Source organism: uncultured Roseovarius sp., assembly GCF_947489715.1.
In the GTDB taxonomy this organism is placed as follows: Bacteria; Pseudomonadota; Alphaproteobacteria; order Rhodobacterales; family Rhodobacteraceae; genus Roseovarius.
Map to the genome: position 1 here is coordinate 1 of NZ_CANLER010000006.1, position 114,823 is coordinate 114,823.

A 114,823-nucleotide genomic window follows, 5' to 3' on the forward strand; every position below is an offset into this window, starting at 1 on the left:
TTGCTCACAGATATCCTGTGATCTTAACGGGAGCTCGACCTTAGATCAGGGTCAGCCCAATTACGCATGCTTTGGGCCGTCATCATGAACCCAAACTAACAGATGCTGCACTTTTGTCCTATATCTTGTAGGATCAGTGACGATGTGAATTTGGGAACAATAAAGACACCAATATTGTCGGTGTGAATAAAAACTGGAAAGCCGTGCAAACAGATACTCATGATACTATTCTGAGCATTTATGACGCCGTTGCGGACGATACGTTGTGGCCGAACGTGCTTCAAAAACTGGCAACTCGGATCAACGCTGTGGGTTGCATTGTATTTGAATGGCATACGACACTAGACAGCAGACAGCTTGTCGCTCCTTTGGCGTCCGCGAACTATGATCTGGCAGCGATCGAAACATACATTGAAAAGTGCTATGAGCACGAAGTCCGGGATCAAGACATCTTTGAGTCACACTCTCTCGCGCAAGACCAGATTGATTTAATCGAAGACGATGTTCTTGCTCCGGGTATTGCTGGCCTCAAGCAATTGCCAAACGTGCAAACCCTTCAAAAGCTTGGCATTCTGCATCGAGCCGCAGGGTTATTGAACAAAGACAATACGGCAGTTTCACGTTTTTCCGTGCAATTGGCGGATAAGCGAGGGCGTCTGACACCCGAAGAACGCGCCCGCCTCACCGCAATCCTTCCGCACATTGCAAAGGCGCTTGATCTTGGACGACCAGCCAAACAGCTCGCTTTGGAACATCAGAGTATGCTTGCGGCCATGGATCGACTTACTATCGGCGTTTGCATCCTTGACACTGGAGGACGCGTGGTCCTTGAGAACGAGGAATTCAAGAGGCAACGAAATGCCTATCCGGTATTTCTCAAAACGCAAAATGGTGTTTTGCGGCTTCGAAAACCTGATGATCAAAAGCATTTTGCGGCTTTATTGGAGAATGTGTTCAATCACGGAAAATTTGGTGCGCGCCCAAGAAAGGAAGCTATTTCAACAAGCGAAAGCAGCTTTCTGTGTGTCGAAGTTGCGCCTTTGAATAAAGTGCTCGATATTACGTCGAAGGTGTTCGGCGGCTTCATAGTTTACAGCACCGATACAAGCCTGCCCATTCATTGCAATGCGCTTCCTATGCAGCGGGCCTACGGGCTGACCGACGCTGAAATGAACCTTGTCGACCTGATCGCTGAAGGTCTGACGAACAGCCAAATTTCGGAACGGCGTGAACGTTCCGTGCCGACAATTAATACACAGGTGAAATCCATTCTCGCTAAGACGCATTGTGCGACCCGAACACAGTTTGTGCGCCTCATGATGAGCTTTGGCGCAAACTTCCTGGACAGCTAAACCGCTCGATCTCGTCCATTTGGACGATGTTTCAGTGTTTCGGACATGATAGTTTGGTGATCGGTAGAATTGTGAAACCAAGCATGCGGAAGCTAAGCAGAAGATTTTGCGATTTTGGTACCGCTCGCGAACACAAAAGCACTGGCTTAGGGATTTTGGGAAAGTCTACCCGCTAGAGAGAGAAAGATCGAAAATGGCAAGCTACTATTACGAACTTAAGCGCGGGCATATTGGCACCGATGTTAGGCGTTTGCAGAATTTCCTGATCGATCAAGGAATTGACCTTCAATTCGGCGCAGACGGGGATTTCGGACCGGCCACACGATCAGCCGTGAAAGAGTTTCAGCAAACACAAGGATTGCCGACCAATGGTGTGTTTGCATCCGAAGAAGCAGCAGTTGCTGTGGGATTGGGGTATAGAAACACGTGTTTCCAGGAGCCGATCCCTCGTACACCTTTTGAAATTCAGGACGCTTTGAAGTTTCCGAAAAAGCCAGCGAACCTACAGCGACCAACGCAAAGGATTTCCGATGAGCTGTTTGGTGAGTTTCGGTTCAGGTACACGCCAACGCCATCAAGCCCTCAACGGATTGAGATTTTGGATGGTTGGGTTGCAGACAGCATAGTTACAGCGCCAGTTTCACAACTTGTGAACATGGTAGACCGGCAGTCATCCACGCCACGTCTGATGACCAGTGGCGAAATTAGGTGTCATCGACTCGCAGCACCCAGAATTCAAGCTTTGTTTGCGGCATGGGAAGCCGCTGGGCTGAGTGATCGTGTTCTCTACTATGTCGGATGCTTCAATCCAAGGCTGAAGCGGGGAACCACAAATCCAAGTCGTTCAAACCTGTCCAATCATTCTTGGGGGTCCGCGTTCGACATAAATTCGCAAGAAAACTGGATAGGTCGCCCAGATGCTGTCATCGGTGCGCGTGGCTGCCTGCGTGAATTGGTTCGAATTGCGAACGAGGAAGGTTTTTATTGGGGTGGGCATTTTGGGAATAAGGATGGAATGCATTTCGAAATTGCGGAGCTTTAGTTTCAGACGCGAGATTGGCCTCGAAGATAATTGTTTAAATTGCCGCCGTGCTCTTCGGTCTATCAAGCTGTTCATGACTTGAACTGGTTGCTCGATTTGCAGAACGAAAATAAATCAGGAGGAAAAATTGTTTGATCCAAATACACTAAATGACATTACCCATGGCTCGGACATTGACACCATCGACCGCACAAAGCTCAAAAATCTACAACGCGCCCTGTCATGGATGACATACCCGATTTCCGCGGTGGACGGCTTGATCGGACCCAATACTCGAAATGCTTTTGCAGAGTATAAGCTTGATATCGGCGAAACAGATGCCACGCGGGTGACCAATAGCTGCAAGAACCAGGCGATCCAGAGAATTGAAGAAACCAAAAGCCTCCTGCGGGCGGATGTTTCAACTCAAGACAATACCAAAAAGGCCATCGCGGCAGTCTGCCAGAACCTTGGCATCGGGACGAAGCCACAAATTGCCTACGTGCTTGCGACGGTTCAGTGGGAAACAGCCCATACCTTCAGGCCGGTCAAAGAAGCTTTCAACAAAAGTGAAGACTGGCGGAAGCGAAACCTGCGGTACTACCCCTATTATGGCCGCGGCTATGTTCAACTGACCTGGAAACGAAATTACAGTAAGTATTTCCACATCATGAGAGAGCCCCTGGTGCGGCAGCCTGATCAGGCACTTGATCCAGAGATATCGCTTATGGTTTTGGTGCACGGCTTCAAACTGGGGGTCTTTACGGGCAGAAAACTCACCGATTACATCAATGATTTTGAAACAGATTTTAAGAACGCCCGACGGTGCATCAATGGTCTGGATCGATGGCGCGAAATTAAGTCTCTGGCCGAGGGTTACCTGGCGGAGCTCTGATGAACCGGCGTTCTTGTCGGGCCAAGGCTCGCAACAGGTTATTAGAATCAAGGAGCAATGTTATGAGAGTGATTTATGTGCATGGGGCATTTGCGGATGCCGATAGTTGGTTTGGCGTGCCCGACGCAGTTGAGACCATACAGGGTGACCTGTTTCCGAAACGCGTGCAGCTCAAGCATCACAGAGGTAATCGGCCTGTTCCGCTGGATATCGGATCACTGGATGACTACGTCAAATCAATTGAGGGGAAACTACCCGATGATGAAACAGAGAAATGTGTTCTTGTAGGGCACAGTTTGGGCGGCATGGCGATATCTGCAGCAGCCACCGCCCCCGCCTTTAAGGATCGGATTCATAAGCTCATCTATGTCACGGCGGTGCTGCCAATGCCGGGGCAAACCGCTGGAGAGCTTTTGCCGGTGCTAAGCGGTGGCCCTGCCGATGTTCTCCTGGAGTTTGCAAAACTTGGAACCCTCGGGGCTATCAAAGCAGCAACGGCTTTGGCCTCGCAGCCTATGGGCGTCTTTAATGATCTGATGCCCGAAAGCGACCATTTTCTGAATGCGCCCAAGGCCTATATCCGATGCCTTGATGACGGTATAATTCCCCATTCAGACCAGCGCGAGATGATCTCGAAGATAAACGATGCGACAAACAGCATTGTTTACGATGAAGCGCTCGACACGGTGCATTTTCCACAGGTTTCGATGCCGGGCCGACTAGCAGAAATGATTGTCGAGGCGATCGAAGCTTAGACCGGCGATCCCAAATCTCTACACCAGCCTAGGATTCCAATTAGGATTCAAAAAAATATATAATCGGCGATGCCAGCTTCAGGCGCATGGGATCAGAAGTTTCGAGAACCGAATGTGTTCAGCCTTCCTCAGACTTCGCAAGCGCAGCGAAAGGCTGCAATGCAGGCTGCGACTGCAGCATCATAAAGGCTGGACGAAGGTCTGGTTAGGGCCGTCCCCAGCGGCAGCATTTCTGAACAGATCGGCGCCGCGTTGTCGCAAGTCGGTATTGAGTCCACTTTGACCGAGGCCCCAAGAGGTACAAATGGCCGCTTTAGTGGCCCAGTTGCTGGTTACATTTTCTGATCGGCGAACCTTACTGTTTCGATGAGACTACTGCTACTGACGTTAGGATTTTCCCAAACTACAATGTCAAACCATAAGCTCGCAGATTTGGGCTTGGTTGTAGAAGGCATATCAAACGAAATGTCCAAAGATTGCCCCGCTCCTAATCTATTCACAGAGTTTGGTTGGAATGAACAACGTTGAATGTGGATGGTAGCGTGCTGGTTGCATGCCTTAAGACCCGTCCAGTATTTACCACTCGAAAGGGGCAGGCCTTGGTCTGTAGACCCCTCCAATGACCTGCCTTTCTTTGCGAGCAGGATTTCGTGATCGGAAGTGTTGTAAATCCTGACACCTGCAACTATCGCGGCAGCCTTGTCATCGTATCTAAGCACACGCAGTTCGGCAGAATAATCTTTTCCAATAAAGACTTTGTCCGACTTTGTGTCGGATCTTCCATCCAAATCCTTTTGCGCGCCACTCGAACCAATCATAGATGCGATTTGTTTTAGATGATTTTTGACGAGCTCTTCAGCGACTTCCTCAGGACTTGTCCTGGGGATTGCTGCTACTCTAGCCATATCTTTCTTTAGCTCATCAATTGTCTGATCTCGTTGAGCAATACTTTCTTTATATTCTGCTTTTAAGCGCTCCAAGTTGGTTCGAAAATCTTCAAGATCACTCTCAAAATTGACAATTTCTCCTGTGTTTCCCGTTTCGCCTTGTATGCCTTCTGGACCACGTGGGCCTTCTGGTCCGACGATTTCATCATGATAATTCTCTAAGAGCGTTCGGGCAACTTGTTCGGAGCTTGGGCTCTCGGCGTCCTTGCCTGCTGGCCCCCGCAGGCTGTCCGCATGGTTTCGCGCCAATTCATTGGCAAGCTCACGGTAATCAATGCTAACAACTCTAGATTCTACCACAGAAATTCTGTCGCTAAGATCATCAAACGCTAACCATGCTGTGCCGCCAGCAGCAGCAATACCAACAATGAACGATATTACTTGTCCCAAGTTAATCTTTGGTTCGAAATGCAATCATAGTCCTTTCCCAAATCTGCTACTTCAATCCATTTATGGATTTTCTCATTGCCTTAGAGCAGTAAGCCGTAGGTCATTAAGAACAGTCAAGTGGACAACTTCCTCAGCGAAAGAGAGACGTTCGGAATTCCTCCGTCAAACACCAGCTGAGAAGTTCGCAGAATGTGTTGCGGCGATCAGTTGAAATCACCCCGCAAAGCCGACAATGACAGCTCTGAGCCCAGAGCGGACAACGTCAAAGCCATCGTCCGTTAGCCCATAAAACAGATGCTGGCTCATTGTGCCCGCTTCAAACCCGATCCGAACGATCGGGTGCGGGAAGCTTGCCAAACATTCGGTGATCTCGCCAACATCGCATGCCAGTTCAAGTTCCAAGGCAACGCCACCTCTAGCATCCACAATGCACAACGCGCATGATCGCAGCGACACATCCAGTCCGGCAAAATATTCCATCGTCCTTCTCCCTTGCTCACAGATATCCTGTGATCTTAACGGGAGCTCGACCTTAGATCAGGGTCAGCCCAATTACGCATGCTTTGGGCCGTCTGGAATTAAATCTAACTCTGTATTCGGTGACTTCGTTTCGAATGGCTGCTATCTGATATTCAGCTAATTTGCATGCGTTTTACTAAGTGGAGATAGATCTCGTGGCGTCAAAGAGGGTCCTGATCCAGAAACTCCTCAAAGGCATCGAAACTGGGGATGCAGCCGCCGCAGATGTCGTTAACGAGGCAAAATATGTCCAACACAATCCCCAAACTCACGAAGGTAGCGAGGGGCTCGCGACGCTGTTCGCCCGATTATCGAAGACCAACCCGCGTGTCACTTTCGTTAGAGTCTTCGAGGATGGCAATTTCGCCATTGCTCATAACGAATATGACTTCTCAAGCCTGCGGGTGGCGTTCGAGGTCTTCCGGTTTGAAGACGGTAAAGCTGTTGAGCATTGGGACAACATTCAGCCCATGATGGGCCCCAACCCTTCAGGTCGAGGCATGCTGGATGGTGCGACGGAGATCACCGATTTGGATAAGACCGCCGCTAATCGGGAATTGGTGCGCGACTTCGCGGAACGGGTTCTGGTTGAGCGGCAACTTAGACTTCTTGATACCTATGTCGACGAGGGTTTGGTGCAGCACAGTCCTGATCTTGCCGATGGTGTCGCTGCATACCGCTCATACCTCGAAGCCTCCGAAAACCGCGCGTTTCGTATCCAATACCACAAGGTTCACCGGGTACTCGCTGAGGGGAATTTCGTGCTAGGTATGAGTGAAGGGTACAGGGGCGGCATCCATTCCAGTTTCTATGATCTCTTCCGTGTCGCCGATAACAAGATTGTTGAGCATTGGGATACGATTGAAGCCATCGCGCCACGCAGCGGATGGAAGAACGAAAACGGGAAGTTCTAAGAGTGAGATGGCGCTCACTGAATTTCGAACACACGCCTACGATCAAAGCTCAAGCTACAAAATTGACGAAATTCCGCTTTGGGGAACATTGGGGGCCGTTTTCGATTGACCTCCAACGTCCGCTAAGGGCCGAATACACCAAAACTGAGTGCATTAGCTTCATGTAATTGCACTGACATACTTGACCTTAGAAAAGCTATGAAATAGGTCATGGTTCGGTTGCGCGGGCGTTGTGTAGTGGTAAGACCTTAGCCTTCCAAGCTAATGACGCGGGTTCGATTCCCGCCGCCCGCTCCAATGAAAAACTCACCGAGTTTTGCCCAATAATGCACCTCTTTCATTAGCATCTAACTCGCTGAGAGTTGGTGCGCGCCCGGTTTCTCCCGGCCTTCCGTCCTAGTTTGCAGCCGCTTAGGACGTCCGCGGCGATCTGGCTCTTGACCCCTTTGCGTGAGCCGGCCAAACACAGTCGAACATTAAGGGAATGCAGACATGGTGCGCAGAGCGTCAGAAGGGGCAGAATTGCTCGACCGCGAAAAATCGAAACGCGTGGGCGCGTTGTCACAGCTCTGGCCCTATCTTATCCCTTATAAATTTTTGGTTGCCGGCGCATTTTTGGCACTTGTCCTGACTGCAAGCGTCTCGCTCATACTGCCAATGGCGGTACGACGGGTAGTGGATAACTTTAGTGCTACAGACGGCGCTATCCTGGATCTATATTTTACGGCTGCACTTGGGATTGCTGCCCTTCTAGCGATTGGTACTGGGTTACGCTATGCGCTTGTCACCCGGTTGGGTGAACGCGTCGTCGCCGATATTCGCAAGGCGGTTTTTGGCCGTGTCATTAGCCTGAGCCCCGCATTTTTCGAACGCCTGATGACTGGGGAAGTCCTGAGCCGCATCACCACCGATACCACGCTCATTCTCAGTGTCATCGGCTCTTCGGTATCGATCGCGCTTAGGAATTTTCTGATCTTTTTGGGCGGACTTGTGCTGATGCTTTTCACCTCAGCGAAACTTACTGCCATGGTGCTGTTGATTGTGCCACTGATCATCGTACCTATCCTGACATTAGGACGCCGTTTGCGCGTCCTAAGCCGGGAAAACCAGGACTGGATCGCAGCCAGTTCGGGCAATGCATCAGAGGCGCTTTTGAGCGTCCAGACAGTTCAGGCTTTCACCCATGAAGATGCCAGCCGAAAAACTTTCGGTGATGTGACCGAGCAAAGCTATATCGCCGCTCGAAAACGCATCACAACCCGCGCGCTGATGACGGTGATCGTGATTTTTCTGATCTTTACCGGCGTTGTCTGCGTGTTGTGGATAGGCGCTCGCGATGTCCGCACCGGCGGGATGAGCGCGGGCACTTTGGTGCAATTCGTGATCTATTCAATCATGGTTGCAGGTTCTGTCGCTGCTTTGTCGGAAATCTGGGGAGAATTGCAGCGCGCGGCTGGCGCCACCGAACGTCTGGTCGAATTGCTGCACGCCACTGATCAGGTTACGGACCCGGCCAAACCCACCGCCCTGCCCCGCCCAGTCAAGGGAGAGATCAGCTTTGAAGGGGTGAATTTCGCCTACCCGTCGCGCCCCAGTCTGCCGGCGCTGGATGACCTGAACCTGACAATCCAGCCGGGCGAAACCGTGGCACTGGTTGGCCCGTCCGGGGCTGGCAAGACGACCATCGTGCAGATGATCCAGCGATTTTATGACCCGGACACCGGTCAGGTCACTTTGGACGGCATTCCGCTATCCACTATGGCACGCGCCGATTTCCGCCAGGAAATGGCACTGGTGCCGCAGGACCCGGTGATCTTTGCCGCCTCGGCCCGGGACAATATCAGGTTCGGCCGCTTGGATGCGACCGATACCGAGGTCGAAGAAGCCGCGCGCGCCGCTGCTGCACATGATTTCATTTCCGCCTTGCCCGATGGTTATGACAGCTATTTGGGTGAACGTGGCGTGATGGTCTCGGGTGGGCAGAAACAACGTATCGCTATCGCTAGGGCGATCCTGCGTGACGCGCCAGTGCTGCTTTTGGACGAAGCCACTTCGGCGCTTGATGCAGAAAGCGAACGCGCTGTGCAAAAGGCGGTTGAAGCGATGGCGCGAACCCGTACCACGATTATCGTGGCGCATCGTCTGGCAACGGTGAAAAAGGCGGACCGGATCATTGTTATGGATCAGGGCCGCATCGTGGCGGAGGGGTCACATGACAGCTTGGTTGCACAAGACGGACTCTATGCCCGCCTTGCCCGGCTGCAATTCACTGACGGGGACGCAGCCTGATCGAATGCACCCGAGGTGTGAACGCCTAAAGCCGAAATTCCATATTTTACGGGTGAACAGAGGCTCGAGCTTCAAAAGCGTCGCTCTAATCTATAGCAACCACCATAAAACACCTGTGCCCTGGGTTGTTTGAATCTCTAAACAGCGTATTACGTCGATCGCCCTCGATGGCCAAAACTATAAGTAGAACTGTCTGATTGTAGGATGGACTGACGTTAATTCTTGCTATCGAGGAACTTCTTCCTGCAGCATCTCAGATGCACCTATCTAGGTTTTTCCAGACTATCTATTTAGATTCGACTTAGTGGAACCGGCCATCAATGCGAGCGATGTTTACGGCAATCGACACGGCTAACCACACTCTGACTTAAGTGCGAGGCCACCAAGCGCATTTGCCGCTATTCGGGACGCTGTGATTGCGGAAGTGCCGTCTATGTCTCTTTCTGGAACAAATTCAATCATGTCAAAAGCGACGACGTTGGACTTCTTGATGACAGCATCAATCAGATCGATCGTTTGGAAATAGGAAAGCCCTCCGGGAGTCGGAGCCATTACCGCTGGCATGATACCTGAGTCGAGCGCGTCACAATCCAAGGTGATCATGCAATTCGCACCCGGTTTCAGATGCTTTAATACTGCCTCTACCCCATCGCGATGAAACGTCCGTGCGGTGACAATCTGAGCACCCCAATCCTGCGCAAGCTCCACTTCTGCTCGACGGGCCGAACCCAATCCGCGGATTCCAACCTGAATGATGCTTTCGACATGGTCCATTTCCGACGCGCGCCGCATCGTACTGGAAAACCCCATCGGTTCGCCGCGACGCTGGTCTCGCCAATCAATATGCGCATCAATCTGTATTATTGTCAGCGGACCAAAGGTATCTAGCGCCTCAACGAATGCGATTGGGGTTGAATCGTCTCCACCAAGCATGACGGGTATCGCGCCACCTGCAACAATTTCACGCGTGGCCGAGCGGATCTGATGCCGGTTGCCCTGCCCGTCCCGGGATGAGGTCTTCAGATTACCTACATCGGCAACGGTGAAACTCCCATCGCCCAGCAACGGGCCATCCAGATCGAAATCCCAATGGTCCAGCCATCTGGCATCCTCTTCAAGCGCACGCCGCAGCGTGTCCGGCGCACTGGCATAGGGTTCATTGTCAATATCAGGGTACGGCGTACCATGCGGCGCACCAAACACCACCAGATCCGCATCAGCAGGGTCAGCGTCTTTATCCGCCCCGATGAACTGTACCGCAACGGGGTCAAACATCGATTGCATCAAGGTATCGCTTCCATTCGCGTTAGTTCTGAACAAACATGATCGGTCTGCGCGCTCGCAAAATCAAGTTCCCTATTTTCTCCGTCTCAAGCACAAGTCGTCTACTCTCAGTAACGGCCCGATTCCGTCGCCGAAACCTGCGATCACCAACCCTTCATCATCTCAGTTAACACGCTAAAAAAAACCACATACGAATTTCCAAATCCTCGGAAACACAGGTGGCGGCAATGAATTGCTATTGCCGCACAGCTCTCTTCAAATCACAAAACCCAAAGATTTAAATGAAATTTGAAATCTATTTTTTTCCGTGGCTATCAGTGATTTTACGCTTTCTGTGGCATCACCATGTCTTGGTTTCCGCGTTGATTTGGATGTGTTTATGTATCGCGTATTTGCCTGTATCACCCAAGAGCATCACTACGGGATGCTTGTTTTAGCAGTCATCGTATGTGTTGTGGGGTCCTGCCTTTCAATTCTCCTCTCCCGGCGCATGATACACGCTTCCGACCGACGCAAACTACTTCAGTTGTCATTGACGAGTATCATTGGTGGCGCAACAATCTGGTCAACGCATTTCATCGCAATGCTAGCCTATGATCCGGGCTTTGATCACGGGTACGAGGTTGTTTTCACGTCGATTTCATTGGCCGTTGCGATCTTAGGCCTGTTAATTTCAAATGCGATTTTGGCCATTGGTAAGCGTGGACCCTATCATTTGATTGGTGGTGCTTTCTTCGGGCTTTCTGTTTCCGCGATGCATTACTTGGGTATGTCAGCCTATCTCCTCCCCGGGGAGATTATATGGGAATTGGACAGACAACTGATATCTGTGGGTCTGGGTGCCTTCCTCGGCGCCATCTCGTATCATCGCATCGCGCGACCTTATACCCGTTATTGCTGGTTAGGAGGGACCGTTTTGATGGTCGCCGCCATTTGTGTTATGCATTTCACCGGAATGTCGGCATTCACGGTCTTGCTGGACTCAGCTTATCAAGTACCGCCCATGGCCATTTCCGATGAAAATCTCGCAATGCTGATCATGGCCGTAACTGGCGTTATTTTCATTATCGGGTTCGCTTCGTTCAGCATCGAAATCAATATCGAACATGAGACACGAGGCCAATTGAAACACGCAGCGCTGCACGATCCCTTGACCGGATTACCCAACCGGATGCAACTCACACAAAAAATGGCCGCAATCGCGAAACGCCTGGAAGAGGCGGAAACGGAAAAAGTCGCGGTACTTACCATTGACCTGAACCTCTTCAAGCAAGTCAATGACCTTCATGGGCACGCGGTCGGCGATACGGTACTTACGACCATTGCTGCCCGTCTGTCGCAAAATCTGGAAGCAGATGAATTTATTGCACGCACAGGCGGCGATGAATTCGTTGCATTGAAACGAGATTTTCGTCGGGTGGATCAGGTCAATGCTTTCGCAGAAAGACTACATGCCCTTATTGTCGAACCAATCGATACTGCAACGATTTCGGTAACCGTCGGTGCGTCAATAGGGATCGCCACCAGTATTGGCGAGGGTCGCGAATTGGATAAGCTGCTGCATAAATCAGACCTCGCAATGTATCGTGCCAAATCAGAACCGGAATGCCACATTTGCCTGTTCACTGCCGAGATCGACCAGCAAAGTCATGATCGTTTGGTACTGATTAATGATCTGCGAAATGCGTTAGAAAACGATCAGTTTGAATTGGTCTACCAGTTACAAAACAATCTCAACTCTTTGGAACCGACGGGTTTTGAGGTGCTTTTGCGATGGAACCATCCAGACCGTGGGCGTATTCCGCCTGACGAATTCATACCGATTGCCGAAGAAACCGGTTTGATCCGCGATATAGGGCTTTGGGTCCTGCGCACAGCCTGCCAAGAAGCTTCGGATTGGGCAGATTCATATAATGTCGCGGTGAATGTCGCCCCGCAACAACTTGTCCAACCTTCCTTCGTTGAACATGTTGCCGATATCCTTATGGAAAGCAGATTGCCCCCCGAACGTCTTGAACTCGAAATCACTGAAGCAAGTATTATTGACGATCAGGCGCATACTCTTAAGGTCATGCACCGTTTGAAGGGTATGGGCATTCGCATTGCCATGGATGATTTTGGCACCGGATATTCGTCCTTAGCAACTTTGCAGGCTTTTCCTTTTGACAAAATCAAGATCGACAGAAGCTTCGTTCGGGACGTGCACCACAACGATCAACGCGCCGCGATCGTGCGGTCAACTTTGCTTTTGGGTGCAGCGTTGGAGATTCCGGTGCTGGCCGAAGGTGTCGAATTACAAGACGAGCTTGACTTTCTCAGATCAGAAAAATGCAATGCTGTGCAGGGGTTCTATTTCGGGCAACCTCTAAGCCGGGACGAAATGCGAAAATTTGTTACCGCATCCAAGCAAAGCAAGGCGTCTTAATAGTCTGGCGTATATGCCAAATCTACACAGGATCTACGCTGCTAACGTGCGATTTCGCGACCTGCCTGTGATAATGTGCTTATCACACTAAACCCTGAACCGCCCTATCGGGCGGTCCAATATGAACGTTAGGGCATGGTCGGCCTGGGTTCCATTAGGATGATGGTTTCTGGGGCTGGAGGGCGGTAGCCCAGTGCACTTTGTGGTCTCTTGGTGTCGGTGGATTGATGACGCAAACTGCACTAAGCCCATGAAGTCCTCGCATCAACGTACCGCTGATGGCAGAACATTCGGCGCAAATTGCTGCGCCGAAGCTGGTATTCTCGATATTGGTTCTTCTATGTGTGCCTCCGTCACCCATCATTACTGCGCAGCCAGTTTTGAATTCGGAGTAGCAGGAAAAAGCATCGGGCATAGCTTTCTGTATTTCAGCGAACAATCCCGCAATGTCATCTTCTGTGAGGCTCATCTTTGATCTTTAGCTCTTCCAAACTGCAAAAAAGTCACAAGCCGCAAAACCAAGCGTGCCTATCAAACCGGCAGATCAGGAAGGTGCGTGGTTGCCGACAGTTCTCGGTCGCAATCGGACAGAAGGCTCGCTAAGCTTATACAAAGACACAGCAAAGCTTTGCATCATGATACTCAATTTCGGCTCTATCAATCTGGATCTTGTATACCGTGTCGCTCACTTGCCAAAGCCTGGTGAAACGCTGGCAAGCACATCGTTTGCGCGTTTCTTGGGCGGCAAGGGGATCAACCAATCCATTGCCGCAGCGCGGTCCGGCGGCGCCATCCGCCACATCGGATGTCTTGGCCCGGATGGCAAGTGGCTGGGTGAACAGATTGCTCATTTCGGCCTGTCCTTGGATGAAATTACCCAAGTAGATGTCCCAACAGGTCATGCGGTAATTTTCGTTGATGATACTGCAGAGAACCAGATCGTCCTGTTTGGTGGTTCTAATCTGGCATTCACCAAAAACCAGATTGAACAAGCATTAAACACCGCAAGAAGGGGCGATTGGGTATTGCTACAAAATGAGACAAACCTGGTCTCCTACATCGCGCAGGAAGCGAGAGCACGTGGTTTGAAAGTTGCATATTCCGCAGCTCCCTTTGATGCTAACGCCGTCCGCGACCTGCTTGACCAGATCAACCTTCTTGCGCTGAACGAAGGGGAGGCGGCAGCCATTGCCCAAAACATCGGCCATCATCCTGCAGAACTCAATATTGACCATGTGTTGATTACAAAAGGGGAGCGCGGCGCAGAGTTGCATTCCGGCGGAGAGATTTTGCATCAGGACAGTGTTAAGGTCGAAGCAATCGACACAACCGGTGCTGGTGATACTTTTCTGGGGGCATTCATGGCACGTTTTGTCGATGGCAAAGCCGATGAAGCGCTGGCTTTTGCAGCAGGTGCGGCGGCATTGCAAGTCACGAAACAAGGTGCCGCCGCAGCGATCCCTTGTGCCGAAGAAGTTGAGGCATTTTTGCGCAATGCTTAAGTTTCTATTTGTTAATAATACGAGCCTGGATGCTGTAATCGCTGTCTAGGACGTGGACAAGCGCATCGATGCTACAACCGACGAACAGCCCCATTTTAAGCTTGAACAGCTTGGTCTTGCGGTTATCGTTCTCGGGGCGTGCAGAACTAGCTCTTCGCGCTGATTACCCTTATTCGTGCTGGCAAGGTTGTAATGGGCACGAATACCAAGGCGACTATGGAACGTTTCTGCCAGTCACCGGAACCGGCACCACAGGAAAGGACCTCAGATATGGCCGAATTCGAAGTTCTTGCAGTCAGCCCAAAAGAGCCGGACGCAGCGGAACGTTTTGCTAAGTCGCTGCGCGAAACGGGTTTTGCCGTGATCAAGGACCATGACATCGACATGTCCGAAATCCAGGCAATGTACGATACCTGGTCGGGCTATTTTGCAAAAGATGATAAACTGGACGACGCCACACCGACAGGCGATCCGTCCGGATATTTTGGATACAAATCCGAAAACGCAAAGGGCCGCGCGCAAAAAGACCTGAAAGAATTTTACCACGTCTATCAGTCACGCGAAGTCCCGGCCGATTGCGAGGCCGTTACCCGAACGTTCCACGCCAGCCTCATTGGCCTGGGCGAAATGCTGTTGGGGTGGCTTGATCAGGTCTCGCCACCCGAGGTAACTGAAAAATTGTCGATGCCTTTCACCGGGATGGTTGAGGGATCACAGGATCACCTCCTGCGCGTCCTCCATTACCCCCCCCTTCCCGACGATGTAGAACCGGGAGAAGTGCGGGCAGCGGCTCATGGCGACATCAACCTTATCACCTTGCTGGTGACCGGGTCGGAACCCGGCCTACAAGCGCAAGACGTGAATGGCACTTGGCATGACATTCCCTGCGGGACCGGTTACATCAACGTTAATGCTGGTGACATGCTGGAACAGGCAAGCCGAAATTACTATCCGTCCACGGTGCACCGGGTGATCAATCCCCCAAAGCAAAAGAACCAATCCCGCTACTCCCTGCCCCTTTTCATGCACCCAAGACCAGACGTTCAACTGGCCAAGCAAACGGCGGGCGAGTTTCTTCAGGAACGTCTGAAGGAAATTGGGCAAGGCGGCTGAAACAAAAAAATCGGGCCATGCAGGACCCATCAATCAACAAGGAGTGTTAAAATGAGAAAACCCCTGACCGCCATTCTGGCCGCAACGATCGCAGCGGCTGCGAACATCGCGCTGGCCGCCGATTTCAAACCTGCCGTAATCTATGACATGGGCGGCAAATTCGACGAATCTTTCAATGAAGGTGTCTATAACGGCATCAAACGATTCACCGATGAAACCGGTGTTGAAGTAATGGAATTTGAAGTCACCAACGAAGCGCAGCGCCAGCAGGCGATGGAACGTATGGTACAACGCGGAGCAACGGTCGTGCTTGGGGTCGGGTTTGCTCAGGCGGATGCGATCAATGCAGTGGCCGGTGCGAATCCGGACGTCAATTTCTCGATCATTGATGTGAATTGGTTGGATCAACCCAACCTCCGTCAATATGCCTTCAAAGAGCAGGAAGGTTCGTATCTTGTAGGTATCGCAGCGGCGATGGCCTCGGAATCCGGCACTGTCGGCTTTGTCGGAGGAATGGACATACCTCTGATCCGTGCTTTCGCCTGCGGTTACAAACAAGGTGCTAAATCGGCCAGCGCCGACATAACAGTTCTCGAAAACATGACCGGCACAACGCCAGCGGCATGGAACGACCCCGCGAAAGGGGCAGAACTTACGCAAAGCCAGATCGACCGCGGTGCCGATGTTGTCTATCAGGCTGCGGGGGGTACAGGTGTTGGTGTCATCCAGGCTGCGGCAGATGCCGACAAACTGGCGATTGGTGTCGATTCCAACCAGAACCATATGGCGCCAGGCAATGTTCTGACATCAATGTTGAAACGTGTCGATGTGGCCGCTTATGAAACCATGAAAGACGCCATGTCCGGTGACTTCGAAACAGGCATCCGTAATTTGGGCATTGCAGAGGATGGTGTAAGTTGGTCGCTTGATGAACATAACGCCGCGCTGATCACCGATGAGATGAAAGCCGCACTGGAAATGGCCTCGGACAAGATCAAATCCGGCGAAATCGTGGTGCATGATTACCGCTCGGATAGCAGCTGCCCGACGGACTGATCGAGAAATGCCGTTTGAAGAAAAGATCGGGAGCGGCGCGTCCGCTCCTCTCGCGCTGGAATTGAGGGGGGTCAGTAAATCCTTTGGACTGATCCTTGCCAACCGCAACATCAATCTGGCGATCCGTCCCGGCACGATCCACGGGATTATCGGCGAAAACGGCGCCGGTAAATCGACCTTGATGAACATCGTTTATGGTATGCATACTCGCGATGAAGGCGAAATACTTGTAGCGGGCGCATCGGTTGACATGCGTTCCTCAGCAGATGCCATCAGTCACGGTATTGGCATGGTTCACCAGCATTTCATGCTTGTCCCGACCTTTACCGTGCTTGAAAACGTGATGCTGGGCACCGAGGGTGGCATGCTGTTGCGCGAAGGACGGCAAGCAGCGCGTGCACGGATCGTTGAGCTGTCTGAGCAATATAATCTGGTTATTAATCCCGACGCACTGGTGCGTGACCTCAATGTCGGACAACGCCAGCGGGTTGAAATCATCAAGGCACTCAAGGGCGGCGCCAATATCCTGATCCTGGATGAACCCACCGGCGTGCTGACACCGCAAGAAGCCGAACAGCTTTTTGAAATCCTCAAGGTGCTGCGTGATCAGGGTGTTTCAGTACTGTTGATCACACACAAACTGGCCGAGATCATGGATATCACCGATGCGGTCGACATCATGCGCCAGGGCGAAATCGTGGGCCATCGCAAGACGTCCGAAACCTCACCCGCGGAGTTGGCCGAGCTGATGGTCGGGCGCAAGGTATTGCTGGAGGTCGAACGCACCGCTACGTCGCCCAGTGAGGTGCGATTTTCCGCCACCAACCTCGGTTACACCAACTCTCTGGGCGTGGTTGAATTGCAAGACATTAACTTTGAGGTGCGCGCCGGTGAGATTCTCGGCGTGGCGGGTGTTTCGGGCAACGGGCAGACGCAATTGATGGAGGTTCTTGCCGGGATGCGCCACCTGACCGCCGGGTCGATCAACATTCTTGGCACCAACGTAACATCATCAACCGTCACCAACCCGCGCATCATTCGCGATCTTGGCCTGCGCCACATCCCCGAGGACCGCCATAAGCACGGTTTAATTTTACATTTTGAGGCCCGCGAGAACATGATTTTAGGGCTTCAGGATAGTGATCTGGCAGGATCCGGTTTCTTGATGGATCAGGCTGCTATCGAAACCAATTGTCGCGAAAAGATGCAGGATTACGATGTGCGCCCCTCTGAGCCGAGCCATTTCGCCAAGAACTTTTCTGGCGGGAATCAGCAAAAGATCGTCATCGCGCGCGAATTCTCAGCCAACCCGGTGGTCTTGCTGGTGGGGCAACCAACTCGTGGCGTTGATGTAGGTGCCATTGAATTCATTCACAAACAGCTTCTGGAACTCAAGGACGCGGGCTGCGCAATCCTTCTCGTCAGCGTTGAGTTGGACGAGATCATGTCACTCTCAGACCGGATCATGGTGCTGTGCGACGGCAAGAATGTGGGCATACTTCCCCGAGAAGAGGTTGACAGGCAGACGCTGGGATTGATGATGGCCGGGCAAAAGCGTGAAGAGGCGCTCGCATGAGCAAATCTGCACCTCCCCTGCCGCGGTGGGCCGATCTTTTCCTACTGCCACTCATAAACCTTTCAGCAGCCCTATTCATATGCGGTCTGGTCGTGCTGGCCATCGGCGAAAACCCGATTGAGGCATTGGGGGTAATGCTAAAAGGTGCGTTTGTTTACTCCGGGGGCCTCGGATATACGCTCTACTATACGACGAATTTTATCTTTACGGGCCTTGCGGTTGCGACCGCCTTTCATGCCATGCTGTTTAACATCGGTGGCGAGGGTCAAGCCTATCTTGGTGGTCTGGGTGCCGCGCTCGTTGCCTTCGCCGCAGGCTCCCTGCCCGGCATCATTGCGCTGCCCCTCGCCATTGCGGGCGCTGCGGTTGCAGGCGCGTGCTGGGGCGTCATTCCGGGGTATCTACAGGCCAAGCGCGGCAGCCATATCGTAATCACCACCATCATGTTCAATTTCATTGCTGCGTCTATTATGGTTTGGCTGCTGGCCGGTCCAATGCTGGAACCTAACCAGCAATCGCCCCAATCCGCACCCCTGCCAGGATCTAGCCATCTGCCCAAGATACACGAGATACTTGACCTACTGGGCATACAGATTACCAGCAGCCCGCTCAATGCTTCCTTCCTGTTGGCGATTGTCGCTTTGTGTGTGTTCTGGGTACTGATCTGGCGTACCAGGCTTGGATATGCCATCCGAGCCGTGGGACAAAATCCCGAAGCCGCTCATTATGCCGGGATAAATGTACCCCGGACAATCATCATCGCTATGGCGATTGCCGGCGGCTTCGCTGGATTGCTGGCCACGAACGAGATTTTGGGGATCAGCCACCGGGTAATTCTTAATTATACTGCGGGATATGGATTTACCGGCATTGCCGTCGCCCTGATGGGTCGCAACCATCCCATTGGCATCTTCCTGGCCGCACTGCTTTTCGGTGCACTCTATCAAGGCGGGGCAGAGCTTGATTTCGAGTTTCAGTCAATTACTCGCGAAATGGTACTGTTGATCCAGGGCATGATCATCCTCTTTTCCGGGGCATTGGCCTATATGTTCAATCCACCTCTGGCCAGGTTCATCGCACGGTTCACCGCACCAAAGGAGGTCGCTCGTGGCTGATTTCCTGTACCAGCTTCTGTTGACCTTTGATGCAACGCTTCGCATCGCAACACCCCTTATCCTTTGCGCGATGGCAGGTATCTTTGCTGAACGCTCCGGTGTCATAGACATCTCACTTGAAGGCAAACTGCTTTCCGGTGCGTTTGTTGCTGCCGCTGTCGCCGCCCTCAGCGGGTCGGTTTTGCTGGGATTGATTTGCGCCATACTTGCAAGTGTTACCATGTCGCTGATCCACGGTTTTGCGTGTATCACCCATAAGGGAAATCAGGTGATTTCCGGCGTCGCAATCAACATTCTTGCATCAGGACTGACCGTCGTGATCGGCATCGCGCTTTTTCGACGTGGCGGACAAACACCGACATTGCCTCGAGACGCACGCTTCAAGCCGATCGAGTGGTTCGGGGTGGAGAGTTTTGACACAGTTCCAATTATAGGCGCAATCTATCGGCAACTGGTATCCGGCCATAACATCCTGGTCTACATCGCACTTCTGGCTGTACCTCTGACAGCGTTCATCATCTTTCGAACGCGCTTCGGCTTGCGACTACGCGCAGTCGGCGAGGTGCCGGAAGCGGTCGATAGTGCCGGGCTTTCCGTCACATGGCTTCGCTACCGGGCATTGATCGTCGGTGGCGTTTTCTGCGGCATTGCAGGGGCTTATCTTTCCGTAGCGCAAGGAGGTAACTTTGTTCGTGAAATGTCTGCGGGCAAAGGATATATCGCTCTCGCAGCGGTAATCTTTGGCAATTGGAAACCATTTGCAGCTTTCCTTGCCTGCCTGATGTTCGGATTTCTCGAAGCGGCGACATCGCGTTTGCAAGGTGTTGATTTGCCTTTGATTGGCGAGGTCCCGACTCAGCTTATGTTGGCACTTCCCTATGTGCTCACCGTTCTTCTACTGGCCGGATTCATCGGCAAACCCAGCCCTCCGGCGGCCATAGGTCAACCCTATCATAAATAGTTATGCGTCCAACTTTCCTCAAATCGCCAATATTGTCTGAGGTCGAACGTTAAGTCGCCAGCCATACCAGACTAATTACAAGGCCTGTTCGTGCTTTGGATTCGCGCCAATCTCAACAAGAAATTGTATAACTTCTTCGATCCATGCTGAGCGCACAGAGATCGCAAGCTGTGACAACGGACGGTGACTGGGTGTCAAAATTGCATAATCGTACCGAATTTCTTCTTTTAGCGGCTTGAAGACAATATCATCTAATCCACTGTTCATGATGCTTTCGGTCACCACCGTCAGCGGGTCAACGATGGCAACACAATGCCCGGACCGCACGAATTGCAGCAATGGCAAGAAGGTCTGGCTTTCAATAAACTTGCGATAGCTGGCTCCAGATTTTTCAAAAGCCGCCAGTGTCTTTCGGTGATGCGCGTGATTGGACTGCAAAACGCCGATCGGCTCTCGATCAAGTTCTTTGATCCCGATGATATCAGCCTTTGCCAAACGATGCCCCCGCGGGACGACACAAAAGCATTCACCGCTAATGGCATCAATCGTGAATTGCGCGCTTTCATGTGTTTTGATCGGTGCATCCCCAAATCCAAAGTCAATGCTTTGGGAACTGACCAGTTCGAGTATCTGAAGCGAGCTACGTGCCGAAATCGCAAGTTCCACATCTGAATTTGGCTCGATCGCCTGGCCAATGAAGCGCGAGAACAAGAAAATACCGCCCGGCATCGCAGACACGTTCAAAGTTCCCGACTGGCCTTCGGCAAGGCTTTTCATAGTACGGGAAACCGTCGACAGACGTCCCAGTATTTCCTCGACTTCAAGCAGCAGGTACTGCGCCTCGGGGACTGGAACAAGTTGGCGCCCCTTGCGTTCAAATAGTTTCAAACCCAGCGTTTCTTCCAAAGAACGGATAGCAAGGCTTACAGCTGGTTGCGTCCTGCCAAGTTTTTGTGCCGCCGCAGAAAGTGATGTCGATGTCATGACCGCGCGGAAGGTTTTGATTTGAGTGAAATTCATGAAAATTCCATAAGGTTTTTTTATGTTTTTCTAAGATATTAAAATTTGTATTTATTTTAAAGGTCGTGCACCCTTGGGCGGTTGAAAGCGGGATGAAAAACCCGAACCACACCTAAGGGAGTTCTAGATGACCATAGTAACGAAACTTTCAGGGGCTATTCTGGCGACAGCGCTCGCCACCGGAACGGCCTACGCCCAGGACCCGACGTTTTTCCGAATTGGAACGGGTAGCGCGGGTGGCACGTATTTTCCCATCGGCGGCACAATCGCCAACGGAATTTCAGCTCCTCCGGGATCACGTCCCTGCGATGAAGGTGGGCAATGCGGCGTACCCGGGCTGATAGCCATCGCGCAATCAACCACCGCGTCCGTCTTCAACAACACAGCCGTACAAAACGGCGAGCTGGAGGCCGGCATGGCCGCTGCCGACGTAACCCGGTCGATGTATCTGGGTGAAGGCAAATTTGACGGCAAGCCACATGAAAAACTGCGGATCGTTGCCAATCTCTATCCCGAAGATTTGCACCTTGTGATGCCAAAAGGATCAAAGCTCGCGGGTCTTGGCGATCTTGAAGGCAAACGCGTTGGCATAGCCCAAGCGGGTTCGGGCACACAAGTGGCTGTCCTTCAGATGCTCGAAAAATGGGGGGTCACTCGGGATAACATGGACGAGGCCGAACTGAACAACAGCCAGTCGGCCGAGCGTTTGGCGGACGGTCAGCTTGATGCCTATTTCTACGCCGCAGGTTGGCCGGTCTCTGCCATGGTGCAATTGGCAACAACCAAAGGCATGGAACTTCATAGTTTCACCGATGAAGATCTGGCAAAAATCAACGAAGCGGTCCCGGCCTATATCCCCTCAAAAATCCCCGCTAACGTCTATGAGGGCATTGACTATGAGGTCAAAACCCCCGCCGTATCAGCCCTGTTGGTTGTGTCTTCCGATCTGAGCGATGAGCTTGTCCATGGCATCACGGAGGCGTTGTGGAACAAGAACACGCGTAACCTTCTTGATAATGGTCACGCCAAAGGAAAGCAGATCACGCCCGAAACGGCGTTGGACGGTATCGCAGCGCTTGGCGTACCTCTGCATCCAGGAGCTGAGAAGTTCTACAAAGAAGCGGGCCTTCTGAAGTAAAGCCACCAGTTTAGGTTTTACTTGCTACGGGCGGCGGGCAACTCCCGCTCGCCGCCCGACCTTTATCCCATCGCATTTGAAACGAAAGGGCCGATCATGGCGACTGCAAATGAACATGAGGCTCAGGAGCTTTCAGCCGAAGAACTCGCTGAAATTGAAAAGAAATACGACGAGGGCGCTGCCACACGAAGTGTAAGCCCAGGGTTTGCGAAATTCCTTCGATATGTGGCGCTGACCTATGCGGTGTACCATTATTTGACGGCCGGGTTTGGCCTGCCCCCGGATTATTGGCACATGGGTTGGCACCTGTCCGGTTTGTTTGTCCTGACCTATGCATTATTTCCGCTGACTAAAACCAAAACCGCGTTTGACTTGAAGACCGGTGCGCTGCGATTGGGCGGTGTGCCATATCTCGATGTCATCCTTATGATTCTGGGCGTGGCCTCATCGCTTTATCTGGGTTTTGCCTGGCACGGCGTCCCTTTTCTTGGGGTCGAAGAACAAACGTTCCGAATGGGCAATCCCAACCGCTACGATCTTCTTTTTGGCTGTATCCTCATCGTACTTGTGCTGGATATTGCGCGGCGCACACTAGGGTGGATATTGCCGCTGATCATTTGCGTTTTCATGTCCTACGCCCTTTTCGGACCTTTTTTTCCTGGGCTACTCCAGCACCCCGGTGTTAAATTCAACACTTTCGTCTCGTCTATGTACTTCCCTCAGGAAGGCATCTTTGGCGTTACGCTCTGGGTCGTCTCAACCATCGTCTTTCATTTCGTGCTGTTCGGAGTAATCGCCCAACGCACAGGTTTGGGGCAACTTTTCATCGACAATGCCAGCATTCTGGCCGGTCGCTACACTGGTGGTCCCGCAAAGGTCTCTGTCGTGTCCTCAGCCTTCTTCGGCACGATCTCTGGCTCGTCCGTGGCGAACACCGTCTCGACCGGCGCGCTGACCATTCCCAACATGAAACGGCTGGGCTATCCGGGCCATTTCGCAGGTGGGGTCGAGGCCGCAGCCTCGGCAGGAGGTCAGATCACACCACCCATCATGGGCGCAGCTGCCTTCATCATGGCCGAATTCCTTGAAGTTCCCTACACCACCATCGTCATCGCCGCAATTTTCCCCGCGTTCCTGCACTATGTTGGCGTTTTCACCGTTGTGCATCTGATGGCACGCCGTTTGAATCTGCAAGGGCTATCCAAGGAAATGCTGCCTAAATTCGGCAAGGTCTGGCGCGAAGGCTGGGCTAATATCGTGCCTTTGATTGGCCTGCTGACGGTACTTTTTTCCGGCTACACACCATATATGTCAGCCTTTTGCGGCATATCTTTGTCGATTATAGCCGGCATGAGCCGGATAAAAAATCCGGTCACGTTGATCTACGCAGCCGCTTTCATTGCCTTTGTCATCTGGAAGTACTTGGGCAACGGGTTTGACCTGACAATGTCGAGCATCCTGATTGCAGGCGCAATCATCGCAACGCTGAATCCTCAAACGAGAGTGTCCTTCAAAGAAATGGCGGATACGTTTGAAACCGGCGTGAAATACGCGCTCGCCGTTGGCGCGGCATCGGCTGCCGTGGGCATCGTGATCGGCGTGATCAACACGACCGGTGTCGGTTTCCGCATCGGTTTCATGGTCACGCAAGCCGCTGCAAATCTTGGTGGAGATATTCACGGCCTCTTCAGCTTCGGCAGTTGGGAGCTTTTCTCGGTCGCTGATCTGACACTCTTTATCAGCCTCGTCTTCATTGCACTTGCCTGTATTCTCATGGGCGCAGGCGTGCCGACCACGGCGCTATATATTATGCTGGTGTCAGTGGCGCAGCCAGCCCTTGCCCAGTTGGGTATCCCGCCAATCGCGAGCCATATGTTCGTTCTCTATTACGGTGTCGTGGCCGAGATTACACCGCCAGTCTGCACCTCGGCCTATGCAGCGGCGGCGATCGCGGGCTCCAACCCGTTCCGCACCGGCATATCGGCCTTCACACTGGGGCTGGGTAAAGTCGTGGCACCGATGGCCTTTGTGTATGCCCCTGTCCTTCTCTTTGTCTCATCAACGGGGTTCGATCTGTGGGAGTTCACATATACGGCGGCAAGCTGCATTGCAGGTGTGATCGCACTGTCGGCAGCAGTGGTTGGCTATTGGCTGACACCAATGGGAACGTTCTTCCGGATCCTCATGGCCTTCGCCGGGTTGATTTTCATAGCGCCTTCGCTTCAGGCGGATCTGGTGGCTTTGATAATTGCAGCCCCCGCCGTGATATCGCAGGTGATTGCACGCCGAAGCCACTCCGCAACGACCTGACGCATGACAGATGACGTCACAATATTGGGCGCAGGTATCGTTGGCATATGCTGCGCCCTTTCTTTGGCTGAACGCGGTGCAAAGGTACGTCTGATCGACAAAGGTGACCCGGGTCAGGAAACTTCCTTTGGCAACGCTGGTGTGATCTCGCCTTGGTCGATCATTCCGCAATCCATGCCAGGACTGTGGAAACAGATACCCAAGCTGATGTTTGGGCACTTCCGGCCCCTCAGCGTCCGCCCGACCTTTTGGCCCCGGATGGTGCCTTGGGGTCTACGGTTTCTGGGCAATGGAACCGAGCGCAAGGTACGCGACATCTCCGATGCCATGGATATTCTCTGCGGCCCGTCAGTCGACCTCTACCGCCGACATCTTGAAGGGACCGGGCACGAGGATCTGGTACGTGACAGCCTTTATGTGCATGCTTTTCGCGATGGCAGCCGGGCATCGCTGCAATCGCTTGACTATCGCATCCGGCAGGAAAAAGGAGCGCCACTTGAGCTTGTGGGCGCTGACGAATTGCGCAGGGTTGAACCCGCCCTTTCGCACGATTTCAATGCTGCTGTACTTATTCATGGTCAAGCACGGGCATTGTCACCTGGTCGAATAGCCGCGGTTCTTGCGTCAAAGGCAAAAAGCCTGGGCGTGGAAATTCTCAACACCCAAGTAATTGACCTGACGCCTGCGGACGGTGCCTGGAAAATCCAATGTGAGTCCGGCCCTCTAACGGCAAGCCAAGTGGTTGTCGCGATGGGGGCCTGGTCGATGCAGTTTTTGCGCCCTTTGGGGATCAACCTTCCCTTGGTAGCTGAACGCGGCTATCACGTTGAATTCACTGAGCCGGGTGTCATGCTTAACAATTCCATCACCGATACTGATGCCAAATTCGTTGCAAGCAGCATGGAAGGTGGTTTGCGTGTGGCCGGTCAGGCGGAATTTGGCGACGTTGACGCCCCGCCGAACCAGCACAAAAGCAAACAACTATTGTCGCAGGCCAAATCGGTCTTTCCGGATCTGAACGACAGCCAACCGAATTTCTGGATGGGTCGCCGCCCCTCTTTTCCTGATAACCTCCCAATTCTGGGAAAGTTAGGGAAATTCAATGGGCTATACGGGTGTTTCGGGCATTCGCATTACGGGTTGATGATGGCCCCCAAATCCGGCGAACTGTTAGCCGCTGAAATCTTGGGTCAAAAACCAAATCTCGATCTTACTGCGTTCTCGGCGTCCAGATTCAGCAGCTAGGATCAGACCAAGGCACCTGGCACCGACCGGCCACGCGCCCAATGCAAAAAGCCGCGCCCAATGGCACGGCTTTGCAACTGAAAAAGGCTGGCGACCTTACTTGATCTTGCCTTCTTTGTATTCGACATGCTTGCGCACAACCGGATCATACTTCCGTACAACCATCTTTTCGGTCATCGTGCGGGCGTTTTTCTTGGTCACGTAGAAGTGGCCAGTGCCTGCGGTCGAATTCAGGCGGATTTTGATTGTGGTCGGCTTCGCCATGATAGTGCTCCTGCGTCGGGCGCGTCACATGGCCCGTGAAAATCTTGAACCTGCCTTTTACCCGGCGCGCGGCGCGAGTCAACCAGCTTTCCTGTCCCGAGATGCGAAATGCTGTCACAGCAACGCACGGTAATTGCAATTGCATGACTAATCGCATCAACTCGGGCAGCAGAACGATAAAACCCGGGGAAACAGCATGATTGCCAGCTTGATGATGTATGCACGATCGGAATTGACTGATGCGCATGATCGCTATTGGCAACTGATCCGTAGGGCTCTTGCAGAACATGACATCGAAAGCCCGGAAACATTGGCGCAAAACGCCGACGAATTCGAGGTCTGGAAAGCCCCTAACCTGGTTCTCAGCCAGACTTGTGGGATGCCCTACCGTCTTTGGCTGCATGACAAGGTCACCCTTATCGGCACACCGGATTTCGGCGTCGATGGATGCCCACCGGGCTATTATCGTAGCGCATTGGTGGTCCGCGCAGATGATCCTCGTAAACGGGTCGAAGAATTCGAAAAATCGGTCTTTGCTTATAATCAATCCTTCTCGCAATCAGGCTACGCCGCGCCATACAACCACTTGGCCAGTAAAGGCATCTGGTTCGAGAACCAGTTGCAGACGGGCGGACACGTCCTCTCGGCCCGCGCCGTGGCGGATGGAAAAGCGGACATTGCAGCACTTGACGCCGTAAGTTGGAGGTTGATGCAAAGATACGAGGATTTCACCACAAAACTAAGTGTATTGGACTGGACCGAGCCGACCCCCGGCCTGCCCTATATCGCCGCAAAAGGCGTGGATAAACGCGCCATTTTCGACGCGGTGTCGGCAGCCATCGCCAAGCTTTCGCCTGAAGACAAAACCATTCTTGGCATACGCCGGCTGATCGACATTCCCAGCCAAGACTATCTGGACATACCCAACCCAGAAAATCAGGAAATATGCGCGGAGGGCCTATAAGCCGGATTCTGTCCCGGGGATTATCCCCTTGGATGACCATTCATCTTGATGCTCTGTTGCCAAAGCACCTCTAGCTGCCAACCCGGACCGCCGGGCCAAAGCTGCCTGCGGGCGGTTTCGGTTGCCCGACCTGGCCCCGCGTACGGTCCCTATTTGGCATTGCTCCCGGTGGGGCTTGCCGTGCCGCCGCTGTTGCCAGCCGCGCGGTGGGCTCTTACCCCACCGTTTCACCCTGACTTCTGCATGCAGAAGCGGTCTGTTTTCTGTGGCGCTTTCCCTCGGGTTACCCCGGCCGGGCGTTACCCGGCACCGTTGCCTTGTGGAGTCCGGACTTTCCTCGCGCCCGTTACCGGACCCGCGGCCATCCGGCCCTCCGCGCCCCGGTGGCTTAGGCGTTAAAGGCCTTGCGGTCAACGGGATAGCGGCTGGCAAGATCATGCATCAACACACGATCCACGTCATCCATCGGTCCCTGCGCCCAAGGTCGAAACCGCATTCTGAAAGCATTCAGCAAATTGTCGGCATCTGACGCCGGCGCGTATCCAAAAAATCGTGCATCCGTATCAAAATCGCCCACGCAACCATCCACCTGCGGCCAGACGCTCAACCCCTGACGCGCCAACCGCAACCAGTCAAAGCGTGGACCGGGATCAATTTTGCGGCCAAGGGCCATGTCGGAATGGCCGATGATACGCTCCGGCGTGATGTGCCACCGGGCCATGATGTCGCGCACCAACGCCTCCAAAGCGGCCATCTGGGGCTCAGGAAACGGATGGTCGCCGCAATTGGCCAGCTCGATACCAATGGACCGAGAGTTAACATCCCTGACGTCACCCCATTGCCCTGCACCTGCGTGCCAGGCGCGTTTATCCTCAGGCACCAGTTGCCAGATATAGCCATTTTCTCTGATCAGATAATGCGCCGAAACCTCGGCGGCAGGATCGCACAATCGCTCAAGCGCCGCCTGTGCGGTTTCCATAGCGGTGTAATGCAGCACGATCATATCAGGCCGGGCATTGTCACGCCGGGCCCCACAGTTGGGAGATCGTATAGATTCAGCCTCAGGTCCGGTAGAACCCACGCTTATCCGCCAACCGCCTTGCGGAATGGGCCGGGATCCCACGAGCAAGCATATCCATCCCCATCAGGATCCAGGCCCAGACGATCACGCTGTGGGCCACCTTTGGTCAGAAAATCACTTTGCGCCTTGTCGGCAGAGGTATATTTTGCACAATTTCTGTCTGCCTTGCCACTCAGGTTGACGCCAATCCTGCGATAGACCTGTGTGCCCATCGGATGTTTGGTGGCCAGGGCATAATCCACGATATTTGGCCCACCGTCACCCTTTCGCTTGGGCAGCGCCTCGGCTTCAATCACCTTATATTGCGCGCGGTTCTGAGCGATCTTTGCCGCATCGCTTTCTATCGAGCGTTGCGCACCCACCGCATCGAAATTGTTCTCTTCGGAAATGCCAGAACTGCCAATGACCGCCTGAGGCTGAGGGTTCGTCGACGTCGCATTCACAGCAGCCCTATCGGAATTGGCCTGACTTTGATTAAGCGCGGCCTGTGTATCAGCCACCAAGTCAGAGCCATCGCCAGAAGCTGTAGGCTGTCCAGAGCGCAATGGTTCTGATGACACCACATCAGGGGCCGGTAACGCATTACCGCTTAGCTGAGCATCGCGCGCACGCTGTTCCTGAGCATACGTATCATAGTTGCCAAATCCAACGCCCGACCCGCTGTCAGGCACAGGTGGGCTACAGGCGGACAGTGCCGCGGTAGCGACGGTAATCATCAAAAAACGCATCTGCTTATCCTGCCGTCTTTGTTTCGGCGCTATTTACCACCATTTTTCCGGCTTGGCTACAAAACCGGCAGCCCCCTCAAGGGCATAAGCACAATTCAGCAGATCACCCTCTTCCCAAGGGCGTCCGATCAATTGCAGCCCCAGCGGCAGACCACGTTTGTCCAGACCCGCAGGTACGCTGATGCCTGGCAGCCCCGCCAGATTGACCGTAACAGTGAAAACGTCATTCAGATACATCTGCACCGGATCGGCATCTGCCATCTCACCCAAACCGAATGCTGCACTCGGTGTTGCCGGAGTCAGAATTGCATCAACTCCCTCAGCAAAGACATCATCAAAGTCCTTTTTGATCAGCGCACGTACTTTGCGGGCACGATTGTAATAGGCATCGTAGAACCCGGCGCTCAGCACATAGGTGCCAATCATCACACGGCGCTGCACCTCGGGGCCAAATCCCTCAGCACGGGTCTTTTCGTACATCTCGGTGATACCGTCACCCTGCGCCAGCTTGGCACGGTGGCCATAGCGGACACCGTCATACCGCGCGAGATTCGAGGACGCTTCGGCTGGGGCAATAACGTAATACGCGGGCAGTGCGTATTTGGTATGTGGCAGGCTGATGTCGCGGATTTCGGCACCCGCGTTCTTCAGCATCGCTGTACCTTCAGACCAGAGCTTTTCGATCTCTTCGGGCATGCCATCCATGCGGTATTCTTTCGGGATACCGATCACCTTGCCTTTGACGTCGCCCGTCAGCATGGCTTCGAAATCCGGTACAGCCAACTCGGCGCTGGTCGAATCCTTGGGATCGTGCCCACACATGGCTTCCAGCATGATCGCCGCATCACGCACCGATTTTGTCATCGGACCCGCCTGATCTAGGCTTGATGCAAACGCGACAATTCCCCAGCGGGAACAACGCCCGTAAGTGGGTTTGATACCGGTAATGCCGACAAAGGCCGCTGGTTGGCGGATCGACCCACCAGTGTCTGTGCCAGTTGCACCCAGACACAGATCAGCCGCGACCGCGCTGGCGGATCCACCAGACGAGCCACCGGGCGTCAGCGCCGTATCCTCATTGCCGCGTCGCCAAGGGTTGACGACATTGCCGTAAACACTCGTCTCATTCGACGACCCCATAGCGAACTCATCCATGTTTAGCTTGCCCAGCATCACGCTGCCCGCATCAAACAGGTTCTGCGTCACAGTCGATTCGTACTCGGGCTTAAACCCGCGCAGAATGCCACTGGCGGCCTGGCTTGGTACACCTTTCGTGCAGAACAAATCCTTTATTCCCAGGGGTATACCGCACATCGACGGCGCATCACCCGTCTTGATCCGTACGTCCGCAGCGGCTGCCTGCTCCATAGCCAATTCGGGTGTGTGGTGCACAAAAGCGCCCAAAGCTTCTGCGTTTTCGACCTGCTCCAGGCAGGCAGTTGTTAATTCGACACTAGTGATTTCGCCACCGCGCAGCTTGTCACGCGCGTCTGCAATGGTCAGTTTGTTCAGCTCAGACATTATTCAACCACCTTCGGAACGGCAAAGAAACCTTCGCGCGCATCGGGCGCGTTCGACAGGACCTTCTCCTGCTGATCGCCATCATTCACCACATCCTCGCGTCGCTTCAACCGCATCGGCGTGACGCTGACCATCGGCTCAACACCGTCGACATCGACCTCGTTCAACTGCTCGATGAAACCCAGGATATTATTGAATTCCTGCGCAAGCGCGGGCAGTGCGTCCTCTTCCACACGGATGCGGGCCAGCTTGGCCACCTTTGCGGCAGTTTCGGTGTCGATCGACATGGGGCGTCTCCGGGTCAACTCTGTCGGATCAGCATTTACCGCCGCGCGTGCGCGCCCGCAAGCCACCTGCCCTGTTTTCGTCGGTCTTTCCCGTGTTAGGCTGGATCAAACAATATCGGAGGACATCATGAACATCACCTGGCTGGGACATGCATCATTCAAAATGGAAATCGGTGGAAAAGTTTTTTTGGTCGATCCGTGGTTGAACGGCAATCCGATGTTGCCCGAGGAGAGCCACGAAGCCGCCACCGCAGGCGTAACACATATCCTGCTGACACACGCCCATTTTGATCACATTGCCGACGTGCTGAACATTGCAAAATCAAATGGCGTACCAGTCGTGGGCCAGTACGACCTGATGTCTCACTGGGAACAAAGCCAAAAGATCGAAACCGTTGGTTTCAACAAGGGCGGCACCGTCGATCTAGGCGGCGTGAAGGTGACGATGGTGCACGCCACCCATTCTTCCAGCGTGGCCGGACCCGACGGCCCCAATGTACCCGGTACCGAATGCGGCTACATGATCGAGGCGGAGGGCCATACGATCTACCTTTCAGGCGATACCGATGTAATGGCCGACATGGGCGTCTTCAACGATCTGCATCACCCTGACATCGGCATTCTCTGCGCCGGCGGGCATTTCACGATGGACATGGGCCGCGCCGCTTATGCTGCGAAAAAATTCTTCAACTTCAAGATTGTCATTCCCTGCCACTACAAAACCTTCCCGATCCTCGAGCAATCGGCGCAGGCGCTTGCCGACGCGCTTCCGGATGTGAACGTAATCGAACCCGAGGTAATGCAGCCCATCACGATCTGACAGGATCAGGAATTCAACTCAGACCGGAACGCCAGCAGCGCCGCCGCCTCAGCCCGGTTGCGCAAACCCAGCTTGCGATAGGCGCTCTTGGCGTATTCCGAGACCGTGTTGACTGAGATCATGCACATGCGTGCGCATTCCTTGCGCGATAAGCCGCGCGCAATCAAAAACAGCACTTCACGCTCTCGCGGTGTCAGATCATCCAGGCTTCCTGCCCGTCCGGCGGGGGCCACCATTAACGGGCGAAACTTGTCCGCTTGTGGAAGAAATCCAACGTTGACCTCTTCGATACGCCGGTGTGCAACCAGACATAAAAGCCGAAGATGGTCGAGTTTGGGTAAGATGTGCTTTCGAAACATCTCGCGTTCCAGACCGGTACCAAGATTGAAACCCCCAAACCTTTCCGAACCTGTCAGTCGCACGGGAAAGGCTACACCGGATGTGAATCCGAATTCCTTGGCACGCAGAATGAAGGATTTCGCGTTTTCCGGTAAATATTCATGCTCCGACAAAAACTCCGCACCCGTCAAGGTTGGCTCGTAGCTGTCGCAACACCAGTGCAGGAACGGATCGTCTGCCGGCGGAGCATTTTCAAACAAACCCGGCATAGTCGTAAGTAAAAACGGTGCCTTGAATTGGGCATCAACTGTAATGTAAATCAGGTGGTCAATCCGGTGTGCCACCAGACCGTCGGTTAATGTTGCCCAAATCGAATCCACATCGAATTTTTCTTCAATGACACGGGCCAATTCCAGTAAATTCATTCCATCCCCCTATTAAGGGGGATAGCTCAAATTCTCCTTTAAAGCTAGTTTGTTAGGTCCGTTCGGCTTTTTTCTGAGGCTTCAGTTGTGTTCCGTGAGTGGTGCGCATCAATTTCAGCATGAACCTTATTCCAATGTTTCGGAATCAGGTCGAACGGAACTTTCCAAAAAACGCCTTTAGCATGATCTCGGACTCCGTCGCCGCGATCCCATCATAGACCTCGGGCGTATGATGGCATTGCGGATGCGAAAAAACCCGCGCGCCATGGGCCACACCGCCGGATTTAGGATCGCCAGCCCCGTAATAGATTCGCGCAATCCGCGCGTTCGAAATTGCCGCCGCACACATGGCGCAAGGCTCCAGCGTCACATAAAGATCATGATCAGGCAGTCGTTCACTTCCCGCACGGGCGCAGGCTTCGCGAATAACAAGAACTTCGGCATGGGCTGTCGGATCGGAAAATTCACGTGTACGGTTTCCGGCCTGGGCGACCACCTTGCCCCTATGATCGACCAGCACAGCCCCTACTGGCACTTCGCCTCTCTCCGCGGCGGCGCGCGCCTCGGTCAATGCCGTCTGCATGTAGCTCTTGAACGTCATACGCCCGTCTTTGCCCGCAGATCAGCGCTTTCGCAAGGCCTGCGAATGGTCTAATCGGGGGCCATGAACACCAAACCCCCAGCAGGCGACCGCATCGCCAAGGTTATCGCTCGCGCCGGAATTGCCAGCCGACGTGAGGCTGAACGCCTGATTGAGGCTGGCCGCGTCACAGTCAACGGCAAGGTGATCAACCGCGCGGCGTTGAATGTGACCCCAAAGGACAAGGTCACTGTTGATGGCCGCGAATTGGGTGAACCCGATCCGCCGCGCCTCTGGCTCTATCACAAACCCACAGGGCTGGTGACCACCACGCGCGATGAACAAGGCCGCACCACGATCTTTGATGAATTGCCCGAAGACCTTCCCCGGGTCATGAGTGTGGGTCGGCTAGACTTGAATTCCGAAGGGTTGTTGCTCCTGACCAATGATGGCGGCATCAAACGCAAACTCGAACTGCCCGCGACCGGCTGGGTTCGCAAATACCGTGTCCGCGTCAAGGGGCGTCCGACAGACGATACGTTTGGACCCCTGCGAAAGGGTCTGACCGTTGATGGCGAAAACTTTCAACCCATGACCGTAACGCTGGACCGCCAACAAGGTGCAAACGCCTGGGCCACGGTCGCCATTCGCGAGGGTAAGAACCGCGAAATCCGTCGCGCGATGGAGGCCGTGGGCCTCAGCGTCAATCGCCTGATACGTACCTCCTACGGTCCCTTTCAACTGGGTCAACTGAAACCGGGTGAGGTGCAGGAAATTCGCCCTCGCATTCTGCGCGATCAACTTGGCTTGGATACCGAGAGCCTGCAAAAGCCAAATCCGTCTCGTCCTATACCAAAACGCAAGCGACGACGCTGACGCGAACCTTCAATTCTTTGCAGTTTTTGGTCAAACCCTCCGCTTCCACACCAACGCCCCCTTTTCACCCGCCACCGTCAGGTTATATAGACACCTCACGAAAGCACCGTTTCAAAGCATCTTCGAAAGATATGATCCACTATCGCGTAGAAATGGCCGGCAACAGCGACGATGACCAGGACACCTCGGTCGTTGTTGAAACACGTCCCAAGACCAAGCGCCCACCGCTCTACAAGGTTTTGCTTTTGAACGACGATTACACACCGATGGAATTTGTCGTTGCTGTGCTGGAACGGTTCTTTGGCATGTCGCACGCACAGGCCTTCGACATCATGCTGACAGTACATCAAAAGGGCGTCGCGGTTGTGGGCGTCTTCAGCCACGAGATTGCGGAAACCAAGGTGGCACAGGTGATGGATTTCGCCCGCCAGCACCAGCACCCGCTGCAATGCACGATGGAAAAAGAATAACTTGTCCGGGTCGCGCCTGTCTCTCGCATTGGAAACCGCTGAGGTTGAATTGCCTGACATTGGACGGATTGCTGTTTTCGCTGCGCGCGCAGGGAAGAATGATCTGTCCCCGCTGCCGCCCGAACGTCTGCATGTCCTAACGGGTTTCAAACCCGATTTCGACCTCTTCGCGGGCCAGGGTCTTACATGTGCCACCGTCCCCGAAGGACGCTACAGTGCGGCGATTGTGTTCTTGCCGCGCGCAAAGCCGCTCGCACGCGCGTTGATCGCGGAGGCGTGTCAGGTCACCGATGGGCCGGTCATCATTGACGGCGCAAAGACGGACGGCGTCGAATCCATCCTGAAAGAAGTTCGCAAGCGCACGAAAGTTTCTGTGCCGCTGTCGAAATCTCATGGAAAGCTCTTTTGGTTCATCGCCAGTCCTGATTTCAACGACTGGGCCACGGGGTCCGCGCAAGAGATCGAAGGTGGATTTTCGACCCAGCCCGGTGTTTTTTCCGCCGATGGTATCGACCCCGGCTCCCGCTTGCTGGCAGATACGCTACCGGCCAAACTCGGGCGCCATGTGGCCGATCTGGGCGGCGGCTGGGGCTATCTGAGCGCCCGCATTCTAGAGCGCGAAACCATCGAACAACTGGACCTGGTTGAGGCCGATCATACGGCCATCACCTGCGCCCGGCAGAATGTCAGTGACCCACGTCTGCGCCTCTATTGGGATGACGCGACCCGCTGGCGCCCCGAATCCTTACTGGATTGCGTCGTGACAAACCCCCCGTTTCACACAGATCGGAATGCCGACCCCGCTCTGGGCCGCTCCTTCATCTCCGCTGCGGCTGCGATGCTGAAACCCTCCGGGCAGCTCTGGATGGTCGCCAACCGTCATCTGCCCTACGAAGCCGCACTTGCAGACGGGTTTGCCTCGGTGACCGAGGCCGCCGGCGATAACCGGTTCAAAATCCTGCATGCCACCCGCCCATCTCGCAAGGCGCGATAATTTCGCTTAGCCTGCATTTGGCAGAATCACCCTGAAAGGTTCGATCATGTCCTTCTCGATTTCCGGCAAGACCGCGATCGTCACCGGCGGCGCCAATGGCATTGGCCTCGCTGTTGGTCGCCATTTCGCTAATAAAGGCGCCAATGTCATGTTCGCAGACATGGACGAAAAGCACCTGAAAAAAGAAATTGGAAAAAACGAAGAAGGTAGCAATATCAGATATTTCGCCGGTGATCTTCGTGAAAAACTGACGCAAGCCAACCTGCTGTCCGCAACCATTGACGCCTTCGATCAGGTCGACATCCTGGTCAACGCCTCGCGTCAGGTGGTCACGTCCGACCCGCTGAACCCGGATGACGATGCTGTCGTGATGCTTCTCAATCAGAATCTGATTACGGCCCTGCGCCTCTCGCAACTGGTGGCCCGGCGCATGATCAAACAGGCCGATGGGAACACAGACAGCGGCGCAGGAACCATCATCAACCTGTCTTCCATCGCCGCGCGGCGCACCCATCCCGACCTTCTGGCCTTTTCGGTATCTTCCGCAGCACTGGATCAGATGACACGCAGCCTGGCCGTCGCCCTCGCCCCACATCACATCCGGGTAAATGCCGTGGCCTTCGGATCCGTGATGAGCGCATCTCTCAAGGATACGTTGCGTGAGCAGCGCGATTATCGGGACGATATCGAGGATCACACACCTCTTGGCCGCATTGCCTCACCCGCGGAACTGGCTGAAGCAGTGCAATACCTCGCCTGCGATGGATCCGGCTTCATGACCGGGCAGATTATGACAGTCGATGGCGGGCGCACGCTACTTGATCCCGTGGCTGCTCCGGCGCATTGATCAGGGGCAATTGATGGACACAACATTCACGACGGAAAAAAAACGCGCCGCCTCCTGGTTTCGGGAATTGCGGGACGAGATCGTTACCGCCTTCGATGCATTGGAAAACAGCCACACCACCGGCCCGCTTTCCGAGACCGCCCCCGGACGGTTCGAGATCAGTGAAACCAAGCGCGCCTCGGAAGACGGAAGCGATACGGGCGGCGGGTTGATGAGTGTGATGCGGGGCGGGCGGGTTTTCGAAAAGGTTGGCGTCAACGTCTCGGAAGTTTATGGCACACTTGGTGAAGCCGCACAGAAATCAATGGCTGCACGCGGTGTCCCGGGCATTGCAGATGATCCGCAATTCTGGGCATCGGGTATTTCGCTGGTGGCACATATGCAGAACCCGCATGCCCCTGCCGTCCACATGAACACACGCATGTTCTGGACGCCACAAGCCTGGTGGTTCGGTGGCGGGTCAGACTTGAACCCTTGCATCGAATATGAAGACGACACCCGCCATTTCCACGCCACACAACAGGCGCACCTGGATCCGCATGGTATGGAACATTACCCACGCCTAAAGGCCTGGGCGGACGAATATTTCTACATCCCGCACCGCCACCGGGCGCGCGGGGTCGGCGGGATTTTCATGGATGATCATAACAGTGGCGATTGGCAGGCGGATTTTGCCCTGACACAGGATATCGGTCGCGCCTTCCTACCCGCTTTCGTACCACTTGTAAAAAAACGCCGGACACAGAAATGGACCGTCGAAGACAAGAATGCGCAGCTCATTCACCGTGGGCTCTATGCCGAATACAATCTGGTTTATGATCGCGGTACGAAATTCGGCCTTGCCACCGGTCACGACGCCAACGCTGTCCTGATGAGCCTGCCACCACTAGCAAAATGGGTCTGATCAGCCAGATGTACGCGGCAATCCTGTGCCAATCATGGAATCGCGCGTAACGAGATCAGCCAAGGCAACCTCGGTCATCCCATCCGTACCAGCAGGTCTGGCGGGCAAAACGATATAGCGCATATCGGCGGTACTGTCATGCACCCGAACCTGCATACTATCAGGCAGATCGACCCCAAATTCGCGTAACACTGCCCGCGGTTCACGCACCGCCCGACTGCGGTATTCGCGCGTCTTATACCAATCCGGCGGCAACCCCAGCAGATTGCGTGGGTAGCAAGAACACAAGGTGCAAACGATCAGGTTATGAGTGTTTTCTGTGTTTTCCACGGCAATCAGGTTCAGCGGGCCGATATCAAATCCCATTTCGCGACTGGCGGCGCTGGCATCTGCCAGCAGGCGCACCTTGAACTCTGGATCAACCCAGGCCCGCGCAACCACGGCGGCACCGTTTGCCGGGCTGCGCGCATCCATGGCATCTATCTGCGCAGCGATTTCAGAAGGGGTTGTCACCCCTTTCTCGATCAGCAATTCGCGCACCGCGATTTCCATCTGCTGCCAATAGGTCAGCGGACCGTCATTATCTTGACGGTAAGGGTGGCCTGAAGGACTCAGGTGGTCGTGATGATCATGCGGCATTTGCGGTCACGCTTTCTCCAGCCAGTGTTCGTATATCTCGGCATCTACGGTATCTTTGGGCGCTTCCGCCACGTCGCCCCACAACTCTTCCATGGTGAAACGTACGCGCACCAATTGCTTTTGCTCGGCTTCGTGGCCATAGGCCAGTTGTTCCGGGTTTCCGAAGGCGCCCAGCCTGCGTTCGATCACGCCGGTCTTGCCGCGCAGATAGGCCGGCGCCCGCACATGACCCGGCGGCATCAGGGCTTTTACCCGCACCCGATCAGCCATCGTGCTGGGCCTCACCATAGCTTGCTCCTCGGGCGGCAACTTCGCCCATTTTCTGGGCCAGCTCTTCTAGAGAATAGGTGCCTGCCTCAAGCAGATTCTGGTTAACCGACGCAATCCAGCGTTCGTAGTAGCTGTGCTTTTCGAACGCATCTTCGCCCATGTCTTCCAGCGCGCGGCGCAGCCCGTCAACAGTGAAAAGGCCCTTGCCACCACATAGCACCATCAGCGCATCCACTCGCTTTTCCCAAAGGGCAAAGTCATGCCCGTCCAAGGGGATTTCTCCGGCAGTCTGACCGCCCATGTCATGCCAGCGGCGTCCATCAATATCACTCATGATCAGAAACCTAGGCTGCTGATGTCAGCCTGTCCACCACCTTGCGGATCAATTCTGAGATTACTTTTCGGTGACCATTTTTACGGGCACGAAGGTCTGATCCACCATACCAAATACAAGAATAGATGCTGGACCAATCATCTGCTGGCCAGTCGCATATGGTCGCATCAATCCTCGTCTTCAGCGGTATCTGGCAAAATCAACGTCACCTCACCGCTGGCTTCCAGCGTCCGGATCGCATTCACGACGCCGGTCATTGCTTCTTCGCCATCTTTCGGTTTGACCTTGCCCAGTTCTTCCATTTCCTCGCGTATCGCCTCAGCCATGCGTTTGGACATGTTTTCAAGCAGGAATTCCGCCGCTGCTGGCATCTCACCTTCGGATGCCGACGCCGAATTCAATGCCATGACCAGTACGGATTGATCCACTTCGCGGATAATTTTGGGCACATCAACCGGGTTCAGACGTTCGGGGATATTGGTGAAGGTGAAGATGGCCTTGCGTACAAGCTCAGCAAATTCCTCATCCGTTTCGTTCAATCCGACCAGCACATCGTCGCGGGTGGCCGCGGGTGAGTAATTCAGAATCTCTCCCACGCGTTCGACCGGTCCACTGTCAAACGCGGTTTCTGGCACATCGTGCAACTGCGCCGCCAGCGACAGACCGATCCTGTCTACCGCTTCAGGTGTCACCGCCCCGGTTTGTGAAACCGCGTAAGTGATGCGGCGCGCTTTGTCCCCGGGCAATTTCCCCAGCAGCTGCGCCGCCTGTGGCACATCCAGCTTCGAAAGAACGACCGCCGCGACCTCAATACTTTCCTGTTCGATGATCGGCACCAGATCTTCGATCTTGGCATGACGGATCTGTTCCCACGGATCGCCAAACTGGCGTACGCCAGCCTCTTTACGAAGACGTGCGGCGGTTTGCGGGCTGATCTTACCGTCAAGCGCACTCAGCGCGCCGGCAACACCACGGGGAAAGGTCAGCCCCATCGCCTCAAGCTCGGATGCGAATTCCGCGACCACGTCTGCAAGCGTTGAGCGATTGACATAGCGCATCGACCCCATCTGCGTGGTCAATGACGCCTGTAGCGGTTCAGGCAGATCGGTCAGCGGCACCTCGGCCCCTTCATTCAGCAAGAAACGTACCACGATGGCCGCTTTTTGCCGCTTGGTCAGGCTGACCGTGCCGGTTCCCGGTATCTGCGGTGGCGACAATCGGGCAAGCGGTGTCATATCGTTCATCCTGTCCCTCATTCCTGGGTTGGCCCCCAGAATAGGACAGGAAGGATGAAAATTTATCTAAGAACAAAGAGAAAACAGTCGGATCATATATCCGACCGTTTTCAATCAGGTTGTACCTGGATTAGCTGGTGACTTGAGGTACGCAGCTTTGGCTCTGGCTGTCCCAGACCGATCCTTCGGCGCAGGACATGACCTGCTTGCTGTGGCCTTTGCTGCAACCCGGTCCGGCCACGGCGGCCGAAGCAAATGTAACCACTACAGCGGCTATCGCGAATTTCAGTTTCATGCGCCCTCTCCTCTTGGACATGCAACATGCATATCACAAAAAGAGATATTTCGGGATCACAATTATCACAAAGCCGGTATCAGTATGAATAGGTCGCGCCAGTTGCAATCGCCTGATAGAGCGAGGCTTCGGCCCAACTGCCCTCACCACCGCTTGATCGTATCGCCAATAGCTGCTGACGCGCACCGATCAGATCGCCTTGTTCGACCAAGGCCTGTCCCATGTAGGAGCGCGCCAGGGCGTTGCCTGGATTCTGCGCGATGGCTTTGCGGTAGAAGGCCATCCCCTTGTCGACATTGCCCAGTTTGCGGTGGGTGAATCCCCAATAAGTCAGCACCCGGTCATCATTCTGGTCCGACATTGCGGCCAAAACGGTCTGCGCATGTCCAAGCTGACCCGCATAAGCGAATTCGCGCACCGCGCCGTAAAGCGTGTCGTCATCCAGAATAGAATTGCTGGCATGCACACAAGACCTGCTGCCCTTGTCCCAGATCTTACCGCTCTTGCATTTCTTGGTGGTCTCGGATGGTTTCGGGGCAGAAGACCCACCGCCCCCGGCGGCAAAAGCGAGGGCAGGAAGTACGAGGGCAATGGCAAGTGTAATACGAAACATAGTGGTTCCTTCGTCTTGTCGTTTCAAACTGTTCTAGTAGGAAAACGCATCAGGACGAGAATTATTCACCAAAAATTATTATTCCGTGTACTTACCCCTATTTTTCGCCAAATACCCGGGCGAAAATCGTGTCCACATGCTTGGTGTGATAGCCCAGATCGAATTTCTCTTCGATCTCCGCGGCGCTCAACGCAGCCAGCACATCCGCATCGCCCAGAAGCTCGGTCTTGAAATCCTTGCCCTCTTCCCAAACCTTCATCGCATTGCGCTGCACCAGCTTGTAACTGTCCTCGCGGCTGACACCGGCCTGGGTCAACGCCAGCAATACCCGCTGCGACATCACCAGACCGCGGAATTTGTTCATGTTCGCCAACATGTTATCTGGGTAGATCACCAGCTTGTCGACAACCATCGTCAGCCGCGCCAGCGCGAAATCCAGCGTGATCGTCGTATCCGGGCCGATGTTACGCTCGACAGAACTGTGCGAGATGTCACGCTCGTGCCATAGCGCTACATTCTCCATCGCCGGCACCACCGCCATGCGCACCAGCCGCGCCAGACCGGTCAGGTTTTCCGTCAGCACCGGGTTGCGCTTATGCGGCATCGCCGACGAACCCTTTTGGCCCTTGGAAAAAAATTCTTCAGCCTCCAAGACTTCGGTCCGCTGCATGTGACGAATTTCAGTAGCCACATTCTCGATGCTGCTGGCTACCACGCCGAGGGCCGCAAAAAAAGCCGCGTGACGATCGCGCGGGATGACCTGTGTGCTGATCGGCTCGGGCTCCAACCCCAGCTTGGCGCAAACATGTTCCTCGACGCGCGGATCAATATTGGCAAAGGTACCGACCGCGCCTGAAATCGCACCCGTGGCGATCTCATAGCGCGCCTTTTCCAGCCGGTTCAGGTTGCGGTCCATCTCGGCATAGAAGCGGGCAAATGTAAGCCCCATCGTGGTCGGCTCGGCATGGATGCCGTGACTGCGGCCGATCCGCACCGTATCCTTATGCTCGTAAGCGCGCCGCTTCAGCGCCGCCAGCAGACCCTTCATGTCTTCGATCAGAATATCCGCCGCGCGGGTCAGTTGCACGTTGAAACAGGTATCCAGTACGTCACTGCTGGTCATCCCCTGATGCACAAACCGCGCCTCATCGCTGCCCACATGCTCGGCCAGATGGGTCAGGAATGCGATCACGTCATGTTTGGTCACCGCCTCGATCTCGTCGATCCGGGCGACATCGAATTCCGCATCCTTGGCCTTCCACACCGCATCGGCGTTTTCGCGCGGGATCACACCCAGATCGGCCATCGCATCACAGGCATGCGCCTCGATCTCGTACCAGATGCGGAACTTGGTCTTAGGCGACCAGATGGCAACCATGTCGGGGCGGGAATAGCGGGGAATCATGTGGCGGTCCTTCGCGGATGCAGTATCGTTGCGCGCGGTTTAGACCGCCCGCGCGGCAGCGGCAAGACAGGAGCAGACAAGTGAGACGGAATGCCCATTTTCCAGAATCGGCAAAGTGTCCATGACCCGGGTTCTGGATGATTTCGAGGGGAAATGGCGGCTCAAGCGCCAGATCACCCCGGCAACCACCCCGCCGGGGCAATTTCTGGGCGTCGCCACATGGTCACGAGCGGCGCACGGTCTGACCTATCACGAAATGGGCGAATTGCAGATCGCCGGTCATCCAGCCATGTCGGCCGAACGCTGCTATCTCTGGCAATCAGACCTGTCGGTGTGGTTCGACGACGGTCGCTTCTTTCACCACGTGCCCGCTGTTGGAGGCGAAACCAGCCACTGGTGCGACCCTGACCAATATAACGGGATCTATGATTTCAGCAACTGGCCAAGATTCAGCGTGACCTGGCGGGTCAAAGGCCCTGCCAAGGATTACCGGATGGTCTCTGACTATGACCGGCTTCTGTGATCGTAGCCGCACTAGGGTCAAAAAACGAACCTTTGAAGTCCCTAAACTGCCACAATCATGGGTACGATCAGAAACTTGACTAACGAACGGAATGCGTTGTGGAATTTTTGACTAACCTATTTTCATTCCTGGGTCTTTTTGGGGATATCGTTCCGTGGTTGGGCGTCATCGCGCTTGCATATTTCGTATCTGCCGCAGCAGACTTTCCGCGCAGTAAAGCGCGAAACCAATCTGAAGCGGGTTCCGGAGACATCAGCGCCCCCGGTGGGGATGGCGGAGACGGGTTTTAGATCAGGCGCTTTTCTCGCTAGATCGATTTTTTGACCGCTTCGCCGGGTTGAAACAACGTCCGGTCTAGAATCCTCTCCGGACATGACGCGGAGAACGAGCGCCGGACCGTGGAATGGCGCTGCAACATCTCAACGTGGTACTTTATCCTCGCCAAGCCCCTCCTTCTTCACAGGAACGCGATACCTCACAGAAGCGCCAGCCCGTCGGGATGGTCCGGCGCTCGCCTGGCGCCTGTGGCTTGCTTCCGGGCGGGGTGGCTAGAATAAACAGTTACCAGGTCGGCAAAGTGGCCAGTGGCTGGTTTGATCCCAAATCCACCGATGCTGCGCGTTCGATGAAGGTCCGCTTCACGAACCCAGGCCGTGTTGCCCCTCCGAAACCGATCTGATCTTATCCTTACATGCTGAACGCCGTTATTCTCGCAACCGTGGTCCTCGCAGCCGCAATAATGATCTGGCCGCGCCTCGCCAACTCGCAAGTCTGGCGGGCGACGATTACGCCGCTGGCCTCCATCATCGGGAGCGGCTTCCTCGTTCTGGGGCCGATCCTTGACGTCAGCTATGGAGGATATGCCCCTCTTGTCATGGTTGGATTGTGTGTAATAGCCTATCTGTTCGGAGCCGCGATCAGGTTCAACATTGCAGACATCGAAACACGGGCCGATCCGTCTCGGTTGCTCACAGGGCTAGAGACGGCAGCATCCGTTGTTCTTGCATTCGCCTTCATCGTTTCCGTCGCGTATTACCTCAATCTCTTTGGCGCATTTGGTGTGAGCCTGACAGCGCTGAACGATGCTTACCACGCTAACTTGCTGACCACCGCCGTTTTCCTGTTGATCCTTTTCACAGGTGCGACGCGCGGCTTTACGGCTCTTGAACGCATGGAACAGGTCTCTGTCGGCCTGAAACTGGCCATCATAGCGGGGCTATTGTTTGGCCTTGTCGTACACTTCGGACAAGTAACGGGCCAAGGCGCATTGCAGTTCGATCCACCGCAGGTCACAGGATGGGCGGGTGTGACGCTTATGGCGGGTCTGATCGTGACAGTTCAAGGTTTTGAAACTTCACGTTATCTTGGTGCCACCTATAACGCGCCCCTGCGCATTAGATCCATGCGGTTGGCACAGTGGATATCCACCGGAATCTACTGCCTATACATCGGACTGCTAACCTACGCATTTGAGTCCGATCCACTTTCTTTGGATGAAACGGCGATCATTGATCTGATGCAGGTTGTTGCCCCGATCTTGCCTTTACTCTTGGTAGTCGCAGCACTTAGTGCACAGTTCAGCGCCGCAATCGCGGACACAAACGGTTCAGGTGGCTTGATTGCCGAGGCCACCAAAGGCGTCGTCCAAGAAAAGCTGGCCTATGCTATGTTGGTTAGCGTAGGGATCCTACTGACATGGACCGCAAACATCTTTGAAATCATCAGCTACGCATCGCGAGCATTCGCGCTTTATTATGCGATACAGGCCAGTATCGCGGCAATCCGCGCATCGCAACGCGGACTTTCAACGCAAATGACTGCCTTTGCTATCCTAGCGCTAATGGGCGTCGCAGTCGCCCTGTTCGGAACTCCCGTCGAGTGAAAAGCAGACCTACATTAACGATGCGCCGATGGCAGTTCTGTCTCGCAAACCGCCCTCAACTGAATGTGACCTGAGCAGCACCCAGGTCGGCACACCGAGTTGACAATATCCACAACTCGGCGGCGCAGGTCATATGATTTTCCGGGGTCTGCCCACGAAATCACCGCCGCACTGCGGCAACCACCCTGTTATGGAACCAATCCCGCAGCGTTTCGTTTTGTTTTCGCGCCGTAGCCGCGCTATAGCACCAGAAAACAGATCAAAACGTGCGAGGGACAGACCAAATGGCCGAACTTCTGACAGTGGAAAACCTGGGCAACCTGCTGATGCTATGCTTCCTGCAGGCCGTTCTGGGTTTTGACAACCTGCTCTACATCTCCATCGAGAGCCAGCGCGCGCCGGTGGCTCAGCAGAAATCCGTCCGCTACTGGGGCATTATCATCGCGGTCGCCTTACGGGTCGTGCTGCTTTTCGTGATGATCCGGTTGATCGACGCAATGGCCGAGCCATTCTTTGTCTTCAACTCCCCCGGCGTGATCGAAGGCGGTGTGAACTTCGCCACCTGCGTCTTCATCATCGGCGGTATCTTCATCATGTACACAGCCGTCAAAGAGATTGGCCACATGCTGACGATCGAGCATCTGGACACCGATGTTTCTTCGAAATCCGGCAAATCGGCCACGCAGGTGGTCATTCTGATCGTCATGATGAACCTGATCTTTTCGTTCGACTCGGTGCTGTCGGCGCTGGCGATCACCGATGTTTTCCCGATCCTGGCCACCGCCATCATCCTGTCTGGTCTGGCGATGCTGGTTCTGGCCGATGGCGTCACGCGGTTTCTTGAGAAAAACCGCATGTACGAGGTGCTGGGCCTCTTCATTCTGCTGATCGTTGGCGTGGTGCTTCTGGGCGAGGCCGGACAGGCCGCGGCACACGCGATGCATGACGACACGCTGGCGCTGAAATTCTTCGGCTACGAGGTGGTGCCGATGTCCAAGACCACCTTCTATTTTTCGGTGGTGGTGCTGGTTGCGGTCGAGGTTATCCAGTCGGGCTACACCCGCAAGCTCAACGCCGAACGCCGCACGGCCTCGCGACACTGACTGCTCTCAGCGCGTTCCGATACCCTGTCGGGGCGCGCTATTTATCGATCCGCGCCAGTGCCAGCCCGATGCCAGATCCGAAAAAGAGCCCCCCGATCAACCGGTGACGCCAGCGCCCCAGGCGGGTGATCAACGGCCTGGCAAACTGCGCCGAGCCGACCCAGCACATGTCGCCGACACAGATCACGCTCAGATAGATCAGCGCGGGCGCCAGCAGCACAAACGACGACCCGGCACCGGCATGCGCGAATTGCGGCAAAAAGGCCGCGCTGAACAGCAGCGTCTTGGGATTGATCACAGCCAGCATCAGCCCCTGCCAAAAGACCTTGCGCAGCGATTTAGGCCCCGGCGCCACCCTTTGCATCTCTTCCCTACCCTGTCGCCACGAGCGGTATCCCAGATATAGCAGATAAAGGACACCGCCCCATCTCAGCCAATTCAAGGCGGATGCCGCGAATTCCAGAACAAGTGCAAACCCCATCACCACGATGGCCAGTTGCACCGCCACACCGAAAGTTGTGCCCAGCACTGTAATGGCCCCGTGACGCGGGCCGTAAGCCAGCGTATTTGCGACGAAAAGGGCCACGTTGGGACCCGGAATGCTCACCAGAACCGCCGTCGCCGCAATCAGCGCGAAAATCGTGCTCATGTCCATTTGCTCTCTCCCATGGCCCTGACGCCCGCGAAACAGACCTGAAAGCGCCGCAAAGCCCCGTCGATATTGTCGCAATGCTTGACCCGGCGTCAAACCCGCAATGAGCCGCGCACGCGAATCTTCCCCCTAGCATGCAACGCCCCTATCCCCTAGATTTGACTTGAATAAAGGACACCGGGGATTTTCATGACAGAAACTGGTCTGCAAAAGCTTGCATTCTTTCTGCTCGTGCTGCTGATCCTCTATGTCTCGATCTCGGGAGGCGTCTAGATGGCTCAGCGCTATGGCGGCAAATACAGCCCCGACGGCACCGCCCCCGACACCTCGACGGATCGTGGCAGTTTCCAGGGGGCAAAACGCACCCGTGCAGGCGGTCGTGTGAACCTGCTGTTCCTGGCGCCCTTGCCTCTGATCTGGTCTGCCTTCGGCAATGGCCCGGTCGCGCTGGCGCTGAACCTTGCAGCCTTGGGATCACTGCTGTTGGCCGCATGGATGACCCGCGAGGGCATTCTGGCGCAAGAAGCTTATGAAGCACGCAAAGTGGCCCGTCGCCCGGGCTTTCCGCGCAAGATGTCCGGCTCATTGCTGACCGGAATAGGCCTTGCACTGGCAGGGTTCGCCGCCAGTGGCGGGATCGTCGCCCCCGTGATTTATGGCATCATCGGCACCGTGCTGCACAGCTTTGCATTTGGCCTCGACCCGATGAAGGACAAGGGGCTTGAAGGCGTCGATCAATTCCAGACCGACCGCGTGGCCCGCGCCGTAGAAAAGGCCGAAACCCACCTGGCCGCCATGTCCGATGCAATCAAACGCGCCGGCGACCGCCAGGCCGAATCCCGGGTCGAGCGGTTTCAAACCAGTGTCCGCGATATGCTGCGCACTGTCGAAAACGACCCGCGCGACTTGACGGCGGCCCGCAAATACATGGGCATCTATCTGGTCGGCGCGCGCGACGCGACCGTGAAGTTCGCCGATATCTATGCCCGCTCCCGCGATGCCGGGGCGCGCTCGGATTACATGATGCTGCTGACAGACCTGGAAGAGAATTTCGTCGCCAAGACCCAGAAACTGCTGGCCGACAGCCACACTGACCTGGAAATCGAAATCGACGTGTTGCGCGACCGTTTGCAACGCGAGGGCATCCGGCCGGAACGCCAGCCCGACCAACAGAATTGAAGAGTGAGGGGAAGAAATGTCTGTAGAAATCCGTGAAAAAGCCCAGGCCACATTGGCCCAAGTCGAAGAAATCAGTGCCGTTGTTCTGCCGGAACCGGCGGATGCCAACGCCATCGTGCCCCTGAAAGACGCCGACGAACCCGTCAGCGCCGAAATCACCAAACGCATGGCCGAAATTGACATGAGCGATACCCAGTCCATCGTTTCTTTCGGATCGAACGCACAGGCAGAGTTGCAGGAAATCTCGCAATCCATGCTGCAAGGCGTCCGCAACAAGGATGTGGGCCCTGCGGGCGACTCCTTGCGCGGCATCGTCAGCACGATCCGCGGCTTCGCGGTCTCGGAACTGGATGTGCGTCGCAAACGAAGCTGGTGGGAAACGCTGCTCGGCAAGGCAGCACCCTTTGCCCAATTCACCGCCCGGTTCGAGACCGTGCAGAACCAGATCGACAAGATCACCGAGGATCTTCTAGGTCATGAACACACCTTGCTCAAGGACATCAAATCGCTCGATATCCTCTATGACAAGACGCTGAACTTTTATGACGAACTGGCCCTCTACATTGCCGCAGGCGAAGAAAAACTAAGCGTTCTGGATGAAACAGACATCCCCGCCGCTGCTGCCGAGGTGGAAAAAGCCCCCGAAGGCGATCAAGTGATGAAAGCACAGGAACTGCGCGATCTGCGCGCCGCGCGTGACGATCTGGAACGCAGGGTGCACGATCTTAAGCTTACCCGCCAGGTGACCATGCAATCCCTGCCTTCGATCCGCCTGGTGCAGGAAAACGACAAATCGCTGGTGACCAAAATCAACTCGACCCTGGTCAACACGGTGCCCCTGTGGGAGGCGCAGCTGGCGCAGGCGATCACGATTCAACGTTCGGCGGATGCCGCCGAAGCCGTACGCGACGCCAACGACCTGACCAACGAGTTGCTGACAGCAAATGCCAAGAACTTGCGCGAGTCCAACAAGGTCATCCGCGAAGAGATGGAACGCGGTGTGTTTGACATCGAAGCCGTGAAACAGGCCAATGCAGACCTGATCGGCACCATCGAGGAAAGCCTTGCCATCGCCGACGAGGGCAAGGCGCGCCGTGCCGCCGCCGAAGAGGAGCTGAAGAAGATGGAGACTGATTTGCGCGACACTTTGGCCGCCGCGAAATCACGCAGCGATAGCGTTGGCGAAAACGCGGGCACCGCGGTTCCCGGGGCCTGAACAGCAGGTGGGTTGGCGCGGGATCGTTTCACGGCTGTTGCTTGGGCTGGGGCTCCTGGCCCTGGCCTCTTGTGATCTTGTGCCGCTTGAACCTTCTGCTAAACCCCGCGCCCGCCCCGCCGGGTTGGCCGCGAAACCACTGCCCCCAAAGGGGCCATCGGCAGAAAGCCTGGCGATGGCGCGTTTCTACGGTCGGATGCAGGCCGATCTGCTGGCACAGGGACTACTGCGCACTGGCGGCGGCGGGATCGACACGCCCTATACCGACACCGACCTGGCGCGCAATTTCGAACGCATCGCCTTTTACGACGAATATGCCCGCGATCAGGGGCTAAAGAAATCGAACGGCCAGTCCGGGCGACTGCGCAAATGGAAAGGCCCGGTACGAATTGGCGTCGAATTCGGTGCGTCGGTGCCCAAAGAGCAGCAAGAGGCCGACCGGGCGCTGGTTGCCAAATACACCGCCCGGCTTGCCCGTATCACCGGCCATTCAATCTCGGCCAACAGCAAAAACCCAAACTTTCACGTCTTCGTCATGGGCGAAGACGATCAGAAATTCGCCCGCCGACGTGCCGCACAGATCATCCCGTCGATCAGCCCAGCCTCGTTGAATTTCTTCAGCGACCTGCCGCGCTCGATCCTGTGTTTCGTGATCACCGCAGGGTCTGAACAGGATTATGAGTACACCCGCGCCATTGCCTTCATCCGCGCGGAACACCCGCAGCTGATGCGTCAATCCTGCGTGCACGAAGAGCTTGCACAGGGTCTGGGCCTTGCCAATGACAGCCCCTCCGCACGGCCCTCGATCTTCAACGATGATGATGAATTTGCGCTGCTGACCACTCATGACGAAGAATTGCTGCGCATCCTCTATAACCCCGCGCTGCGCCCCGGCATGACCGCCGATGAGGCGCGCCCGATCTTCCGCCACCTGATCGCATCGCGTCGCGGCGGACCAAGCTGATGACAAAGGAGACCTGAGAGATGGGTATTTTCGATTTTCTGACTGGTGAGTTCATTGATGTCATCCATTGGGTAGACGACACCCGCGATACCATGGTCTGGCGGTTCGAGCGCGAGGGCCACGAGATCAAGTACGGCGCTAAGCTTACCGTGCGCGAAGGTCAGGCAGCGGTGTTCGTCCACGAAGGCCAGCTGGCCGATGTCTTCACCCCGGGGCTCTATATGCTCGAAACCAACAACATGCCGGTCCTGACCACGCTCAACCACTGGGATCATGGCTTCAAAAGCCCTTTCAAATCCGAGATCTACTTCGTCAACACCACCCGTTTCAACAATCTGAAATGGGGCACCAAGAACCCGATCATGCTGCGCGACCCCGAATTCGGACCGACGCGCCTGCGTGCCTTTGGCACCTATACCGTGCGGGTCAGCGACCCGGCGAAGTTCCTGGTTGAAATCGTCGGCACCGATGGCGAATTCACAATGGACGAAATCAGCTTTCAGATCCGCAACATCATCGTGCAGGAGTTTTCCCGCGTCATCGCCGCCTCGGGCATACCGGTTCTGGACATGGCCGCGAACACCGCCGATCTGGGCAAACTTCTGGCCACCGCGATCAGCGGCACGATCGCCGAATACGGCCTGTCCCTGCCCGAGCTTTACATCGAAAACATTTCGCTGCCCCCGGCGGTCGAGGCCGCGCTGGACAAGCGTACCTCATCCGGGATCGCGGGCGATCTGGGCCGGTTTACAGAATACTCCGCCGCCGAGGCCATGACCGAAGCCGCCCGCAACCCCAATGGTGGCGGCATGGGGGCCGGGCTTGGCATGGGGATGGGCATGGCGATGGCACAGGCCGGCATGAACCAGGGGCCCTGGGGCAACCGCCCCGCCGCGCCACCACCCCCACCGGTCGAACATGTCTGGCACATCGCCGAGGGCGGCAAGACCCACGGCCCCTATGCCAAGGCCGATCTGGGCCGCATGGTAGGGGAAGGCACGCTGACCCGCGACACCCTTGTCTGGACCGCCGGGCAGGATGGCTGGGAACGCGCCGAGGACGTACAGGAACTGGCACAGCTTTTCACCGTCATGCCCCCACCGCCGCCGGGCGCGTAACGCCGGGGCGGCACCTTGGCCTTTCAGGATCAAAAGCGCCCGCTGAAACTTTTGCCCGGCCACCCACGTGACTGGAGAATGCCAGACGCGATCCTGAAACGCCTGCCCCACCGCCGCACCGCGCTCAAATGGCTGCACTGGACCATGTTGCCGCTGCTGATCTGGTTCATCTTCGTCACCCCATCCTTCATCCTGCAATTCGGCCAGGGCGCATTCCGCTTCCACTCGATCCTGGGGCTGATCTTCGTCACCCTGTCGCTCATCTGGACGGCGGACTACATGCGCCGAGGCCTGGCCAGCCGACCGGGGCCGAAACTGCCACCCTGGGCACGCAAACTGCACCGTGCCCTGCACCTGTCACTGATCTGGGGCCTCTTTGGCGTGGCACTCACCGGCTTCCTGCTGGGCCTGACCTCGGCGATACTGCTCAAGGCGGGCGGCATCGTACCCGTCGCCCCGCCCCTGAACATGCCGCAATCGAACAACATCATCGGCCAGATCCATATCTACGAATTCTACCTGCTCGCTGCGATCATGATCATCCACGCCGCCTTCCACATCTGGCGCCACGTCAAACTGCGCGACAATGCGCTGCGAATCATGGTGCCCCGCGCGCTTCACCGGTATCTCTGAACCATGAATGACGCCGCCCCGATCCAAGAGCACCGCTTTCCCTGCGACAATTGCGGGGCGGATTTCCGGTTTGATCCGGGCGCGGCCAAACTGACCTGCGATCACTGCGGCAACACCGCCGAAATCGAACACGCAACCCCCTGGAACGCCCCGATCCGAGAGCTGGACCTGCGCCGCGCCCTCAGCCAACAACTCCCCGATGAAGAGATCGAGGAAACCCGCGTCCTGCAATGCTCCAACTGCGCTGCCCAGTTCGAGTTTGACGCCAACGTCCACGCCTCTGAATGTCCGTTCTGCGCCACCCCCATTGTCACCGATACCGGCACCCACAGGCATATCAAACCCCGTGGATTGCTGCCCTTTGCACAGGAAGAACGCAGCGCCCACAAGGCGATGACCGACTGGCTGGGCAATCTGTGGTTCGCCCCTTCGGGTCTTCAGGAATACGCGCGCAAAGGCCGGAAAATGCAGGGTATTTACGTGCCCTACTGGACCTTCGATGCCGACACGAAATCCAGCTACCAGGGTGAACGCGGCACGGTTTATTACGAAACCCGCACGGTGATGCGCGATGGTGAACGCCAGCAGGTGCGCGTGGCCAAGGTACGCTGGCGCGCTGTTTCAGGCCGCGTGGCGCGGTTTTTCGACGATGTGCTGGTGCTCGCCTCACGTTCTTTGCCCAAACGCTTTACCGATGCACTGGAACCTTGGGATCTTGCCGCGCTTGAACCCTATCGCCCCGAATACCTTGCCGGATTCCGGGCCGAAGGGTATTCGGTCGAGTTGGAAGAGGGTTTTACCGAAGCAAGGGGTCACATGGACCGCGTGATCGCCCGCGACGTGAAATTCGACATCGGCGGGGATCGCCAACGCATCCACGACATCCAGACACAAGTGGGCGATGTGACCTTCAAACACGTCCTCCTGCCCGTCTGGCTTGCGGCCTATAAATACCGCGGCAAGACCTATCGCTTCGTCGTCAACGGCCGCACGGGCCGGGTACAGGGTGAACGCCCCTATTCGGCAATGAAAATCGCTTTCGCAGTCGTCCTGGGCGCACTAATCGCCGGGGCGGCAGGCTATTTCATCGCTTTAAATCAAGGCGCTTTGTAACATGGATGATAATTTTGACGCCCTCCGGGGCATCTTTGACGCGCGCTACAGTTGCCGGGCTTTTCGACCCGATCCCCTGCCGGATGAAACCATCCGTCAGATCGTCAGCACCGCCGGTCGCGCGCCGTCCTGGTGCAACGCTCAGCCGTGGCAAGTCACAATTACCCGCGGGGACGAGACTGAACGTTTCCGCACAGCGCTGCTCGATGCCGTCACCAATGAAAAACCCAACCCGGATTTCGCATGGCCCAACGCCTATCCCGGTGCCACCGGCACCCGGCGGCGCATCTGCGGTTTTCAGCTTTACGAATCTGTCGGCATTGCCCGGGGCGATCAAGAGGCGCGCCACCGGCAAAGCATGGAAAACTACCGGCTTTTCGGCGCCCCCCATGTGGCGATCATCAGTTCCGAATCCGATCTGGGTGCCTATGGCGCGTTGGATTGCGGCGGTTTTGTTACCGCCTTTACCCTTGCCGCGACGGCGTTGGGCGTGGCCACGATTGCGCAAGCCTCGGTCGCGGCCTATCCACAGATGATCCGGCAGCATTTTGATCTGCCCGAAAACCGGCTTGTTCTCTGCGCCATTTCCTTTGGCTATGCCGATCCCGATCACCCGGCCAACGGGTTTCGAACCGAGCGCGCCGGGCTTGCCGAAATCTACGATCCTCGCGGGTAAACGCGCCTATCCTTTCGTGATCGCGACCTTTTTTGCCTCGGGCTCCGACGGTGCAGTTTTCGGAACGGAAATCGCCAGCACACCGTCTTTAAGATGTGCCACGATCCGATCGCCATCCGCATCGGCCGGCAGCCGGAAACTCCGGCTGAACGCACCAAATTGCCGCTCGGAAAAGAACCAGGTATCGCCTTTCTCTTCGCGCTCGGACTGCTTTTTGCCTTTCACGCTGACAACACCATCATGCACCGATACATCGATATCCTTTTCTTCAACGCCCGGTAATTCAACGGAAATCCGGTAGGCATCATTGTTGGACGACGCATCTGCCGCCGGCGCAAGCCAGTCGGCGACGCGCGCCCCCAAATTCCTGAAAGGTTCATAGAAAGCGGGCCACAAACCAGCGGTGTGAGATTTTTCAACCATTTTCGAACTCCTTTCTTGTGGGACAGTCCGATTTTGACAAATCCTGCAAAAACTGTCGTTGATACGGGTCAAATCAGCCGCGCGATTGGGCTTGCACCCGGATCGCAGATTGCCGAAAGCTTCCGGGTATTAAAGACAAGGAGAGATCAATGCGCGCCCTGCTGCAACGTGTGTCCCACGCCTCGGTTACCGTCGATGGCACTGTCATAGGTCAGACCGGGCCGGGCCTTCTGATCCTGATTTGCGCCATGCAGGATGACACCGAGGCACAGGCCGATCAGCTGGCCGCAAAGATCTTGAAACTGCGGATTTTCAAGGATGAGAATGGCAAGATGAACCTGTCCGTCCGCGACATCGACGGCAGCGCCTTGGTGGTCAGCCAGTTTACCCTCGCCGCCGATACGTCGCGCGGCAACCGGCCAGGGTTTTCAGCGGCGGCAAGCCCGGAGGACGGCAACCGCCTCTACGAATATTTCGCCGCGCAATTAGCGACCCAGGGCCTTCCGGTCGAAACCGGTGAATTTGGCGCAGACATGAAGGTAGAGCTTCTGAATGACGGTCCGGTGACGATCTGGATGGAGGTCTGATCCCGATGGGCACCGAAAAAATACCGACGTAATACCGACAAAATACCGACGTTATACCGACGTGGGTTTTTGCCCGGTCAGCGTTTGCGGAAGGTCAGGTAATGTGGTGTGCGGCCTTCGCGCAGAGCTTTTTGCTCGTACCGTGTAGAAATCCAATCTTTCCAAGGGGTTCTCCAATCTTCTGGATGTTCCGCAAGCCATTCGAACCCGTGGCGCGGCACCTCGGTCAGCGTTTGGCGCACATAATCGGGAATATCAGTCGCCACTCTAAAAATAGCTCCTGATTTCAATGCTTTGGAAAGCGGAGTTAAATGCTCCGGCGTGACGAAACGACGGCGGTGATGGCGCTTTTTCGGCCAGGGGTCAGGATACAGAAGAAACGCCCGAGAGATCGAATTATCCGGCAAAACATCGAACATGTTGCGGACATCGCCTGGATAAACCGCAAGATTTTGTGCGCCCGCTTCGCGTATCTTACCCAACAGCATGGCAACGCCGTTGATATAAGGCTCGCAGCCGATGATGCCGATATCAGGGTTCTCTTTGGCCTGATGCACAAGGTGCTCTCCGCCGCCAAACCCAACCTCGAGCCAGATTTCTCGATCTCCGAAATACTCTTTTAGATCAATAGGATTTCGGTCCGGGTTAATGTCCCAATCGACCGCCCCCGGAGAGAGCTTGACAAGGTCTTCATCCAGAAAAGCCTCCTGCGATTTGCGCAGGCCCTTGCCCTTGAACCGGCCATAGAAATTGCGCCACGGCGCGCCCGAGGGATGTTTATCGCTACTCATGCGCCGTCACATGCCCCAAGAACGCCCCCGCCCGCAATCCCCCAAAACGTACAAAGCGTACGAAACATACGCGGAAAACGTACGTAAATCGGGGCGTATAGCGAGGTGGGCGTACGGGCCGTACGTTTTGTAACCTTGCGCAACGGGCCTGCGATCCGCCACAGACAAAAACGGCAAGGGGTCATCCTTGCCGTTTTTTTGGTATTCTGTTCTGCAAAACCTGTTATCAGACGGCTTTTTTCAGCGCCTCGACCAGATCGGTCTTTTCCCAGCTGAATCCGCCATCCGCCTCGGGGTCGCGACCGAAATGGCCATAGGCCGCGGTGCGCTGGTAGATGGGCTTGTTCAGTTCAAGATGTTCGCGGATACCGCGAGGGCTGAGGTCCATGCAGCGGCTGATGGCCTTTTCGATCTCGGCCGGAGACACCTCTCCGGTGCCGTGGGTATCGGCATAGATCGACAGCGGTTTGCTGACGCCGATCGCATAGCTGAGCTGGATGGTACAGCGTTCGGCCATACCGGCGGCCACGACGTTCTTGGCCAGATAGCGCGCGGCGTAGGCGGCGGATCGGTCCACCTTGGTCGGATCCTTGCCGGAAAACGCACCACCACCGTGCGGCGCGGCACCACCATAGGTATCAACGATGATCTTGCGCCCGGTCAAACCGGCATCGCCATCGGGGCCGCCGATGACGAACGTCCCGGTGGGGTTGACCCACCATTCGGTCTTGTCGTTGAGCCAGCCCTCGGGCAGCACTTCGCGGATATACGGCTCCACAATGGCGCGGATATCGTCGCTTTTCTGATTTTCATCGGCATGCTGGGTCGAAAGCACAACCGAGGTCACTTCGACCGGTTTGCCGTCTTCGTAGCGCAGTGATAGCTGGCTTTTGGCATCCGGGCGCAGCGTGGGTTCCGCGCCGGATTTGCGCACCTCGGCCAAGCGACGCAGGATCGCATGGCTGTACTGAATGGGGGCGGGCATCAGCGCTTCGGTTTCCGTGGTGGCATACCCGAACATGATACCCTGATCGCCAGCACCGTCCTTATCGACGCCCTGGGCGATATGGGCAGATTGTTCGTGCAGGAAATTCAGCACATGGCAGGTGTTCCAGTGGAACTTGTCCTGCTCGTATCCGATATCCTTGATGCAATCGCGGGCAATCTGACCGATGCTGCCCATGAAGCTTTTGAGGCGTTCCTGATCGCTCAGACCGACCTCTCCGCCGATGACAACCATCGAGGACGTGGCAAAGGTTTCGCAGGCAACGCGGGCCTCGGGCTCTTCGGCGAGGAAGGCATCGAGGATGGCATCCGATATCCGGTCACAGACCTTATCGGGGTGGCCCTCTGACACGGATTCAGAGGTGAAAACATAGTTATCTCGGGACATGAAAATGCTCCATTAGAGTTCACCGCCACGCCAGGAAGCCGTTGTGACGGGTTTGGCACTGGTTAAGGCGGGGTTGCAGCCGCGTCAATCGCTAAAGCGGATCGGCGTTAATTGACGCGAAATTGGTTGCAAAACATCATCAAGGCGCGCGTTGCCGCAAGGTTTGCCTGAGAAGCACTAGGTGGGCCTGCGGGAACGGACCAGAAGCGCACCGCCCAGAATCAGAAGAAGCAGCGCCAACACCGGCAGATCACCAATGCGGGCATAGAGCGTGGGCGGCAAGGCAGGAGGCAGGGCCGCGTCGATCCAACCCGCCTGACCCAAAGGCAGATGCGCGGTGATCCGGCCTGCCGGGTCGATCATGGCCGAAATGCCGGTATTGGCCGCGCGCACCATCGGAAGCCCCTGTTCGACACTGCGCAGCCGGGCCTGGGCAAGGTGCTGATAGGGGCCGGACACCTCGCCGAACCAGGCGTCATTGGTGATCATCATCAGGAAATCGGGGCGTTCGGGCGCAGCACGCACATCGCGGGCAAATACGCCTTCGTAGCAGATCAGGGGCAGGCCCTTGCCGGCAATGCCGGTGTCGATCACCTGCGCCCCGGGGCCCGAGGAATAGCCATTGCCATCGCGCGAGGCCATGCCGGCGATGCCGAATTTTTTCATCGTATCGCCAAAGGGCACGTATTCGCCAAAGGGCACCAGGTGGTGTTTGTCATAGACCGAGGCCACCTGCCCGGCTGCGTCCAGAAGAATGGCGGAATTATATAGGCGTGGCCCATCAATCCGTTGCAGGCCCAGCACCACGGGCACGTCACCTGCAGCATCCGAGATGGACGCCAGCACCGACTCGGCACTGTTGAGCAGCACCGGGATGGCGGTTTCGGGCCAGACGATCAGGTCCGGGCGCGTATCCCCCGCGGCCGAGAAATCGAGCTGGCGCTCGAAAAAGACCGGCATCATCTCGCGGTCCCATTTCTCGTGCTGGGCGGCATTGGGCTGGATCAGACGCACGGTGGGCGCGTCGGCGGGGGTATTACTGTTGGGCGCAATGGTTGCGCCTGTCAGATAGAGCGCGGCCACGATGGCAAGCGTGATGCCACCCCCTGCCCGATGTCCTGCGACCAGATGCCAAAGCGCCGTTGCTGCCGCGACCAGAAGGGACGTGAGGCCCAGGGCCCCGGCGAAGGCAGCCCATTGCAGCATCGGCGTGTCGATCCAGACATGTCCGATTTGCGCCCAGGGAAAACCGGTGAAAAGGATGCCGCGCAGTGCCTCGCCCACGGTGAAAGCGACAATCAGAGCGACGCTGCCGCCGCGCAGCGCCCGTGCCGCCGCAAAGGCAGCACCCCAATAAAGCGCCATGCCCGCGCTGAGACCGACCAGTGCAAAGGGTGCGATCCAGCCGTGGCGGGCGACATCGACCAGGAACGGTTCAACGATCCAGCTGAGCGCCAGCATGAAATACCCGGTGCCCGCGATCCAGCCCAGAAGGGCCGCCCGGCGGATGCTGCCAGTTTGCCGGAAAAGTGCAACGATCAGGGCAAGTGCTGCAATCGTCAGCGGCCAGAGGCCCCAGGGCGCCTGACCCAGCGCCGCAAGCGCGCCCAGACCCAGCCAGATGACCAGTTGGTAAAGCCCGCGCACCCCGTTCACACGGGACGCAAATCCGGGCTGGACCGTTTCAGTCATTCCTTGAACCGGGCAGGCACACTTTCAGGCGCTTGATGCGGCGCGCATCGGCGTCGATCACCTCGATCATCACGCCGGTGGGGTGTTCGACCACCTCACCGCGCACGGGCACCCGGCCCAGCAGCATGAAGACCAGGCCGCCCAGCGTGTCGATCTCTTCTTTGTCGACCTCGTCCGCCTCGGTCAGCGACAGGCCAATTTCCTCTTCGAATTCGTCCAGCGGGGTCTTGGCGGCGGCCAGATAGTCGCCCGAGGGCTCCTGGGTCCAATAGCCGCCATCGTCGATATCGTGTTCATCCTCGATCTCGCCCACGACCTGTTCGATCAGGTCCTCGATCGTGATCAGCCCGTCGACGCCGCCATATTCGTCGATGACCAGCGCCATATGCCGTCGTTCGCTCTGCATTTTCTGCAGGAGCACGCCGATGGGCATCGAGGGTGGTACAAAGAGCAGCGGGCGCAGCATGCGCTTGAGCGAGAACCGCCCGCCGGCGCCGTTGAACCCGTGTTTCAGCGCCAGGTCCTTGAGGTGGACAAGACCGATGGGCGTATCAAGCGTGCCTTTATAGACCGGCAGGCGCGTAAGTCCGCTGTCGCGGAACACCTGTACCAGTTCATCCTTGGAGATCGTGGAGGGCACCGAAATGATATCGGCCTTGGGAATCGCAGCATCCTCGACCGCCATACGGCGCAGATTGCCGATGCCGGGCTGCCCTTCGGCTTTTGCCCCGCTGCCATGCTCGTCATGATCCGTGTCATCTTCACCAGGGCTGAAGGCCCCGAATATGCGGCGAAAAAACCCGCTCTGTTCCTCTTCCTCGTGCCCGTCGGGCTGCGCGCGCTGCGCTGCGTTAGAGGATCCGTCTATACTGTCGCCCATTCTCTCTTTCCAAATTGCAGTGCTCAATTGCCCCACGATCCCTAATATGGGTCACGAATACCCAGTTTGCCAAGTACCTCCACCTCGATTGCCTGCATCAAGGTGGCATCTTCGTCACGGATGTGGTCATAGCCCAGAAGATGTAACACCGCATGAACAATTAAGTGAGTTATATGGTCGCTGAGCGGTTTTCCCGCCGCTTCCGCCTCGCGCATGCAGGTGTCAAAGGCGATGGCGATGTCGCCCAGTTCCGGGTCAGTGCCCGATTGAGGCAGGTCGGGTGCCGTACCGGGCACCCCTGCCCCGCGTTCCTCACTGGGCCAGCTCAGCACGTTGGTGGGCTGAGCCTTGTCGCGAAAATCACCGTTGAGCACCGCAATACGGGCATCATCACAACCCAGCACGCTGATTTCCCACCTGGCGGGATCAAGACCGAGATGGGACAGCGTGGCGGTGGCTGCCCGCTCGGATAAGGCGGCCAGTTCCGCCGTCTGCCAGCGGTCGTCTTCGATCAGGGTCTCGGTCAGCATGTCGGGCCGCTTGAGGGTTCAGGTGTCGGCCTCATACGCCTCGATGATCGCGGCCACAAGCGGGTGGCGCACAACGTCCTTGGAGGTGAAATAGCTGAAACTGATATCCTTGATGGTCTTGAGCAGACGTTCGGCATCGTGCAATCCGCTGGTCACCCCGCGCGGCAGGTCGATCTGGGACCGGTCGCCGGTGATGACCATGCGGCTGCCCTCGCCCAGACGGGTCAGGAACATCTTCATCTGCATCGAGGTGGCATTCTGCGCCTCGTCCAGCACCACGAAGGCATTGGCGAGCGTCCGGCCCCGCATGAAGGCCAAAGGTGCTATTTCAATACGCTTTTCCTCGATCAGCTTGGCCAGCTGCTTGCCCGGCAGAAAATCGTTCAGCGCATCATAGAGCGGCTGCATGTAGGGATCGACCTTGTCCTTCATGTCACCGGGCAGATAGCCCAGCTTTTCGCCCGCCTCGACCGCGGGACGGCTGAGGATGATCCGGTCCACATGACCTTCGATGAACATCGACACCCCCGCCGCCACGGCCAGATAGGTCTTGCCGGTGCCCGCCGGGCCAATACCAAAGGCCAGTTCCTTGGAGAAAAGCGCGCGCACGTAAGCCTTTTGCGCCTCGGTTCGCGGCTCGACCAGCTTTTTGCGGGTCTTGATCTCGACCGCGCCGCCCTTGAACATCTCAAGTTGATCGCCCGCGCGGGTGCCGGTGCCCTTGTCAGACCCGCCCATGCGCAATTCACGGTCGATATCGCCCGGTTCAACCTCTTTGCCGGTTTCCAGCCGTTGATAGAGCGCTTGCAGCACGGCAACGGCCTCTTTCGCCTGCGCCTCTTCGCCCACGGCGACCAATTGGTTGCCACGGCGCATGATCTGCACACTCAGTTTCTGTTCGATATCAGCCAGGTTTCTGTCGAATTCGCCGCAAAGGTCGATCAGCAGGCGGTTATCTGGGAATTCCACGACCTCTTCATGTTGCAGGGCCGGGTCGAGGGTTTGAGGCAATTCGCTGCTGATCAATCAAATCTCCGCGCTCAAAGGATTCATTTTCCTCAAACCGTGCCAAGTTGCGCGGAGCGGCGCAAGGGAAAGTGGGCAATTGTTGATAGAAGTTAACGAAAAAACCGCAGACCCGGCGGGCCTGCGGCTGAATTTCGGGTAATCGGGATGGCTCAGAAAGTGTCTCCGACCGTCTGCTTGCCCTGGAACGGTCCGGTGACCGTGTTGGGCGGCGCCACGCCCGAGCAGACCGGCTTGCCGTTACGATCAAGCCGCTGCGACAGATACCCTTCGATCCCGTCGTCGATGATCCAGTGATCGCAGCCATTGGGATCCACCCAGATGCCCGCCTGCAACTGGCTGAGATGTTTGCGTTTGAAACCGTAGTCGATGGATTTGTCTTCGCCCACCTGGCCACCGCCGCCTTCACCGCAGGCCGCAAGCATGCCGACGGCAGAGAGACATAATATCGCTTTTCTGATGGTCATGACCGTCCCCCTACCGGATACACATGATTTCGACACGGCGGTTCTGGGCCATGCCGGCGGCGGTCGCGTTCGACGCCTTCGGCTGACGTTCGCCATACCCGCGAATGCCGTTCACCCGCGCGCCCGTAGCGTTGGCGACCCGCGCCACCGCGTTGGCCCGGCGCTTCGACAGGTTCATGTTATAGGCGTCAGACGCCCGGCTGTCGGTATGGCCAGTGATGATATAGCCGCGCGCGGTGTTTTGCTGGAAAAACTGGCGCAGGCGCGCCTTGCCCGCGGCACTGATCCGCGCGCTGTCGGTCGCAAAAAGCTGATCCGAACTGACAACGCCACAAAGATTGCCGCGTCGGCAGACCGGTTTGCCATCGCGGGTCACATGCGGGGTCATGAACCCTTCGAACCCGTCATCCATCACCCAATGTTCGCAGCCATCGGGATCGACCCAGATGGTCGGAATATATTTTTCCACCTTGGATGTTTTGCCGCTGCTTTGTGCCCAGCCAGCGCTTGCGCTGATAGCAACACTGCACGCGATCACCGCAACCCCCCTCAGCACAGCCCGTGCCGATGTCGGTTTCATCTCCATCACAGCCCCCATATTCTTACTTTCGTTTTACCATGAAAGGGCCGTCGCAACGCCTTGCGCAGCACCAGCCCCCAACTCGTACATTGGGTAAAGTTTAACGAGAATTGTATATTTGGGAAGAAAAATTACCAGATATTGTGTCCCCGATGGAAACAATACCTAATAACAGGGTCTTATTGGTCGCAACCTGCGCCTTTACAGGGGAATTTCCGGGGAGGGCCCGCCCGTGCCTATTCTGCCGCTTGTCGCAACACTTCACCAGAGAGAGAGTTCGCACTGCTACCAACAATTTTCACGGGCAGAATATCACCGGATTGGATGTCGGATTCTGTCACATGCACCGCGTGCAGATAATCGGATTTGCCCACCATCTGCCACTCAAACCGTCCGGGTTTTTCGAAAAGCACGTTGACGATACGGCCCACCATCGCCTCTTGTGCGGCGCGCTGTTGTCGGGTGATCAGAGCCTGCAGGCGTTGCAGACGGTCAGATTTTACATCCTCGTCAACCTGCGGGCGTTCGGCCGCCGGGGTGCCGGGGCGGGTCGAGTATTTGAAGGAATACGCGTAGCCGTAATTCACCTCTTCGATCAGGTCCATCGTAGCCTGGAAATCCTCTTCGGTTTCCTCGGGGAAGCCAACGATGAAATCCCCTGACATCAGGATATCGGGACGGGCGGCGCGAATGCGTTCAATCAGGCGCAGATAGCTGTCGGCGGTATGGCTGCGGTTCATCCGTTTCAGGATCTTGTCGCTGCCCGATTGGACCGGCAGATGCAGGTAGGGCATCAGCTTGTCGCAGGTGCCATGTGCCTCGATCAGGTCTTCGGCCATGTCATTGGGATGGCTGGTGGTAAAGCGGATACGCGCCAGACCGTCGATCTTGTCAAGCTGCCAGATCAGCTGTGCCAAGGTCAGATCGCCATCCGCGCCCGCGCCGTGATAGGCGTTGACGTTCTGGCCCAGAAGCGTGATCTCGCGCACGCCACGATCGACCAATTCGCGCGCCTCTTCGAGGATGCGGTCGGCGGGGCGGCTGACCTCGGCACCGCGGGTATAGGGCACGACGCAGAAGGCGCAGAACTTGTCACAGCCTTCCTGCACGGTCAGGAACGCCGTTGGGCCACGCTTGGCCTTGGCGCGCGTGCGCAGGGTGTCGAACTTGTCATCCAGCGGGAAATCGGTGTCGAGCGCCTTTTGGCCTTCACGCGTCTTGGCCTCCATCTGCGGCAGGCGGTGATAGCTTTGCGGACCGACAACCAGATCGACCAGCGGCTGGCGGCGCATGATCTCTTCGCCCTCGGCCTGGGCCACGCAGCCCGCAACACCGATCTTGAGGTCGGGTTTGACGTCTTTCAGCTCGCGAAACCGACCCAGTTCAGAATAAACCTTTTCGGCAGCTTTTTCGCGTATGTGGCAGGTATTGAGCAGGATCATGTCGGCGTCGTCCGCCGTGTCGGTTTCGACATAGCCTGCCCCGCCCATGGCCTCGGCCATGCGTTCGCTGTCATAGACGTTCATCTGGCACCCGTAGGTCTTGATGAACAGTTTCTTTGGCTCCGCCATCCGTCGCAGTCCCTTTGCGTTTCAGGGGGCCTGAATACATCAACTCAAGGGTCTCTTGCAATGCGCGAAGAATTCCCTGATTCTGAGATCAAAAGAACGGGGAACCCGATGCAGTATTCCAGCCTCGATCAGTTTCTTGCCACCGGCAAGCCGCTTCTGGCCAAGGGGCCGGTGGCGATGATCTTTGTCGAGGATGAGATCGAGGTGGATACCACCATCCGTCACCATCTTGATTCGGGTTTCACGCAGGTTCTGGTACTGATGCCCGAGGGTTTCACGCTGCCTGAGGATGTGATCAGCAAGGTGCACCGGATCAACTTTGACATGGTGGCCGGGCAGGATTTCACCGATGCGGTGAACACGGTCATCGCCGCCGCGCCGGGCATCTGGCTGTATTACTGTTTCAACGCCGAATACCTGTTCTTTCCGTTCTGCGAGACCCGCACCATTGGCGAGATGCTGGCCTTTCACGCCGAAGAGCGGCGCGATGCGATGCTATGCTATGTGATCGACCTTTATGCCGGCGATCTTTACCGGCACTCAAATGCGGTATCGCTGGAAGACGCCCATATGGACAAATCGGGCTATTACGCGCTGGCGCGCAACGATCCGGCCAATCACAACCATCCGAAGGAACGCCAGCTTGATTTCTTTGGCGGGCTGCGCTGGCGCTACGAAGAGCATATCCCCGCGCCGCGCCGCAATATCGACCGTATCGCGCTTTTTCGGGCATGCGATGGTCTGAATTTAGAACCAAACCACCGATTCAACGACGAAGAATACAATACCTATGCTTGCCCCTGGCACCACAACCTGACCGCGGCCATTGTGTCGTTCCGTACCGCAAAGGCGCTCAAACGCAACCCGGGCTCGACCTTCGATATCGAGACGTTCAAGTGGCATAACTCCACCCCGTTCGAATGGCATTCACGACAATTGCTGGATCTGGGGCTGATGGAACCGGGGCAATGGTTCTGAAATACCAAGCCATTTTTTTGATGCTTAAGCGAGTTTTGGAAGCCAGAGATATTGAGCAGTTTTTGACGCAGTAGCTATTAGCGATTGCATCGGTATCGCGGACGAAACGGAAATTCGAAAACTAAGCCCAAACTGCTGCATGGTCTTTAAGTTGTAGGTTCGTTTTGGGCTCAATGCGCATGTGGATGTTGAGTTAATACTGCTATATTGCAGCGATCAATTCTTCGAGTTGGGAAGCAACCAATTGGCGTCTTACATCCTAGTTACCTTAGGCGTAGTTGTCGCCGTTATAGTCTATTTTATCCACCATCAACGCTTAAAGATCTGGATAGCTTTGATTTCAATTTGGTTGAGTATTCCCGTAACTTTTATAATCGACCTCAATCTTGGAAGATACGTCGCGAGCCTTGGAGATTGCCGAGCAAGCGCCGCAGTTTCGGTTGATTGCATCGTCTACGGTTACGATGTCAGTGAATGGATAAACGGTTTACATGCTTATGGATATGCCTTTGCATTCTTCGCGGCCCCATGGTTCATCGTCGGTGGGATAATTCTTGTGTTGTATATTCTAGTAAAATTCGTTTTTGCGGAAATCTGGCATTCATTAAAAAGGAAAAGGTGAATTGAAGCTTTCAGGTTCGATTCGAACTTTGGTCATTTTTCCGGCTTGGCAACCATTTGATGCCGCCACCCTGCCCGGAATCAAGTCGCAGGCGCCGGGCGAGCACCGGACCGTCCCGGCGGGCTGGCGCTTCTGTGAGGGCGCGCGTTCCGTTGAAGATGGAGGTATTGGGCGGGCATGAAGTGCCAGACTGAAGCGTTGCAACACCATCCCACGGTCCGGCGCTCGCCCTCAGATTGATGTCCACTTTGGATTTCAACCGACCAGCTGCCTCTCCAGGTCCGAAATGTGAAGCAATCCCCTGGCTACCTCTTACTCAAGGTCGCATGGCAAGGGCCTTAACAATCGCTGCGTTTTCATAGAGAGTTTGAAGCGATGAAGTTATCGCTTGGAATGATCTTGGCGCTCTGCCTTGCGGGATTGCAGTTTGTTGCGGTCACAATTGTCGTGTTTTCGTCTTTCCTGACCTCGGAAAAAGTTCTGCTGGAACATGCGCGCGAGCTTTTGAGTGATGTCGGCACAAATACGATCGAACATTCAAAGGGGTTTCTGAAACCCGCCAAGGGCGCTGCGGAGCTTGCCACAAGGCTTGCGGAAAACCAGGTTATCGCCAGCGATGACTTTGAACAGCTTGAAAAACTGCTGTTCCAGCAATTGCAGATTTCACCCCAGTTTGCCGGTGTTTTCTACGGCGATGAGGCGGGCAATTTCGTCTACGTGATGCGCAGTGACGGCCCCGGCCCCTTTCGGACCAAGGTTGTCAGGCGCGACGGGGATGCGCGAGAGACCCAGTTGATCTGGCGGGATGATCGCTATTTCATCGTTGAGCAGCAGTCGGACGCGACGGACACCTATGATCCAAGAGGACGCCCCTGGTACAAATCTGCCAAGACCGAACTTTCGAGCATCTGGACAGATCCCTATATCTTCTTCACCTCACAGACGCCCGGAATCACGGCAGCATCGCCCGTGTTCAACGACAGTGGCGACCTGCGCGGCGTTGTCGGTGTCGATATCGGGATCGAGGCCATTTCCGAGTTTCTTTCACGGCTGAATATCGGCGAAAGCGGCACCGCCCTGATTCTGAACCGGAACGGGGATGTGATCGCGCATCCCGATCAGGAACTGATCCGCACAAGAAATGACGATGGCACATTCCGTTTCGTCAACCTCAGCGAAATCGACGACCCCGTCGCCAATGCCGCCTTTGCGGGTCTGGTTGTCGGGGCGGACGTCTCGGTCAAACGCGAGGTGACCTCCAGGTTTGCCTATGACGGATCAACCTATGTTTCCACCGTGATGCCGATGATCAGCGAGGAACTGCCCTGGACGATTGCGGTCTACGCGCCCGAGGCGGATTTCACCGGCGAGATCAAAAGCAACCGGACCCTGAATGTCTGGATCGCAGCCGCGATTGCGCTGGTTTCGGGCGGTTTTGGCTTGTTGCTGGCAAACTACATTCACAAGCCGGTACGCGCCTTCGCGGTGCGCGCATCGCTTGTGTCGCAGGGCGAAGTTTCGGCGTCCGAGCCGCTTCCGACCACCTACAAGGAACTGGAACGCGCCAACGAAACATTGGTGCATGCGATCGCGGAACGGAAAAAATCCGAGGCCGAATATGGCCGCACATTCGATCTCGCCTCACGTGGGATGGCGCAAATTCAGGCAAAAACCGGCAAACTTATCCGGGTGAACGCCAAGTTCGCGGATATGCTGGGGTATGACAGTAATGAGATTTTGCATCTGACAGCCCATGATTTGTCGCATCCCGATGATCCGGTGGCGGCGGTGTTTTTCGAAGACGGCAGCGATGGCGGGTCCGGCTACGTGCACGAAAAGCGGTATCTGCGCAAAGATGGTGGCGCTATCTGGGTTAGCGAGAATGTCATTGTCATCCGAGACGACGAGAAAGTACCGATACATGCGGTGGTGACCGTCGACGACATCACCGAACGCAAGGCCGCGGATCGCAAGATCCAGCAGTTGAACCTGGATCTGACACATTCTGCACGGGTGAACGTGATGGGGCAGATGGCGACCGGTCTGGCGCATGAGCTGAACCAGCCCCTGCTGGCAATTTCACAGAATATGGATACCGCGCTCTATTTGCTGAAAGATATATCTGGCGAGACTGGTGACCTGTCAAACATTCTTGAGGAGACAGATCGTCAGGCGCATCGCGCGGGCGACATCATCAAGGCGCTGCGCGGCTTTGTGAAGAAAGAGGGCGTGGAAAAATCCGACTTCAACTTTGTTGAACTGCTGGAGCAAACGCTGCACCTTGTGCGCCCCGAGGCCAAGGAATACGGGATCAGCATCAGGACGACCGCCAGCAATCTTGAACCTGTCTATGGCTCGCGTGTTCAGATTGCACAGGTTTTGCTGAACCTCCTGCGCAACGCGATCGAGGCGATTGCCCGCAGCGATGCGAATGAACGCGTGGTGACGCTGGACGCCAGGAATACCAAGACTGGGGTATTGATCACGATTACCGATACAGGTCCGGGCATTGCCAAGGATGTGGACCTGTTTGAGCAATTCCAAACCACAAAAAAGGATGGTATGGGGCTTGGCCTTTCGATTTGCCGCACCATCATTGAGTCGCATCGCGGTAAAATATGGTATCAACGTGAAGAGAACGGTAAGTCTCAGTTTTGCTTTTCCCTGCCTGCGTTAGGCCCAAGAACGACGGCACCTAAACTTGATGAACTCAACGCCTGAACCTTTCGTATTCATTGTCGATGATGACGAGGGCATCCGTACTTCGCTTTCACGAGCGCTGGACACGCGTGGGTACAACACCCTGGCCTTTGCCTCGGCGCAGGCATTTCTGGAGCATTACGAGCCCGGCACGTCTGGTTGTCTGATACTGGATTTCGGCATGCCAGAGATGTCGGGGCTGGAACTGCAGCAGGTTCTTGTGAAACGCGGTCGGTCGATCCCGATCATTTTCATCACCGGTCATGGCGGCGTGCCGGAAGCGGTTGAGGCGATGAAATACGGGGCGGTCGATTTCCTCGAAAAACCGTTCAGGCAAGACGCGCTGATCAAGCGGATCGATGCAGCGCTGAAGCTTGACGAACAAACCCGCCGCGTTGACGATAAATCCCGGACGACGAAGGCCCGTTTTGAGAGATTGACAGATCGCGAAAAAGAAATTGCCGAGTTTCTGGTGTCGAACCCGTCGAACAGCTCCAGCAAGGATGTCGCGCGCCATCTTGGGATCAGCCCCCGCACCGTGGACCATCATCGCGCCCGTATTCTTGAGAAGATGAGCGTGCATTCCGTGGCCGAGCTTGTCGACCAGTCGATCACCGCAAAACTCTTTTCGCGCTAGCCGGTTCAGCGCATAGGCAATATTGCCTACGTAACCACACGAATTTACGTCGGCGATTTTTCGGGCCATCTTAAGGACACAGTGTGAGTGGTGGAACCTCTATCACTGGAAGTGCATATGTACTGAGTTCCGAGCGCTGGAATTAGCCTGCCTCATGTTACCGATCATCCCCTTCCAGAATTTGAGTTCAGATCCTCGTGATCTGGATGACTGGATAAGCGTTGCAGCCTGTTGGCACTGACGGGTTGCAACGCACCTACATCCACACCATTTTCATGGTTTGCTAGCAGTAGCGGCTGGCGTCAGGAACCTTCGTTCAGGATAACATCGACCGGGGACAGTACCGTTTCAGCGGGAATTGCCTCAAGCGACATGAGTTGCCCGCCTTTTTCAGCGATAAATTCAGTTGCCTTTTCCGGATCTGAAAACGGGACGATCTCGGGCGCGCCCATGCCGCCCCGGACATCTGCGCCGACAACGAATTCGGCTTTCGACGCCTCGACCCAGTTGTCATTGCCGGGAGAATCCCAGCTTGGCGCCTGGCCCATGTCACTGACATAAAAGGCCACCAGATCTGCGTCGCGTTCGGGGCCTTTCACATAGGCCAGAGCATCGCGCACCTGCGCGAAAAAGATCGGATCAGGCAGCCCCTTGAGGTGGATCTGGGCCTTGGGTCCGGGATGGGATATAAGCTGCATCTGACAGAAATGGCCAAGCGCGTCGGCATTCATGGTCACGGGATCGGGGATCGCAACCTCTTCGGATTTGCAAGCCGCCAACAGAAGCAGGGCGAATAGTAATGGCCTCATGGTTCAACCCTTCGAAAAGCGCCCAAAGCCAGAAGCAGCGCGAGAATGGGCCACAGGATCAATGACAACGGCGCGGCCCAGGCGGGCAATGCATCGCCGGCGCCGGACATGCCGGTGACAAGGGCAATCTGTTCAGACCCCGCGATATTCCATAGACGAAACGCATCTGCGGGGTTTGCGGCCAGCATCCAGGGAAAGATATCGGTGGTGAAGGTGCCGCCCCCGTCAAACACCACGGCACCCAGCAGGCCCAGATCATAAAGCACCACCAGTACCAGCCAGATACCCACGGTCAGCCCGGCAGCGCCCGCAACCGACCCCGATAGCGCGGATGCCGCATATCCAAGCGCCAGAAAACACGCACCCAGCAGGATCGCCGTGGCAATCAACCGGAGCAGCGCCCAAAGACTTTCGATTGCCATCCCACCGGTGAAAGACGCCACAAGACCGGCGGCCCCCAACCCCAGCGTCATGGCGATGGCCAGCACACCAAGATGCGCCAGAAACTTGCCCACCAGCATTTCACCCCGTGATAGCGGGTAGGTCAGTACCAGCCCTAGCGTGCCGCGCTCGGCCTCACCCGCCACCGCATCAAACGCGATCATCAATGCAAGGAAGGGCGCAAGATAAACCGCCAGCGTGGTCATCGACGCCACCGAAACGGTCAGCAGATCGACGCCCAGCGCCCCGGTCGGCGCAGAGCCCGCAAAGGTAAGTGCCAGCGCGAACAAAAGCATGATAAGGGTCGCGGTGAAAACCCAATGATTTCGGCGCTGAATTCGAAATTCAGCCGAGGCGATGGCCAGAATGCGGGCAATCATTGCATGTCCTCCCGGCAATAGTGAAGATAGAGATCTTCCAGGCTGGGGGGTGCGATCTCGACATTGCGTACAGCAGATCCAAGGCCAGTGATCCGGGCCAGATGATCCATCTTGTCCTCCGCCGTGCAGAAGATTTCGACCGAGCAGCCATTCACGCGATGCCCGCCCAGTTCCGCCTGCACATGATCGGCTGCACCGTCTTCGGCAGTCAGACTGATGCGGATCGGTAAGGATGCCTTGCGGGTCAGTTGTGCCAGTGTGTCATCAGCCACCAGCTTGCCGCCACGCATGATGGCGATCCGGTCTGTCCGCGCCTCAAGCTCGGTCAGGGCATGGCTGGCGATCAGCAGTGCCGTGCCGTTTGCCGCCATCTCGTCGATCACCGCGTAAAGATCATGGCGTGAAATCGGGTCCAGCCCGCTAGTCGGTTCGTCCAGCAGGGCGATCCGCCGACGCCCCAGCAAGGCCTGCGCCAATCCAAGCCGCTGGCGCATCCCTTTCGAATAGGCACCGATTCGGCGGTCTGCTGCGTCGGACAGGCCGACGCGTGCCAGCAGATCATCCGCTGATTTGACCTTTTCACCTGCCAGACGGGCGAAAAGAGCAAGCTGTTCCCGGCCTGTTAGCGATTTGTGAAACGCCACCTGTTCCGGCAGATAGGCCGTCGCTGCACGGGCCTGCGCACTGCCCGGCGCGTGACCGGCCACAGCAACATTCCCGTCACTGGGACGGATCAATCCCAGGATCAGCTTGATCAGCGTTGATTTCCCTGCACCGTTATGGCCCAGAAGCGCCACCCTCTCCCCCGGTGAGATACGCAGGTTTACACCAGCAACGACCTCGGCCTTGCCATATCGTTTCGACAAGTTGGCAACGTCCAGTGCTGTATCTGTTCTATCCACCATATCCTGGCCCCCATTCCGGCACCGTAAGCGTGACCGGCCGCATCAAAGGTGCGGTATCCACAACGCCACCCGGTAGCAGCGCCGGAAATTCGGATTGCGCCCAGCGCACCAGTTGAACCGCCGGCGCCCCCAGCAAAAGCTTGGCGGATGGCTGCGACCAGAGGATATGATCCATGCTGTCATTCGGGCGATAAGTCGTGTCGGCCAGCCCGTCACCATCTAGATCATAGGCGGCAAAATCGCTCCAGTAATTGCCCCTGCCCCCGTCGCTCCAGTCCAGCCATTTGGAGCCGACATATTTCACCTGCGTGCGGTTGCCGACAAAGGCATTCCCGGACATCGCATTACGCTCTGACCCTGCGGTGAAATGCACGCCGATACCGCAGCGTTCAAACCGGTTATCGGAAATTTCGTTCTTGTGGGCGTTGTAGACAAAGAGGCATTTCTGCCGCCCGTTCATCACCAGATTGCCCGAGACCTGCGAACTGTTGGTGTAGTTCAGCATGACACCGTGTTGATCATCGTCGATCGAAACATTGTTCAGCACTTTCACGCGCTTGGAATACATCACCGCATAGCCCAGGTGATTGCCGGTCGACAGGTTGCCCGACACCTCGGAATTGTTGGCGTACATGTAGTGCACGGCAAAGCGCAGGTCGCGAAAGCGGTTGTTGCGAAAGGTGTTGGAATGCGAGGTATTGACGAAAATCCCGTCGCGACCCCAACGGATGTCATTGCCGATAACTTCGGAACCGGGCGCGTTCCAGACATAGACACCGTTGCCGCGGTCATTCATCCGGTGATCCTGCCGGCCGTCGACGACATTGCCCTCGACCCGTGTCTTTTTTGCGCCGTGGATATCGACACCGTAGAGATTGCCGATCAGCCGATTGCCGATCACCCGTGCGCCATCCGCGCTTTTCAGCAGGCGAATACCGCTGTCGATTTCCTGATGATCATTGCCGGAGCCGGTGATGATACAGCCCGAAATCTCGACATTCTGAGCAGTGACCAGCAAGACCGAACCTTTGCCGGGACCGTTGATGATGGCGCCTTCCTCGCAGGTCAAAGACAGGGGTTTGTCGATTTCCAGCCCGCCCGTATGCGTCCCTTTTGCGAGGCGGAGAATATCCCCCGCCTGCGCGTTTTCGATTGCCTGCGCCAGCGCGCCCTCTTTGACGGGCACATGTGTGACCTCTGCCCGGACACCCCCGGGCAGGATCAGGCACACGGCCAGCAAGAGGGCGAAGGGGCGCATCGGCCTAGCTTGCCCGAGGTTCGACAAACATCCGCCCGCGCATCTCCATATGAAGCGCGTGGCAGAACCACTGGCAATAGAACCAGTGTACGCCGGGCCGGTCTGCGGTGAAGGTGACAGAGGCGGTGGCCATCGGTGCCACCTCCATCGCGACACCGTAGTTCGAGATGGTCAGCCCGTGGGTCACATCATCCACGTCATCCAGGTTGGTGACATAGATCGTGACCTCATCGCCCTGTTTGACCGTGAACTTCTCAAGGCTGAACGTCGGCGCCTGCGACCACATGTAGACACGCACCTTGTTGCCGTCGCGGATGGGTTCATCGGCGCCGTCTTCAAGATCGACACCATCGGCGGCGGCCTGTTGGCGCGCATCCTCCCACGTCGGGTCGTTGCGATCCCAGACATTGACCGGGTTGACGATATCGCGGCGCACGATGATCGAGTCGTGCGGTTCGGCAAAGGTCGGGCCGTCATGCACCACCTCCATTTCATCGCCACTGGCAATGTCGATGATCTGCTCATTCTCTGGCTTCAGCGGACCCACGTTGATGAACCGATCCTTCGAGAACTTGTTCATCGAGATCAGCCACTTACCATCCGCCTCTTTGGTCTCCCCCATTGATGTCGAGTTGTGGCCCGGCTGATATTGCACATCCACTTTCGAGATGATCGGGTCCACATCCGCGCCACCATAAGCCTCGATCGCCTTGTCGATGTTCCACTTGACGATCTGGCTGTCGAGGAAAAGCGTGGTGAAGGCATTCCCTTGCCCGTCATAGGCGGTGTGAAGCGGGCCAAGGCCCAGTTCCGGTTGTGCTACGATACAGCTTGCGGGATCAGCGTCTTCGTTAAAGAGGGCATCCAGCTTGGTCACATCCATCACCGACACGGTGGGCGACAGCTTGCCATTGATGCAGACATGTTTGCCGTCCGGCGCGGTGTTGATGCCGTGCGGGCTGTTGGGGATCGGGATGTAGCGGGTGTATTTCTTGTTCTGTCCCTTGCGCCCGTCCAGCACCTTGATGCCGTTCAACTCCTGATAGTCACCGGCTTCAACACCGGCCTCGATCTCGGCCAGGTTGAACACGACCACGTGGTCCAATTCGTTCTCGGTCATTTCGGCCAGCGTCATGCCCATTTCCGAGTTATACGAGGTCGAGAACGCGTATTTGCCCTGATAGTCGCAATCGGTGTTGTCCAGGTTGCCCGAAACGATCACCTGCCAGGCGATTTCCATCGTATCGCCGTCAATCGCGGTGAAGACGTTCACGTATTCCTCGGGCTTGTCGAGGATGGTGCCGTCATTAACCAGCGGCCCCTCGTGTTCCCCATTGGCAAAGACATACCCAGTGCGGGGGAATTTCTGCGGGCGCATCCCGTGGATATCATGGGCGTTCGGGATCTCGATGATCTTGTCACATTTCATCACGTCGCAGCGCACCCGCGCCACACGGGTATTGGCCTTATCGTTCATGAACAGATAGCGCCCGTCATAGGTGCCATCGGTGAAGGACATATGCGGGTGGTGCAGATCGCCATTATCATAGGTCTTCTGCCCGCGCGCCGCGAGGAATGCCTTGGTCTCTTCCGTCAGCCCCTCGGTCAGGATCTTGAGACTTTCGTTGGTTTGCCCCCAGCCGGTTGCCGAACAGCGGTTGAACACTGGCACGCGCATCAGCTCACGCATCGACGGGAAGCCCAGAATGCGCAGCTCTCCGGTCTGACCCGAGGACCAGAAGCCGTAATATTCATCCAGTTCACCGGGGGCGAGATTATATTCACCCGCCGCCCGCGCAGGTTTGGCACCACCGAAAAGGCCGGTGGTTGCCCCGGTCGTAGCGGCCAGCGCACCAGTGGCCGTTGCCCCCAGTACACCGCGCCGCGTTACCTTGAATTTGCCTTTTTTATCAGACATTTGAGGTCTCCTTTCTTTCCTCCTTGCCAGACAGGACGCGTGCCATCGCATCCTTGCTGGCCTCTGCGCTCGCATGATCGCGGGCGCGCCGTTTCAGTTGCTTGATGACAACCGGACATTTCGCATCGGATTGGTACAGAACCTGGCAATGCAGGCAGTTCACACATTCATTCGGATTGATCTCACCCGTCGGATGGATCGCCTGCACCGGACATTCATTGGCACAGGTCTGGCATGGGCTGCCGCATTCGCGGTACCGCTTGAGCCAGTCGAACATCCGCATCCGCGCCGGGATCGCCAGCGCGGCGCCCAGCGGACACAGGTAGCGGCAATAGAACCGCTCAACAAAGAGCCCAGCCAGCAATAGCAGCAGGGCAAAGACGACAAACGGCCAATCACGGACGAATTTCAGGATGATCGCGGTCTTGAACGGTTCGACTTCTGCCAACTTTTCCGCCACCGGGATTGACGCCAGAGAAACGCCGAACAATCCCAGAAAAATCATGTATTTCAGCGGCCAGAGCCGTTCATGCAGACCCCAGGGCAATTCCCATTGCGGCACCTTGAAGGCCCGCGCGACCCGGTTGGTCAGTTCCTGCAACGCGCCAAAGGGACAGAGCCAGCCACAATAAGCCCCGCGCCCCCAAAAAAGCAGCGCCGCGGCGACGGCAAACCACTGGATGAACACCAGCGGATCCATCAGAAATGCATCCCAGGTAAAGCCGCCGCGCAATGCGCCCGCCAGCGCCATCAGGTTCACCACGCTGAGTTGCGCATTGGCGTACCAGCCGATGAAAACCAGCGACATGGTCAGAAATCCCATGCGAAACCAGAAATAGGCGCGCGCGTGGCGTGTGATCTGCATCTGGAAAAAGAAGCCGCCGGTCAGGATGGTCAGCATCACTGCCAGTACACCAATTTCAAAGCTACGGTTGCGCCAGATCCGCTGCCAGAGGGCAGTTTTTGCTGCGGCTTCTTCGTCCGCCGCGTTCAACTGCGGAACCGGCGCAAGCGGCACAAGGTATTTTTCCGGCAGACGATAGCCAAGATCAAAAGTCAGGAAGGTCTTTTCAACGGCGCCCACGGCGCGCTGAACCAGGAGTTGCAGGCGCCAGGGTTCGGCCGGATCAAATTCTGCATCCGCAGGGATGCGGAAAATATCAAGTTCGGTGAAACTGGGGGCCCCATCAGCAGCCACACGGCCCAAACGACGATGATCACGGTCGAAAAACCGGACGGAACGGTCACCCTGAATAAGTTGGATACGATCAAAAATGCCACCACGGACATACCCCGATCCCTTGAAAGAATAAGAGCCGCGACCGACAATCAACAACGCATGTTCACCCTCGCCCAGCCATTTTTGGAGATTTCGAAACTCCGCGTCACCCAGCAGGCTACGACCGATCGTCGGCACGCTAACCAAAGCCGCGTGCATGTCGATAAAGGTAGTCTCGGGCGGGCCCTTTTCAGGGCGCTTGGCAGCACGCGCGTCGCCGGTTTGCGCAAAGGCCTTGTTGATCTGGCCAACATCGAGTGTAAGCACCCGCAACGAACCGTCCCCAGACAGGGTTTGCCAGTCGCGCACCTCTCCCTCGCCTTCCAGCAAGGCACGTTTCGGGCCATCTGCCAATTCGGGCGCCAATCCACCAAGACCAAGCGCGCGCGCCACCTTGAGCCCACCGCGCACCAGACTGTCGTCGATCACCATCACCGTGACGGTCGCACCGGAAATAATGTCCAGATCATGCGCCGTGCCGGATGCTGCCGCCTCGGCTTTCAGATCGATCCCGGCATAACCTTCGATCACTCGGCGCATTTTGGATTCCGGTATGCCGATCAACACAATCGGTTCAGAATGCTCGACAAGCACCGCCCCGGTGATCACCGCATCCGGTGAAATTGCGGCTACCACGTGGATGGGTTTTCCGGAGTACCCAGTGGTGCCGGCAAAATCGGATGTCAGAAAGGCCCAGGCGACGGTCTCTCCGTTGTCGATCACGGGCACCACGGGCAGATCATCCCGAACGGGGCCAAAGCTGTCGGCGTCGGGAAACAGGTCTCCAGCGGTGACTTTTGCCAGCAGACGGGAAAGATCGGACTGATCAGCCGCCATCGCTGAGGAAGGCCCCAAAGCCGATCCCAGTAAAACGATCAGAAGTGTGGCCGTGATTTTCAAAAACATATCAGACCGACCCATTGGCAGAATGGAAATTTTCTAGGTCGACTGGGGGATATTCGCGTTGACCAAAGTCAATTCCGCTTCAATTAACCTTTTCCTGGCGCTTTGATCTCCAGGCGGAAAAACTCTGTGCCATTTTGGCGCGAACCAACGTTATGCGTTTTATATAAGAGCGCCCTTTCAGAGGGTGTCTGCAATAGGTGTTGGAATAATCGCCCCGGTCGGCTGGTCACACGCGATACCAGCCTGCTATGATTGGGAAAAATGACGCTGGCAATCCGAGATACCGCATCCATGACCCGACCAAAACGTGCCACGATACGACAGGTTGCCGAGCACGCGAAGGTTTCGCCGATGACCGTTTCCAATTTCGTGAACGGCCGTTTTGAGTTGATGACGCCTGAAATGCGCGAAAAGGTTGGGCGGTCCGTAAAGGCGCTGAATTACAGGCGGAACTATGGCGCCCATCTGCTGAGGACATCCAAACTATGGTCGATTGGTATCATCGTTGTGGACGCGTCCGATCATTACCTGTCAGACGGCTACACCACCCAGATTATCTCGGGGATCAGCAACAAGCTGAATGAGAACGGCTTTTCCACGATGCTGCAAGGTGTGAAACCCGATCAGTTTGATAAATCCACCATGTTTCGGAATGTGCAGACTGATGGCCTTTGCGTTCTGCTATCCGGGACCGACCAGCAACGCGCGCAGCAATTCGCTGTGATCAGCGAATTTCAACAGCCCACGGTGCTGTTTCTGGAAAGCTTCAGTGACGCACCGGATACGATCTGTTCCATCTTGCAGGATGACTATTCGGCAGCGCGGCTGCTGGCGCGTCATGTGCTGGCCCGCGCCCCCGGATCGATTCTGATCCTGACCTCGGGCGAAAATGAATGGGCTGCCGTCAATCAACGTGTCGCTGGCATGTCCGATGAAATTCATAGCTCTGGCATCGCGGGCCGGCTGGATATCATCCCAAGTGGCAATGGACGACAGCAGGATGTGATCCGAGCGTTGGAAACTCATGTGACCGCAAATGGGTATCCGGATGCTGTCATGTGTATCAACGACGAAATCGCACTCGGTGTTCTCAAGGCTTTGAGACAGGCTGGAGTCGCCGTACCCGGGCAAACCTGCGTGACTGGTTTCAATGCGTTTGGTTTGCACGACATTACCGAGACGGCGCTGACAACAATGCAGTCCCCGGCCTATGAAATGGGCCGCATTGGCGCGCAGGAGCTGTTGCAGGCCCTTGATGTCGGTCACTTTTCGCAAAAGACCCTCACGCTACCGATCGAAATGCTGGAGGGCGATTCCGCCTAGAGTGCTTATTTACGTTAGGCGGGGATTGCTTTCAAAATATTGTAACGTTACAAATAGCTAAAAAATTGAACTGAAGACGATTCTGGGTATGACTGATTTGGCGGAAATTCAACGCAAAGCGATCGCGGGCGCACGTAACTTGCTGCAGAATTGTGTTGAACTTACTACGGGGCAAACCCTGTTGCTGGTAGAGGAAGACCGGAACATTGATTATTTCGACAACCGCACTGCCGATATCATTGCCCAAGAAGCGCGTGATATGGGTGCTACGGTTCTGACACTGACCACGCCCAGAGCGGATGGGCCTGAGGATGTCCCCCAAGCGCTGACATCGGCAATGCAGCATGTGCATCACACGGTGTTTCTGAACCGGATTGGCGATCAGATGCGCTTCAAATCGCTGCCCGGAGACGGCACCAAAACCATGGTCTACACCTTGGATATGGATACGCTTGCGTCACGCGCGGCTGGTTATGACCACAATTTTATGACGCGGTTCGTCAACCTTTTCAACGGCGTGCTGGACGGTAAGAAACACTGGCATATCACCTGTCCGGCCGGGACAAACGTTCAGGGTGAAATGCCCGCACCCAAACCGGTATCAAATGCCGGGGGTGGTTTTGCCGTGCGTTTATTCCCCATGTCTGTTCATAAACCCATTCCGGCGAATACGATGAAGGGGCAGATCGTGTTGAAACGATGGGTCACGGGCACCAACACCCATGCCTATTCGCCCGAGGTGCACTATCTGAACTCACCGATTACCGTTCATGTTGAAGATGGACATGCTGTTGCGTTTGAAGGTGACAAGACCGATGTCGATGCCTTCCGCGCACATGGCAAGATGGTTGCAGACCAATTCGGCCTGGATGACAGCTTGATCCATTCCTGGCATTCCGGGCTGAACCCCGGCACCGGGTATTTTGCCAGTGCTAAGGACGATCCGGTGCGCTGGAATGGGATGATCTTTGGTTCTCCCAGGCACCTGCATTTTCACACCTGCGGTGACTATCCGCCCGGCGAGATCAACTGGCACGTCATTGATCCGACCGTGACTTTTGACGGTGAAACATTCCTTGAATCAGGTGAATTGACGTTCTTTCAGAATGCGGCAGCGCAAGAGTTGTTGCAGTGGTTTGGCCTGATGCCAGAAAGCATGAAAACCCATCAAAATATCGGGCTTTAAGGAACGAAAACCATGCCAGATACAGTAAGCTGGATCGAAAGTGACGCAAACATCGGTGATTTGCTGACCGATGAGATGCGCAAACAGGTCTGCCGCGACGATGGTACGCTGCACCGCCTGTATCAGGCCCTGGCCCCCTGGCCTTCTGCCATTCTGCCGGTTCATAAGTTCTATCAGGCGATCCTGCATGCGCCAGATGCGCCGCTTGATCTGAACAATGGCGAATTTGTTGCCACCTATGTGGCAATCCTGAACAAGTGCACCTACGCCCGCGCGCATCATGGTGAGAATTTTTGCGCCACCGCCACGTCACGCGAAGACGCGCAAAAGGTGCTGGATGTATTGGAGAGCGGATCGTTGCAGTCAGACATTCTGTCAGACCGGCAGCGCGCCATTGCGATTTATACGCGCAAGTTAAGCCTTGAACCGCAGGCGATGGTCAAAGGAGATATAGAAGCACTGTCGGACGTGGGTCTGCGCAGTGCAGAGATCGTGCATATCAATCAGATCGCCGCCAGTTTTGGCTATTGGACGCGCATGATCAATGGCCTTGGCATCAGCCTTGGCGAAGAGAGCATCGGTTTGGCGACAGATACGCTCTCTGAGATCACGAAAGGTCAGGCAGATGAGTGAGATTGCAGATAAACCGAGACGGCGCGCCGGGCGGCGCAAAAGCTCGCGCTCTGAAAAGCTGATCCGCAAGGCCCATATCGCCGATATCACGCAACTCAAGGATCAGGTCCTGCAACTGAAGGTCGCCGATGCAGAACAGGTTGGGCGCATTCACGCAGCGGTGCTGAAAATCCTGTCCGAGATCGGCGTTGTGTTGGAACACGAAGCGGCCCGCACCATGCTTACCGCGCAATACGGGTGTAGGTTGGGCAACGATGGCTATCTGCGAATGCCACCCGATCTGGTGGAACGGGCGCTGGCGACCGTACCGCGCGAGATTAAGCTATATGATCTGAACGGCAATTTGCGGGTCGATACGTCCAACCGGATCACCTCGTATTGCCCGGGCCATAACTGCGTTCGTATTTTGGACCGGAAAACGGGGGCATTACGGCCTTGCACACTGGATGACATTCGCGAAACGGCCATCCTTTGCGAAAAGCTTCCCAATCTCAGCATGTCCTGTTCGCTGGGTTATCCCAGCGATATCCCAGCCGAAGATGAAGCCGTCGAGACTGTCAGAACCCTATTTGAACATTGTTCCAAACCCGCAGCCGTTCTGGCACATGACGAACATATCCAATCGCGTATCCTAAAGCACCTTTCTGACCTAAGCGGCGGGTATGACAATCTGGCGGAAAAGCCGGTCGCGCTGGAACTGATGGGGCCGATTTCGCCCCTGCGGCTGCCCAACGAATTCTGTGAGCGCGTTATCAATGCCGCGCGCCACCGCCTGCCCATTGTGTGCTACCCGGCAACCTTTCCGGGCATGTCCAGCCCGATCAGCGTGGCCGGCGCCATCGCGCAATCCTCGGCCGAGGCGGTAGCGGGCATCGTGATACATCAGCTGACGGAACCGGGCGCACCGATCCTGAGCGGATCTGCCGTGTTGCCGATGGATATGCGCCAGGCCGATCTTGCCTATGGCTCTCCTGAGTACATGCTTAATGGTCTGGGAGCTGCGGATTATTTCAAATCCATCGGTGTGCCCTCATGGGTCGGGGCAGGATGCTCGGATTCACATGATTTCGACGCACAGGCCGCTGCCGAAGCCGGGGCCAACATGGCAATAGCAGCGTTGGCTGGCACGCCCTTCGTTCATAACCTTGGCTTTCTATCTGGCGGCAGGACTGGATCTTTGGAAATGCTGACGCTTTGCGATGAACTGGTCGGCTGGACCAATCAAATGGCGGCAGGCTGTGCAACCGACGCAGATTCGATCGCATACGATGTGGTCAAGCGCGCAGCCCCTGACAATTCTTTTCTGACGGATTGCCATACTCAGGACAGATACCTCAAGGAAAACTGGTATCCATCCCTGTTTGAACGTTCTGATGCTGACGCATGGCTTGAAAAGGGCAGTGTCGATTTACGCGGTCGGATAAGAGCCAAACTATCCGAACTATTAGACTGATCGGTAACGGATTTTGACGGCCAAGAAGTCCGTTCTTGCAGTGTAAATCAATCCTGCAACGTAGCCCCAGACTAAAATGGCCCCCGGTCTGTTTAGCCAACCGATTTGATACGGTTTTCTAACTGACCGGGGACACTGGTTAAATAATAGAAATAACTCGTACAAAAATAGTCACGGGTCGCTCAAAATATACGTCCACCCTTGGAAAACAGCACTCAAAGGTCACTCACACCCAACCCCTCGGTTTGTTCGCACCTCGATAAGAGGATTGAACTGCCTACACTGCGATGAACGCCGCTTTGGCTCGGCCTGCGATCGGAGATTATTTCCTACCGCTGCCAGGATGCCGGAGAGGTAAGTCCTGAACTCCTGATACCAAGATAGCCTTCTTGCCAGGTCGCTAGTGTGAACGCGTTCACATGTTTGATTAATATTTTGGAAATTTCGCCCAGAAAGACAAATCGCCTGTTTTTCGGGGAATTCATATGCCGTTACGGGTTTGGGAGGTTTTTGATGATCTCTGCCGGGCGTCGAAGTTGAATGATCCCGTTCTCCATCGTCACAATGTCTTTATCTTGCAATAGTTTCAGCTGCTTGTTGACCGCTTCTCTGGTCACTCCCAGCATCTCAGCAAGTGCGTTTTGCGAAAACTTCCGCCCCAGATCAAGTACTTCTTCTTCAAGCGAGCCGTGTTGCAGGCCCAGTTCGGCAAGTTTCTGGAGCAATCGCTGTTGCAGGTTTTCAAAGGCGAACTTGTGCAAAGTGTCGTTCGATTGTCGCAACCGCCTGGAAAGAAATTCGATCAGATGTGCCGCCAGTTTCGGCTCTTCCGACAACAGCGCAAGCGTGGTCGCGATTTCAAGGTGAAGAAGGCTGGTATCCTCCAGGGCGGTAACCGTCGCAGATCGCCGATCCGAACTGACCAATGTCATTTCACCCAACGGTGCACCGTTTTCCGGCAACGCCAGCGTAAGGGCATTACCTTCTTCGTCAGTGATACTAACCCTCACAAGCCCGGAACACAGGATGTATAGCCCGTCCGAAGGGTCATCCTGATAGAAAAGAACCTTACCGCGTGGCAGAAGCACATTATGGGCCCGTGAGGCGACCCTTGAAATTACATCCTCTTGCAATCCTTCAAACAATGGGCACGCGCGCAGATATCTTTTCTTCTGCTGCTCCGCGATGTTCATGGAAGACCCCTTCGACGTTATTCAAGGAAATGGTGTTAACCATGTCTAGCATCATCATGGCGTGCATATACATGAAAACAAGACCGTTTCAGGTGCAGAAACCTGTTCGTGGTGTCAGCGTAAAAACACCAGCTACACTTTCGGGGCCATCTGGGCGAGAGCCCGTTCTTTAGGGGCTTCTTTCGGATGACGGATCAGGTCAACCAAACCCTTATTGAGAGCCCCGTTGCTATCGGTCACAATTGTCGGTTCAAAATGCCCAAGAAGATGTTCTGGCATCGGAATTATCGGGTCATAAAGCCGCCCCAATGGCTGGGTCAACGTGGAATGAGTAAGCGTCTCGGAGCGTTTGGCACCGGGGAAGAGCGTGACATTATTTTGCTCGAACCCCGGCACGATCACCCGCAGGCCACTGAAGAGAAGAGTCGACATCTGCGCCGCCGAGAGATCGCCCCGATATCTCTTGAAAAAACGCATATATCGTTTGAAAATTCGCCGCCTGGCCCAGCCCAGGCTGTTGATATTGCGGATGAACTCAACAACCTCAGGCATGGGATCAAGCGGCCGTGACACCATCGTCACACCGTCCATATCGCGTAGCCGCGCATTGGGAAGCAGCATGCCTTCGTCAAGACAACGATAAAATTCGGGTGTTCCCAACAGAGGGATTGTCAAACTCATGAAGGCAGGCATGGGGATGCGATCATATTCGATAATGAAATCTAACTGGCCCATCATCTTCGACACGCTTTCGGTAGCCGGATCGAACATCAATCCATATTGATACACGATCCCTGCCTTGAGGCACATTTCAATGGCGGAAAGTTGCGGCACGGCAAGATTCTGACGCTTGCCGTACTTGGCAAGCTGGTCGCTATCAAGGCTTTCGACGCCGCTGAAAAGGCCCACACATCCCGCAGATTTAGCATCAAGAACGTTCTGCTCGCGTGCGAAAAAGTCATTGGTTACCAGCGCGATCCACCCTTTGAACAAGCCTTCATGCCAAAGTTTCCGGATGAGATCCAACTTGGCTGCATAATTACCCCGCGACGAGCCATAAAAATTGTTGTCTATAAAAAGGACATATCTGCCAGCGGGTTGTGACCGAATTTGAGCTTCGATGTAATCGGTCGCGTAGGGCTTGAATCGATGGCCTTCGCCAGTCAACGCACAAAAGCTACACTTGAAATTGCAGTATCGGCTGGTTTCGACATAATTGACCGGGCCTTTCCATACCAGCAGGTCAAACCGGGGGAACATCTCTTCGGCCGCACAATCCGGACCGAAGTGATCAGAGGCTATCGTTTGCAGCTCTTCGATATCGCCCTTGCAAACGACGTCAAAAATTTCTGCGCAGAGCGTCGGAAGGTTTCGCGCGACCGGGCCTCCCACAACTACAATTGCCTGCGGTGCCAGCACGCGGATATAAGCGGTGATGTGGCGCATCCGATCAAGTGCCGCGGTTACCCCTGTCAATACAACCATATCCGGCCAAGCGAGCAAATCCAGGTCCTCCAACGGTCCGCTATGCACCTCTGAATAGAGGCGAATATCGACTTTCTCAGGATGGAACGCCCCGGCGAGGTAGGCATGTCCAACGCCTTGCGGAAAGAAGTTGGGACGCCCCTGGTGTCGGCGCATTTCGTCAAAATGAGCGATGACTACCAGGACACGCGGTTTGCGGGCGTGAATTTTCAAGTTAATGCCTCAATTATTATGCAGGGAGAAATCCCCTGACTTTTGGTCGTTTTTGTTCCCGATAGGAATTTCCGTTGTTGTAGAAAGAATTTGATGAACCATCTCACGATCAGTTGGTGCATCGGCCTCTATCCGGTCGAACAACGCGAGGTCGTCCGGAAAATGCCCGTTTTCATCTTCACTGATGAGACCGAGGCGCCGAGCCGAAATCGCGGCCGCAGCGCGCATTTTCAGCCGTGTGGCCTCTGATAGCCCAGATCGCCAATGCCGCACTGCAGCTTTTGATTTGCCGTCAAGCGCCGCAAGATCGCCCATGCAGAGCGATAGATAGGGACGCCCGATCGGATAAATGCGTGCAAAGGTGCGCAACTTGGCCGCCACCGATCTTGCAAGATCAATTGAGGCGGCTCTTTCATCAGCGATGCTGTGCTCAAGCTGGCGCAAACAAGCCTCAAAAACGGCCATAAGTGCAGGAAGTGTTCTGGACTTCATGCCCGATTCCAGATCAGCCATACGTTGACGCGCAACCTCTATCCAAACATCGCCTCTGACTTTGTCACCCTCTTCAAAAGCGGCGGACGCAAGCAACCCCGACCCTTCTGCATAGTGAATAAGCTCAAGCTTTGGAGACGTCGGTGCCAGAATATGTTCAAGCTTTGTCCAGCTTTTCTTGTCATTCACCTTTCGTCCGATCGCCCGATTGCCACGCAACCGACCCAAAAGCGCGCATGCATGCACCTGCATATCATCGCGTTCAAGACTGATCTCTTCCAGCCGTTCGACAAGCGCGTCCCATGTCTCAATATCTTTGAAAGCATGGGTTAGGCTCCACGGTGAACAAATCAACTCGAAACTCACCGCGTGCTCACACCACAGCCGCTGATCACGGATGGCGTTTGCGCTCTCCATCCCATCAAGGAAGTGTCGTTTCGCCCGTTCACAATTAGCCACGGCTATATCGTAAAGGCCCGAAAAAAGGCTGACGCGACTGCTTGCAGAGGGGACATCCACGATCTTTGCAATATCTGCGGCACGTCGCAGGTAATAGGTGGCCTGCTTGCGCAGGGGAATGACCCCGCAGATTGCGCCAAGTCCCGCAGTGTTGACTGCCAAGGATGGTGTAGCAACACCCAATTCAGACGACAGGTTCGCGGCAGACAGCGCCGAGTGCAGAAGTTTGCCCTTTTGGCCGTTGAAATAGAAGATCTGCGTCAGTGTTTCATGCGCCCCGGCCGCCAACTCTGCCCGTTGTTGGCGAGTACTGAAGGTGCGGCTTGCATCGGCATAGGACATCTGAGCCGGATCAGTCTTTCGACGCTGGCGCATTTGACGAAAGATTTGTTTGCCCAGTTCCAGCACCAGACTGCGGCGGCTGCTTGGCAATCGCATCCCCAATTTGGAAAGCCCCTCCCGAAATGCCACCTCTGCTTCGACCATTTTGCCAAGACCTGAATGGGCCTTACCAAGCATCATGAAACATCGCGCATCCCGCATCGTATCTTGGGGCACATCAGGATCAGCAATACGCTCGCAGAACTCCTCAAGTAATGAGATGGCGGCAGCGTTATCGAACTGACGCAACCGAAGCGCGGCCAGTCGCTCGATGTAGATGACAACCTTTGCGGCGTGGCCAGCGCGACGCCAGTGGGTCAACAGCAACGGCAATGTCTCAATATCTTCGGCGGTGGTCTGCGCTTCCATCTCATGGGCAACCGCCGCATGGGTTTCGGCTTTTTGTTCCGATAGCATGCCATCATAGACCAGATCACGAATAATCTGATGCCGGAATTCCAGATCGTTCGGGCAATCCTGATCGAAATGGAACAGACGCAATTCAGTGATGCGCGCTACTGCGGCTTCGATGTCAATGCGGCTCTCGGCAAAGGGCGTGAGGCGCGAAATCATATGACGTTTAAAACGCAACCCGAAAACGCTGGCCGTTTTCAGCACAATCTGGTCCTCGGGCGATAGCGTGTCGATCCGACCCAGGATTGCCGCCTCGAGCAGGTTGGGAAGTTCGGCCAATTCTTTTTCACCGGACTGACCCAAGGTTGTTGCCAGATGGCAAAGCTCTTCTACGAAAAGCGGCACGCCATCGCTGGTCTGAACGATAAAGTTTTGTAGCGAGGCAGAAAAATTGCCTTCACCCAACGCGCGCTGTGCCACGGCAATGACATTTTGCTTGTCCAGTCGTTCCAACGGGATGTGCCGCACTTTATGACCAAACCCGGAAAGATCAGCCAAATCCGCCGCCATCGTCTCGCTTAGCCGCGAGGTAATCAAGACAAGAGCACGCGGGGCGTTGCGAATAACCTCAACCAGCAGCACCTGAGAGCTTCGGTCAAGCCAATGTGCGTCTTCGATCACCAGTACGCGGGTCGTATGATTGAGATGATACAAGATGAGCTTGCACATCAATTTGCGCAGGTTTTCTGCCCGCACATTGCTTGCCATACTGGCGGTTACGCGTGTCTCCGGAAGATTGAGGTCAATCACGTCGTTGACCAGCGGAGCCAATGTCGTGTCGCCAATCGCCGTCTCAAGATTGGATTTCAAGCTGAACAGCGCGACCTCTTTCGAGTCCGTTCGCGACGACAGCCCCAGAAAGCGCCGGAGAATAGCCCGCCACGCGAGATAGGGTGTTTGCCGATCAAGCGCGTCCGCCATCCCGACCACAGTGTGGCGTTCCATGTCTTCGCATTCCGCCCGAACCGATGCCACCAGCGTTGACTTACCAATACCAGCCTCACCATAGATCATTGCCACCTGCACCTGACCCTGGCAGCGTTCAAGCATATTTCCGAGGATCTCGCGCTCTTTGTTGCGCCCAACGATCTCATGGACGACGCGTCCGGGTCGCCGCGACATTTTTTCAGTTGGAACGTAAGCCTGAACTTTCCCTCGTATGCCAGAAAGCTGAAGCGACCAAGGACCTTCGAATCCGATGGACCGCTGGCTGATTTTCTGGGTTTCCTCATCAACCAGAATACGGCCCGTCGCGACATCTCGCAGCCGCGCGGCAAGGTTCGCGGCAGCCCCGATCACTGTATACATCTTGAAATGGGGCGCGCCAAAAGGACCGCAAAACACCCGTCCGGTGGCAATCCCCGCGCAAATCCCGAAATGACCGGTACGTGATCGCGTTTGTAATTCGATCACTGTCGCAATCGCCCGCCAGTCGTCGTTCTTGCTGGCCTGACCCGGCAGACCAAAAGCGGTTTCAATCAAGAGCAGACCGTGCCGCAACTTGATGGATAGAACGACCCCTCCCAGACTTTCCAGAATGCCCTCAACCTCGATCGCTATTGAATTCAGAGTATCAAGGTCATCCGCACCTTCACTGACGTTGATTTCCACGAAAATCAGCGTCAGCTTTCGAACTTCACCCATCCAATCTGCCAGCGCAGAATTCAGCCGCGCACGTACGAGCGGTAGCAAGTAGTCCTGCATCTTGTCGGGATCAGGTTCGGTTTTGACCATATACTCTGCCACCGGTTCGCAGAAGGTCACACCACCTTTCTCAGGACCAAGCAGAGCCAAGGAAGTATCATCGCGCGGCTGGCATTTGAACTGATCCTTAACACGCGCCGCTGCTTGGATCGAAATCAGCGCTTCACCGGGCCGCGCCTCTCTTGAAAGTGTTGCTGCCTCGTCGATAGCGGTGCCCGCTGGCAACAGATGACGTCGTCCATTTTCAAGACCAAGGTGGATAAAATCCAATCGACCCATACCAACCGAAATCCGGACATCCAGTCTGTGCCCATTCACGGTACGCGGGCTGAATTCACGCCGGATATCTGACGCGCAGGCACAACAGGCCAGTAAAGGCTTATCAGCTTCTTGGTTTGTTTGCCGCCATCCAACAATGATTGAATCGCCTTCGTAGTCGAAGATGGTGCCGCCATGCCTGTCGATCACATCTTCAATATCGGCAAAAAAGCTGGTCAACACATCATTGATCTGCTCGGCTCCGGGCTTGCCCAATTTGGCAAGGTGTTCGGTAAGATCTGTAAAGCCTGATATATCGACAATAAGAACAGCGCCATCGAAGCTTTCGACAAACGGGATGTTCTTGTCAGCAAAAGTTGCATGCGACCACTGCAAAAGAATTGGTGGTAGATATTGCGAGGCGGTCATACTCCTCCTCAGCGCCAGAAATAGCTGAAAGATGTGATATTTTCCGGTTGAGCCTAGCACCATCACTCATATCCGCAAAGCTAATGTTTTTGCGACCTGCAACGATTTTTCATGTGCCTCCTATCGACTCTGTGACACGTAGTGGCTGACAGTACTTTGCACACGGGCAAAGCAGCATTGACCACGAAGGCCGCTTCGGTGACGATGGTCGGATCGTTTCTGAAATTTGACTATTCGAATATCCCAATCCCCAGAGGTTTAAGATGTCCCAGCCGTATTCCTATTTTGAAACCGTACATATCGAGTCGATGGATATGATCGACGAAGCGCTGGACGTTTTCTTTCAAAATTTCGATCCCAACCAGCCAACCATCGTTCTGCTTCCGGGCGGGCTTGGCTCTGCTCTGCGTCAATCCCGCTCAGCATTTAACGGATTTCCGCAACCTCCCAGCGCGTTCAGGCGAGTCATCTGGGTCAATATGGGCTTACTTTTCGGTGAAGCGCTGCGATTGCCAATAGATGCAGACGGGTTTGACACAAAACACAAGATTGTCGTGGCTGACGGCGATATAGATTACTGTTTGGTACATCCTTATTCCGACGCGGTCCGCTATTTCCGAGATCATCTATGTGCAAATGTACTTGTGATGGGCTGGGACTGGCGGCGTAAAGTCATGACGTCGGTTGATTATCTGGCTCAAACCCTGACGGAAATGTCTGCCAGGGCGCTGAATATGACTGGTCAAAACATTCTTCAAAACACGCATCTGATCGGGCATAGCATGGGCGGCATGGTCGCCAAACTGCTGATGTCAAGCCAGCCGCATCTGGCAAAAGACCTTCAGGGCATGATCTCAGTCGGCTCACCCTTTTACGGCTATTTTGGCCAGCTTGACCGGTTCTATAACGGCGTCGAATATTTCAATATGCTATACTCCGCCCCCGTTGTCGCAAAGATTACGTCGTCCTGGCCAGGCATGTATAGCCTGCTGCCGATTGATGAAATGACATATGATCATTCGCACAAGGCTATCGGGCTTACCTCTTACCCGGTTGTCGATTCAGAAAGTGGCAAACCGGTCGATCCCTATAGCTCCAGTAGCTTTTCGCGCTATCCAAAGTGGACCCGAACGGGTGAAATTCCCCGAGGCTTTTCTGTACGGCAAGTTCTGGCGGCGCCCCTTCAGGGAAGCCTGGGGGAAAAGGTTTTCCACCTTCGTGTGAATGAAGCGGACACAACGCAATCAAGCGCCATCTGGGAGCCCAAGCTACCACCGCATTACGTACCCGGACATTCGCCATCACCGGTCAAATTCGGGTTGGGCGCGGGCGATGGCACGATACCCGTATGGTCCGCCGCACTTGCATCCACACCCAAAGCCAACATCACTGATTTCGCGACAGGCTCCCACGCGTTCCTGATGGAGGAGCCTGAAATACTCGCAAAAATCGCAAACATAATTACCGGCAAAACCGTTGATGCGAGCGCGATCGAGGAACTTCTGACACCACGTGAAGATTTTGCCACACCGGACGAAACCGCGGCGATCATCCTTGGCATTCAATCCGGTGAAATCACACCATCCCGACCTTATGATCCAGATGGTAAGCTTATAGTGCCCCCCAACGTCCTGCGCCGCATGATGGCTGATTACGGTCTCTAGTCGCAGCTTGAAGTTACGTTCACGCGAGCCTGTCGTTGAGAAATTATCAAGTTACATTCCCTGCGCACGAGAAAATGCTTGTGATCAGCGGCCTACCCATTGATCCAAACCAGTGAGGACGAAGTGACCGCGCTGAGAGGGGGCGGCAAAGGCAGCTACCTGTCTGTTTGAACCTATTCCGAAAAGCTCTCGAAAGGCTCTGAAAACATTTTTCTTACACAAACCGTTCGCGCCGAGACCGCCGCCAAATCATCAACTCTTCAAAGAGTCTTCAAATTTTCGCCACAGTACTACGTTCTTTTGACCGTGTTTACGAAACACAAATGGATGTGCCTGCATATTTGAAAGGCGGGGCCAATTGCCACCGCGAGATCATCACGCGCATTTCAAACACAAAAGCGGAGTTAGTATGAAACAAGTTGCAATTTCCAGCCTGAGTGGGGCGATCTTGTTCGCGGCATCCGCAGCACCGGCTTTGGCCTACATTGATCCGATCACGGGCAGCATCATTATTCAGACTATTGTTGGAGGTTTGGCCGCCGGCGCGGTTGCCATACGTTCCGTACGTGAAAAAATCATGGCTCCGTTCAAATCCAAGAAGCAAGACGACGCCGAAAATGCGTGACACGACAGCGGCGCCCGAAAGGGACGCGGGATCATTTCGTGACCCAAACGGCTATGTTTTCTTGAATGAAGGCCGTGTCTTTCGCGCGATCATGCCGGCAATGCATCAGCAGTTTGCAACCATTTACGATAGTGGCATCATTTCGCGACTAGCCAAGCAAGGCTTTATGATTGCCTGCGAACGTGTCGACGCGGACGAATTTACTCTGGCCAACTATACCGGGGCACGTGGTGAGACCGCCGCCGCGCTATACGAGCACCCCAAGGTGCCAATGGTCAGCTACCCCTATGAATGGACCTTCTCGCAGCTGAAAGCAGCCGCGCTTGCCCATCTGGACTTACAGATCGCCGCATTCGAAGAAGGCTACGTGCTTTCGGACGCCACGGCCTATAATATGCAGTTTGTGGAGGGCAGGCCGATCCACATTGATGTGCTGTCCATCCAGCAATATGAAGAGGGCAAACCCTGGAACGGCTACAATCAATTCTGCCGTCAGTTTCTGTTGCCGCTTCTGTTAGAGGCTTGGGGCGGTGTGTCATATCAGGCGATGTATCGTGGTTCGATTGACGGTATCCCCTTTGCCGATGCGCTGTCGATCCTGCCCAAACATCGATTGTTTTCCAGCTTGACCGGATTTCTGCATGTGTACCTGCACGGGCGATCCATTACCTCTGCGTCCTCCGCCAAATTCAACGACAAAACCAGGAAAGCCGCAGCCGTCAGCAAAAGCAACTATCTCGCGATACTCAAACAACTGCACGGCTTCCTAACCGATTTGCAGAGTAAGAAGCGATCCGAAACCTACTGGAATAGCTATGCGTCAAAAAACAGTTATTCCGATGACATGCGCGACACCAAGTTACACTTTGTCCGCGATTGGGCAGCCCAGGTAAAACCCAATCTTATCTGGGATATTGGTGGGAACACAGGTGACTTTTCCATGGCCGCGATTGAGGCGGGCGCGAAAAGCTCCATCGTACTCGATAGTGATTTGGATTCGTTGGAGGCGCTTTTCAACACTCGGACGCAACGCGGAGCTCCGATCTTGCCACTGGCAATGAATCTTTCGGATCCCTCATCGGACATCGGTTGGAGGCAATCGGAACGTAAGGGGTTGATGTCGCGTGCAAACGCCGACGGTGTTATTGCGTTGGCCGTGATCCATCATTTGGTCATCGGTGCGAACCTTCCATTCGACGAAGTCGTCAATTGGTTCCTTGATCTTGCTCCGGAAGGTATCATCGAATTTGTTCCCAAGCGCGACCCGATGGTGCGACAGCTTTTGGAAATGCGCCCGGACATGTTCCCAGATTATACCGAAGAACGGTTCAGAGAGCTTGTGAGCATGCGTAAGAAAATTGTCAGTGAGCATGTTTTTGACAGCAATGGCCGCCTGCTGGTGTCCTACAGCGATCACTGATTACCATGCGGCATGATTTGATTGCGATAGGCTTGCTTTGGGCAGCGATGCCGGTCACGCATCTGCTGGACTTGGGCTATACTTTCTTCGCCTTTGAGGTGTGGGCGATGTCCGCCCTTTTCCTGATAACGGGATCAGCTTTGGCCTATGGATTTGGCAAGCTTGGGCTACAATCCGTTCTGGTCGCTGCCTCGCTTTTCTTATTGATCTGTATCTACTTCCTCGACACATCCGGCTTGCAAATCGCCTGGTTGGTGGTGCTGTTTGCGGCACTCTACATGCTGCACCGCAAGGTCGGCAGGCGGACCTTGCCCGTCATAAGCACCTTTGCCGTGATCTTTAGCTTGTCGAACGTGGTCCTGCCCAAGACAGATCCTTTCGCCACAACAAAGAGTCAGCCATTCGAGGCAGGAGAGCCGCGAAACGCGTTGCTGCACATCATCCTGGACGAACAAGCATCCCTTGATGCAATGGCACATACGATACCCCCGCAGCATCCGGCATTGTCGATCTATGAGGATTATGCGCAACGCGGATTTAAAACATATCGCACCGTTCGCTCCGTGCACTACCATACGAACCAGTCGTTGCCCAATCTCGTGTCGCTGAACGGCGATACCGAAAATCTTGCTCCTTTTGAGCCCGACGATGATCACATTTTATCGGTACGGCAGAACCCGCAGATTCAGGAATTGGTTGCGCAAGGATACCGTGTTCGGGTGAGACAAAGCTCGTACCTGGATTTTTGCGTGGGCGTACCCAACATTGATTGTCGCTCCTATCCGATCCGCGACATGAGCGTTTTCCAGACCTCAGACCTGGGTCTTGATGCACGGCTTTTGACCGCATTCCTCGCGATATCACGCGATTACAGGAACCCTCAAAGTGGTCGCTATATTGGAGCGTACAAGGCCATCAGCAATGCCCTCTATACCCCTGTAAAAAGCTACCGCTATTTATCGTGGCCGATGAAAACACTTGAAGCAATTGAACTTTTGGAAACGGAGTTGCAAGAAATTCAGCCAGGGGATGCATTTATTGCCCACCTCCTGTTGCCGCATTTTCCTTATATTCTGAGTTCTGATTGCAAACCTCAAACACCAAACAGATGGGCCTATCCGGTGCGCCAAGGCCCAAAGCAAAACCTGCAGGACATTCACATGGCCTATTGGGATCAGACGGCCTGTTCACACAGGAAGATCATGCAACTACTTGATGCAATCGCAGATAAACCGTTCGTATCCGTTATGATTCATGGCGACCATGGCGCTCGATTTCAAACCGAAACAGACGCCGCATCAGAGGAGGACGATCTGGACACGTTTCTAATGGTTGGAAACTCAAATACCCTGTCGGATCCAGCGACCGACGAGCTTTCGCTACAAGAAATTTTCGCCAAAGAGTTTGATAGTTTCCTTGACACAAACCGATTGCAGGATTTGAGGTTAAATTGAATGCAAGCCACGACCGACTGAAATCGACCGAGCAATAAACCAGCAACCGAACAAAGCGATGGTTCGGTCGGACACATCAAGGCAAGCGTTTGTGCGCGTCGAAGCAACTTGCACGATCGGGCTATTGAAACGACATGGCTGATATATCAGGAGCCGATACTCGCAGAGGTTTTCACTTACACTTGGATCATCTGTCCCTTAGACTTCGCCGAAATCTGTGTGAACGGTGAATAAATGAACGGCGCGGAATCGTTAGTCAAAACTTTCATTCATAGTGGTTTGGATACAGTCTTTGCCAATCCTGGTACGTCTGAAATGCACTTCGTCGCGGCCCTTGATGAGCACCCCGAGATAAATTGCGTTCTATGCCTGTTCGAAGGTGGAACGACTGGCGCCGCAGATGGCTATTATCGTATGAAACAAGACGTCGCGGGCACACTTCTGCACCTTGCACCAGGATTTGGTAACGCTTTTGCAAACTTGCATAATGCGCGGAAATCCGGATCCGGAATCGTGAACGTGGTAGGGGACCACGCGACCCATCACCTGCGATACGAAAGCCCTCTCAAAGGTGACATTGTCGGAATAAGTCAGGCCGTGAGTCATTGGACGCGGGTGTCTAGTGATGCGAAAGGCATTGCTGCTGATGGTGCTGCGGCGATCCAGGCCGCCCGATCCCAAAACGGTCAGCTTGCAACGCTGATCCTGCCGGCCGACACGGCGTGGAACCCTGCCATTGGCCCCGTGACAACAAATCTACCACTTCAACACCTTCATCGCCCATCCACCGAAGATATCGAAGCGGCAGCCGCGCGGTTGAAAACCCACAACGCGGCTCTGATGATCGGAGGGCCCGCACTTTTTGGTCAGCTTCGCGACATGGCCGGTAAAATTTCTGCGGCAACCGGTTGTCGGTTGCTGGCCGACACCCTGATCCCTCGCATTTCAAAAGGCGCAGGGGCCACGAAATTAGATCAACTTGTCTATCCAATAGCGCCCAAAATCGCACAACTTGAACACACCTCTTCGATCACCTTGCTAGGTACCGACAGACCAGTTGCATTCTTTGCCTATCCGAACAAACCAAGCGTTCCCGAGCCTGCGGACTGTACGATAACAGACCTTTGCGCCCCTACGGATGACATCGCCTGGACGCTTCAGTCATTGGCAGATGCGGTTGGTGTTTCGAACAAAACACAGCCCAAAAGATATGCTCTCGACCTACCTTCAATTCCAAGCGGGCAGCTTACCTTGGAAAAGGTCGGCCTAGCCCTGGCCGCTCTAATTCCAGAGCACGCTATCCTTTGCAATGAATCCGTAACCTCCGGCTTTCATGTTATTCCACCCATCACAACGGCGCGGTCGCATGATTTGCTTACGGGAACAGGTGGTGCCATCGGACTTTGCCTGCCCTGCGCGACCGGTGCCGCAATCGCTTGTCCGAACAGAAAAGTCATCGCGCTCACGGGTGATGGCTCCGCCATGTACACACTACAATCTTTGTGGACCATGGCGAGTGAGAGCCTTGACGTCACCGTGGTCGTTTTTGCCAACCGCGGATATCAGATACTGCGAGACGAGCTTGCAAATGTCGGCGTTGAGAGTTTTGGCCAGAACGCTCAGGCTATGTTTGATGTAGACAATCCAACGCTTGATTGGGTCTCGTTGGCCAAAGGGCATGGGGTTCCAGGAACACGCGTTGACGATATGGAGAGTTTTGTTAGATCATTGTCTGCGGGGCTGTCTAGTGAGGGTCCATCCCTAATCGAAGTGGTTTGCCCCTCAGCAGCTTGAAAACAAATCTATAGTGAAATTTCATCGCCAAACCTCGCCATTGGCTGCAAGTGACGGTGAAAAGAAGCCGTTCGATAAATCAAACTCAACTCAGTAGATGCTGAGTTATTAGTGGCAAATTCCGACAACGTTGAGTAAGAAAAATATTCAACATACGAACCAACAAAAATAACAGCGCTGAACCAGATCGGTTCACCCAGTGGAAATCTTGAAATTCTTGATACCCGCCTGTCGAGAACCGACCACTGATTCAGCGCGATTATGAAGTTTGTCGGTTCACCTAGTCTCGAATGACCATAACCGTACAATGTGCATTTCGCACAACGCGCGCCAAGTTGGGACCGATCTCATAGTTCGGAAAATCACCTTTCGAAGAGGCCATAACAATCATGTCAAAGCCCTCTTTATGCGCAAGCTTCAAAACCTCGCGGTATACGCTCCCTTCTTCGATATGTATTTGAAGGTCAGTCGCCCCGTTATGATCCAAAACCTTCTGAACAGTGTTTCGAACGTGATCTTTCGCTCCTGCACCGTAATTCGCGGGCAGGTTTGGCAGTAGGATAATTTCCGGTATTACCGAAACCACATGAAGCTCGGCCCGGTAGAATTTCGCTTGTTCTATCGCCACAGGAAGCGCGGATTTCCAGGACCGTTCATCTGTATGATCAATCGGCAAAAGAATTTTAGTTGCCATCTTCTTATCTCCTCGAAGAGTGTTTTGAACGGGACGTCAGAGGGCCTTGCCGGCCCCCTGATCCAGTTTATTCAGTAGCGCCGCCTGGCTCTTCTGTTTTGCCGCCAGAGGCAAAAAACTCACGTGTCAGTTTGAAAACAATCGGGCTAAGTAGCGCCAGTGCGATCAGATTGGGGATCGCCATCATGGCATTCAGCGTATCAGCCAACAGCCAGATAAAGCCAAGGTCTGCGGTCGCGCCGAAGTAGATCATCGCGATCCACAACACGCGGTAAGGCATCAGAGCTTTGGCTCCAAAGAAGAAGCCTATGCATTTCTCACCGTAGAACGACCAACCAAGGATTGTAGTGAAGGCAAAGATCGACAGGGCAACGGCGATGAGCGAGCCGCCGAGACCGGGCAGCGAAATCTCGAACGCATGTGCGGTCAAGGCTGCACCGGATTCTCCTGAAGTCCAGGCGCCAGATGCGATGATTGCAAGACCGGTGATTGAGCAGACGATGATGGTGTCGATGAACGTACCCAGCATTGCGACCAGACCCTGATTAACAGGGCCTTTGGTTGAAGCGGCGGCATGTGCGATCGGCGCTGAACCAAGGCCCGCTTCGTTCGAGAATACACCACGTGCCACACCAAACCGGATCGCAGCCCAAACTGCGGCACCTGCAAAGCCACCTTCGGCCGCTGATGGCGTAAAGGCATGGGTAAAGACCAAACTCAGCGCGTTACCAATGCCACCGATATTGATCAAAAGAACCAGCAAACCAGCCAGAATATAAGCCACAGCCATAAACGGAACCAGCTTCCCGGCGACGGCACCGATCCGGCTGATACCTCCAAGAATGACAGCAGCGGTCAGAACCATCAGGATGACCCCCGTGACCGATGTGTTGACACCGAAATTCGATTCCAGAACGCTGGCAACACCATTGGCCTGCACACCGTTACCGATACCAAATGCCGCAATGGCTCCGAAAAGGGCAAATGCTGGCGCCAGCCAATACCACTTCTTGTCGAGGCCGTTTTTGATATAGTACATCGGGCCGCCGACGAAATTACCCAGTTCATCGGTTTCGCGGTACTTTACCGCGCAGACGGCTTCGGCGTATTTCGTGGCCATACCGACAAGGGCGGTCATCCACATCCAGAAAAGCGCACCAGGACCACCGAGGAATACGGCCGTTGCCACACCTGCGATGTTACCGGTACCGATGGTCGCCGAGAGCGAGGTCATCAACGCGTTGAATGGGCTGATCTGCCCATCGCCTTGTTCCTCACGACCGCTAAACAATAGCCTGAAGCCAGTGCCCAGCTTTAGGATCGGCATGAATTTCAACCCGACCTGCAGGAAGAATCCTACACCCAGGATCAGAACCAGCATCAAGGGTCCCCAAACAACCCCGTTTATCTGTCCCACTATGTTATTTAACGCTTCCATGGTGTTCCTCCCAATTGCGTCTGGTTAAGCCCCTTGGCCAACGCCTGCTGGCGAGCCACTTTCAGGGCGGAAAAATCTTCGTCTGCATGAAAAGACGAACGTGTCATTGGTGTTGCGGAGACGCCCAGAAACCCCTTGCTACGTGCAATCCGCTCCAGCTGAGAAAATTCTTCTGGCGTCCAGAACCGATCAATCGGATGATGCTTTGGCGTCGGTTGCAGATACTGTCCAACCGTCAAAAAATCGACACCAGCGGCCCGAAGATCGTCCATCACCTGGCGGACATCGTTAAGTGTCTCACCCAATCCTACCATCAATCCCGATTTTGTGAAAATTTCCGGATTGGTCTGCTTGGCGTCATCCAAAAGGCGCAAGGAAGTGTAATAGCGCGCACCAGGCCGCACATTAGGATAAAGATGTGGAACGGTTTCGAGATTGTGATTGAACACATCCGGTGCGGCTTCAAATACTTGCTGCGCCGCAGCACCCTTGCCCAAAAAATCAGGGGTTAAAACCTCAATCGTGGTCTCGGGTGTCTGATGCCGGACGGCGCGAATGGTTTGGGCAATATGGGCTGCACCCCCATCTTCCAAATCATCGCGATCCACACTGGTGATTACCACATGACGCAGGCCCAACTTTTTGACCGCTGTCGCAACGCGTCCCGGCTCAAACAAATCCAGGGCATCGGGGCGACCGGTGGCCACGTTGCAGAAAGAACAGCCCCGGGTACAAACCTCGCCCATGATCATCATGGTGGCGTGACGTTTGGACCAACATTCACCGATATTGGGGCAAGCGGCCTCTTCGCAAACGGTCACCAGGTCATGATCACGCATCAGACGCCGGGTCTCATTATAGGTCGCGCTTTCTATCTTTTTTCGGCGAACCCACTTTGGTTTACGTGGAATCGCACTGTCGGCTTTCTTTGCTTTCTCCGGGTGACGGAGGCGAAGTTGCACTGTCATTGCGCTACTCCCTCAAGCGTGGATCGCGCGATCTAGCGCATCAAGGCAGGCTTCTTTGACCGCTTCGCCCATGGCAGGATGGGCGTGACAGGTGCGGGCCACCTCCTCTACAGTGGCGTCTTTCGTCATCGCCAGCACGAGCTCGGCAATCAGGTCACCGCCATGTGCACCACAAATATGTGCGCCAAGGAATTTACCGCCAGGGCCAACCAGCACCTTTACCGCGCCGTCGGTCTCTCCCGATGATCGGGCCCGTGAATTTGCCATGAAGGCGAACTTGCCAACAGTGTAGGTTGTTCCGGCCGCTTTCAATGCTTCTTCGGTTGCGCCGACCGATGCAACCTCGGGGTCTGTATAGACAACGCCGGGAACCGTGTTGTAGTCGACATGCCCTTTCAGGCCCGCTAGCGTTTCGACACAGGCAACGCCATCTTCCTCGGCTTTGTGCGCCAGCATCGGACCCGGTACGCAATCACCAATCGCATAGATGCCAGGAACGGATGTCTGAAACGCGCTATCAACCTGAATAAACCCGCGCAGATCCATTGCAACACCCAAGGCGTCCAACCCCAGCCCACGTGTAACCGGCCTGCGGCCAATTGAGATCAGCACCTTGTCGGCCTCAAGGCTCTCTTCGGTGTCTTTGGCAACTCGGTTCAGCGACAGTTTCAGGCCGCTGTCGGTTTTGGTAACCGATTTCAAAGCCCGGCCAAGTTGAAATTTCAAGCCGCGCTTGGACAGGGCGCGCTGTGTCAGCTTGGCAATTTCGCCATCAATACCGGGCAGGATACGATCCAGGTATTCAACGACGGTCACTTTGACTCCAAGCCGCGACCAGACCTGCCCCAATTCTAGACCGATGACCCCCGCCCCGATAACAACCAACTCATCAGGCACTTCAGTCAGCGCCAAAGCACCAGTGCTGCTCAGTACATCAATCTCGTCGATTTCTATTCCCGGCAAGGGTGTTGGTTCCGACCCCGTAGCGATCACGATATTTTTTGCGCTCAGCTTCTGCTCGCCAACCCGAACCCGTCCTGACGCCGGTATGCTGGCCCAGCCTGTGATCAAATCCACATTGTTTTTGTCAAAGAGAAATTTGATACCTTTGGTCAGATCCCCGACGATCTTGTCTTTTCGAACCATCATTGCGGATACATCCAAATGGCTCTCCGCGACAGAGATACCATGCGCCGACAGATGCGAAAGCTCTGCATATTTCGCCGAAGAAGTCAGCAGCGCTTTGGATGGAATACAACCAACGTTAAGGCAGGTGCCTCCCAGCGCACCACGCCCTTCAATACAAGCAACCTTCATGCCCAATTGCGCGGCCCGGATCGCTGCGACATAGCCGCCGGGTCCACCACCAATAACGATCAGATCATAATCAGACATGATTTTCTCCGAAGTAAATTTGGATTGATATCGAAAGTGCGTACCGTTTTGCTTTCTTAATGTCGCGTATAGGAAACTTTTTCCCTTAAATCAACATATGAATCAAAAAAGAAATTTTGACCATAAATGGCTCACGGGCTAAGCTCTCTGAAAAACAGGAGAATTTACGCTATGGAACCCGTCCAGGCAGAAGACGCAGGGATCACAGTTGAGGCTATCGAAGCCCCAGATGGCGAAATTCTTGGAAAAATGATTCGGGATGCCCGAAAGGAAAAAGGCCTGACCTTGGAAGAGGCGGCAAAAGCAGCAGCGATCGGTCGCTCAACCCTATCCAAGATCGAAAACAATCAAACCCGGCCCAGCTTTGAAATTATACGCCGTCTGATGCAGACGTTGGAACTGGAAACTCCGCAACTATTTTTACAATCCGCAAAAAGCGATATTTCCGGCCGTCGTGACTATACCCGAACCGGCGATGGTGAACATCAAGCCACGCGCACCTATGATCATGAGTTATTATGTACCGAACTGACCAGCAAACGCATGCTGCCTTACATCAGCACAATCAAGGCGCGCGATGTGACAGAATTTGATTCCTGGGTTCGACACCAAGGAGAAGAATTCATGTATGTCATCAGCGGTTCCGTAATACTGTATACGGAACACTATCGCCCCCTAACGATGAATGCGGGGGATTCCGTCTACTACGATAGCGGCATGGGGCATGGCTGCATCTCAACCAGTCATGAGGATGCAAAAGTACTATGGGTGTCCCTCGGAAATTGACGCTGACGTTTTCGCGGCAACGGTAAGCATTGTTGTTCTGTCTGATGCTTTAGTAGTCATCACCAGAATAACGATTGGGCAGATCCAGCGCGTCCTCATTGCCAATAAATTTCGCCCATACTCCCCCAGGGCGCCAAATACCGTCCATTATCGCAAAAGCAACCTCTTCAGAACCGCCAATTCCTGACTTCGCATAGCGATAAAAAAAGGCCGATACACGGGCGTTGTAGATGCAATGCACGTGAACAGTTTGATCTTTTACTTTTTCAAGCGCGTTACAGAATTCGGCAAAGTCAGCATCTGTCGGATTTTCAAAATCTACCGGGATATAGATGTATTCCATGCCCAGCTCAGCAACAGATCCGGCTTCGTCTTCTAGTGCACCATCATTTGAATGCGGCCCAAGATTGATAACGTGGGTGATGCCCATGTCCCTAATGTTTATCAACTGTTCTTCGGTTGGCTGACCAGATAGCGTGATGTTCTTGTCAAAGCGCCGCCAATTGATGATTTCAGGCAAATCTCTCATGTTTCTCTCCTAATTGATCAGGCTTGGATTGGCGCATTCCGGATGATCTTTGTTAAACCGTACTGACGATGCCGGATTGGAAATCAGATTTTCAGGGGGACGAATAGGCCGTACAACAAGGTTGCCGCCGCAGTTCGGACAAATTTTGTCAAAACGCATCTCAGCGCAATCAGCACAAAATGTACATTCAAAGGTGCAGATCCGGGCGTTTGGTGCTGACGCGGGCAAATCCGTGTCACAGCATTCGCAATTCGGTTTGAGTATTAGCAAGGGAAAGCCTCCTGTTTGTTTCCCTTAGACTATCGATATCCGCTCTGTCATAAATGACAATGAAACCTCGAATTATGCCAAACCACGAGATGGAAATGACCACCAAACGTGTCCTCTTTGTCGTCTACCCGAATATCGTTCTTCTGGATCTCGTCGGTCCGCTACAAATTTTCACGCATGCCAAAGACAGTCAGACCGGCACCGCAGGTTATACGACTTCGATCGCATCTCTGGCAGGCACGGTGATTGCAACAAACACTGTGGTTCCCATTCCAACCGCGCCCATTTCGGACTTCTTAAACCAGAAAATCCATACATTGGTGATCGTAGGTGGAGATGGTGCATATGACGCGATGCAGAGCCGCGCGCTTATTGAAGCAATCAAAAAAATTGGATCACAAGCCGAGCGTGTTTGCTCGGTTTGTTCTGGTGCTCTTGTTCTTGCGGCAGCAGGGTTTCTGGATGGACGAAGGGCCGTAACACATTGGGAAGACTGTAAAAGACTTGCAGAATACTTCCCCGAAGTAAGTGTCGAAGAGAATCCGATTTACATAAAAGACGAAAACGTGTGGACATCAGCCGGCATAACCGCTGGCATGGATATGGCGCTGGCAATCGTCGCCGAAGACCTGGGGCGTTCCACTGCTCTCAAGATGGCTCGGTCGCTTGTGACACATATGGTTCGATCAGGCGGGCAATCTCAGTTCAGCCCGGCCTTGGACCAGCAATTTCTGGATGCAACAGGTCGATTTGATGCGCTTCACAGCTGGATCAAAGAAAATTTGCACCTGGAACTCAAAGTTGATGAATTGGCTGCCAAAGTAAATATGAGTGCTCGGAACTTTTCGCGCCAATATACAGCGCAGATGCGCATCCCCCCTGCAAAGGCCGTCGAAGTCATCCGCACAGAAGTCGCACGCAATCTTCTGGAAACCACCAATTTGAGTGTCAAAAAAATTGCCACACGCTGCGGCTTCAGAGATGATGAACGTCTAAGGCGTGCCTTCTTACGGCAACTGAAAACATCTCCAACCGAGTACCGGCAACGATTTCAGATTGGCCTCGAATGATAATACCAAACCAGCACAACTCAGTTCTTTTCACCCGCTTCTAGGGCTTGGGAAGCAAGCAGAATCAGAAGCCTTTTAAGAAACCCGAACGACAAACGATTATGCTGTTTCGAGATCAAGAAAATCAGTCGGTCAATCTAGCCAAAGTCAATTGCTGACGAAGAACATCCAAGGACGCAGAACCATTCATCTGACTGGCGTTGAAGCGCATGAAGGATTGCATTTTTTGTGAAGGACTAAACACATTACCAGGTGCAAAAACTATCCCTTTCGCCAGCGCTGACCGGGCCAATGTTGCCGCGTCAATCTGATTGGGAAGTTCGCACCAAAGGTAAAAGCCACCCCTGGGCTTCACCCACGGCTTTATCCCCAATGAACCCAATTCACCCTCTGCATCAATACGTGCACGGTCTAGCCGACCCCTTAGCGCCTCCATATGCTTGCGATAGCTGCCATCGGTCAGGGCCGTATGTAGCAATTCCGTCAACATCGGGCTTGGGCCGCCGAAGTTCGTCGCAACTTGGAGGTCAGTCAGCGCCGCAATCCAATCCGGGCGAGCTGCGACATAGCCGCAGCGGAGCGATGCCGATAGCGTTTTCGAAAAACTGCCGATTGATAACACACGGTCATGGCCATCAAGCGCAGCCAAACGCGGCGAGTGATCTGGTTCGAACTCCGAAAAGATTTCATCTTCAACGATCAGCAGATCATAGGCCTCTGCCAACGAAAGGATACGGTGAGCCGTCGCCGCCGTAATTGTTGCCCCTGTCGGATTTTGCAGCGCCGAGTTGGTCAGATAAAGTCGTGGTCTTTGCTCCTTCAATACGCTTTCAAACTGTCGCAGATCAGGCCCGTTTGGCGTGTAAGGATTACTGGCGATGGTGATCTGGTGGGCCCTCAGCAGGGCTTGAAAGTTGAAATAGCAGGGGTCATCAACCAGCACTGTATCCCCGGGCTGCAACAAAAACCTGCAAATCAAGTCCAATGCCTGTGACCCGGAATTGGTCAGCAACACATTGCCTGGATCAACACCAACACCTTGATCGTGAAGTTTGCGTGCAACATAACGGCGCAGATCGACTTGCCCCTGGGCGCTGCCGTAGTCCGTCAGCACAGAGCTCCCAGAGCGCGTCGCACGGCGCATGGCTCGGCGCAGTGAATCGACGGGCATCCAATCGGTAGGCAACCATCCGCACCCAGGTTTTGACACTTCGTCTCCGGCATCGATCGATTGCCGCGCAACCCAAAGCGGGTCCACTTCTCGCTCAAGCTGCGGACCGGTCTGAGAAACCGCGAAAGGCTGGACGCGGTTTGCCACAAAAAATCCCGATCCGCGCCGTGCAAAAATGGTGCCTTCTGCGGCCAACACATCATAGGCTTCAACCACGGTCGACGGGGACAGGTTCAGCGTTGAGGCTAGACCGCGAACTGATGGGAGCTTATCGCCCGCCCCAAGGGCGCGCGACTGTATGCGACGGTTGATATGGTCCATCACGAGGTTTCGCCGGATCGCTTTGGCCATCTCAGACATCCTTTGTATGGGCTTCTTGAGGAGTACAGTTTGGACATATCGTACGGCTTTGTGTCTGCCCTTGCCATCCCGCACAAGCTACAAAACCCGAAAAGGGATATTGCTGTCATGAATTCTTCATTTTCGGGCTGGGGCAGCGGGCTGCTTGGTGTATTGATTTTCAGCGGATCGCTGCCAGCCACACGCGTAGCTGTCGGTGGGTTGGAACCGTTCTTCCTGACATCAGTACGGGCCGTAATAGCGGCTGCACTGGCGCTTGTTTTACTAACCCTCTTCAAACAAAAAAGACCTTCGCGAAGGGATTTGAGATCACTCGGCATTGTGGCTTTAGGAGTGGTCGTCGGATTTCCGCTTTTGACTGCCCTGGCATTGCAACACATCACCGCAGCGCATTCGATTGTCTTTATCGGCCTTTTACCTTTGGCCACAGCCGCTTTCGGCGTGTTGCGCGGGGGCGATTGCCCGAGACTTTTGTTTTGGGTGTTTTCGGTCTTGGGCAGCAGCGCCGTCGTCGGTTTCGCGCTCACCCAAAGTGCGGAAGCATCACTGATAGGTGATATGTTCATGGTGGCTGCAGTCGTCGCGTGCGGATTGGGCTATGCGGAAGGCGCAGTTTTATCGCGCAGGTTGGGCGGCTGGCAGGTTATCTGCTGGGCGTTGATTCTGGCCTTCCCGCTGATGGCGGTTTTTGCGACCGTGACGCGCCCGGAAACACTCGCTGGGCTGAAGATCTCAGTGTGGCTCAGCCTTGGATATGTTTCAGTCTTCTCCATGCTCGTGGGTTTTGTGTTCTGGTACCGAGGCCTGGCTTTGGGTGGAACTGCAGGCGTCGGTCAACTTCAACTCTTGCAACCGTTTTTTGGCTTAATACTTGCTGCAATGCTATTGGCGGAACCCATTGCACCATCCATGATAGGTGTCACAATCTTTGTGGTGGTCTGCGTGGCCGGGGCAAAACGCTTCGCGTGATATTGCATTCGTCCATGCGTGGCAAAACTAGACTATGGTTTCTGCAACCATCTTTTGGGCGCGCGCCAGTCACTCACGGCGGTTCTGATGATGGTTCCAATAATCGCGTGACCCGCCAGAACAGTGCCGCGAATGGTTCCCGAAATCTTGGAAACCCCTATGCGCGCCCGGTAATCGACGGGCACTTCACGAACCGTCAGCTTTTCTTGAATTGCGCGCAGTTGCATCTCAACGGTCCAACCGAAAGCCTGATCCTTCATGCCGATTTGCCGCAACGCATTGGCATCAATCGCACGAAACGGCCCCAGATCGGTATATTGTACTGACCAAAACTGCCATATCAGCCAGCATGCCAGCCAATTGCCAAATCGCTGCGGCAAAGTGAGTGATCCGCGTTCACACCGCCCGAGCCTGCGCGACCCGATAACCAATTGCACGCCATCAGTCGTAATCGGGTCAACCAAACGGTACATCTGCTGCGGATAGTCGCTGTAATCACCGTCGAGAAAGACGATGACATCACAATCTGTCAGGGCCGCGATGCCGGAAAGACATGCGGCACCATATCCCAGCCGGGAAGCGACAACCGTCTTCGCGCCCAATCGTTGCGCTACATCAACTGTGCGATCTGTAGATCCATTATCTGCAACGACAATTTGATCGACCCAATCAGGCACTTCCGCCAGCACAAGACCAATTGCGTCTGCTTCGTTCAATGTTGGGATGACCAACCCAATCCGCGCGGTATTTCGCATCAGACCGCCCCTCTCGGACGACCCAGCATGGCGCCAGGACGCGCTACATCAAACACAATCAAGGCCCAGACAGGAGCCCAAATCGCCCATACAACACCATATCGATAGAGCATTTCCTGACCGTGCGGCGCCAAGTGAAAATAGAGGTAATGCAGCGGCAAGGTGACACCCGCCAAAAGCAATCCACGCACGGGGAAAAAACACAGGAAGGGTGCAATCCAAATAAAGTACCAGGGGGTTTGCGACGGGGAGAGAAGGTAAAGGGCCGCACAGATCAGAAACATCCGTTTGAAGGCCATAAATGTATCCTTGGCACGCCGAATACAGATCGCGACAACAATCGCCAATAACAAGAAGCCGAGGAACATTTGGCTTAGCATAGGCGCGTTTTCATGGTCCGGGACGACAAACCCAAGCAGCCAATCGCTTACCAAAAATGCCGCGGATGACGCCTTCCAGTTCTGAGCAAAGGCAACGAAGCCCGAACTCGTATCGAGTTTTGAGGCGACCACAGGCCAGAAGATCAGAACCAGCAAGAACACCGTAAGTGATACAGCAAGGATAAATATATGGCGCTTTTCAATAAATTGCCGCCAGACCGCTGCGACCATTAGCAAAGGCCAGACTTTCACCCCGGCGGAAACTGTCAAAAAAACCGATGCCCAGACACCGTGCCCTTTTATCATCAAAAGACCGGCTGCAAGTACCGGCAGCATCACGACCGGCTCCATATGGGCAGAATTGGCGATTTCTTTGATCACCAGAGGGTTCCACCAATATAGGGCCAGCCACAATGGGGATCGCCCAAGCGTCACCAAAATGGCATAGATGAAAATCAGGCATCCCAATTCAAGCAAAAAAAGCATGATCCGCCAACCATCAAGATCAAATGGTGCCACGACATGCGAAATCGCAAAGACCGCCTGTGCAACGGGTGGGTAGACGGTTCGATATTCCGGATAATTCACCCGCTCTAGAATTTGACCGGCCCGCTGGGCCAACGCCCGAACATCAGCCGATCCAGCGCTGCCATCCGCTATATCAAGGGGCGAATACTCAAAAGGAGAGTTCCCTGCCACCACGACTGCACCGTCCCAGAGATAGCGATTATAGTCATCCTCCAGCAAGGCTGGCGTGCCCAATTGCACCAGTCGTGCAGCAGCGCCTACAAGCAAAATCAGGATAAGCACGTGCCGGGTTGCAGGCTCCGTCATATTACGGATCAAAACCGGAAGCGAGAAGGTGACAGCCGCGGCTACAAAGATGTAAAGCGACACGAAGACTACGATCGGCATTTCTTCCAACGCAACCTCGTATGCAAAATAAGGCGCTGCGGCCCGCAATGCTAACGACGACGAAAGTAGAAAAAAGCCAAGACACCACCATGCTGCCAAGGTCGGAATTTTGCCGAGGTCAAATTTCATCCATATTCACTTCGGCAGCCAACCGAGCCTCAATTATAGCTTCCGCGCCGAGAGTTCCTCTTCCGCTTTTTCTTGGATTTCTTTTTCTTCTTCTTTTTGGTTTCTTGAAGAATTTGCGAGTTTTTTGCGACGCCCCGGTTCCGTGAATTGGCACGCTCGGTCACAGTGGCCTGTGCGCCTTTGAAGCCGAACAGACCATTGTTAGAATTCTTCTCTGCAGCGGCGCTGCTATTTGCAATCAACATTGCTGCTAAAAGCGCGCTGGATTTCGATAGGATGCGTAGAGACATTATGATCCTGACTTTGAACTGATGAAGCTGGATCACAAGCTAGGCCCAACCGCATTCGCTTGGAACGGAACATTGTTTCACATTTCTGTGCAGAAGATTTGTTTTGCGATCAAGCTGACACAAGGTCATTAAAACCGAAACCAAGGCAAACACCTGTTCAGGGATATTCCATGCTGCGCCGCCTGCTCTTTCTCGCGCTCACACTATCTATTTTGCCTGCGGGTCTGCTTGGCCGTTGGTCCTCCAGCGCACCGGAGGCTTGGGAGCACTGGGAATACCATGATCCCGAAAACAAACACCCAATCAACCACAGTGCCTGGGATAAGTTCCTACAAAAATATGTCCGCCCCGACGGCAATGGATATAACAAATTCGCCTATAGCAGCGTAACTGACACCGACAAGACCAGGCTGGAAACCTATATTGATAACCTTACTCAAATTGAAATAACCGAGCGCGCAAGACCGGTTCAACTTGCGTATTGGATCAATCTCTACAATGCCTTGACCATCAAAGTCGTTCTCGACCACTACCCAGTATCGTCGATCCGAAACATACGTCTTGGCGGAATTTTGAACCGCGGCCCTTGGGACGAAGAGTTGGTCGAGATTGAAGCGGAATCCATTTCTCTGAATGCAATCGAACACGAAATTCTCCGGCCAATCTGGCAAGATCCACGTATTCACTACGCGATCAATTGCGCATCTGTGGGGTGCCCTAACCTGCATCGTCGCGCATTTACCGCAACCAATGTCGACGACTTGCTGGACCAACTCGCAGAGGAGTATCTGAGCCATCCGCGTGGTTTTAAGATCGAGGGTGACATCGTAACGGTGTCATCAATCTTTCAGTGGTTCGCATATGATTTTGGAAATTCCGAAGAGGGCGTTATCAAGCATATTGCACAACATGCACCGGCGAATAAGGTAGAAAAGCTTTTGCAAATCGGTGGAATTTCCGATTCTGAATATGATTGGTCTTTAAACCAATAGAGTCCGCCTAGAAGACTTACACCCCCAGAGAATTTGGTCGATATGCTGCCGACTGTTAGCCGGCAATTTGTTGCTATTGAGAACATGTCCTTCGCCGCCGCATTCGGTATGGGCTTGTCGCTCAGACCGAGATGGGCGTTTGCCACACTCGTCCAATCGAAACCAATTGCCCTTACATCTCCCTGTGCTCCTTCTTCTTGCCACAGTCAGAAACACCGTTAAGGTTTCCGCCAATAAAAATGAAAAGGAAAGAGGCATGGCAGCGCCAAGGGCAAGTGAACGCATCGAATATATTGTGGAAGGAGGTCATCAGCTTTCCGGCAGCATCGAGCCTTCCGGCAACAAGAACGCCGCCCTCCCAATTATTGCGGCGGCGCTTTTAAACAAGCATCCTGTCACGCTGTCCAACGTTCCAAGAATCCGGGACGTCGAAGCTTTGGTCGAATTAATTGCATCCGTTGGTGCCGAAACGGAATGGGTAGGCAGGAATGAGCTTCGTATTCAGGCGCGGGACGTACGGCCAGCAGATCTCGATCCCGATCTATGTGGCCGGATTCGGGCCTCCATACTTCTTGCAGGTCCAATGCTTGCCCGTTGCGGCGAGGTCACGCTTCCTCCGCCAGGGGGCGATGTTATTGGCCGACGTCGGCTTGATACGCACTTCCTCGCGTTGCAGCAATTGGGTGCGGATATTTCGGTAGATGGTTCGTATTCATTCCGCTCAAAGCGTTTGGTTGGCGCAGATGTGTTCATGGATGAACCCTCGGTTACTGCAACTGAAAATGCGCTCAGCGCGGCGGTGGCGGCTGAAGGCACGACCATACTCAGGAATTGTGCTTCGGAACCTCATGTTCAGGATCTGGCACGCTTCCTGATCGCGATGGGCGCAGAGATCGAAGGCATTGGCACGAACTGCATGACGATACATGGGGGGCGCAGTTTGACGTCGGCAAAACATCGGATCGGTACCGATTACATTGAGGTTGGATCTCTGATCGGTCTCGCCGCAGTCACAGATTCTGAACTGCGGATAACCAATGCAGGTGTTGAACATCTTCGTTCGACACTTATGGGTTTCGACAAGCTTGGTGTGCGGTGCATGATCGACGGTGACGATCTTGTCGTACCACGAGGGCAAGAAAAAACGGTGGTACCCGATTTCGGCGGCCACGTTCCGAAAATCGAAGACCAACCCTGGCCCGCCTTTCCCGCCGATACGATGTCGATCGCGATTGTGACGGCGACGCAATGCGACGGCATGGTTCTTATGTTCGAGAAAATGTACGAATCTCGAATGTTTTTTGTAGACAAGTTGATCGCGATGGGCGCGCGGATCGTGCTCTGTGACCCACATCGTGCAGTTATTTCCGGTCCAACCAGACTGCGTGCATCGCGCTTGGAAAGTCCAGACATTCGGGCGGGTATGGCGATGTTGATCGCAGCAATGAGCGCCAAGGGCTCTTCGGTCATCAATAACGCCCAACAGATTGAACGCGGGTATGAGCGAATTGACGAGAGGTTGAACGCCTTGGGGGCCAGAATAACTAGAATACCCGCACGCCTTTGACAGCCTTCAATTGACAGCGCTCGATCTGACGACGTGTCAAATTCCTTTTCAACTGGAAAAGCATGCATAGCGACCCAGACAGCGGTTTGACTATTCTGATGCATGGTTGAGAATGTTTGGCGTGTAATCCGCAGAGCCGAAAAAAGCGAAGGCACAAACGTTCATTTACGCCAACAAGCTGCTTTCAAACGACTGAAGCCTCAAGCAGGGACCTAGAATAGGGATGCTGCGCTTGCATATTACGCAAAGCAGTAACGGTCAAAGTTTCCACGATTTCACCATCTTTCATCACTGCAAGGCGGTCGCACATATGGCTGATCACGGGCAAGTCATGAGATACCATGAGATATGTCAGCTTGTGCTCTTCGCGCAGATCGGTGAGAAGGTTCAGGATTTCCGCTTGAACCGACACGTCCAGAGCCGAGGTTGGTTCGTCCAGCAACAGAATGTCCGGCTCGCCAGCCAATGCGCGGGCAATTGCCACGCGCTGACGTTGTCCACCCGAAAGCTGATGGGGATAGCGGAAGCGAAATTTGCCGCCAAGACCGACATCATCCAGCAACTGACTGACACGCCGGTCTATCCCCTTGAAGCCGCTCAGATTGAGGGCCTCGCTTAGCACCTGGTCGACGGTATGGCGGGGATGAAGCGAAGCGTAGGGATCCTGGAACACCATCTGCACGCGCTTATAGAACTCGCGATCGCGTTTCCGGGGCGACAGTGGCTGGCCCTCGATCTCGATTATGCCCGACCAGTTTTGCGCCAGACCAGTGATCGCCCTGAGGATTGTCGATTTTCCCGAGCCGCTTTCGCCCACAAGCCCAAAGCTTTCACCCGGCGCCACCATGAACGAGGCGTTCCGCACTGCATGGACGAGGTCACGACCGTCACCATACCAGACGTCCAAGCCGTTGACCGCAATCATGCTCATGCGTGGCCCTTCTCGCTTGGTGCATCGGCCCAGGACGGATCCCGTTTCAGCACATCAAGATGTTTCCGGGGTTGGTCGAAACGCGGCAGCGAATTCAGCAACCCCCGGGTATAGGGGTGCGTGGCTTCGTGCAGTTTGTTCGCGGAGCAGGTTTCGACAATGCGCCCGGCATACATGATCAATACCCGGTCGCAGAATTCGGCGACGAGGTTGAGGTCATGGCTGATGAAGATCAGCCCCATGCCGCGGTCTTTCACCAGCTTGTCCATGATGTCCAGCACCTGCCGCTGAACCGTGACATCCAGCGCCGATGTGGGCTCATCCGCGATCAGTATCTGTGGATTGGGGATCAGCATCATGGCGATCATGATCCGTTGCCCCATACCACCCGACATTTCGTGCGGATAGGCGCGCATCACCCGTTCGGGATCGCGAATGGAAACATCGGTCAGCATTTCGACCGACTTCTTCCAGGCCTCAGCCCTGGAGACGCGATTATGCACCAGATAGGCTTCCATGATCTGATCGCCGATGCGCATGACCGGGTTGAGTGAAAACTTCGGGTCCTGCATGACCATCGAAATCTTCTCGCCGCGGATGTCGCGCATTTCCTTTTCGGTCAGGTCCAGCAGGTTGCGGCCTTCAAGGGTGATATGATCCGCCTCAACGATGCCGGGCGGGCGTATTAGCCGCAGAATGGCGCGACCGGTCATTGACTTGCCCGAGCCGCTTTCGCCGACGATGCCCAACCGCTCGCGGCCCAGCGAAAAGGACACACCGCGCACCGCTTCGAAAAGCCCCTGGCGGGTGGGGAACTTGACCCAGAGGTCGCTGACATCAAGCAGGGTCATTGGTTGCTGCCCTTCGGATCAAGCACATCGCGCAACCCGTCGCCCAGCAGGTTGAAGGCGAGGGAAACGGTGAAAATCGCCAGCCCCGGCACCGTGGCGACCCACCAGTGATCAAGGATAAAGCGGCGTCCCCCCGATATCATCGCCCCCCATTCCGGGCTGGGCGGTTGCGCGCCAAGGCCCAGGAACCCCAGTCCAGCAGCGGCAAGGATAATACCGGCCATATCCAGCGTCACCCGTACGATCAGCGACGAGATGCAAAGCGGCCAGATATGTTTGGTGATGATCCGAATGGCCCCTGCCCCTTGCAGGCGAACCGCACTGATATAGTCGGATGACCGTATGGTCAGTGTCTCAGCCCGGGCGATCCGTGCGTAAGGCGGCCACGCGGTCAGCGAAATGGCCAGCACCGCGTTTTCGATCCCTGCCCCCAGGGCCGCAACGAATGCCAGCGCCAGTACCAGTCGTGGGAAAGCCAGAAAAATGTCGGTGATCCGCATCAGCACGACATCAGCCCATCCCCCCATATACCCCGACACGGTGCCGACCAGCAGCCCGGCAATCGGCGCGATCAGCGCCACAAGCGTAACGATATAAAGCGTGATGCGGCTACCATAGATCAGACGGCTGAGGATATCGCGGCCCAGACTGTCTGTGCCCAGTACGTGACCTTCCGTACCAAGGGGTTGCAGCCTATTCGCCAGATCCTGCGCGAATGGATCATGCGGCGCTACCAGTGGCGCGCAGAAGGCAATGAACAACAGAAAGACAAGAATGCCGAGGCCAAACATCGCCATGGTGTTTGACCGGAAGTTCAGCCACCCCTTGTAAAGGCTGGCAAAACGGGCCTGCCGGCGCGAGGTTGGCGCATCCGACAAAAGCCATTCACGGAGTGTCACGTCGCTCATTTCGACCTCGGATCAAAGATGCGGTAGAGAAGGTCCGACAGGATGTTGAGGCAGATGAAGATCAGTCCGACAACCACGGTCCCGCCCAGAACGGCGTTCATATCGGCGCTCAGCAGCGCCGTGGTGATATAGCTGCCGATACCGGGCCAAGAAAAGATGATCTCGGTCAGGACGGAGCCTTCAAGCAGATTGGCATAGCTAAGCGCAATCACCGTGATCAGTTGCACCCTAATGTTGCGAAAGGCATGACGCCAGATCACAGCGCGCTCGGACATGCCCTTGACCCGGGCGGTGATGATGTATTCGGCACTCATCTGTTCCAGAATGAACGAGCGCGTCATGCGGCTGATATAAGCCATCGAATAATATCCCAGCAGCGAAGCGGGCAGGATCAGATGGCTGAAAGCATTGCGGAACACATCCCAATGTCCCGAAATGGCACTGTCTATCAGGATCATGCCGGTGCGGGTTGGCACGATATCCTGATAGAAAATATCAAGGCGGCCCGGCCCGCCGACCCAGCCCAGGATGCCATAAAAGATCAAAAGCCCCATGAGGCCCAGCCAGAAGATCGGCATCGAATAGCCTACAAGAGCGACGACACGAGCAATCTGGTCGATCCAGGAACCGCGCCGCACCCCGGCAATCACGCCCAGGGGAACGCCAACCAAAACACCAAAGATCGTGCCCAGCGTGGCCAGTTCCAGTGTGGCCGGAAAGACGCGGGCAATATCCTCGGACACGGGTCGCGCATTCAGCAGCGACATGCCGAAATCGCCCCGCACGACATCGCTTATGTAATAGAAGAACTGCACGATTATAGGCCGGTCCAGCCCAAGCTGTTCGTAGACCGCATCGTAGGTTTCCTTTGACGCCCGTTCCCCGACGATGGCGAGAACCGGGTCGATCGGCATGACCCGCCCGATGATGAAGGTCACCAGCAAAAGGCCCAACATCGTGACCGCAACGGAAAGCAGGCTGCTGCCCGCTGTCTTCAGGAAAGGTGCGAAGGACGCGCGCTTGCGCCCTTCGCGTTTGCTTTCGGCCAGAGCCATCTACTTTGTGACCGGCCAGTAGGATACGGCCGTGGTCGCACCACCCAGGTTGAGGTTCTGGACATTGTCGCGCATCGCGGCCTGTTCGATCTTCTGGAACATCACCACGAAGGGCGAAGTTTCGCGGAACTGGGCCTGAATGTCAGCATACATAGCCGCGCGCTTGTCCCGATCATTCTCGACCACGGCAGCGGCGGTTTTCTCGGTCAGCCCACCGGTATCCCAGGAGTTCCGCCAGGCCAGCAGACCAGTGGCTTGCGCCGCGTCGGAATTATCGGGGTTATAGGTGAACGTGCCCGCGTTGGTGTGCGGATCAGGATAATCCGGGCCCCAGGCGCCGACATAGACATCCAGTTCACGCGACCGGTACCGGGCTAGGATCTGCTTGGCAGTGCCCACGGTGATATTCAGCTTGATACCAACCTGCGCCAGCGCGTTCTGGAAGGTCTGGGCGATCTCAATACGCTCCTGTGCTTCGCGTACACCGGCCTCAAGCTCGATCCCCTCGGGAAAACCTGCCGCGGCCAGCAATTCCTTGGCTTTTTCGACGTTCATGCTGAACGGATTTTCATCCACCGCACCAAGAAAGGTCTTGGGCAGGAAATTCTGATGCGTGACATATTGCCCGTTGAGGAAACTGTTTTGCATCCCCTCGTAATCCACCAGATATTTCATCGCCTGCCGCACCTCGGGCTTGGAAAGCTCGGGGTGTTTCTGATTGAACGAAAGATACATCAGGCGGCCACGCAATTCGTCATAGATCTTGACACCCTCTGCCTCGCGCGCACCGGCAATGTCCTCGGGGTTGAGGTTACGGGCCACATCGATGTCGCCACGCTCCAGCAGCAAGCGCTGGCTGGCGCTTTCCGCGACATGCCGTACGATCACGCGCTCCATCGCGGGCGCACCCAGATAATAGTCAGGGTTCGATTGCAGCGTCACACTTTCATTGGGCTTCCAGCTGACCAGAGAATAGGCGCCCGACCCTGCGGTGTTGGTCTTGAGCCAGGTGTTGCCCATGTCGCCATCGGCCTCGTTGGCCATGACAGTCTGCATGTCGACGATACCGCCAATGGTCGAGGTCAGGCAGTTCAGGACGAAAGAGAGCGCATAGGGCTTGTCGGTGGTGATCGTGACCGTGTTGCCATCGATCTTGATCGTGTCGCCCACATTCTCCTCGTTAAATCCAAACTGGGTCAGGATGAACGCAGGTGTCTTGTTCAGGATAACCGCGCGGCGCAGCGAAAATTCCACATCCGCCGCCGTGATCGGGTTGCCCGAATGGAATTTCAGCCCCTCGCGGATGGTAAAGGTGATCGACTTGCCATCATCGCTGACCGTCCAGCTTTCGGCAATCTCGGGCTGGTAGCCCGCCTCAAGATCGGCAGGATCGAAATTCACCAGTTTCATATAGACATTGCGGCTGACGTCAGAGCCCGCGAATTCAAAGCTTTCCGCCGGATCCAGCGTGGTGATGTCGTCGATCCTGTTGGCAATCACCAGCATGTTGGGGGGCGTTTCGGCCTGCGCCATTGGCACCGCCGTAACCGCGACCGCAAGCCCAAGGGCCGCGCCGGTCAATAATTTGGTCAGGACATTCATCTTTTTTCCTCTCCTCTTGTTAATTCAATTCCAGCCCGCTGATGCGTCAGGACCCCCAGGTCTTTTCCAGCACTCGCAGCCAGTTTTCGTGGCACAGTTTCCTGATGAGGGGTTCATCATATCCGTGCTCTGTCATTGCCTGTCTCAGTTTCGGCAGACCCGCCACTGTGGTCAGGTCTTCGGGGACAACCGCCCCGTCATAATCGGAGCCCAGCCCAACACGATCCTCGCCCAGCAAGGTCATCAGGTGATCGAGATGCCTGATAACCTGTGTCAGCGGGACATCCGCCAGCATCCGGCCGTCTTCGCGCAGGAACGCGACCGCAAAGTTCAGACCGACCATGCCGTCGCTTTCGGCAATCGCGCGCAACTGATCGTCGGTCAGGTTTCGCGAATGCGGGCAGAGCGCGTGAGCATTGGAATGCGTCGCCGCCAATGGCTTTTCGGAGTGGCGGGCCACATCCCAGAAGCCTGCCTCGTTCAGATGCGACAGGTCCAGCATGATGCCAAGTTCACCGCAGCGGCGCACAAACCGGACACCAAGATCAGTCAAGCCATCGCCGATATCCGGCGTCGACGGAAAGCGGAACGGAACGCCATAACCAAAGTCGGTGTCGCGGCTCCAGACCGGCCCGATGGAGCGCAGCCCGGCCGCATAAAGAACATCA

General features: G+C 55.2%; 105 protein-coding genes, 1 tRNA gene, 1 other RNA gene, 1 pseudogene and 1 riboswitch (1 of these 109 cut by a window edge). Of the genes and pseudogenes, 52 read left to right on the plus strand and 56 right to left on the minus strand.

The genetic code is table 11. From position 1 onward, the window contains the following. Window positions 1-182 precede the first annotated feature (182 nt). The 4 genes from Q1B27_RS15110 (at window position 183) to Q1B27_RS15125 (ending at window position 4,023) form a co-directional block, all read left to right on the plus strand. Window positions 183-1,352, plus strand: coding sequence for a helix-turn-helix transcriptional regulator (locus tag Q1B27_RS15110; RefSeq protein WP_299848650.1), 1,170 nt, complete (start codon window positions 183-185; stop codon window positions 1,350-1,352). Window positions 1,353-1,545: 193 nt separating this feature from the next. After that, window positions 1,546-2,394, plus strand: coding sequence for a M15 family metallopeptidase (locus tag Q1B27_RS15115; protein WP_299848651.1), 849 nt, complete (start codon window positions 1,546-1,548; stop codon window positions 2,392-2,394). A gap of 127 nt (window positions 2,395-2,521) precedes the next feature. Next, window positions 2,522-3,268, plus strand: a complete 747-nt coding sequence (locus tag Q1B27_RS15120; protein ID WP_299848652.1) for a carboxypeptidase — start codon at window positions 2,522-2,524, stop codon at window positions 3,266-3,268. Then, window positions 3,268-4,023, plus strand: coding sequence for an alpha/beta hydrolase (locus Q1B27_RS15125; RefSeq protein ID WP_299848654.1), 756 nt, complete (start codon window positions 3,268-3,270; stop codon window positions 4,021-4,023). Before Q1B27_RS15120 ends, Q1B27_RS15125 begins: the two co-directional genes overlap by 1 nt. 332 nt (window positions 4,024-4,355) lie before the next feature. Here the strand turns inward: Q1B27_RS15125 and Q1B27_RS15130 are convergent, their stop codons facing one another. Both Q1B27_RS15130 and Q1B27_RS15135 read right to left on the minus strand, forming a co-directional pair. Then, a complete protein-coding gene (locus Q1B27_RS15130) occupies window positions 4,356-5,384 on the minus strand; it encodes a hypothetical protein (protein WP_299848655.1) in 1,029 nt (342 codons plus the stop codon). A 189-nt stretch (window positions 5,385-5,573) separates the two neighbouring features. Next, window positions 5,574-5,840 carry a hypothetical protein gene (locus tag Q1B27_RS15135; RefSeq protein ID WP_299848656.1) on the minus strand — a complete coding sequence of 89 codons (267 nt, stop codon included), beginning with the start codon at window positions 5,838-5,840 and terminating at the stop codon, window positions 5,574-5,576. A 194-nt stretch (window positions 5,841-6,034) separates the two neighbouring features. On the opposite strand from Q1B27_RS15135, the gene Q1B27_RS15140 reads away from it, so the two are divergent. The 3 genes from Q1B27_RS15140 to Q1B27_RS15150 all read left to right on the plus strand — a co-directional run bounded on the left by Q1B27_RS15140 (window position 6,035) and on the right by Q1B27_RS15150 (window position 9,082). Next, window positions 6,035-6,793, plus strand: coding sequence for a nuclear transport factor 2 family protein (locus Q1B27_RS15140; RefSeq protein WP_299848657.1), 759 nt, complete (start codon window positions 6,035-6,037; stop codon window positions 6,791-6,793). 223 nt (window positions 6,794-7,016) lie between these two features. Beyond that, window positions 7,017-7,090 (plus strand) — tRNA-Gly (locus tag Q1B27_RS15145). 195 nt (window positions 7,091-7,285) lie between these two features. Then, entirely contained in the window at window positions 7,286-9,082 is a 1,797-nt protein-coding gene (locus tag Q1B27_RS15150; RefSeq protein WP_299848658.1) for an ABC transporter transmembrane domain-containing protein, read from the plus strand. Window positions 9,083-9,433: 351 nt separating this feature from the next. On the opposite strand, the gene Q1B27_RS15155 is transcribed toward Q1B27_RS15150, so the two are convergent. After that, a complete protein-coding gene (locus tag Q1B27_RS15155) occupies window positions 9,434-10,357 on the minus strand; it encodes an arginase family protein (protein ID WP_299848660.1) in 924 nt (307 codons plus the stop codon). 388 nt (window positions 10,358-10,745) lie between these two features. Here Q1B27_RS15155 and Q1B27_RS15160 point away from each other — a divergent pair, with 388 nt between their 5' ends. After that, on the plus strand, window positions 10,746-12,791 hold the full coding sequence (locus Q1B27_RS15160) for an EAL domain-containing protein (RefSeq protein WP_299848662.1): 2,046 nt from the start codon (window positions 10,746-10,748) through the stop codon (window positions 12,789-12,791). Window positions 12,792-12,945: 154 nt separating this feature from the next. On the opposite strand, the gene Q1B27_RS15165 is transcribed toward Q1B27_RS15160, so the two are convergent. Next, on the minus strand, window positions 12,946-13,260 hold the full coding sequence (locus Q1B27_RS15165; protein ID WP_299848943.1) for a hypothetical protein: 315 nt from the start codon (window positions 13,258-13,260) through the stop codon (window positions 12,946-12,948). A gap of 166 nt (window positions 13,261-13,426) precedes the next feature. Here Q1B27_RS15165 and Q1B27_RS15170 point away from each other — a divergent pair, with 166 nt between their 5' ends. The 6 genes from Q1B27_RS15170 to Q1B27_RS15195 all read left to right on the plus strand — a co-directional run bounded on the left by Q1B27_RS15170 (window position 13,427) and on the right by Q1B27_RS15195 (window position 20,114). Next, window positions 13,427-14,293 carry a ribokinase gene (locus Q1B27_RS15170; RefSeq protein WP_299848663.1) on the plus strand — a complete coding sequence of 289 codons (867 nt, stop codon included), beginning with the start codon at window positions 13,427-13,429 and terminating at the stop codon, window positions 14,291-14,293. 270 nt (window positions 14,294-14,563) lie between these two features. Then, window positions 14,564-15,406 (plus strand): 2OG-Fe(II) oxygenase family protein, encoded by an 843-nt coding sequence (locus tag Q1B27_RS15175; RefSeq protein WP_299848665.1) that lies wholly within the window; start codon window positions 14,564-14,566, stop codon window positions 15,404-15,406. 51 nt (window positions 15,407-15,457) lie between these two features. Beyond that, on the plus strand, window positions 15,458-16,462 hold the full coding sequence (locus tag Q1B27_RS15180) for a BMP family ABC transporter substrate-binding protein (protein ID WP_299848666.1): 1,005 nt from the start codon (window positions 15,458-15,460) through the stop codon (window positions 16,460-16,462). Between the two features lie 7 nt (window positions 16,463-16,469). Next, window positions 16,470-18,038 (plus strand): ABC transporter ATP-binding protein, encoded by a 1,569-nt coding sequence (locus Q1B27_RS15185; RefSeq protein WP_299848668.1) that lies wholly within the window; start codon window positions 16,470-16,472, stop codon window positions 18,036-18,038. Continuing rightward, window positions 18,035-19,153, plus strand: a complete 1,119-nt coding sequence (locus Q1B27_RS15190) for an ABC transporter permease (RefSeq protein ID WP_299848669.1) — start codon at window positions 18,035-18,037, stop codon at window positions 19,151-19,153. The genes Q1B27_RS15185 and Q1B27_RS15190 overlap by 4 nt, the downstream gene beginning before the upstream one ends. Continuing rightward, window positions 19,146-20,114 (plus strand): ABC transporter permease, encoded by a 969-nt coding sequence (locus tag Q1B27_RS15195; protein WP_299848671.1) that lies wholly within the window; start codon window positions 19,146-19,148, stop codon window positions 20,112-20,114. Before Q1B27_RS15190 ends, Q1B27_RS15195 begins: the two co-directional genes overlap by 8 nt. 75 nt (window positions 20,115-20,189) lie before the next feature. On the opposite strand, the gene Q1B27_RS15200 is transcribed toward Q1B27_RS15195, so the two are convergent. After that, window positions 20,190-21,134: a LysR family transcriptional regulator gene (locus Q1B27_RS15200; RefSeq protein WP_299848673.1), complete on the minus strand. Its 945-nt coding sequence runs from the start codon at window positions 21,132-21,134 to the stop codon at window positions 20,190-20,192. A 127-nt stretch (window positions 21,135-21,261) separates the two neighbouring features. On the opposite strand from Q1B27_RS15200, the gene Q1B27_RS15205 reads away from it, so the two are divergent. The 3 genes from Q1B27_RS15205 (at window position 21,262) to Q1B27_RS15215 (ending at window position 25,827) form a co-directional block, all read left to right on the plus strand. Further along, window positions 21,262-22,272 (plus strand): TAXI family TRAP transporter solute-binding subunit, encoded by a 1,011-nt coding sequence (locus Q1B27_RS15205; protein WP_299848674.1) that lies wholly within the window; start codon window positions 21,262-21,264, stop codon window positions 22,270-22,272. Window positions 22,273-22,368: 96 nt separating this feature from the next. After that, the gene (locus Q1B27_RS15210) at window positions 22,369-24,582 is read left to right on the plus strand and encodes a TRAP transporter permease (protein WP_299848676.1); all 2,214 of its coding nucleotides are present in this window, start codon (window positions 22,369-22,371) and stop codon (window positions 24,580-24,582) included. 3 nt (window positions 24,583-24,585) lie between these two features. After that, window positions 24,586-25,827: an FAD-binding oxidoreductase gene (locus Q1B27_RS15215; protein WP_299848678.1), complete on the plus strand. Its 1,242-nt coding sequence runs from the start codon at window positions 24,586-24,588 to the stop codon at window positions 25,825-25,827. Between the two features lie 96 nt (window positions 25,828-25,923). Here Q1B27_RS15215 and rpmG read toward each other — a convergent pair whose 3' ends face one another. Next, complete coding sequence (gene rpmG / locus Q1B27_RS15220; protein ID WP_007814563.1) at window positions 25,924-26,091, minus strand: 50S ribosomal protein L33; 168 nt, start codon at window positions 26,089-26,091, stop codon at window positions 25,924-25,926. A gap of 379 nt (window positions 26,092-26,470) precedes the next feature. Here rpmG and Q1B27_RS15225 point away from each other — a divergent pair. Beyond that, window positions 26,471-26,953, plus strand: a pseudogene (locus tag Q1B27_RS15225) (phosphate/phosphite/phosphonate ABC transporter substrate-binding protein); the annotation flags it as partial. An 83-nt stretch (window positions 26,954-27,036) separates the two neighbouring features. Here the strand turns inward: Q1B27_RS15225 and rnpB are convergent. The 5 genes from rnpB to gatC all read right to left on the minus strand — a co-directional run bounded on the left by rnpB (window position 27,037) and on the right by gatC (window position 30,672). Continuing rightward, an RNA gene (gene rnpB / locus Q1B27_RS15230) (RNase P RNA component class A) lies at window positions 27,037-27,432 on the minus strand. A gap of 11 nt (window positions 27,433-27,443) precedes the next feature. Beyond that, on the minus strand, window positions 27,444-28,106 hold the full coding sequence (locus Q1B27_RS15235) for an N-acetylmuramoyl-L-alanine amidase (RefSeq protein WP_367181356.1): 663 nt from the start codon (window positions 28,104-28,106) through the stop codon (window positions 27,444-27,446). A 32-nt stretch (window positions 28,107-28,138) separates the two neighbouring features. After that, the gene (locus Q1B27_RS15240) at window positions 28,139-28,864 is read right to left on the minus strand and encodes a hypothetical protein (RefSeq protein WP_299848680.1); all 726 of its coding nucleotides are present in this window, start codon (window positions 28,862-28,864) and stop codon (window positions 28,139-28,141) included. A gap of 33 nt (window positions 28,865-28,897) precedes the next feature. Further along, a complete protein-coding gene (gatA, locus tag Q1B27_RS15245; protein ID WP_299848682.1) occupies window positions 28,898-30,385 on the minus strand; it encodes an Asp-tRNA(Asn)/Glu-tRNA(Gln) amidotransferase subunit GatA in 1,488 nt (495 codons plus the stop codon). Next, entirely contained in the window at window positions 30,385-30,672 is a 288-nt protein-coding gene (gene gatC / locus Q1B27_RS15250; protein WP_299848684.1) for an Asp-tRNA(Asn)/Glu-tRNA(Gln) amidotransferase subunit GatC, read from the minus strand. Before gatC ends, gatA begins: the two co-directional genes overlap by 1 nt. Before the next feature lie 127 nt (window positions 30,673-30,799). Between gatC and Q1B27_RS15255 the strand changes: the two genes are divergently transcribed. Next, window positions 30,800-31,492 (plus strand): metal-dependent hydrolase, encoded by a 693-nt coding sequence (locus Q1B27_RS15255; protein ID WP_299848686.1) that lies wholly within the window; start codon window positions 30,800-30,802, stop codon window positions 31,490-31,492. Between the two features lie 5 nt (window positions 31,493-31,497). Here Q1B27_RS15255 and Q1B27_RS15260 read toward each other — a convergent pair whose 3' ends face one another. Further along, window positions 31,498-32,256, minus strand: coding sequence for a LuxR family transcriptional regulator (locus Q1B27_RS15260; protein WP_299848688.1), 759 nt, complete (start codon window positions 32,254-32,256; stop codon window positions 31,498-31,500). A 145-nt stretch (window positions 32,257-32,401) separates the two neighbouring features. Next, the gene (locus Q1B27_RS15265; RefSeq protein WP_299848689.1) at window positions 32,402-32,857 is read right to left on the minus strand and encodes a nucleoside deaminase; all 456 of its coding nucleotides are present in this window, start codon (window positions 32,855-32,857) and stop codon (window positions 32,402-32,404) included. 63 nt (window positions 32,858-32,920) lie between these two features. On the opposite strand from Q1B27_RS15265, the gene Q1B27_RS15270 reads away from it, so the two are divergent. The 5 genes from Q1B27_RS15270 to hemF all read left to right on the plus strand — a co-directional run bounded on the left by Q1B27_RS15270 (window position 32,921) and on the right by hemF (window position 36,927). Further along, on the plus strand, window positions 32,921-33,712 hold the full coding sequence (locus Q1B27_RS15270; protein WP_299848690.1) for a pseudouridine synthase: 792 nt from the start codon (window positions 32,921-32,923) through the stop codon (window positions 33,710-33,712). A 131-nt stretch (window positions 33,713-33,843) separates the two neighbouring features. After that, entirely contained in the window at window positions 33,844-34,182 is a 339-nt protein-coding gene (gene clpS / locus Q1B27_RS15275) for an ATP-dependent Clp protease adapter ClpS (RefSeq protein WP_299848691.1), read from the plus strand. Window position 34,183: 1 nt separating this feature from the next. Beyond that, complete coding sequence (locus Q1B27_RS15280) at window positions 34,184-35,176, plus strand: class I SAM-dependent methyltransferase (protein WP_299848692.1); 993 nt, start codon at window positions 34,184-34,186, stop codon at window positions 35,174-35,176. 46 nt (window positions 35,177-35,222) lie between these two features. Then, window positions 35,223-36,023: an SDR family NAD(P)-dependent oxidoreductase gene (locus Q1B27_RS15285; RefSeq protein WP_299848693.1), complete on the plus strand. Its 801-nt coding sequence runs from the start codon at window positions 35,223-35,225 to the stop codon at window positions 36,021-36,023. Window positions 36,024-36,036: 13 nt separating this feature from the next. Next, window positions 36,037-36,927, plus strand: a complete 891-nt coding sequence (gene hemF / locus Q1B27_RS15290; protein WP_299848694.1) for an oxygen-dependent coproporphyrinogen oxidase — start codon at window positions 36,037-36,039, stop codon at window positions 36,925-36,927. Here hemF and nthA read toward each other — a convergent pair whose 3' ends face one another. From nthA to purB, 7 genes are all read right to left on the minus strand, one after another. After that, window positions 36,928-37,566 (minus strand): nitrile hydratase subunit alpha, encoded by a 639-nt coding sequence (nthA, locus tag Q1B27_RS15295; RefSeq protein ID WP_299848695.1) that lies wholly within the window; start codon window positions 37,564-37,566, stop codon window positions 36,928-36,930. It abuts the gene before it with no gap. Window positions 37,567-37,572: 6 nt separating this feature from the next. Next, window positions 37,573-37,836: an SH3-like domain-containing protein gene (locus tag Q1B27_RS15300; protein WP_299848696.1), complete on the minus strand. Its 264-nt coding sequence runs from the start codon at window positions 37,834-37,836 to the stop codon at window positions 37,573-37,575. After that, on the minus strand, window positions 37,829-38,170 hold the full coding sequence (locus tag Q1B27_RS15305) for an SH3-like domain-containing protein (protein WP_299848697.1): 342 nt from the start codon (window positions 38,168-38,170) through the stop codon (window positions 37,829-37,831). Before Q1B27_RS15305 ends, Q1B27_RS15300 begins: the two co-directional genes overlap by 8 nt. A gap of 167 nt (window positions 38,171-38,337) precedes the next feature. Next, the gene (locus Q1B27_RS15310) at window positions 38,338-39,414 is read right to left on the minus strand and encodes a FliG C-terminal domain-containing protein (RefSeq protein WP_299848698.1); all 1,077 of its coding nucleotides are present in this window, start codon (window positions 39,412-39,414) and stop codon (window positions 38,338-38,340) included. Between the two features lie 121 nt (window positions 39,415-39,535). Continuing rightward, window positions 39,536-39,700: a chitin-binding domain-containing protein gene (locus tag Q1B27_RS15315; protein ID WP_299848699.1), complete on the minus strand. Its 165-nt coding sequence runs from the start codon at window positions 39,698-39,700 to the stop codon at window positions 39,536-39,538. A 79-nt stretch (window positions 39,701-39,779) separates the two neighbouring features. After that, window positions 39,780-40,313, minus strand: a complete 534-nt coding sequence (locus tag Q1B27_RS15320; RefSeq protein WP_299848700.1) for a tetratricopeptide repeat protein — start codon at window positions 40,311-40,313, stop codon at window positions 39,780-39,782. A 97-nt stretch (window positions 40,314-40,410) separates the two neighbouring features. Beyond that, on the minus strand, window positions 40,411-41,718 hold the full coding sequence (purB, locus tag Q1B27_RS15325) for an adenylosuccinate lyase (RefSeq protein WP_299848701.1): 1,308 nt from the start codon (window positions 41,716-41,718) through the stop codon (window positions 40,411-40,413). Between the two features lie 121 nt (window positions 41,719-41,839). Here purB and Q1B27_RS15330 point away from each other — a divergent pair, with 121 nt between their 5' ends. The 3 genes from Q1B27_RS15330 to Q1B27_RS15340 all read left to right on the plus strand — a co-directional run bounded on the left by Q1B27_RS15330 (window position 41,840) and on the right by Q1B27_RS15340 (window position 45,226). Next, window positions 41,840-42,241, plus strand: coding sequence for a DUF6314 family protein (locus Q1B27_RS15330; protein WP_299848702.1), 402 nt, complete (start codon window positions 41,840-41,842; stop codon window positions 42,239-42,241). A 691-nt stretch (window positions 42,242-42,932) separates the two neighbouring features. Further along, window positions 42,933-44,123 carry a hypothetical protein gene (locus Q1B27_RS15335; RefSeq protein ID WP_299848703.1) on the plus strand — a complete coding sequence of 397 codons (1,191 nt, stop codon included), beginning with the start codon at window positions 42,933-42,935 and terminating at the stop codon, window positions 44,121-44,123. 284 nt (window positions 44,124-44,407) lie between these two features. Continuing rightward, the gene (locus Q1B27_RS15340) at window positions 44,408-45,226 is read left to right on the plus strand and encodes a TerC family protein (protein ID WP_299848704.1); all 819 of its coding nucleotides are present in this window, start codon (window positions 44,408-44,410) and stop codon (window positions 45,224-45,226) included. A 37-nt stretch (window positions 45,227-45,263) separates the two neighbouring features. Here the strand turns inward: Q1B27_RS15340 and Q1B27_RS15345 are convergent, their stop codons facing one another. Continuing rightward, window positions 45,264-45,881: a LysE family translocator gene (locus Q1B27_RS15345; RefSeq protein WP_299848705.1), complete on the minus strand. Its 618-nt coding sequence runs from the start codon at window positions 45,879-45,881 to the stop codon at window positions 45,264-45,266. Between the two features lie 270 nt (window positions 45,882-46,151). Here Q1B27_RS15345 and Q1B27_RS15350 point away from each other — a divergent pair, with 270 nt between their 5' ends. The 7 genes from Q1B27_RS15350 (at window position 46,152) to Q1B27_RS15380 (ending at window position 52,777) form a co-directional block, all read left to right on the plus strand. Beyond that, the gene (locus Q1B27_RS15350; RefSeq protein WP_299848706.1) at window positions 46,152-47,057 is read left to right on the plus strand and encodes a 5-bromo-4-chloroindolyl phosphate hydrolysis family protein; all 906 of its coding nucleotides are present in this window, start codon (window positions 46,152-46,154) and stop codon (window positions 47,055-47,057) included. 16 nt (window positions 47,058-47,073) lie between these two features. Continuing rightward, entirely contained in the window at window positions 47,074-48,273 is a 1,200-nt protein-coding gene (locus tag Q1B27_RS15355) for a toxic anion resistance protein (protein ID WP_299848707.1), read from the plus strand. Between the two features lie 7 nt (window positions 48,274-48,280). Next, window positions 48,281-49,237, plus strand: a complete 957-nt coding sequence (locus Q1B27_RS15360; protein WP_299848708.1) for a DUF2927 domain-containing protein — start codon at window positions 48,281-48,283, stop codon at window positions 49,235-49,237. Window positions 49,238-49,257: 20 nt separating this feature from the next. Beyond that, window positions 49,258-50,355, plus strand: a complete 1,098-nt coding sequence (locus Q1B27_RS15365; protein WP_299848709.1) for an SPFH domain-containing protein — start codon at window positions 49,258-49,260, stop codon at window positions 50,353-50,355. 78 nt (window positions 50,356-50,433) lie between these two features. After that, on the plus strand, window positions 50,434-50,988 hold the full coding sequence (locus Q1B27_RS15370) for a cytochrome b/b6 domain-containing protein (protein WP_299848710.1): 555 nt from the start codon (window positions 50,434-50,436) through the stop codon (window positions 50,986-50,988). Window positions 50,989-50,991: 3 nt separating this feature from the next. After that, window positions 50,992-52,101 (plus strand): TFIIB-type zinc finger domain-containing protein, encoded by a 1,110-nt coding sequence (locus Q1B27_RS15375; protein ID WP_299848711.1) that lies wholly within the window; start codon window positions 50,992-50,994, stop codon window positions 52,099-52,101. 1 nt (window position 52,102) lies between these two features. Continuing rightward, window positions 52,103-52,777 carry a nitroreductase gene (locus Q1B27_RS15380; protein ID WP_299848712.1) on the plus strand — a complete coding sequence of 225 codons (675 nt, stop codon included), beginning with the start codon at window positions 52,103-52,105 and terminating at the stop codon, window positions 52,775-52,777. A gap of 6 nt (window positions 52,778-52,783) precedes the next feature. On the opposite strand, the gene Q1B27_RS15385 is transcribed toward Q1B27_RS15380, so the two are convergent. After that, on the minus strand, window positions 52,784-53,200 hold the full coding sequence (locus Q1B27_RS15385) for an Hsp20/alpha crystallin family protein (RefSeq protein WP_299848713.1): 417 nt from the start codon (window positions 53,198-53,200) through the stop codon (window positions 52,784-52,786). 149 nt (window positions 53,201-53,349) lie between these two features. Between Q1B27_RS15385 and dtd the strand changes: the two genes are divergently transcribed. After that, the gene (gene dtd, locus Q1B27_RS15390) at window positions 53,350-53,787 is read left to right on the plus strand and encodes a D-aminoacyl-tRNA deacylase (protein ID WP_299848714.1); all 438 of its coding nucleotides are present in this window, start codon (window positions 53,350-53,352) and stop codon (window positions 53,785-53,787) included. A 77-nt stretch (window positions 53,788-53,864) separates the two neighbouring features. On the opposite strand, the gene trmB is transcribed toward dtd, so the two are convergent. The 9 genes from trmB to miaB form a co-directional block, all read right to left on the minus strand. Then, window positions 53,865-54,578 carry a tRNA (guanosine(46)-N7)-methyltransferase TrmB gene (trmB, locus tag Q1B27_RS15395; protein WP_299848715.1) on the minus strand — a complete coding sequence of 238 codons (714 nt, stop codon included), beginning with the start codon at window positions 54,576-54,578 and terminating at the stop codon, window positions 53,865-53,867. Window positions 54,579-54,804: 226 nt separating this feature from the next. After that, complete coding sequence (gene metK, locus Q1B27_RS15400; protein WP_299848716.1) at window positions 54,805-55,971, minus strand: methionine adenosyltransferase; 1,167 nt, start codon at window positions 55,969-55,971, stop codon at window positions 54,805-54,807. Window positions 55,972-55,976: 5 nt separating this feature from the next. After that, a riboswitch (SAM-SAH riboswitch) is annotated at window positions 55,977-56,024 on the minus strand. Window positions 56,025-56,148: 124 nt separating this feature from the next. Beyond that, complete coding sequence (lnt, locus tag Q1B27_RS15405) at window positions 56,149-57,663, minus strand: apolipoprotein N-acyltransferase (RefSeq protein WP_299848717.1); 1,515 nt, start codon at window positions 57,661-57,663, stop codon at window positions 56,149-56,151. After that, entirely contained in the window at window positions 57,656-58,543 is an 888-nt protein-coding gene (locus Q1B27_RS15410) for a hemolysin family protein (RefSeq protein WP_299848718.1), read from the minus strand. Before Q1B27_RS15410 ends, lnt begins: the two co-directional genes overlap by 8 nt. A 41-nt stretch (window positions 58,544-58,584) precedes the next feature. After that, window positions 58,585-59,073, minus strand: a complete 489-nt coding sequence (ybeY, locus tag Q1B27_RS15415; RefSeq protein ID WP_299848719.1) for an rRNA maturation RNase YbeY — start codon at window positions 59,071-59,073, stop codon at window positions 58,585-58,587. Between the two features lie 18 nt (window positions 59,074-59,091). Further along, window positions 59,092-60,099, minus strand: coding sequence for a PhoH family protein (locus tag Q1B27_RS15420; RefSeq protein WP_299848720.1), 1,008 nt, complete (start codon window positions 60,097-60,099; stop codon window positions 59,092-59,094). Between the two features lie 152 nt (window positions 60,100-60,251). Then, window positions 60,252-60,566, minus strand: a complete 315-nt coding sequence (locus tag Q1B27_RS15425; protein WP_299848721.1) for a hypothetical protein — start codon at window positions 60,564-60,566, stop codon at window positions 60,252-60,254. 10 nt (window positions 60,567-60,576) lie between these two features. Continuing rightward, window positions 60,577-61,152, minus strand: coding sequence for an OmpA family protein (locus Q1B27_RS15430; RefSeq protein ID WP_299848722.1), 576 nt, complete (start codon window positions 61,150-61,152; stop codon window positions 60,577-60,579). 230 nt (window positions 61,153-61,382) lie between these two features. Further along, entirely contained in the window at window positions 61,383-62,717 is a 1,335-nt protein-coding gene (gene miaB, locus Q1B27_RS15435) for a tRNA (N6-isopentenyl adenosine(37)-C2)-methylthiotransferase MiaB (RefSeq protein WP_299848723.1), read from the minus strand. Window positions 62,718-62,825: 108 nt separating this feature from the next. On the opposite strand from miaB, the gene Q1B27_RS15440 reads away from it, so the two are divergent. From Q1B27_RS15440 to Q1B27_RS15450, 3 genes are all read left to right on the plus strand, one after another. Beyond that, window positions 62,826-63,695: a hypothetical protein gene (locus tag Q1B27_RS15440; RefSeq protein ID WP_299848724.1), complete on the plus strand. Its 870-nt coding sequence runs from the start codon at window positions 62,826-62,828 to the stop codon at window positions 63,693-63,695. A 997-nt stretch (window positions 63,696-64,692) separates the two neighbouring features. Beyond that, a complete protein-coding gene (locus tag Q1B27_RS15445) occupies window positions 64,693-67,038 on the plus strand; it encodes a cache domain-containing protein (RefSeq protein WP_299848725.1) in 2,346 nt (781 codons plus the stop codon). Continuing rightward, window positions 67,022-67,654, plus strand: a complete 633-nt coding sequence (locus Q1B27_RS15450; protein ID WP_299848726.1) for a response regulator — start codon at window positions 67,022-67,024, stop codon at window positions 67,652-67,654. The genes Q1B27_RS15445 and Q1B27_RS15450 overlap by 17 nt, the downstream gene beginning before the upstream one ends. 302 nt (window positions 67,655-67,956) lie before the next feature. Here Q1B27_RS15450 and Q1B27_RS15455 read toward each other — a convergent pair whose 3' ends face one another. Genes Q1B27_RS15455 through Q1B27_RS15480 form a run of 6 tightly spaced genes read right to left on the minus strand, consistent with a single transcriptional unit; the run spans window position 67,957 to window position 75,481 of the window. Continuing rightward, window positions 67,957-68,463 (minus strand): nitrous oxide reductase accessory protein NosL, encoded by a 507-nt coding sequence (locus tag Q1B27_RS15455; protein ID WP_299848727.1) that lies wholly within the window; start codon window positions 68,461-68,463, stop codon window positions 67,957-67,959. Beyond that, window positions 68,460-69,281: an ABC transporter permease subunit gene (locus Q1B27_RS15460; RefSeq protein WP_299848933.1), complete on the minus strand. Its 822-nt coding sequence runs from the start codon at window positions 69,279-69,281 to the stop codon at window positions 68,460-68,462. The genes Q1B27_RS15455 and Q1B27_RS15460 overlap by 4 nt, the downstream gene beginning before the upstream one ends. After that, window positions 69,281-70,189 (minus strand): ABC transporter ATP-binding protein, encoded by a 909-nt coding sequence (locus Q1B27_RS15465; protein ID WP_299848728.1) that lies wholly within the window; start codon window positions 70,187-70,189, stop codon window positions 69,281-69,283. Before Q1B27_RS15465 ends, Q1B27_RS15460 begins: the two co-directional genes overlap by 1 nt. Further along, a complete protein-coding gene (locus tag Q1B27_RS15470) occupies window positions 70,179-71,447 on the minus strand; it encodes a nitrous oxide reductase family maturation protein NosD (protein ID WP_299848729.1) in 1,269 nt (422 codons plus the stop codon). The genes Q1B27_RS15465 and Q1B27_RS15470 overlap by 11 nt, the downstream gene beginning before the upstream one ends. A gap of 4 nt (window positions 71,448-71,451) precedes the next feature. Next, window positions 71,452-73,365: a TAT-dependent nitrous-oxide reductase gene (nosZ, locus tag Q1B27_RS15475; protein ID WP_299848730.1), complete on the minus strand. Its 1,914-nt coding sequence runs from the start codon at window positions 73,363-73,365 to the stop codon at window positions 71,452-71,454. Then, complete coding sequence (locus Q1B27_RS15480; RefSeq protein ID WP_299848934.1) at window positions 73,358-75,481, minus strand: NosR/NirI family protein; 2,124 nt, start codon at window positions 75,479-75,481, stop codon at window positions 73,358-73,360. The genes nosZ and Q1B27_RS15480 overlap by 8 nt, the downstream gene beginning before the upstream one ends. Window positions 75,482-75,841: 360 nt before the next feature. Here Q1B27_RS15480 and Q1B27_RS15485 point away from each other — a divergent pair, with 360 nt between their 5' ends. From Q1B27_RS15485 to Q1B27_RS15500, 4 genes are all read left to right on the plus strand, one after another. Beyond that, complete coding sequence (locus Q1B27_RS15485) at window positions 75,842-76,873, plus strand: LacI family DNA-binding transcriptional regulator (protein WP_299848731.1); 1,032 nt, start codon at window positions 75,842-75,844, stop codon at window positions 76,871-76,873. An 88-nt stretch (window positions 76,874-76,961) separates the two neighbouring features. Next, a complete protein-coding gene (locus Q1B27_RS15490) occupies window positions 76,962-78,059 on the plus strand; it encodes a hypothetical protein (RefSeq protein ID WP_299848732.1) in 1,098 nt (365 codons plus the stop codon). Between the two features lie 12 nt (window positions 78,060-78,071). Further along, window positions 78,072-78,692 carry a hypothetical protein gene (locus Q1B27_RS15495; RefSeq protein WP_299848733.1) on the plus strand — a complete coding sequence of 207 codons (621 nt, stop codon included), beginning with the start codon at window positions 78,072-78,074 and terminating at the stop codon, window positions 78,690-78,692. Next, complete coding sequence (locus Q1B27_RS15500; protein ID WP_299848734.1) at window positions 78,685-80,145, plus strand: trimethylamine methyltransferase family protein; 1,461 nt, start codon at window positions 78,685-78,687, stop codon at window positions 80,143-80,145. Before Q1B27_RS15495 ends, Q1B27_RS15500 begins: the two co-directional genes overlap by 8 nt. A 491-nt stretch (window positions 80,146-80,636) precedes the next feature. Here Q1B27_RS15500 and Q1B27_RS15505 read toward each other — a convergent pair whose 3' ends face one another. The 3 genes from Q1B27_RS15505 to Q1B27_RS15515 form a co-directional block, all read right to left on the minus strand. Next, on the minus strand, window positions 80,637-81,338 hold the full coding sequence (locus tag Q1B27_RS15505; protein WP_299848735.1) for a Crp/Fnr family transcriptional regulator: 702 nt from the start codon (window positions 81,336-81,338) through the stop codon (window positions 80,637-80,639). Window positions 81,339-81,470: 132 nt separating this feature from the next. Next, window positions 81,471-83,036, minus strand: a complete 1,566-nt coding sequence (locus Q1B27_RS15510) for a radical SAM protein (protein WP_299848736.1) — start codon at window positions 83,034-83,036, stop codon at window positions 81,471-81,473. Between the two features lie 9 nt (window positions 83,037-83,045). Beyond that, complete coding sequence (locus tag Q1B27_RS15515) at window positions 83,046-87,173, minus strand: AAA family ATPase (RefSeq protein WP_299848737.1); 4,128 nt, start codon at window positions 87,171-87,173, stop codon at window positions 83,046-83,048. 263 nt (window positions 87,174-87,436) lie between these two features. Between Q1B27_RS15515 and Q1B27_RS15520 the strand changes: the two genes are divergently transcribed. From Q1B27_RS15520 to Q1B27_RS15540, 5 genes are all read left to right on the plus strand, one after another. Then, on the plus strand, window positions 87,437-88,837 hold the full coding sequence (locus Q1B27_RS15520) for a hypothetical protein (protein ID WP_299848738.1): 1,401 nt from the start codon (window positions 87,437-87,439) through the stop codon (window positions 88,835-88,837). A gap of 409 nt (window positions 88,838-89,246) precedes the next feature. Continuing rightward, window positions 89,247-89,462 (plus strand): hypothetical protein, encoded by a 216-nt coding sequence (locus Q1B27_RS15525; protein ID WP_299848739.1) that lies wholly within the window; start codon window positions 89,247-89,249, stop codon window positions 89,460-89,462. After that, window positions 89,455-90,882 carry a hypothetical protein gene (locus Q1B27_RS15530; protein ID WP_299848740.1) on the plus strand — a complete coding sequence of 476 codons (1,428 nt, stop codon included), beginning with the start codon at window positions 89,455-89,457 and terminating at the stop codon, window positions 90,880-90,882. Before Q1B27_RS15525 ends, Q1B27_RS15530 begins: the two co-directional genes overlap by 8 nt. A gap of 5 nt (window positions 90,883-90,887) precedes the next feature. Further along, entirely contained in the window at window positions 90,888-92,336 is a 1,449-nt protein-coding gene (locus Q1B27_RS15535; protein ID WP_299848741.1) for a hypothetical protein, read from the plus strand. A gap of 234 nt (window positions 92,337-92,570) precedes the next feature. After that, the gene (locus Q1B27_RS15540) at window positions 92,571-94,130 is read left to right on the plus strand and encodes an acetolactate synthase large subunit (protein WP_299848742.1); all 1,560 of its coding nucleotides are present in this window, start codon (window positions 92,571-92,573) and stop codon (window positions 94,128-94,130) included. A gap of 280 nt (window positions 94,131-94,410) precedes the next feature. Here the strand turns inward: Q1B27_RS15540 and Q1B27_RS15545 are convergent, their stop codons facing one another. The 4 genes from Q1B27_RS15545 to lpdA all read right to left on the minus strand — a co-directional run bounded on the left by Q1B27_RS15545 (window position 94,411) and on the right by lpdA (window position 98,625). Continuing rightward, on the minus strand, window positions 94,411-94,824 hold the full coding sequence (locus Q1B27_RS15545; RefSeq protein WP_299848743.1) for a universal stress protein: 414 nt from the start codon (window positions 94,822-94,824) through the stop codon (window positions 94,411-94,413). 67 nt (window positions 94,825-94,891) lie between these two features. Next, the gene (locus Q1B27_RS15550) at window positions 94,892-96,262 is read right to left on the minus strand and encodes a sodium:alanine symporter family protein (RefSeq protein WP_299848744.1); all 1,371 of its coding nucleotides are present in this window, start codon (window positions 96,260-96,262) and stop codon (window positions 94,892-94,894) included. Further along, window positions 96,250-97,230 (minus strand): lipoyl synthase, encoded by a 981-nt coding sequence (lipA, locus tag Q1B27_RS15555; protein ID WP_299848745.1) that lies wholly within the window; start codon window positions 97,228-97,230, stop codon window positions 96,250-96,252. The genes Q1B27_RS15550 and lipA overlap by 13 nt, the downstream gene beginning before the upstream one ends. Before the next feature lie 12 nt (window positions 97,231-97,242). After that, window positions 97,243-98,625, minus strand: coding sequence for a dihydrolipoyl dehydrogenase (gene lpdA, locus Q1B27_RS15560; protein WP_299848746.1), 1,383 nt, complete (start codon window positions 98,623-98,625; stop codon window positions 97,243-97,245). Window positions 98,626-98,796: 171 nt separating this feature from the next. Between lpdA and Q1B27_RS15565 the strand changes: the two genes are divergently transcribed. Beyond that, complete coding sequence (locus tag Q1B27_RS15565) at window positions 98,797-99,411, plus strand: XRE family transcriptional regulator (protein ID WP_299848747.1); 615 nt, start codon at window positions 98,797-98,799, stop codon at window positions 99,409-99,411. Window positions 99,412-99,460: 49 nt separating this feature from the next. Here Q1B27_RS15565 and Q1B27_RS15570 read toward each other — a convergent pair whose 3' ends face one another. Continuing rightward, complete coding sequence (locus Q1B27_RS15570; RefSeq protein ID WP_299848748.1) at window positions 99,461-99,940, minus strand: protein tyrosine phosphatase family protein; 480 nt, start codon at window positions 99,938-99,940, stop codon at window positions 99,461-99,463. Between the two features lie 9 nt (window positions 99,941-99,949). Beyond that, entirely contained in the window at window positions 99,950-100,210 is a 261-nt protein-coding gene (locus tag Q1B27_RS15575; protein ID WP_299848749.1) for a DUF1272 domain-containing protein, read from the minus strand. A 95-nt stretch (window positions 100,211-100,305) separates the two neighbouring features. Between Q1B27_RS15575 and Q1B27_RS15580 the strand changes: the two genes are divergently transcribed. Further along, window positions 100,306-101,280 carry a DJ-1/PfpI family protein gene (locus Q1B27_RS15580; RefSeq protein WP_299848750.1) on the plus strand — a complete coding sequence of 325 codons (975 nt, stop codon included), beginning with the start codon at window positions 100,306-100,308 and terminating at the stop codon, window positions 101,278-101,280. A 124-nt stretch (window positions 101,281-101,404) separates the two neighbouring features. On the opposite strand, the gene Q1B27_RS15585 is transcribed toward Q1B27_RS15580, so the two are convergent. Next, window positions 101,405-102,802, minus strand: coding sequence for a PLP-dependent aminotransferase family protein (locus Q1B27_RS15585; RefSeq protein ID WP_299848751.1), 1,398 nt, complete (start codon window positions 102,800-102,802; stop codon window positions 101,405-101,407). On the opposite strand from Q1B27_RS15585, the gene Q1B27_RS15590 reads away from it, so the two are divergent. Beyond that, window positions 102,764-103,780, plus strand: coding sequence for a DMT family transporter (locus Q1B27_RS15590; RefSeq protein ID WP_299848752.1), 1,017 nt, complete (start codon window positions 102,764-102,766; stop codon window positions 103,778-103,780). The two genes, Q1B27_RS15585 and Q1B27_RS15590, sit on opposite strands and share 39 nt — an antisense overlap. 32 nt (window positions 103,781-103,812) lie before the next feature. Here the strand turns inward: Q1B27_RS15590 and Q1B27_RS15595 are convergent, their stop codons facing one another. Genes Q1B27_RS15595 through Q1B27_RS15605 form a run of 3 tightly spaced genes read right to left on the minus strand, consistent with a single transcriptional unit; the run spans window position 103,813 to window position 106,249 of the window. After that, window positions 103,813-104,535 (minus strand): glycosyltransferase family 2 protein, encoded by a 723-nt coding sequence (locus Q1B27_RS15595; RefSeq protein ID WP_299848753.1) that lies wholly within the window; start codon window positions 104,533-104,535, stop codon window positions 103,813-103,815. Continuing rightward, window positions 104,535-105,959, minus strand: a complete 1,425-nt coding sequence (locus Q1B27_RS15600) for a hypothetical protein (protein ID WP_299848754.1) — start codon at window positions 105,957-105,959, stop codon at window positions 104,535-104,537. Before Q1B27_RS15600 ends, Q1B27_RS15595 begins: the two co-directional genes overlap by 1 nt. A gap of 29 nt (window positions 105,960-105,988) precedes the next feature. Beyond that, window positions 105,989-106,249: a hypothetical protein gene (locus Q1B27_RS15605; protein WP_299848755.1), complete on the minus strand. Its 261-nt coding sequence runs from the start codon at window positions 106,247-106,249 to the stop codon at window positions 105,989-105,991. Window positions 106,250-106,419: 170 nt separating this feature from the next. Between Q1B27_RS15605 and Q1B27_RS15610 the strand changes: the two genes are divergently transcribed. Continuing rightward, a complete protein-coding gene (locus tag Q1B27_RS15610) occupies window positions 106,420-107,241 on the plus strand; it encodes a DUF547 domain-containing protein (RefSeq protein ID WP_299848756.1) in 822 nt (273 codons plus the stop codon). A 256-nt stretch (window positions 107,242-107,497) separates the two neighbouring features. Continuing rightward, a complete protein-coding gene (gene murA / locus Q1B27_RS15615) occupies window positions 107,498-108,808 on the plus strand; it encodes a UDP-N-acetylglucosamine 1-carboxyvinyltransferase (protein WP_299848757.1) in 1,311 nt (436 codons plus the stop codon). A 184-nt stretch (window positions 108,809-108,992) separates the two neighbouring features. Here murA and Q1B27_RS15620 read toward each other — a convergent pair whose 3' ends face one another. The 6 genes in view from Q1B27_RS15620 to Q1B27_RS15645 are tightly spaced (at most 46 nt apart) and all read right to left on the minus strand, a layout consistent with a single transcriptional unit that may run on beyond the window. Further along, a complete protein-coding gene (locus tag Q1B27_RS15620; RefSeq protein ID WP_299848758.1) occupies window positions 108,993-109,739 on the minus strand; it encodes an ABC transporter ATP-binding protein in 747 nt (248 codons plus the stop codon). Next, window positions 109,736-110,590 (minus strand): ABC transporter ATP-binding protein, encoded by an 855-nt coding sequence (locus tag Q1B27_RS15625; protein ID WP_299848759.1) that lies wholly within the window; start codon window positions 110,588-110,590, stop codon window positions 109,736-109,738. The genes Q1B27_RS15620 and Q1B27_RS15625 overlap by 4 nt, the downstream gene beginning before the upstream one ends. After that, window positions 110,587-111,498, minus strand: coding sequence for an ABC transporter permease (locus tag Q1B27_RS15630; RefSeq protein ID WP_299848760.1), 912 nt, complete (start codon window positions 111,496-111,498; stop codon window positions 110,587-110,589). Before Q1B27_RS15630 ends, Q1B27_RS15625 begins: the two co-directional genes overlap by 4 nt. Further along, window positions 111,495-112,553 carry an ABC transporter permease gene (locus Q1B27_RS15635; protein WP_299848761.1) on the minus strand — a complete coding sequence of 353 codons (1,059 nt, stop codon included), beginning with the start codon at window positions 112,551-112,553 and terminating at the stop codon, window positions 111,495-111,497. Before Q1B27_RS15635 ends, Q1B27_RS15630 begins: the two co-directional genes overlap by 4 nt. Further along, a complete protein-coding gene (locus Q1B27_RS15640; protein WP_299848762.1) occupies window positions 112,554-114,155 on the minus strand; it encodes an ABC transporter substrate-binding protein in 1,602 nt (533 codons plus the stop codon). A gap of 46 nt (window positions 114,156-114,201) precedes the next feature. Then, on the minus strand, window positions 114,202-114,823 hold the 3' portion of the coding sequence (locus Q1B27_RS15645; RefSeq protein ID WP_299848763.1) for a dipeptidase. The gene runs 437 nt beyond the window's last position; only the last 622 of its 1,059 coding nucleotides appear in the window; its start codon lies beyond the right edge, outside the window — the gene reads right to left on this strand; the stop codon is at window positions 114,202-114,204.

Excerpts from the sequence above, each read along its gene's own strand:
- Q1B27_RS15365 (WP_299848709.1), top strand. The coding sequence starts at position 49,258 with ATGGGTATTTTCGATTTTCTGACTGGTGAGTTCATTGATGTCATCCAT.
- Q1B27_RS15320 (WP_299848700.1), bottom strand. The coding sequence starts at position 40,313 with ATGTTTCGTATTACACTTGCCATTGCCCTCGTACTTCCTGCCCTCGCT.
- Q1B27_RS15170 (WP_299848663.1), top strand. The coding sequence starts at position 13,427 with ATGATACTCAATTTCGGCTCTATCAATCTGGATCTTGTATACCGTGTC.
- murA (WP_299848757.1), top strand. The coding sequence starts at position 107,498 with ATGGCAGCGCCAAGGGCAAGTGAACGCATCGAATATATTGTGGAAGGA.
- Q1B27_RS15470 (WP_299848729.1), bottom strand. The coding sequence starts at position 71,447 with ATGCGCCCCTTCGCCCTCTTGCTGGCCGTGTGCCTGATCCTGCCCGGG.
- Q1B27_RS15370 (WP_299848710.1), top strand. The coding sequence starts at position 50,434 with ATGCCAGACGCGATCCTGAAACGCCTGCCCCACCGCCGCACCGCGCTC.
- Q1B27_RS15350 (WP_299848706.1), top strand. The coding sequence starts at position 46,152 with ATGGCTCAGCGCTATGGCGGCAAATACAGCCCCGACGGCACCGCCCCC.
- Q1B27_RS15605 (WP_299848755.1), bottom strand. The coding sequence starts at position 106,249 with ATGTCTCTACGCATCCTATCGAAATCCAGCGCGCTTTTAGCAGCAATG.
- Q1B27_RS15495 (WP_299848733.1), top strand. The coding sequence starts at position 78,072 with ATGCCAGATACAGTAAGCTGGATCGAAAGTGACGCAAACATCGGTGAT.
- Q1B27_RS15465 (WP_299848728.1), bottom strand. The coding sequence starts at position 70,189 with ATGGTGGATAGAACAGATACAGCACTGGACGTTGCCAACTTGTCGAAA.
- Q1B27_RS15135 (WP_299848656.1), bottom strand. The coding sequence starts at position 5,840 with ATGGAATATTTTGCCGGACTGGATGTGTCGCTGCGATCATGCGCGTTG.
- Q1B27_RS15330 (WP_299848702.1), top strand. The coding sequence starts at position 41,840 with ATGACCCGGGTTCTGGATGATTTCGAGGGGAAATGGCGGCTCAAGCGC.
- Q1B27_RS15530 (WP_299848740.1), top strand. The coding sequence starts at position 89,455 with ATGCGTGACACGACAGCGGCGCCCGAAAGGGACGCGGGATCATTTCGT.
- Q1B27_RS15375 (WP_299848711.1), top strand. The coding sequence starts at position 50,992 with ATGAATGACGCCGCCCCGATCCAAGAGCACCGCTTTCCCTGCGACAAT.
- Q1B27_RS15565 (WP_299848747.1), top strand. The coding sequence starts at position 98,797 with ATGGAACCCGTCCAGGCAGAAGACGCAGGGATCACAGTTGAGGCTATC.
- dtd (WP_299848714.1), top strand. The coding sequence starts at position 53,350 with ATGCGCGCCCTGCTGCAACGTGTGTCCCACGCCTCGGTTACCGTCGAT.
- Q1B27_RS15450 (WP_299848726.1), top strand. The coding sequence starts at position 67,022 with ATGAACTCAACGCCTGAACCTTTCGTATTCATTGTCGATGATGACGAG.
- Q1B27_RS15505 (WP_299848735.1), bottom strand. The coding sequence starts at position 81,338 with ATGAACATCGCGGAGCAGCAGAAGAAAAGATATCTGCGCGCGTGCCCA.
- Q1B27_RS15445 (WP_299848725.1), top strand. The coding sequence starts at position 64,693 with ATGAAGTTATCGCTTGGAATGATCTTGGCGCTCTGCCTTGCGGGATTG.
- gatA (WP_299848682.1), bottom strand. The coding sequence starts at position 30,385 with ATGTCTGAGCTGAACAAACTGACCATTGCAGACGCGCGTGACAAGCTG.
- Q1B27_RS15115 (WP_299848651.1), top strand. The coding sequence starts at position 1,546 with ATGGCAAGCTACTATTACGAACTTAAGCGCGGGCATATTGGCACCGAT.
- gatC (WP_299848684.1), bottom strand. The coding sequence starts at position 30,672 with ATGTCGATCGACACCGAAACTGCCGCAAAGGTGGCCAAGCTGGCCCGC.
- lnt (WP_299848717.1), bottom strand. The coding sequence starts at position 57,663 with ATGACTGAAACGGTCCAGCCCGGATTTGCGTCCCGTGTGAACGGGGTG.
- Q1B27_RS15440 (WP_299848724.1), top strand. The coding sequence starts at position 62,826 with ATGCAGTATTCCAGCCTCGATCAGTTTCTTGCCACCGGCAAGCCGCTT.
- Q1B27_RS15585 (WP_299848751.1), bottom strand. The coding sequence starts at position 102,802 with ATGGCCAAAGCGATCCGGCGAAACCTCGTGATGGACCATATCAACCGT.
- Q1B27_RS15430 (WP_299848722.1), bottom strand. The coding sequence starts at position 61,152 with ATGGAGATGAAACCGACATCGGCACGGGCTGTGCTGAGGGGGGTTGCG.
- Q1B27_RS15165 (WP_299848943.1), bottom strand. The coding sequence starts at position 13,260 with ATGAGCCTCACAGAAGATGACATTGCGGGATTGTTCGCTGAAATACAG.
- Q1B27_RS15255 (WP_299848686.1), top strand. The coding sequence starts at position 30,800 with ATGAACATCACCTGGCTGGGACATGCATCATTCAAAATGGAAATCGGT.
- nosZ (WP_299848730.1), bottom strand. The coding sequence starts at position 73,365 with ATGTCTGATAAAAAAGGCAAATTCAAGGTAACGCGGCGCGGTGTACTG.
- Q1B27_RS15385 (WP_299848713.1), bottom strand. The coding sequence starts at position 53,200 with ATGGTTGAAAAATCTCACACCGCTGGTTTGTGGCCCGCTTTCTATGAA.
- Q1B27_RS15625 (WP_299848759.1), bottom strand. The coding sequence starts at position 110,590 with ATGACCCTGCTTGATGTCAGCGACCTCTGGGTCAAGTTCCCCACCCGC.
- Q1B27_RS15540 (WP_299848742.1), top strand. The coding sequence starts at position 92,571 with ATGAACGGCGCGGAATCGTTAGTCAAAACTTTCATTCATAGTGGTTTG.
- Q1B27_RS15425 (WP_299848721.1), bottom strand. The coding sequence starts at position 60,566 with ATGACCATCAGAAAAGCGATATTATGTCTCTCTGCCGTCGGCATGCTT.
- Q1B27_RS15215 (WP_299848678.1), top strand. The coding sequence starts at position 24,586 with ATGACAGATGACGTCACAATATTGGGCGCAGGTATCGTTGGCATATGC.
- Q1B27_RS15160 (WP_299848662.1), top strand. The coding sequence starts at position 10,746 with ATGTATCGCGTATTTGCCTGTATCACCCAAGAGCATCACTACGGGATG.
- Q1B27_RS15305 (WP_299848697.1), bottom strand. The coding sequence starts at position 38,170 with ATGAGTGATATTGATGGACGCCGCTGGCATGACATGGGCGGTCAGACT.
- Q1B27_RS15205 (WP_299848674.1), top strand. The coding sequence starts at position 21,262 with ATGACCATAGTAACGAAACTTTCAGGGGCTATTCTGGCGACAGCGCTC.
- Q1B27_RS15190 (WP_299848669.1), top strand. The coding sequence starts at position 18,035 with ATGAGCAAATCTGCACCTCCCCTGCCGCGGTGGGCCGATCTTTTCCTA.
- Q1B27_RS15595 (WP_299848753.1), bottom strand. The coding sequence starts at position 104,535 with ATGCGAAATACCGCGCGGATTGGGTTGGTCATCCCAACATTGAACGAA.
- miaB (WP_299848723.1), bottom strand. The coding sequence starts at position 62,717 with ATGGCGGAGCCAAAGAAACTGTTCATCAAGACCTACGGGTGCCAGATG.
- Q1B27_RS15125 (WP_299848654.1), top strand. The coding sequence starts at position 3,268 with ATGAACCGGCGTTCTTGTCGGGCCAAGGCTCGCAACAGGTTATTAGAA.
- Q1B27_RS15315 (WP_299848699.1), bottom strand. The coding sequence starts at position 39,700 with ATGAAACTGAAATTCGCGATAGCCGCTGTAGTGGTTACATTTGCTTCG.
- Q1B27_RS15285 (WP_299848693.1), top strand. The coding sequence starts at position 35,223 with ATGTCCTTCTCGATTTCCGGCAAGACCGCGATCGTCACCGGCGGCGCC.
- Q1B27_RS15155 (WP_299848660.1), bottom strand. The coding sequence starts at position 10,357 with ATGTTTGACCCCGTTGCGGTACAGTTCATCGGGGCGGATAAAGACGCT.
- Q1B27_RS15380 (WP_299848712.1), top strand. The coding sequence starts at position 52,103 with ATGGATGATAATTTTGACGCCCTCCGGGGCATCTTTGACGCGCGCTAC.
- Q1B27_RS15635 (WP_299848761.1), bottom strand. The coding sequence starts at position 112,553 with ATGGCTCTGGCCGAAAGCAAACGCGAAGGGCGCAAGCGCGCGTCCTTC.
- Q1B27_RS15345 (WP_299848705.1), bottom strand. The coding sequence starts at position 45,881 with ATGGACATGAGCACGATTTTCGCGCTGATTGCGGCGACGGCGGTTCTG.
- ybeY (WP_299848719.1), bottom strand. The coding sequence starts at position 59,073 with ATGCTGACCGAGACCCTGATCGAAGACGACCGCTGGCAGACGGCGGAA.
- Q1B27_RS15580 (WP_299848750.1), top strand. The coding sequence starts at position 100,306 with ATGACCACCAAACGTGTCCTCTTTGTCGTCTACCCGAATATCGTTCTT.
- Q1B27_RS15265 (WP_299848689.1), bottom strand. The coding sequence starts at position 32,857 with ATGACGTTCAAGAGCTACATGCAGACGGCATTGACCGAGGCGCGCGCC.
- rpmG (WP_007814563.1), bottom strand. The coding sequence starts at position 26,091 with ATGGCGAAGCCGACCACAATCAAAATCCGCCTGAATTCGACCGCAGGC.
- nthA (WP_299848695.1), bottom strand. The coding sequence starts at position 37,566 with ATGCCGCATGATCATCACGACCACCTGAGTCCTTCAGGCCACCCTTAC.
- Q1B27_RS15515 (WP_299848737.1), bottom strand. The coding sequence starts at position 87,173 with ATGACCGCCTCGCAATATCTACCACCAATTCTTTTGCAGTGGTCGCAT.
- trmB (WP_299848715.1), bottom strand. The coding sequence starts at position 54,578 with ATGAGTAGCGATAAACATCCCTCGGGCGCGCCGTGGCGCAATTTCTAT.
- lipA (WP_299848745.1), bottom strand. The coding sequence starts at position 97,230 with ATGACAGTGCAACTTCGCCTCCGTCACCCGGAGAAAGCAAAGAAAGCC.
- Q1B27_RS15480 (WP_299848934.1), bottom strand. The coding sequence starts at position 75,481 with ATGGCGGCTGATCAGTCCGATCTTTCCCGTCTGCTGGCAAAAGTCACC.
- Q1B27_RS15545 (WP_299848743.1), bottom strand. The coding sequence starts at position 94,824 with ATGGCAACTAAAATTCTTTTGCCGATTGATCATACAGATGAACGGTCC.
- Q1B27_RS15410 (WP_299848718.1), bottom strand. The coding sequence starts at position 58,543 with ATGGGCGACAGTATAGACGGATCCTCTAACGCAGCGCAGCGCGCGCAG.
- Q1B27_RS15610 (WP_299848756.1), top strand. The coding sequence starts at position 106,420 with ATGCTGCGCCGCCTGCTCTTTCTCGCGCTCACACTATCTATTTTGCCT.
- hemF (WP_299848694.1), top strand. The coding sequence starts at position 36,037 with ATGGACACAACATTCACGACGGAAAAAAAACGCGCCGCCTCCTGGTTT.
- Q1B27_RS15185 (WP_299848668.1), top strand. The coding sequence starts at position 16,470 with ATGCCGTTTGAAGAAAAGATCGGGAGCGGCGCGTCCGCTCCTCTCGCG.
- purB (WP_299848701.1), bottom strand. The coding sequence starts at position 41,718 with ATGATTCCCCGCTATTCCCGCCCCGACATGGTTGCCATCTGGTCGCCT.
- Q1B27_RS15260 (WP_299848688.1), bottom strand. The coding sequence starts at position 32,256 with ATGAATTTACTGGAATTGGCCCGTGTCATTGAAGAAAAATTCGATGTG.
- Q1B27_RS15490 (WP_299848732.1), top strand. The coding sequence starts at position 76,962 with ATGACTGATTTGGCGGAAATTCAACGCAAAGCGATCGCGGGCGCACGT.
- metK (WP_299848716.1), bottom strand. The coding sequence starts at position 55,971 with ATGTCCCGAGATAACTATGTTTTCACCTCTGAATCCGTGTCAGAGGGC.
- Q1B27_RS15455 (WP_299848727.1), bottom strand. The coding sequence starts at position 68,463 with ATGAGGCCATTACTATTCGCCCTGCTTCTGTTGGCGGCTTGCAAATCC.
- Q1B27_RS15310 (WP_299848698.1), bottom strand. The coding sequence starts at position 39,414 with ATGAACGATATGACACCGCTTGCCCGATTGTCGCCACCGCAGATACCG.
- Q1B27_RS15355 (WP_299848707.1), top strand. The coding sequence starts at position 47,074 with ATGTCTGTAGAAATCCGTGAAAAAGCCCAGGCCACATTGGCCCAAGTC.
- Q1B27_RS15600 (WP_299848754.1), bottom strand. The coding sequence starts at position 105,959 with ATGAAATTTGACCTCGGCAAAATTCCGACCTTGGCAGCATGGTGGTGT.
- Q1B27_RS15500 (WP_299848734.1), top strand. The coding sequence starts at position 78,685 with ATGAGTGAGATTGCAGATAAACCGAGACGGCGCGCCGGGCGGCGCAAA.
- Q1B27_RS15300 (WP_299848696.1), bottom strand. The coding sequence starts at position 37,836 with ATGGCTGATCGGGTGCGGGTAAAAGCCCTGATGCCGCCGGGTCATGTG.
- Q1B27_RS15630 (WP_299848760.1), bottom strand. The coding sequence starts at position 111,498 with ATGAGCGACGTGACACTCCGTGAATGGCTTTTGTCGGATGCGCCAACC.
- clpS (WP_299848691.1), top strand. The coding sequence starts at position 33,844 with ATGATCCACTATCGCGTAGAAATGGCCGGCAACAGCGACGATGACCAG.
- Q1B27_RS15520 (WP_299848738.1), top strand. The coding sequence starts at position 87,437 with ATGTCCCAGCCGTATTCCTATTTTGAAACCGTACATATCGAGTCGATG.
- Q1B27_RS15150 (WP_299848658.1), top strand. The coding sequence starts at position 7,286 with ATGGTGCGCAGAGCGTCAGAAGGGGCAGAATTGCTCGACCGCGAAAAA.
- Q1B27_RS15240 (WP_299848680.1), bottom strand. The coding sequence starts at position 28,864 with ATGCGTTTTTTGATGATTACCGTCGCTACCGCGGCACTGTCCGCCTGT.
- Q1B27_RS15210 (WP_299848676.1), top strand. The coding sequence starts at position 22,369 with ATGGCGACTGCAAATGAACATGAGGCTCAGGAGCTTTCAGCCGAAGAA.
- Q1B27_RS15620 (WP_299848758.1), bottom strand. The coding sequence starts at position 109,739 with ATGAGCATGATTGCGGTCAACGGCTTGGACGTCTGGTATGGTGACGGT.
- Q1B27_RS15525 (WP_299848739.1), top strand. The coding sequence starts at position 89,247 with ATGAAACAAGTTGCAATTTCCAGCCTGAGTGGGGCGATCTTGTTCGCG.
- Q1B27_RS15335 (WP_299848703.1), top strand. The coding sequence starts at position 42,933 with ATGCTGAACGCCGTTATTCTCGCAACCGTGGTCCTCGCAGCCGCAATA.
- lpdA (WP_299848746.1), bottom strand. The coding sequence starts at position 98,625 with ATGTCTGATTATGATCTGATCGTTATTGGTGGTGGACCCGGCGGCTAT.
- Q1B27_RS15485 (WP_299848731.1), top strand. The coding sequence starts at position 75,842 with ATGACCCGACCAAAACGTGCCACGATACGACAGGTTGCCGAGCACGCG.
- Q1B27_RS15590 (WP_299848752.1), top strand. The coding sequence starts at position 102,764 with ATGGTCCATCACGAGGTTTCGCCGGATCGCTTTGGCCATCTCAGACAT.
- Q1B27_RS15535 (WP_299848741.1), top strand. The coding sequence starts at position 90,888 with ATGCGGCATGATTTGATTGCGATAGGCTTGCTTTGGGCAGCGATGCCG.
- Q1B27_RS15180 (WP_299848666.1), top strand. The coding sequence starts at position 15,458 with ATGAGAAAACCCCTGACCGCCATTCTGGCCGCAACGATCGCAGCGGCT.
- Q1B27_RS15270 (WP_299848690.1), top strand. The coding sequence starts at position 32,921 with ATGAACACCAAACCCCCAGCAGGCGACCGCATCGCCAAGGTTATCGCT.
- Q1B27_RS15175 (WP_299848665.1), top strand. The coding sequence starts at position 14,564 with ATGGCCGAATTCGAAGTTCTTGCAGTCAGCCCAAAAGAGCCGGACGCA.
- Q1B27_RS15640 (WP_299848762.1), bottom strand. The coding sequence starts at position 114,155 with ATGAATGTCCTGACCAAATTATTGACCGGCGCGGCCCTTGGGCTTGCG.
- Q1B27_RS15570 (WP_299848748.1), bottom strand. The coding sequence starts at position 99,940 with ATGAGAGATTTGCCTGAAATCATCAATTGGCGGCGCTTTGACAAGAAC.
- Q1B27_RS15340 (WP_299848704.1), top strand. The coding sequence starts at position 44,408 with ATGGCCGAACTTCTGACAGTGGAAAACCTGGGCAACCTGCTGATGCTA.
- Q1B27_RS15550 (WP_299848744.1), bottom strand. The coding sequence starts at position 96,262 with ATGGAAGCGTTAAATAACATAGTGGGACAGATAAACGGGGTTGTTTGG.
- Q1B27_RS15200 (WP_299848673.1), bottom strand. The coding sequence starts at position 21,134 with ATGAATTTCACTCAAATCAAAACCTTCCGCGCGGTCATGACATCGACA.